The organism is Affinundibacterium nitidum, from assembly GCF_014284155.1.
Classification (GTDB): Bacteria; Pseudomonadota; Gammaproteobacteria; order Burkholderiales; family Burkholderiaceae_D; genus Undibacterium; species Undibacterium nitidum.
The window spans coordinates 1,511,646-1,626,988 of sequence record NZ_JACOFZ010000001.1; the positions used below are offsets into that span (position 1 = coordinate 1,511,646).

Genomic DNA, 115,343 nt, shown 5'->3' on the forward strand with positions numbered 1-115,343 from the left:
ACGCTACATGGTCTCGAATAAAGTATGTCGCTTCTGGGTCAATATGGTGCGTACGATGGAGGTCAAAATGCTAGTACCTCAGCACGGACGTTATATGGTTGGTGAAGCGATCCCTGCTTTTCTAGACTGGATAGAAAATCTGCAATGTGGAATCGACCTATTTACACAGGAACACTATCGTTTTCGCCCATAATTTGTTAATCACGTGATCGCTGGCAGTCGCAGCTTAATCAACAATTATGGAGAAAATATGGAGACTCCACCAAAATCGCCAGCCTTGTAGCGAAAACATCCACGAATGCACCCTGCCAAGCTCCAACACTTGGCAAGTACCTCACTAAACTTTACACTCGCCCCACATCACCAACATGGGGCCATTGTGAAATTTCCGATCGGTTTACGTCTCTTTCTTGCCCTACTGACTTCGACATTTGCTGTCGCAGCCATCACCCTCCTGTTACTCAGCGGCAGTGTACTCAATGTATTTTCCGACTATACGGTCAAAATCGATTTGGATCGCCTAGAAGAGGTATCGAACGACATCACTGATTCCTATGCGAAGTACGGCGACTGGTCCTTTCTACCAGACTCTGAGGAAGACCGTCGATATTGGTTCGGCACGACTTTCAATCGTTTACACCAAGAGCGAATCACAAAAAAAGTAAACATCCCTGCCCCAACTATGGAGCTAGTTAAGTCCAATCGAAACCAGCCATCGGCGATTGCCCCAATTCCTCCCGTCGCGCCGGTAGCCAATGCGGCAAGACCTGCGCCACCAGCGCCACCGGCAGCACCAGCAGCACCACCTCCGCCGCCATTACCACCACTGCCAACACCTTTGAGTGAGCCATCTAACCCAGATCCAAGCTACGCAACCGACCCAGCACTGCTCGCCAAAAACGGTGACCTGTATTTGCGTGTGACTCTGTTAGATCGTCAATCAGGCTATCTTGCTGGCTTGAAAGGCAACTCAACAGAAAAGAATTATCGTGCTCTCTTTTCACAAGGGGAACTCATCGGATACCTTTTGGTAAAACGTAGCAATAGCAGACCAGATGAAGTGACCAAGCAATTCCTGAATGCGTATCGCGATAATATCATTCGCTTTGTACTGCTCAGTATCGCCTTAAGCGCCATTACAGCAATTGCCTTGGCGATTCACTTTAAGCGACCGTTGATACGTTTACGCGATGGAACACAACTTCTCGCGCAAGGTAAGTTCGACACACGCCTGTCGATCAAGCGCAGCGACGAGCTAGGAGAACTCACGGATAACTTTAACTTGTTAGCAGAAAAGCTCGAGAGAATCGAAGAAGACAGACGACAGTGGGTTGCCGATACATCACATGAATTGCGCACGCCTATCTCAGTCATTCGAGCCCAAATTGAAGCGTTTCAAGATGGTATAAGAACACCGAGCCCAGAGAATCTAAGTTTACTACTAAGACAAATTTTATCGCTCGATAAGCTCATTAACGATCTTTACGAGCTAACTCAACTCGATACAACGTCAAATCAACTGCAACTGGATGAAGTCGATATCAAAGCGATGCTTGACGATCTCAGTCATAGTTTTGACGAGAAATTCAAGCGTGCCCATCTGCATTTTGAATTCAAGTATGAGACGCCTGAGCTAGTTTTGGCAAAGGTCGATGCACAACGATTGAACCAAGTTTTCATCAATCTTCTTGAGAACTCTGTACGCTATACGGCAGAGGGCGGGCGCATCGAACTCAAGCTTCATCAGGATCACGAATTCGCCTATATTACGCTCGACGATAGCGCCCCCGGACTCGATGTACAGCAAATGACTAAACTTGGACAACGGTTTTATCGACCAGATTCAGCCCGTAGCAGACAGCATGGCGGGAGTGGCCTAGGTCTTTCCTTATGTGCTCGCGTGATCGAAGCCCATGGCGGACACATCCTATTTTCCACGTCCCTTCTTGGGGGACTCGCGATTAAAATCACACTACCGAAAAAAACGAAATCTCAAACCAAGGATGAACTCGTATGAACAAAGCAGCGCCAAAACGAGTTCTCATTGTTGAGGACGAAGCCGATTTAGCGGCATTGATTTTCGACTATCTACATCATCATGGGTTTCATGCCTCTTCGGTTAGTGATGGTATAGAGGCGCTTGAGATCATACGACGCGACCTCCCTGATTTCCTTGTCCTCGATCTCATGTTACCAGGTCTTGATGGACTTAGCCTTTGTCGAGAAGTACGTCGTTTCTCAGAGCTGCCAATTCTCATACTCACGGCTAAAGTTGAGGAAATTGATCGTTTGCTAGGTCTAGAAGCTGGCGCAGATGACTATATGTGCAAACCCTTTAGTCCAAAAGAGTTGATTGCTCGCATTAACACCATACTTCGCCGCTGCCAACCAGCCAACAACAATACCTCGAAGAACTCAAGTCCAGTTTATTCATGGAATCAAGATACGCAATGCATACAAATTGCGGGGCAAGCACTGGATCTTACACGCAGCGAATACCTATTACTCCTCACGTTCCTAAAATCCCCAGGTCAAGTATTCTCTCGATCTCAACTGTTGAATAAACTAGATCAAAACAATATAGATGTCACGGATAGAGCGATCGATAGTCACATTAAGAATTTGAGAAAAAAAATAGATGCTGTTCTTCCTAACACGCCTGCTATCCACTCTATTTATGGTCTCGGCTATCGCTTCGATCTCGTCTTAAAAGAACGTGAGTGCTAATACGCATAAAGCGTATCGACTCCATACTTTCTCCACAATCAGGTAGCACCATATCAAGGTCGTCACATAGATTTAGGTGCGATATGCTCATTAAGGAGAAATAAAATGATAATGCTACCCCCTCGCGCCACTGCCACTTGCGACAGTCAAGCGCCCATCACCATGGCACTGAAATATCGATGCTAATCCAGATGAAAAATTAGCGAGAAAAATATTCAATCATAAGAAAGGAACATCATGCGCACCTCAACACTTCTCTTGTTGATCGCCACAGGGCTCTGCTGTCAAATCGCAACGGCAGTCCCGGCAAAGCAGTCTGAAAAAGGGACTTCCCAACCATTGGCACCACTTGCGCCTACAGCATCAATGCAAGCGAAATCAAATCTTCCTCCGCCACCGAAGCCACCGCTTCCGCCTCCACCACCTAAACCGCTGGCACCGGCGGAAGTCAATCTTCCTGATCTACCTGCACCACCGATCGCGCCTCCTCCACCGGCGCCTCCATCAAGTCCTGCAGAGCCTAACTTTGACTTGCCACCACCGCCTGCACCGCCGGCCCCGCCTAAAATCAAAGTACCTGTGGAAGCACACGCTGCATGTCAAGACAAACCAGATGGAATGGAAATAGAGTACCGCCCCAACAGCAACACACTTTACAAAGGGCACTGCCAGAGCAAGAAAGGAAGGATTTTTTTTAAAGTCGAAGAAGTGATGGTAGAACGCTAGGTATAAGTGTTGACTGGCTTTTCGTTCATCTAGTCAGTCAACACCTCAAGTATCTGTTTGACTTGGTGTGTATCGAATATTGACATCTGAAGTCAGCACTATGGCCTCATATTGGCGCCGTTCTAACTTATCCATGAAAACGCCTTCTTGAAAATACTTTCACGTATGGGTACATCGGAAGTGAGCGGATTGATCTGCGTTTTGGTCTCATTGACTGAATACTCATGTGCATAATCGCGATATGCTCGATTCTCGATATCACTTCCGAAATTTCGGCGAAAACGCTGGTCAGCTTCATCAATACATCGTTGAACCAGGTGCGCAGCGCTCGTCTCATCAATCTCAAAAAAATCGAGCAGTCCATTACCTTGACGTGTGTGCTGCAAAATAGGCCACAAGGCTTCAAGTGCGGCGCCACTATCTTGTGCCCTAGCTTCGAACACACACTCATAGCTACCAGGAATCAAATTACTCTTATCACGGTTCAACTCCAGAGCCTTAGCCCAACCACCGCGGCGAGACATGCCAATATGCAGTAATCCTTGCTTCAAAGCGGAGTTACGTAAAATATATATGTGCCCTGGAATACCTCGCAATGTTCGAGGGTCCAATACCTGCGCTCCCACATTTCGGCTCGATACTCGATTCGATTCTCTCATCTCTTTCACTCCAAATCACTGATCCACTCTATTTTCAAGGCCAAAGCCCTTCTTGAAAGCGTGGAGCAATCAGGGAAATCAAGTCTATTTTGGTGATTGCCTATCTGTAGAAGCGAAGATGACCAGCCAAATCACAATATTCGTGCATTTTCGTCATCTTCGTTGACTATTTGAGCACAGCATTTGTGCAATGCATCATCTATAATAAGGCAACCCTTTTCCTTCTTACCCTGATCATGAATAGCCAAGACTTAGAAAATATTAATATCACCTCATTCGCTGCGATGCCTACGCCTGAGGAATTGCATGCACGATTGCCGATTTCAGAACATGCAGCTGACGTAGTCGATGCCGGACGTCAGGCATTGAAAAACATTCTGGATCGAAAGGATGAGCGAATTTTTGTCGTGGTCGGTCCATGCTCAATTCATGATCCGGTGGCGGGTCTTGACTATGCCCGTCGCCTAAAAGCTCTGCAGGAAGAAGTTAAGGACACGATGCTTTTAGTGATGCGTGTCTATTTCGAAAAACCTCGTACCACGACCGGGTGGAAAGGCTATATCAATGATCCTTTCATGGACGATTCTTTCCAGGTTGATGTGGGCATGGAAAAAGCACGTCAATTCTTGCTCGATGTATGCGAACTTGGTTTGCCCACCGCAACTGAAGCTTTAGACCCAATCTCACCACAATATCTCGGCGACCTCATCGCATGGACAGCGATTGGTGCGCGTACGACAGAATCACAAACGCACCGTGAGATGTCATCAGGTCTGTCAACGCCCGTTGGTTTTAAAAACGGCACCGATGGTGATATCAGCATCGCTATCAATGCTATTTTGTCGGCCTCACACCCACACTCTTTCCTCGGTCTCAATGGTCAAGGTCGAGTGTCTATTGTACGTACGAGCGGCAATCAATATGGACATGTCGTTTTACGCGGTGGCGATGGGCGTCCGAACTACGACACCGTCTCAGTTGCCATGGCTGAACAAGCGATGAAGAAAGCAAAGTTACCGGCCAATATCGTGGTCGACTGCTCACATGCCAACAGTTTCAAAAAACCAGAGCTCCAACCTTTGGTGATGGCTGACGTCGTCAATCAAATTCTAAATGGCAACCAGGCCTTAGTTGGTGTCATGATTGAATCGAATATTGTCGCAGGTAATCAGAAGATCCCAGAAGATTTGACGCAATTGGTCTATGGTTGTTCAGTAACCGATGCTTGTGTTGATTGGGATACGACCGAAACGATGGTCCGTGAAGCAGCGCAACGCCTACGCACTCGTAAATAATCTCCATTTCGCATCGTACTAATTTGGAACTGTCTGTGTTCTTTCGCAGACAGTCAACCAAACCCTCGTTTGCAACGTTCGATTCAGAGTCGGCTTCCATTCCGCTGGCCATGATGTTCAGCTAAAGACAAGCATTTATAGTCTTTCACTGATGTTAAAATCAAGCGTACTGCACTAATTACTCTTCTATGAAACCATCTTCATTTCAATTGGCGATTCTTGGCCTGAGCTTAACACTATCAGCCTGCACTTCGACCAAACCTGTGAGTTTGCACAAAGAAGAATTTGGCAATGCTGATATGTTCACGTATAGCGTTCCTGGCACCGGCATTGAAGGATGTGAAGCTGCGCGCCGTGCCTTACTTAGTCAAGGCTACATCATCAGTGATGCCAACTCGAGCACCATTCGAGGTCGTCGCAAATTTCAAGCCAATCACGAAACCCATGTTGAAATCGAATTCACTGTGGTCTGCGCCGCCAACAGCAAAGGTAGTAATACTGCCACCATTTTTGCGAATGCTGTACGTGACCAATATGCATTAAAGAAAAGTAGTACGAGCGCCAGCCTTGGTGTCGGTGGCATAGGTTCAATATCACTACCATTTGGCGAAACCAATGATTCATTAGTAAAAGTTGCGAGCGAAACGATTTCTGACGCGAAGCTTTACGGGCGTTTTTTTGATTTATTGGAACGTTATATGGATGATGTCAGAGTCAGTGAAAACGACCAAGGAGTGCAAAAAAATGAACCCATCAAGCCTAGTGCAGACAACGAAAAACGCACACAAGAAGGATCTGACATAAAGAATTAATCTGCCTCAAATCAAAGCTTCTGCCGTTTTTTCTCTTCACCTAGTTCGTCATATTCGACTCGAGTATCCATCTTGCCATCGAGATCAAAATCTAGTTCGCAATAGTTCATATGGGTGAGCGCAAAATAGCATGTCTTGCGTGACAAACCCGTCGTCGGATAGATCTGCTCAGTCGAATGCACGACACCGTCCTTGAAAATGTACCTAAAGTCATGAAAACCGTCACGATCACTATCAACTTCAGTGATCGTTGCGTTATTCGAACGATAGTGGGTTATCGTTTCGAAGACACCATCAAAGTCATCGTCACTTTCACTCTTTTCAATAAAACCTCTCGCATCATAGGTTTGCTTGAGATCTATTTTCCCATCTTGATTTCGATCGAATGCACTATGAATTGGATTGCCGGACAAACCATAGGTCCATTGTCCTTCATCACCACCACCTTGTGAGTAACGTGGGACGAAGAAATAGGCGTACATCAACACAAGTCCCAGCCCAAATCCCATGAAAAACATTGGCAACCCACCAAATCGTTGGACTGATGTAGATACTGTTTTGACTTCATCGGCCTGTTTTGCGTCCCATTCAGCAATAAAATTTGCGGCCGCGTGGTAGTGTTCCTCTTCGACAACCAAACGTACGAATCCTGTAGCTGGTAAATCGCCGACACCGCCCTGTAAGTGTTCGCCCTCAAAGAATACTGGAATATTGTGTTGTTCCAATAGATCACGCAGCATATGGGCTTCAATTGCATTGCTCGCATCGTAGAGTTTCTTGAAATCAGACATAGAGACCAATCAAAAAAACTGCCAGTCTATTCGAATGTTATAAGTTCGTCACTTACAAACTCAACAATAGAAATAAAGAGCGATTGATTCAAAACCTGAATCCTTTGGTTCGTCATTCTCTCGTCATAAATGCTCGTTATGATGCAGGCTCATCTGACTACTCCTCCAAGGGTGTGGATTTAGCCCGCAATGATTTGCGGGCTTTTTTTTAGACTGTCATTCCGAATTATGTCTGAGGATCGGTTGGAGGTGGTGGTGGTTCTGTCATATCGAGTGTAGTCACTCCACCACCATTCTGATACTCGATGTACATCCATTTGCCGTCTACATTAATCACGTTTTGAGGCACTGCTCGAATAAATTCCGGCTTACCCGCCAAAGCGTGTCGCATTGCGTCGATCCAAATTGGCAAAGCGACGGTGGCGCCAAATTCGCGTCCCCCTAAGGATTTCGGCTCATCATATCCCATCCAAGATACAGCGACGATATTGCCTGCATAACCGGCAAACCAACCATCGACTGCATCGCTGGTGGTTCCCGTTTTGCCTGCCAGGTCACGACGTGCTAACTTTTGCGTGGCAGAGGCGCCAGTGCCGCTGCGCACCACTTCACGCAACATGCTATCGGTCACAAAAGCATTACGTGCATCGATAACGCGTTGGTCTTCTGGAGGAGTAGCAGCAACATTCGCTTGAAAAAGAACAGTGCCTTTTGCGTCAATGACTTTATCGATCAACCATGGTTTGACTTGATAACCTCCATTGGCAAACACCGCATAGGCACCTGCTAATTGCAAAGGCGTGACGGAACCTGTGCCTAGAGCCAAGGTCAGATTAATTGGGTGCTTATTCTGATCAAAGCCAAAACGCGGCAAATAATCACGGCCATAACCAGCGCCAATATTTTTTAAAATACGCACCGATACAACGTTCTTTGACACTGCGAGCGCCCTTTGCATTTCTATAGGTCCATCATACTTACCATCATCGTTACGTGGGTCCCATTTCAAGTCTTCTTCTGTGGTACTCGATAACTGAACATCATTGATGAGTGTTGAAGGGTAAAATCCTTTTTCTAAAGCGGCTGAATAGATAAATGGTTTAATCGACGAGCCCGGTTGACGCCATGCGCTTGTCACGTGATTAAACTTTTTACGATTGAAATCGAATCCGCCGACCATCGCACGATAAGCACCTGTTTGCGCGTTTAATGAGACATAGGCTGCATCCACCTCTGGCGATTGCGTCACGGACCAATTGCCTTTCGCGTCTTGCATCACACGAATCAGTGCACCGGGGCGAATCTTCAAATCGCGATTGGCTTTAGATTGCAAAGCAGCGTTGGCCAAACGCAGACCCTCGCCAGTAATTTGAATCGACTCACCAGTGGCAAGGTCTGCTTTGATCAGCTTGGACGTAACTTCCGTGACGACGCCGGAAATCAAGCCTTCGCTAGCAGGAAACTTTTGTAAAAATTCATCAATCGCATCATCACGCTGGCTAGCATCACTCGGTAAATCAATAAAAGCTTCGGGGCCACGATATCCATGACGTTGATCATAGGTAAGGACATTGCGACGTAAAGATTCGTAAGCCGCTTCCTGCTCATCACGATCAATGGTCGTAATTACTTTGATACCCGCCGTGTAAGTGTCTTCTTTAAATTGAGCGTAAATACTCTGACGCACCATCTCGGCCACATAAGCCGCGTGTGATTCAAAACTTGGCACCTTGGTCACATGTAAACGCTCTTTGCTTGCCACCTCGTACTGTGATTCTGTAATGTATTTATGGCGTTCCATGCTCTTCAGCACGACTAACTGACGTTCTTTCGCACGATCAAAATTAACGGCAGGATTGTGACGCGCAGGATTCTTTGGAATACCCGCCAACATTGCCGCTTCCGCAATACTCAACTCTTTCATCGACTTATTGAAATAAATTCGAGCCGCACTCGAAAAACCATGCGTACGTTGTCCAAGATAAATCTGATTCATATACAACTCAAGAATCTGATCCTTGCTCAAGGCATCTTCAATACGACGTGCCAATAAAATTTCACGCAGCTTGCGCGATACCGTACGTTCTCTGGTCAAGAAAAAATTACGTGCGACCTGCATCGTAATCGTGCCGCCACCTTGTGGCGCACCAGTTGCGGTGGAGACAACAGCACGCGCCATACCAATATAATCGACACCATGGTGTTCGTAGAAACGGGCGTCTTCAACCGCTAAGATCGCCTTCTTCATGGTATCGGGAATGTCTTTGATCGGCACGAAGTCACGATGTTCTTCGCCGAACTCACCAATCAAGGTGTTGTCAGCGGTATAGATGCGCAAAGGTATCTTAGGTTTGTAATCGGTGACTGCGGTAATCGGCGGCAAGTCTGGCACTAAGATCAGATAAACGTAAGCTAACAAACCGAGTATCAATGCCAATATTCCGGCAAGTCCGGCAAATAACCATTTCATCATAAAGTTCGGGCCTTAAGGCGCTATATCAAAAACGCCTAGTGTAAACCCCTGTATGAACTAAGCAAGGCCTTTATTGATCAAGTACCGTATGTTAGTACTTCGCAGTGCGTGTTTTGCTGCGATCGGATTCATTGTTGGTCACTCCCGCGGGCTTACCTATGCTGTTAGGTTTCGTTGATTGCGGCCACCCTTCATGTATTTTAATTACCCTAAACCAAGCTTCAATCGATCGATCTTGCTGACGGTGGTGGGGAGCCTGCATCTAGTATTCATCTGGGTTATGCTGCACGACACAGCATTGCGCCCCTTGCAGCGAAATATTAGAACGAGTCACTTATTATTTCTGTCGCTCAACGACTTAACAAGACCAATACGAATAGCACCATTTGTTAGGGCGACTAACTCATCAACAGCGCCAACGGACAAAAAACACGAAGTCGCCAAGCCAATGTCGGTAACGGCGTCAAAATCAACCACTATGGTTTCAACTAAAGACCAACCACCAACGACCGCACAACCTGAGGTGAGTGCTAAATCAGAGAACCATATGATTAATCGCGATGTCAAAGCCCTTACCCAAAACTTAGAGCGCGAGTGGGCGCAAGAAGAGCGCAAAGAACAAGCAGCGAAACCACCGAATCAATTAGTCAGAGAATACTGGGAAAAGCAAAATCAGCCTTATCGAGATAAATGGGATGCTTTAGCGAATAAAATTGAAAAGGCAGGAGTTGTACGTGGTCCACAAGAAGAAAGTTATACCCTAGACGATGGTTCTCGCATTACCAAAATCAATGGAATTTGTTATAAAGCGCCTGACCCCGGTCGCTCTTATCTCGCACAAGCAGAAGTTCGACGAGTATTTTGTCCTCGCAATTAGGAAAACCGAAAACGGCAGCCAAGAAAACTATATATGAACTCAGGAACCCTGCATCAAACACAGCAATTCGATTTGAGCGATGTGACGCTCAGGAGAATCTTTGCGCTACTTGTCATCTTAAGCCTGCATATCCTGGTTCTTTATACGGTCTTTCTTGCAGACGGCTTTCATGCTGTTAGACAAAATAGCTCCGCACTATTCCTCAGCCTAATACCCGCAAAATCAAAACCGAAAACTGATGTATCAGTTAAAGAAAAGCCCCAGGAACGTACTGCTTCGACCAAACAAACAATGGCACAAAACACTGTAAAGCCGAGTCAGCCTCAGTCATCTGAACCAAACATACCGCAAAACGACAAACCTAAGAGCGAGAACACAATCGACCCAGCCTTGGATCCGTTCGCAATAACGCAGCCGAGAAACGATGCTACACCAAACACCAGCCGCGGCGAACGCTATCGTCAAGAAGTAGGAAAAGCATGGAAACAGGTCGAATCTGAGTTGCCAGTTAAGCGTTGGCTCAGTACAAAAAAGGATTTAAGTAAGATAGAGAAGTTTGCCCAAGACGTGCTTGCAGCAGCGCCCGCTAAAGATGTTCAGACCAAAGAAGAAATGCTCCCAGATGGCTCACGTATGACTCGTGTCAAAACACCGCGTGGCGAATTTTGTGTAGTCGCTCCACAACCTGGACGAACCTATGATGTGCGAGGCCCAGAACGTCGTGTAATGAGTTGCCCGATCTACTTCTAAACTACTCTTCCAGTGTTTGCAAAAGGTAGAGCTTTTGATAGAGGCCATTTTCTATCGTCATCAACTCGGCATGGCTTCCACTTTCCGCTAGACGTCCATGATTCAACACTACAATTTGGTCAGCGTCGCGTATCGTTGACAAGCGGTGTGCAATCGCCACGATCGTCACTTTGCCGCGCAATTCAGTTAAGGCTTGTTGCACGATTTGTTCGGTTTCGCTGTCGATATGCGAGGTCGCTTCATCCAAGAAAAGAATTTTCGGTTGTCCAGCGAGCGCTCTAGCAATCGCGATCAATTGCTTCTGACCTGTAGAAAGCTTGGCACCGCCCTCGCCCAAGGGCGTTAAGTAACCATGTTCCAACTGCAAAATAAAGTCGTGAGCGTGAGCGGCTTTTGCTGCAGCGACGATGGCCTCTTCGCTGAGCTCACGCCCCATCGCAATGTTTTCCCGTGCACTGGCCGCCAATAGGAATGGCTCCTGCGGCACTAAACCAACGCTGGCTCTAAACTGCATATCCCCCAAGCTAGCGAGATCATGTCCATCGATTTGTACGCATCCGCTTTGCGCGCTGTAGAAGCGCAACAAGAGACTCAACAAGGTTGATTTACCACTCCCCGTATGACCAACAATGCCATAAAAAGCACCCGCAGGGACTTGCAAATCGATACCATGCAGAACAGGTTTACCGCTGTCATAGGCGAATACAACTTGTTCCACACTCAGCGCCCCACTACTGATTTCAATGTTGTTTTCTAGGCGTGGCGCGGTCGCTTCTTGCAATAGGTGATTCACACGCGCAGCCGAAACGACCGCTTGCTGAATCTGTCCGAACTGCAGTGTGATTTGAATCAAAGGATCCACTACACGAGCGATGTAACTGACGAAGGCATAAAGTACGCCGACTTCCAAGCCAGAAAAACTACGCTGGCCGTAGACGAAGATAACCAACACCAACAACAAAGAATTGAGCAAATCAAGTGCTGGCCGCAGTAGCCATGCATTGGCGCGTAACTCTTCCAGACGTGCGCCATAATGCTGCTGATTCGTACGTTCAAAACGCTGGCCGAAAGCGACTTCAGCATTACAAGCCTGCAGCGCTGCCATGCCACTGATACTCTCTGCCACTTGCGCATTGATGTCGCTACGCATTTGACGCGCCTTGCTCACTGCAGGCGCACTCCAACGCTGATAGAACCATACGATCACCACGACCGCAGGAATCAAAAGCAAGACAATCAACATCAAACGCCAATCGAGCCACGCCATCGCTAATAATGCCCCCAAGACCACGATAGAACTATCGAGCATGACAAACAGCACTTGCACATACAGATTCTTGACGGCCTCAGTGTCATTCGTGACTCGGCTCACCAATTGTCCTGTGATCGCTTTATCAAAAAACGCCATCGGCAAGCGTAGAACATGCTCATAGACCTGCTCTCGCAAACGCCGAACCGAGCGCATCGCCACGCCGGCTAAACGCGTCAGCTGTAGATAACGCAACCACGTCGCCCACCATCCTGTTAGCACAAACAGAACGAGTAGACCCGACATCATCATGATGTCATTGTTGCGTGGCAGCAGATAATGATCGATGAAGGCTTTACCCAGAAACGGCCCGACCGCCTCGAGCAAAGAAGCGATCAACAGATACACGATACCAAGCATCACATGTTTGCGTTCCGGCTGTGCTGCCCGCATCAAGAGTTGTGTTGCCAATTGCTTTTCCGAGCGGGTTTCTTGCACGCTGTTTTTCTTTTTGAGATCATTAAGATAGTCTTGATTAGGCTGCATTCAAATCCGCCTCCAACTGCTGATATTTCCACTGACTGGCATACCAACCATCGAGCGCCAATAGTTGCTCGTGATTGCCTTGTTCAATCAAAATACCTTCACGTAGTACCAAGATGTGATCAGCTTCTGCAACTGCACTCAAACGATGACTAATGATGATGGCACTGCGTTCATCCTGGGTACTGCGTAAGTGCGAGAGATGTCGCAGGATTTGAGTTTCGGTGTCGGTATCCACCGCAGATAAAGCGTCGTCCAGCAATAACAGTCGGCTGCTGGTCAATAAGGCGCGGGCAATAGCGACCCTTTGTTTTTGCCCACCCGATAAAGTAATACCACGCTCACCCACTGGTGTTTGATAGCCTTGGGGGAATCGCATAATATCTTCATCAATCGAAGCCAATCTGGCCGCTTCGCGGATCTCGGCCTCGCTCGCATCCGGTTTGGACAAGGCGATGTTTTCAGCAATCGTCGCCGAAAACAGGAAAGGTTCTTGCGCCACCCAATTGACTGCTTCTCGCAAAGCGTGCAAACGATAACTTTGTATCAAATGATCGCCCCACACCACTTGTCCGGCGGCGGTCTCGTACTGACGCAGCAACAAGCGAGCAATGGTTGACTTACCTGCTCCAGTGGGTCCGACAATACCGAGCGTTTGTCCTTGCTTTAACTCAAAACTCAAGTGCTTCAAGGCCATGCCCGTTTGCCCGGGATAGGAAAAGCTCACATCCTTCAAAGCGAGATCGCCTGTTGGTGGTTCGAGCAAGCTGCCATGATCTTGAATCACTAAGTCTGCTTCCAAGACGGGGCGCAAGCGAGCCCATGCCGCCTTACCGCGCTCTAACAGTGACAACACCCATCCCGCGGCAAACATAGGCCAAATCAGTTGGCCGAGATACATGCTAAATGCAGTAAGGTTACCGATGCTCAGTTCCTGCTGCCACACTAAATAACCACCGACACCCAAAGTTAAAGCGCCAGCGGCGGTCAAGGTCAGCCCCACAGCGGGTTCGTAAGCGGCTTCCCAACGCTGAGAGCGCAAACTGGCTTCCGCGGCGTCTTCAGCAAGCTGTGCAAACTGCCCAGCACTCTTTTGCTCTAAGCCCAAGACCCGCAAAGTACGCACGCCTGACAGAGTTTCTTGTACGTGGTCATTGAGCTTGCTAAAGCGCTCTAAAGAATCTTTAGAGGCATCATGAATTTTTTGTGTGATCCATTTAAAGGACCATGCCATAAACGGAAACGGCAATAAACTCGCGAGTGCCAAACGCCAATCAACGCCCAAGGTCATCATGCTAATTACCAGCACGAAAGTCATCACGCCATCAAAACCAGCAAGTGCTGCTTCGCCAGCCGCCAACTCAATCGCATCGGCATCATTGGTACCGAGTGCCATTAAATCTCCGGTTCGCTGCATCTGAAAAAATGCGGGACCTTGCGCGCTCAAGCGTTGGTACAAACGCAAGCGTAACTGCGCGCCCAAACGATAGGATGCCGCGAACAATTGTAGGCGCCAGCCCACACGTAGAAAATAAATTGCAACCCCCATCATCGCCACCGTGGCCAACTCCCAGATCAAAGCTTCACCAGCGAGGTGCTGCTTCACCATTTGGTCGATGATGAAGCCTATTTTGCGAGGAATCAGAACCGTCAAACTAGCCACTAAAAACAACATCACACCAGCAGCAAGATAATGCCGCCAGTGCTGTCGAATAAATTGGGCGAGGAGTTGATAGAGGGACATCCGGTCTTTCGTTAATATTCAATAGGGCTCATTCGATGTCGGCTTGGTAGGACCTGAAACACTTCGACGACCAAAGCCTGAGCTTATTTGGCGGCTCTCAAACTATTCCATAAAAAAGTATAGGTAATTGCGCTCATATCAGCCGCTTGCGTGATATTGGCTGCACCGCCGTGGCCACCTTCCGTATTCTCGTAATACCAAACCTGTTGATGCCCTAGTTCCAACATCTTCGCTGCCATCTTGCGTGCATGACCAGGATGGACGCGATCGTCTCGGGTTGAAGTAATAAAGAGCACAGGTGGGTATTTCACTTCCGCTTTGACGTTGTGATAGGGAGAATACTTTTGAATGTAATCCCATTCGGCGGGAACATCAGGGTTGCCGTATTCGCCCATCCACGATGCACCTGCCAACAATTTGTTGAAACGCTGCATGTCGAGCAAAGGTACCTGGCTCACCACAGCGCCAAACAGATCAGGGCGTTGGGTCAAAGCGACGCCTGCTAACAGTCCACCATTGCTCCCTCCCATTGCGCCCAAATGTGGCGTGCTTGTAATTTTCTTTGCGATCAGATCCTCAGCGACGGCAGCAAAGTCGTCGTATGCACGTTGACGATTTTCTTTCAACGCAGCTTGATGCCAGCGGGGGCCGTACTCACCGCCACCGCGAATATTGGCCACCACATAGACGCCGCCTCTTTCCAACCACGCTTTTCCGATGCCACCTGAATACGCAGGGGTTAAAGCATCTTGAAAGCCGCCGTAACCGTATAGCAAAGTGGGGTTGCTGCCGTCGAGCTTCATGTTTTTCTGGTGCACCATAAAGTAAGGCACACGTGTTCCATCTTTCGAAGTCGCGAAATACTGAACGGTCACATAATCCTTCGCCTCAAAAAAGGATGGAGATGATTTAAGCACTTCGCGTTGATCGCTGCCAGCCTTTACTAACTGCAAAACCCCTGGGGTTAAATAGTCGGAGTAACGTAAGAAATAGTCGTCTGAATTATCGCTATCCAAGGCTCGCACACCAAGCGCTCCCATCGTCGGCAGCTTCACGTTGCGCGCTATCCATTGGCCTTTATCAAAACGCAATTCCACTAAGCTACTTTTGACATCATTTAAAAGCTGTAATAAGAGGTAATTCTTAGTCATTTTCAGCTCGGAAAATGAAATATTCTCGGTCGGGTAAAACAAGACAGTGAAAACGCGATTACCCTTCAAGAAAGCATCGAAATCAATCGCCAAGACACAACCAGGGGCAAACGATTTGGCGCCAACATTCCACGCTTGATTCAGCGTCAAGATCATTTGATTGCCGAAAAATTCTAGACTCGCTTGTTCTGGTACATCGAGCTTCTGCAGGCGACTACCTTGAATTAAGAAACTTTCGGTATTGTAAAAGCTGATGCCGCGCACCACGAGTTCACGTTTAATGCCTGCATGCTGCACACTCGCTGCACTGACAGAAACATCATCTTTCTTGCCTTCAAAAACCGTTCTTGCTGCATTCAAAGGCGTACCGCGTTGCCACTCTTTGACGATGCGTGGATAACCAGAATCGGTCATACTGCCTTCACCAAAATCGGTCGCTACGAACAAAGTATTTTTATCGCGCCAGCTGACCTCAGATTTGGCTTCAGGTAGGGTGAAACCATTTTTTACAAAACGACGTTTTTGTAAATCATATTCACGCACTACGACTGCATCTGCGCCGCCCCGTGACAAACTAATGAGACAGCGATCATATTCAGGTTGACGACACTGGATGCCTTTGAATACCCAATTCTCGTTTTCTGCTTTGGCGATGGCATCGACATCGATGACAACATCCCATTTCGGCTGTGCTTGGCGGTAATCGGCCAAGGTCGTGCGACGCCAAATACCGCGTTGATGCTCGCCATCTGTCCAAAAGTTGTAAACGAATTTACCCATCTTCTCTATACCAGGGATACGCTCTTTCGAACTCATGATCAGTTCAAGATCTGAACGTAGTTTAGTAAAGCCAGCATCGGTATCCAGTTTGGCCCGTGTTTCTGCATTGCGAGCCTTTACCCATGTCAAAGATTTCTCGCCAAGCACGTCTTCCAACCATTGATATGGATCTTCTTTGGTCGTGCTTGCGGTATTTTGCGCCGCTGCCCATTGAGCTGAAAACAAGAGCAAGGCTGCCGTAATAAAGCGATGGGATTTCTTGATCATGGGAGATCCTAAATGCGATTTAACGAAGGCAAACACAGTAGCCTACGCGTTTAAATGAATGAGGGAAACAAGCTCACAGTATAAACCGAAGTGAACACTTTGAAATTGCTGCGAAAGTGGCACTTGCCAGCTTTATGACTTATTTTTTGCGGGAGGAAATATTATTCCGTATCCAGACTTGCATGTCCTGCCAAATCCGATTCACTTCGACATCCACCGGCATCTTCAAAGCATGCGGCAATTCAATCGTCAACACAGGAATCTCTTGGTGCATACCGCTGTAATTCCCCAGTGAACCCGGATAGACGCCGACTCGGTTATACACCAAGCGTCCAAAACGGCGTGGTGGCTTTGCGGGGCCATCAAGATCAAGTACGCCAAAAGGCGCATGCACAGAAATAATGACATGCGGTTTATAAGTCTTGATGGTGTCGAATACCCAACGACTCTCAGGTTCAGAAATTGGTGCATTACCAGGAAAGCGGCGCGGATCGCTCTTGGTTTTCTTTTCCCAATAAGCACGCGCTTCTTTGTCCCAATCTGGCGTTGGGAAATTGCGATTGAGATCCACACCGCGCGCATTGACACGTTTGCGCGCCAATAAACCATCGGGGTTCACAATTGGAGCAACTTTCCATTGAAATTCCTGTGGGCGATTCTTTTGTAAGACTTCCATCCACTTAAACACGATCGACGAAGCTGTATGCTCATCGCCATGGATACCGCCGATCAACAAAATGCGCACAGGATGTTTGCGTTTTGATTCTGCGGGAAAGTCGCGAAGCATCAGCGCCAAGCCGTCGACTGAGTTGACGCCAGTAGCATTCAATTTCGCTGCACGGCAATCGGCCAAACTAACCTTGGGCAAGCGCGGCGTTACGCGTTTACACCAATCAGCTAGTGCAGGATTTGCGGGAATGGATGCCGCCTCTAAGGGCTCAGCAGACTCCGCAGCAATAGCAAAAGATGCCGGTACAGCCGCCAATGAAAAGAGCGATGCGCTCACCAGCCACATCGCTCGTTTTCGTAAAGATCTAATTCTCATGTACACCAATATACCGTACCCAATTAGCTCTCAATACTCAATATTTACAGACCAGCCGCTGCACGTAAGATTTGCGCTTTGTCTGTGCGTTCCCACGTGAACTCAGGTTCTTCACGACCAAAGTGACCATATGCTGCAGTCTTGGAATAAATTGGGCGGAGCAAGTCCAACATTTGAATAATACCGCGTGGACGCAAATCAAAGTATTCATTAACCAAGGCAGCGATTTGCTCATCAGGAATCACGCCTGTACCTTCAGTGTAGACTGTCACGTTCATTGGTCGTGCTACGCCAATCGCGTACGCCACTTGGATCTGGCATTGTTTTGCCAAACCAGCTGCAACGATATTCTTCGCCACATAACGCGCCGCATAGGCAGCAGAACGGTCAACCTTAGTAGGATCTTTACCAGAAAAAGCACCACCGCCGTGTGGGCAAGCGCCGCCGTAGGTATCAACAATAATTTTACGACCAGTTAAGCCGCAATCGCCTTGCGGTCCACCGATGACGAAACGACCAGTTGGGTTGATCAAAAACTTCGTTTCTTTCAACCATTCTGCTGGCAATACAGGACGAATAATCTCTTCCACAACAGCTTCCACGAACGAAGCTTTCATCTTATTGCCATCGCTTTGATCTGGACTGTGTTGTGTCGACAGAACTACTGTATCGATACTATGTGGTTTGCCATCGACATAACGCATCGTCACTTGACCTTTAGCGTCGGGACGCAAGAATGGCAAACGACCATCTTTACGCAATTGCGCTTGGCGCTCAACCAAACGATGTGCGTAGTAAATAGGTGCAGGCATTAGTTCTGGCGTTTCATCGCACGCATAGCCAAACATCAAGCCCTGGTCGCCAGCGCCTGTATTCAAGTGATCATCAGAGGCATGATCAACCCCCTGGGCGATATCGTTCGATTGTTTGTCGTAAGCGACCAACACGGCACAACCCTTGTAGTCGATACCAAATTCAGTATTGTCGTAACCGATACGCTTGATGGTGTCACGTGCGACTTGAATGTAATCAACATGCGCGTTAGTCGTGATTTCACCAGCCAAAACCACTAAGCCAGTATTTACGAGGGTTTCAGCAGCAACACGAGAGCGTGGGTCTTGTTCGAAGATTGCATCTAAAATTGCATCAGAGATTTGATCTGCAACTTTATCTGGGTGGCCTTCAGAAACGGATTCTGAGGTAAAAAGGAAGTCATTTGCCATCGCAGGCTCCTATAAAAACGGTAATTCAACAAAGCCGCAGTGGGAGTGGTGCCTGCGACGCTTTAGCGAAATTTATTACCCGCTTCGCAAGTTGTCTATTTAACTCGGCGGGGGCATGCAAAGTAGTTTGCGTTGCCAATATGTGCTATTTTACGCCTCTTATTGCTTTCGTGTCGAATCACCTTCATTTTTTGCGGTTTATCGATATGATTTAGCCCAATACCCGAAGCAAATCCACATAAAATTTATTTTATTTCAAGTTCCACGGCACATGCTGATTCGTCTGTTTCGCTTTCTATCGTACTTTCCCTTGCCTTTACTGCATGCAGTTGGCATCGTCTTGGGTTACCTTGTTTATGGGCTTTCTCCCACCTATCGCCGCCGCATGCGTGCCAATATGGCACTGGCGGGCTATGAGCAACACATCGGTGTCGCACTACGTGAAGCTGGCAAAAACATCATGGAGTTGCCGCTGATTTGGTTGGGACGTGCTAATCGCCTCGCCGCCAAAGTTGAACTCGAAGATTGGGATATCGCTCAGCAGGCGATTGACGCCAAACAAGGTGTTATCTTTTTGACGCCCCATTTAGGTTGTTTTGAATTGTCCGGCAAATCCATCGCCCTACGTACCAAAATGACTGTGCTGTACCGTCCACCGCGTAAAGAGGCACTCAAACCTTTGCTAGAAGATGCCAGAGCTTCAAGCGGCATGTTATTGGCGCCGGCAAACTTGTCTGGCGTGCGTGCACTTGCTAAAGCATTAAAACGTGGCGAAGCGATTGGTCTGTTGCCCGATCAAGTTCCACAACAAGGCGAAGGCGTGTGGGCTAAATTCTTTGGCAAGCACGCTTATACCATGACGCTGTCAGCCAAATTACATGCCATGACCGGGGCGCCGATTATTCTGACTTATGCAGAACGTTTGCCTTTTGGTCGCGGTTTCGTGCAACGTTTTGTCAAGTTCGAAGAAAGCATGGATGGCGATCCTGCGCAACAAGCAGAAGCAATCAATCGCGCTATGGAAAAACTCATCGCACAGGTGCCTGCACAATATTTTTGGAGCTACCATCGCTACAAAACACCCGATGGTGTCGCTGGCCCCAACGAAGCAAGCAACTCAATAGATCAGGAACAAAAATGAGATTAGCCTTACTAGTAATGTGGCTGCTGCATTGGCTGCCACTGCCTGTATTGGCACGCATAGGCGAAGGCTTGGGCAGTCTCTTGTTTAAGTTGCTGAAGCGCCGCCGTCATATCTGCATGACCAATTTGCGACTCTGCTTCCCTAATATGACAGAGGCCGAGTGCACAGCGATCGCTCATCGCCATTTTCAAGTGTATGTGCGTAGCGTGTTAGAACGCGGTATTTTGTGGTGGGGTTCTGAGCGTCGCCTACGTCGTTTAATCCACGTAGAATATGCGATGCCGATGGCAGAAATGATCGCGACGCCTACCGTATTTATGTGCCCACATTTTGTCAGCCTCGACGTTGCTGGGGTTGCTGTGATGCTTGAATCTTCGCTGTGTTCGATCTACACCAAACAAAGGAATAAAGTGTTCGATCAAGCCTTGCGTAAAGGCCGTTCGCGCTTTCGCCCCGTGAAACTTTTTTCACGCGCCGAAGGTGTAAAACCGATTATGCGTGCGATGAAAGAGAACCTACCTTTCTTCATGCTACCGGACATGGACTTCGGATCTAAAGATGCGGAGTTTGTTCCTTTCTTCGGCATCCCTGCCGCCACTCTTACGGCTTTGCCGCGAATCGCTTCTGCCACCCATGCGAAAGTGATTCCTGTCATTGCCAGCATCCGCGAAGGCTATGATGGCTGGAACGTAAAATTCGATCAGCCGTGGTCAGATTACCCCGAAGGCGACTTACTCAAAGATACACGTCGCATGAACGCTTATATTGAGTCGGAGATCCTAAAAATCACACCGGAATACTTCTGGACCCATCGCCGTTTCAAGACACGTCCAGAAGGCGAAAGCAGCGTGTATTCAGGCTTGCCTAAGCACTTCCCTGATACTCAGATTTAACGCACACCAATCGCTCAATTAGCTCAAGTCTGCGTGCCAACTATCGGGCTCGAATCGCGCTGTTTGGTTGCTTTCATGACGAAACAAAGAGATCGCACGATACACAATTTTGCGCGCACGGTTAATACTACCGAGCGGGCGATGTGCAGGCAAAGCGTGCCAAGGCGAAAATGAGAGATTATCGCCATAGGCACGTTGTGCTTCTGAGTCAAACTCCTGACGCAAAATCTTGATGCGAGCCACGGCCTGAAACGGTGAGACTGTCTCATCCCATAGTACACCTGGGTCTTCAATCGGCATCGCTTCTTTATCGACTTGGAACTGCACGCAGAAGTCGAACACCATATCGTTTTGTTTAAGATCCCGTACCAAGCGTTCTCGCAAAAAATCATCACTGGGTTTATCAGGCATAGCCTCTTGCCGAGGCAGATGCGGACGCGCAGAATACTTCACAGCACGGTCGCCAAATAAATACGGTGTTGCGCTGAAAAATTGGGTTTGGAGTAGATTGGAAAACGGCTTCATCGCACTGCGTAAATTTTTCAAGATGCGCCAATGACTCAAGAAAAACCACGCTTTCACCAATACATTACTGCCCATCGCCTTGATCATGGCATCAAACTCCGCCACATCCTTAGTCACGAACACTGGTGTGCTAATTAATACAAAATCATGGGTCGCTGCACTCTTGGCCTCTTCTAAAATTTTCTCGCCATGTACCCCCATCAACTTGATCGCCATGCCACGAATATCGCCGTTAATATCAGGACTGATCGCGCTATCTTGGTTCGAGTAACGAACCCAAGCTTGATAGGTCTTAGGCTCGCGAAAAAGGCCTATACGCAAATGAGGCGGCAGGTCAGCCAAGACCGTGAACTCCGCTTTCACCAGGCCATGCATTTTGGCGTGTGCATCCCGCCGCATATTGCGTTTAGGGTTGTCGTGCGTGATCCTTTGCTTAAGGCGCGTAACTAGATCTTGAACTAATTGCTCTTCGTTGACTTCCGCGCTTTCGAAAGAAGAAACCGACGCTGTTGAAATATGAGACATGCCTAGCCCGTTCAAAAATTCACAAAAATAATTACTTAAAATACATAACAAAATAAAATGTGTATAAATTATAGTGGTGTTAAATTTAAAACAACAAGGCAGCCGACAATTTAAAGGCGCAAATTTGAATTGAAAGTTAACAAACTGCCGATATAACAACAACTTCGTAACAAATCCTCACCAGCTTCTCCACAATTTCTCCATCATCAGAAAATATACTTTCATATAATCAAGCTCGTTTGCATCCATCTTAACTTTCTTACCCATCTAACTGCTCCATACCATGACTGATAGCACGCATTGCACACGCCGTATGTTTTCTCGCGTACACATGTCCAACTCGCGCAAAGCGCCACATGTGCTCTGGACTTTGCTACTGGGTTTATGGGTCGCATTCTTTTTTGCGGCCCCACTGACCTCGCAGTCTAAGCAAGCGACACCTGCAACAGTCATCGAAATCGGCGAAGAATACGAGCTCAACAACAAGCTGTTTTTTCACACGTCCGATGGCACTTATCTCTCAGGCATGATGCTGCGTAAGAAGGGTTTAAACACACCCACACCAACTATCTTGCAATTCACCATTTACGCCAGACCATACGACCGCGATTTACAAACACTGAAAGACATCGTCGACCATGGTTATATCGGCGTTATTGCCTACAGTCGCGGAAAGTATCTCAGTGAAGATGCGATTAAACCCTACGAAACTGACGGTGCTGATGCGCGCACTGTGATCGATTGGATCAGCAAACAGCCTTGGTCTGATGGTCAAGTTGGTATGATGGGTGGGAGCTACAATGGCTTCACACAATGGGCTGCGAGTAAACAACTGCATCCAGCATTAAAAACCATTATTCCAGTCGTCGCCAATCGTCCGGGAATGGGGCTGCCGATGGAGAACAATGTCTTCATCAATCCTAATTACCAATGGGCTTTCTACGTCGGTAATAATCGACTGCTCGACAATAAGACCAATGATGATCGCCAACGTTTCCGTAACATGCAATTTAACTGGTGGTATTCGGGACGGCCTTATCGCGAGATAGACCAAGTCGATGGCACGCCGAATCCTTGGCTACAAACTTGGTTGCAACATCCTAGCTATGATCGCTATTGGCAAGAGATGGCGCCCTACGACAAAGAGTTCGCTCAGATTACCATTCCCGTTTTGACAATCGATGGTTATTACAACGACTCGCAAGTCTCTAGTCTCGACTATTTGCGCCAACATCTGCAACATTATCCACAAGCCGAGCACTATCTCGTGATTGGCCCCTATGGCCACTTTGGCGCGCAACGTGGTGGTGAAGCGAGCTTAAACGAATTGAAGATTGATCCTGCAGGGCTGTTCGACATTAACGCACTGAGCTTCGCTTGGATGGATTATGTACTCAAAGGTAAAGAGAAACCAGCGTTTTTAAAAGATCGCATCAACTACTTCCCCATCGGCGAAAGCCAGTGGCGACATGCGCCTTCGCTCTCTGCAATGAGCGACCAAACAATGCGTCTGTATTTAACACCCGATGCGAAACACGGGCAGCACCGTCTCATGTCAACAGTGAAAAATCAAAGAAATTACGTAAAGCAGATCGTCGATTTTGCGGATCGGAAAATTAGCAATAACGACTACTACCCCTACCCTATCGTGCGCAAAAATATTGACAGTAGCAATGGCTACATTTTTGTGAGCGATGCCTTAGCAGAAGACGTTCTACTCAACGGTGCATTCAGCGGCGAGCTCATCGCCAGCATCAACAAGCGCGATTTCGATTTCGGCGTAACAATGTATGAACTGACGCCAGAAGGAGATTATTTCCACCTTGGGTACGTCATCAATCGCGCTAGCTATCTGCATGACCCGAGTCAACGTCAATTACTGAAGCCTAATGAAGTGACTCGCCTACCAGTGACACAAACCAAATTGATCAGCAAACGCCTACAAAAAGGCAGTCGTATCGTGGTCTACCTGAACGTCAACAAGAACGCCTTTTCACAACTTAATTATGGGACAGGTAAAGATGTGAGCGACGAAAACATACGCGATGCAAAACAGAAGTTAATCGTGAAATGGTTTGCGGGGAGTTATATCGATCTTCCGCTCAAGCGAATTATTCCTTGAAAATCTGCGATTCTCGAGACTTGCAAACGACTCGCAATCCGCTCGAAAGAAAGGCTCAATCTGCGAAGATTGAGCCTTTCTTTCGAGCGAAACTAGGAAGCCTAACCCTAAGAAAAACGCTTAATGAGGCGCGGGCAGTAATTCCACTTCATCAGGCAATAAAGTATTCGCAGGAAGTACATCCATGTGTTTTAACTTCTCATACAGTGGCGTAAAGTCCGGCGCTGTGCCGTCGAATAATTGTTGGAAACTATCGATGACGAAGTAAGTCTCTTGATAGGAATCGATCTTGTACAAGGTACGTAAACAACGTTCGACATCGAGGCGGATATGGCGTGATTTGGTGCCTGGCGTTAAACAGTATTCCACTTCACCACCAGACGACAAAATACCTGCACCATAGATGCGTACGCCTTCCGGGGTATTGATCAAACCGAATTCGACGGTATACCAATACAAGCGTGCCAATTCGTCCAAACCACCCAATTTCATGGCTTTCAAACCACCTTGACCATAACGTTGAATGTAGTCAGCGAACACAGGGTTGAACAACAAAGGTACGTGACCAAAGAAATCGTGGAAGACATCAGGTTCAACTATGTAATTGAATTCTTCAGGCTTACGCAGCCATACGGTCACAGGAAAACGACGGTTCGCGAGGTGATCGAAGAAAGTTAATTCTGGAATCAAACCAGGTACCGCAACGATAGTCCAGCCTGTGGCTTCGAACAATTCTTTTGACGTCTTTTCAAAAACCGGAATACCATCAGCCGCATCCATTTTCTCCAAAGCGTCAATAAACACTTGGCAGGCGCGGCCTGGCAACAAAGCGAGCTGACGTTGATATAGCTTACGCCACAATTCATGCTCTTCTTCCGTGTAGGCATGCCAATCTTGTTGCACTACGTAATGCGCATCCATGTGCTCGTAATTGCCGCGCAGTGCTGCGCCATTTGATTTAGTCGCAACAGTTGCGAGAAAATCTTCATTCGAAACTGAGGTATCCATTTTTGTCTCCCAAAAAAGCCAACACTTGTGATGTCAGCTTTCCTTTTCTGTGCCCTTGTCGCGATGGCGACTAGGCGGTTGTTTTAGTTTCGTCTTTCAACACACCACGACGAATCTGATCCAACTCAATCGATTCAAACAAAGCACGGAAGTTACCTTCACCAAAACCTTGGTCACCTTTGCGTTGAATGATTTCGAAGAAGATAGGACCGATGACTGTCGTTGTGAAAATCTGCAACAACAATTCGCGTGTCGTTTCTGTGCTCTTACCATCAATCAAAACACGCAATTTACGCAATGCTTCGACGTCTTCGCCATGACCTGGCAAACGACGGTCAACCAAATCGTAGTAAGTATCGATCGTATCTTGGAAAGACACGCCAGCAACTTTCATGTCGGCCACTGTTTTGTAGACATCGTCTGTCCCCATGGCGATGTGCTGAACACCTTCGCCATGATACAGATCTAAGTATTCAGAGATTTGAGATTTATCATCTGAAGATTCATTAATTGGAATGCGGATTTTGCCGCAAGGGGAAGTCATCGCTTTGGATTTCAAACCCGTCAATTTGCCAGCGATATCGAAATAACGAATTTCGCGGAAATTGAACAGTGTTTCGTAGAAATCAGACCACTCAGCCATGCGACCACGGTGGACGTTATGTGTGAGGTGGTCAATGTACGTCAAGCCGTGACCCACTGGATTTGGATCAACGCCAGGGATAGCCACAAAGTCGGCGTCATAAATACTAATGTTGCCGATCGCACCTTTTTCGGCGCCATCTTTACCCTGCCAACGATCAACGAAGTAGATCAAGGAATCACCAATGCCTTTAATCGCAGGAATATTCAATTCCATTGGGCCCGTTTGGTTATCAAAACCCCATGCGCCTAATTCCAAAGCGCGTTTGTAGGCAAAATTAGCATCCTTGACGCGAATCGCAAAAGCACACACGGAAGGACCATGTTTGCGCGCAAAACGTTGGGCGAAAGAATTTGGTTCGGCATTGATGATGAAGTTGACGTCACCTTGACGATACAGAGTCACATTCTTGGTGCGATGTTTAGCGATCGCAGTAAAACCCATTTCAATAAACAGTTTTTCGAGTTCTTTTGGTTCTGGTGCAGCGTATTCGATAAATTCGAAACCATCTGTACCCATCGGGTTTTCCCAAGTTTGAAAGCTCATTATCATCTCCGTTAAAAAATATACCTCAGCGCTGTTATCACTCTTTGCCAAGGATCGAATACCTGAGCAAATCATTCAAGCGAGTTTGCGCTAAATCAAACAGCAAGTATAAAGCCTGCATTACGCCATAAAATTCCAAAATTGCGCACACAATCGAATATTTGAGCAATAATATTGCCAAATTAATCGAAAATGGAGCATTTAATGACTCAGATCGAACTCGATAAGATTGATCGCAAAATTTTAGCGATCTTGCAAGCCGATGGTCGACTTACTAATCAAGAGGTGGCGGAACGCGTCAATCTCTCGCCATCCCCATGTCTGCGCCGCATTAAAAGATTAGAAGACGCGGGCGTGATCCGCAAGTATGTGGCTTTAATTGAAGCGGAAAAGATTGGACTCGGTTTGCTAGCCTACATTAATGTGCGACTAGACAAACATACAGACACTCCGGCGAAGGGAAATTCGCGCTCACCACGCATCGACTTCGCAGCCTCCGTTGAGCAATGGCCTGAAGTGGTCGCGTGCTATGCGATGACAGGTGAAATGGATTATCTGCTGCGAGTACGCGTGGAAGACATGAATCACTTCTCGCGCTTTATGATGGAAACTCTACTCAAACATTCCGCCGTTCTTGATGTTAAGTCGAGTTTCGCTTTACAAGAAATTAAAGATACGACGGCTCTACCATTGAGTGGTATTTGATTTTTTGATAGGCAAAAAAAGACTGCCATACAAGGCAGCCTTTTTTTGAAATTACGAATCTTAATTCTTTGGCTCACGCTTCAACAATTCCTCGATCGTTACACCAACTTCTGGCTCTCCACCAAAGGCTGTGCCGGTTTTTTTCACTTTGTAGTTGACCGCTGTGTGACGATAATCTTTCATCGACAAAGGAATGTACTTTACTTGCTTCGATGCCGCTTCAGCCGCATTGAGGTAATAGTCGACAAAAGCGTGAACCTCTGGTCGCTCGTCGGCTTTGCTGTTCACATAGATAAACAGTGGGCGCGCTAGCGGTTGATAGCTCGCGTCGACGACTGTTTTAATCGATGGCAGTACTGCAGGTTTGCCTTCTTTCGCGATAATCGCAGCCGCTTTCAATTTCTTGCTATTCTCTTGAAAATACGCAAAGCCGAAATAACCCATCGCATTTGGGTCACGAGCAACAGCCTGCACAATCACGTTATCGTCTTCTGAAGCTGTGTAATCTGCTCTACTTGCTTTTGCTTTACCGACAATTGCCTCAGTAAAATAGTCGAATGTGCCTGATTCTTTTCCTGGTCCAAATAACTTAATCGGCTCTTTTGGCCACGCGGGATTCACTTGATTCCAAGTCTTTACCACGCCTTCAGCCGCCGGCTCCCAAATTTTCTTCAGTTCCTCAACAGTTACCTTGCTCAAGAACTTATTTTTTGGATGAATCACAACCGTGATTGCGTCGAAAGCAACTGGCAGTTCCATATAGCTAATGCCATTCTTTGCACACTCTGCCATTTCCTTCTTCAGGATAGGGCGAGACGCATCGGAAATATCCGTTTCACCTTTACAAAATTTCTTAAAGCCGCCACCTGTACCTGCAATACCCACAGTCACTTTCACGCTTGGATTTTTTTCATGAAAACCATCAGCGACTGCTTCAGTAATTGGGAACACAGTACTCGATCCATCGATCTTAATAACACTTTGTGCATGCGCCTGATTTGCATACAAATTTGTCACAGCAGCAAATAAAAACATGCTGGTAGACACGAGTAGTTTGATTTGTTTTGGAGATTTCATTATCGTCTTTCAATTCACAAATTGGGTCTTGCTTTTGTTAGCGCCGCTCAGCTAGCACTTTCGGATCCGGCGTCAAACCGTAACTCAAGCGCACCATTTCCACCATCATCTCTGCAATACGATCACTGGTTGATGAAATATTGCGCAAATCTTCTGCTTTGAAATTGGCCGCTTGTAAGGCGCGTTCATAGAAGATCCATTGTTGCTGTACGATTTGCATACGTTCACGTAGATACTTGTCGGAACTCGTTTCTGAGGCCAACAAATTCATACCGTTCAAAAATTCAATACGAGATTGCTCTAAATCGACCTGCAAACCCTGCTTTGCCGCCATCGCTTTATCCATAGAACGTAGCAGAACAATTTTTGCCATCCGCTGTGCCAATGATGCTTGGCGCAGAGCGAGGCCAGAAATACGAGAGGAATTATCAGAGGTATCGGATTCAAGTGCGAAGGCTAAGAAGTTCATCTTAATCAAGAGATCTTCATTTACGTCATACATCGCTGCCGCTGTTTTAGCATTTAACTTTGGCAATGCTTCAACTTGATCGTTGAGAGCAATATTGACACGATTAAACGCTTTACCTGCCTTATCTGAACGAGTGACCGACTTTGCTAAATCTTTTTTGAACCGCTCGATTGCGAGTAAAGAATTTGCACGTTCTACTTCTGTATGACCGTTCAAAATACCCAAGGCCATTTGCAAACTCAGTTTATAGCTGCGCTCCGATTCGAGACGGAACATACCTGCTGTCAGCAGTGGGGGCGTTACACCGCTAACACCTGGTGTCGTTGGCGGTCGGAAATCAGCACTGGCCGCGCCACCGCAGAAAAAAAGAGAAATACAAACTACTTTGAGGGTTTTACTTAACATGGTCATACCAATCATCTGAGTGTGAATATCGAAAACTTGTTGGATGAAGTAATTTCTTCAGCCGTTTTTATTTTTTCGAAATTGTAGATGACGGATATGACGACAATATTACATGTAAAAATTCAATGACTTTTTCTGCTCAACAAGAGTTAAAGGCATACTACTCAACACGAGAGGCAGCGCGAATCGCATCAATTCTAGCAATGCGAACGGCTTCCGCGATTTTTTGCGGCTGCCCCAGAAATTGTTGAGCGACTTCACCAGCGTTTACTGACAAAGCGGCATGCAAAATTTGAGTCAAGTAATTTTGTTGAGGGAATTGGATATCGACTAAGCCCGAACGACCAAAGCAATCGCAACGTGCAGCGCTCAACATTGCGAGGAATCGTTCTGGCTTGCGGAACGCATCGTTGCGCTCAAGCATATCCTGCAATGTTGCTGGACGCATTTCCATCGCACGCCCTACATTGCCGTGATCACGCGCAGTCATAATGGCAAGGTCGCGGCAATCAGTCGGCACGCGAAGGCGCTCACATAACTGCTTTACGAGATCAACACCAGGCTCTTCATGGCCATGATGACGGGGCCAGATCGCCGGATCAGTCGTACCTTTACCAAGGTCATGCATAAGTGCAGCGAAGCGAACAGATAAAGGATAGCCTTGTTCCGCTGCGTAATCGACAACCAACATAACATGCACACCAGTATCAATTTCGGGATGAAATTTTTCTGGTTGAGGTACGCCCCAAAGACGATTCAACTCGGGCATCAAACGTTGCAATGCACCGCATTCACGCAGCATCTCGAACATGCGTGACGGCTTTTTCTCCATCAAACCACGCGAAATTTCTTGCCACACACGTTCGGCCACAAGCGCATCAACCTCACCGGCTTCAACCATACGCTTCATCAACTCCATTGTTTCTGGTGCCACCGTAAAGGCATGCGGCTCTTCTGAGAATCTCGCGGCGAATCGTGCCAAACGAAGTATACGTACAGGGTCCTCTTCAAAGGCGGCAGAAACATGTCGAAATACGCGGTTTTGCAAATCCCTTTGACCACCAAAAGGATCAATCAATTCACCATCATCGCTGCGCGCAATCGCATTAATAGTGAGGTCGCGACGTATCAAATCTTGTTCCAAGGTGACACTTGGATCCGTATGAAAAACAAAACCCTTATAGCCTTTCTCGGTTTTTCTTTCGGTACGTGCTAATGCGTATTCCTCATGTGTTTTCGGATGCAAGAATACCGGAAAATCTTTGCCCACTGGGGTATATCCGAGCTCAAGCATTTGCTCTGGGGTAGCACCAATCACGACGTGGTCACGATCCTGAACCGGCAAGCCAAGTAAGGCATCACGAACTGCACCACCAACAACATAGGTCTTCATTTTATTTTCGATTTTTCTACAACATAAAAAGGCTAAATAAGCAGCGCAAGTTTAAGTTTTACCGATGAAAAAACAGATCAATCAAATTGATCAAATTTAGCAATACTTTCTTTTTCCTCATGTGCAGCTTTTACCCATTCACTGACCGCTGGATGATGTTCAACTCTTTCGCAGTAGGCCTGTAGCGCTGGGGCGAGCGAGACACCATAAGTCTTAAAGCGCATGACAACTGGGGCAAAATAAGCGTCTGCAATCGAAAAGTCGCCAAACAAAAAACGATGTGCGCCGTAGGTTGATAAGCAATCTTCCCAAATTTCACCGACACGACCAATATCAGCCTGTGCACCTGCTGTGCGTCCCTTGCCAGGAAATGACGCACGAATATTCATAGGCATAGCAGAGCGTAGTTGGTTTAGCCCCGAATGCATTTCAGCACATATACTTCGTGCGGTAGCACGCGCCGCTTGACTCTCTGGCCACATATTCTGGCTTGGAAAGCGTTCCGCCAAATATTCGCAAATCGCCAACGAATCCCAGACAATGAGCTCATCAGCAAGCAATACTGGCACACGCCCAGATAAAGAGTACTCAGATATGCGTTGTGTTGAATCTGGATGATACAAGGGAACATAAATTTCTTCGAATGGAACGCCAAAAGCCTTCATTACTAGCCATGGTCGCATTGACCAAGAAGAGTAATTTTTGTTTCCAATAACAAGACGGAAACTGTGCTTTTTATCATCGCCCAAGATCGGCGCCAACACGGTTTGCAGATCAGTATTTTGCATCTTGCTTCCTTATTGTGATTGATACTCTGGCTCTTCGCCGGTAACACCTTTCGGTGCGACAGTACCTAAGCGTGCCTTCAGAGATTGCGGCTTTTTCTCTAACAAAGCTGCATAATAGGTCGCATTGGATAAGACATTTTTCACGTAGTCACGCGTCTCCGTAAAAGGAATCGACTCGGCAAAAATCGCACCCTCTACCGTGCGGCTCAGAGTCGCCCGCCAAGCCCGCGGGCGCCCAGGGCCCGCATTGTAGGCAGCAGAGGCTAAAGCCTGCGAGCCACCTAAATCGGACAGCACCATATTCATATAACTGGTGCCGAGCTTGATATTAGTTTCAACGTCATTGACCTGACTTGGCACGTAATTACCAAGCCCAATTTTCTTTGCCACATATTTGGCGGTTTTCGGCATGACTTGCATCAAACCTGAAGCACCCACATGCGATTTCGCCGCAGTAGCAAAACGCGATTCTTGACGAATCAAACCATAGACCCAAGCCATGTCAACACCAACCGCTTGCGTTGCTTTATACATGCTGTCATTAAAAGGTGTTGGGAAGCGCTGATTGAAATCAACGTCATTTTTGGTTTTATCCGAGGTGTTCACCATACGATCAAGCATGTCGTTTTGACGCGCCAATTCGGCAGCCGCCAAAAGTTCACGCTCATTCATACTACGCAATGCCCAGTTCCATTCACGTGTGCCTTCGAAACGCAAATTCATCGCGTAGAACTTTAGCGCTCTTTGCAAATTGGGGTTCTGCGCAACAGGTACCAGTTCTTCCGGGGTCACCGGTTTGGCCAAGGCTGGTGCACCAATCTTCTGCCCACGCTCCTCTAATGCCAATTGACCATAAAAATGCATCTGATCTGAAAGGCCAGCGAAGATCGCTTGTGCCTCTTCTTTCTTACCCTCTTGTTGCAAAGCACGTCCGTACCAGTATGTCCAACTCGGCATACTTCGTAAGTTACCTGGCATCGCTTGAATACCCGCTTTCACCAATTTCCAATCACCTTCACGCAAGGCAATGCGTACACGCCACTGATAGCCTTCAACGGTCAGATTTGCACCTTCGGCTAACTTCCAATACGACAAAGCTTCAGTTTCTAATTTCTGTGACGATGGCAACGCAATATTAGCCCACGCTTGTGCACGTTCTGCAGCCGACAGTTTCCCACCTAAACGTTGCATGGCGTGCACCGCGTCCTCCGGCTCTGTCTTCGCCGCACGACCTAAAGCTAGCATAAATAGCTCTTTACTTAAGCGATCAGCGCCCGGTTCTTTCTTAAATAGATTCTTAGGCTTATCCATCGCCTCCAACAAGCGTTTTTCAGGCACGTTTAGCATCGCCCCTAACCGCTTTGCAAGTGGCATTGCGGAAGATTCCGCGGCAATACGCATCTGTGCCCAGATGTCTGCATCGGTAAACTGTCCTTGAGCATAGAGATAATTAATCAGCGAATAACAACCATCACCATATTGTTTCGGTGAAGTTAGCAAAGCGCGGGCATCAAATGCGACCTTTTGTTGCTTCACCGCTTTTGATAACAGGGCATAGCATTTAACTTGGCTATCATCATTCACAACATATAAAGGCAACTGCTGATCAAAAGTTCCCCAATCGCCTCGGAAGCCCAACAACAACAGCCAATCATTGCGCAAACGATCCGCAATGGCACTACCTTCATATTTTTTCAAAAACTGTAAGATGTCATTGTTCGATGCTGAGCCCAAACGGGTACGCAAGACATAATAGTCTACATAGGAAGGAATACTATAATTCGCTAGCACCGCGGCATGTAACTGAACCGCTTTACTGTCTCCGTGCATGGCAGCGTCGCGCAACGCCATAAAGCGATCATCATCGTTCACCACCGCTGGGCTCATCTCTACTGAAGCTATGGCTTGTGGGGAGAATACTGCTAACATAGCCAAGCTGCCGATTAACAGCGAATGGGATGCTAAGGACTTCAATTTATTATTTCGCATTTTTCCAAAACATGATTTGAACTTGCCAAGCTTTCGATTTTTACGGCATTTTCCTGCGTAAAATGAGCTTCATTTGGGTAAACCCTCAATCTTATTGACAGTATGACACAGCCACCGAAACAGGTAAAAGAAGAAAAAGATCCTGCGCTCGACGTAAGCTTGCTTGAACGTAGCCAGTTGCGCCGTCACCTACGTCAACAACGCGGTGCAATTGAAGTAGCAACAAAACAAGCTTGGGATGAGGCAATTGCAGCAAGGCTGCGCGCCGTGCTTTTGGAAAAGCGTCCTAATCATCTCGCTGTATATTGGCCGATTCAATCTGAACCTGCGCTATTACCGTGCTTTGCTGATCTTTACCAGCAAGGTATTGCCTTAGCTTTGCCTATCGTTGTCGCCAAAGGGCAAGCACTAAAATTTGTCGCTTGGACGCCAGGACAAAGCATGGAGAATGATGCATATGGGATCCCTATGCCTCTCGAACGCGAGACAGAGATTACACCAGACTGCATATTGGCGCCCTGTGTAGGCTTTAATAAAGCCAACTATCGACTAGGGTACGGAGGTGGCTTTTATGATCGCACCCTTGCACTTCACCCTGAGGTATATAGCATAGGGATCGCCTATGAGCTAAACCAATCAAGCTTTGCGCTTGATCAGTATGACATTGCTTTGGACCTTATTCTCACAGAAGCCTCTGCATATTCACAGCAAGACCACATCGAGTCACAAACTAGACCCGACTGATTCAGGACCGGCGCTCCTCCATCAGCCCGATCAAGTTATGGTCAGGGTCCCGCACAAAACCCATCCATAAATCGTGATCAGCCATTTTGGCGACCAAAGCAGGTGGGCGCTCCCAAGCTATCCCTGCTTTGTGTAGCTGTTGATCAGCATGACTCAAATCAGCCACCTTGTAATAGATACTTGAAGTTCTGTGATCAGCGGGATCGCCTTGCAGCGTAGTCAACATAAGGCGAACGCTTCCACACATCAAAAAACTCATGGCAGGGGGCGCGTCGAATAGAAACGGGAGACCTAATACATCGCGGTAAAAGGCACGCGCCTTATCGATATCGTTGACCGCGATCGCAATTTGACCGATTTCTAAGACTTGTAAGGACATCTGATTTACCCCTCTGTTAGATTGATCGCCCATGCTAACATTAGCACTCGCCTAGTCGCAATGTACTCACGATTAAAGGAAAAGCGATTGGCTCTAACACCGACCGAATGACTGAACTATGTGCGTCAACTACACACCTACTCGTAAAGATCAAATCGCAGCTAAGTTTGATGCCATCGACCAAACCGGCATCGATTGGCGTCCTGAAACTTGGCAAGACTACAGCGCACCATTTATTACGCACGATGAATTGCGACGCCGACGAGCGCAACTGGGTAGTTATAGCATGGTCCCCAAGACAAAAATGGCGGACGGCATGAAGCGCTTTTCGACGATGAACGCGCGCGCCGAAACCATAGGGGAACTGCGCAGCTACTCCAATGCATGGCGCCGTTCACAGCTTTGCCTGGTACCGCTCGAAAATTTCTACGAACCAAATTATGAGAGCGGCAAAGCAGAACGTTGGCAGATCGGCCTTCATGACAGCAGCGACTTTGCTGTAGCTGGCATCTACCGGAGTTGGGATGAAGAGGATGGACAACAGAGTTTTTCTTTTTGCCAAATCACCATCAACGCCGATGAACACCCCTTAATGAAACGTTTTCATAAGCCTGGCGATGAAAAACGTTCTCTCGTAATTCTTGGCGAGGAAGATTACGATGAGTGGCTTAGTTGCACTAACCCGGAAATGGCGCGCGCCTTCCTTCAGCTGTATCCCGCCGAAAGAATGTGGGCAAAACCCGCACCGAGCATGCCAAAGAAGAAAACTAGCAAGGAAATAACAGATCCTCAACTGCCAGAACCGGTGCAAATTAGCTTACTATAAAGCAATTTTTTTGCGGGCAAGATGCAAGGATCTTCAGCTAATTTGCCGGTCCACAAGAAAATTTTGGTTCAAATTCCGCAAAAACTGTTATTTTTTTAAAAATTTCTTTTAACTAATTGCAAATATTTTTCCAATCCACTATGTTTGCGGTTCTTAGTCTTTTTTAGGATTTATTGTGAAACTTATTACTCTACTCATGTTGAGCGCTGGCATCATTTCTCCAGCTCTTGCAATGCCAAACACTGCACCTGCTGTGAATTCTGCTACTGCGAAACAAACTGGCGGTGCCGTTAAAGTTACTTCAGTTGAAGGCATTACCGAATACAAACTGAGCAATGGCATGCGCGTGATTCTATTCCCTGATGCGAGTAAGCCGACAATCACGACCAATATCATCTATATGGTTGGTTCACGTCATGAAAACTATGGCGAAACGGGCATGGCTCACTTACTTGAGCATTTGTTGTTCAAGCCGAGTGCCAATTTCGGTATCAAAAAAGGTACTAAAACGCCCGTTGAAGTGCTCAATGGCACTGGCGCAGAGTTCAATGGTACAACTTGGTATGACCGCACTAATTACTACGCAACCTTCCCTGCAAACGAAGACAACTTGCGTCAAATGTTAGCCTTAGAGGCAGATCGTATGGTCAATGCAGCGATCGACCAGAACGATTTGTGGAATACCAAAACACAGAAGGGCGAAATGACCGTCGTCCGCAATGAATTCGAAATTGGCGAAAGTGACCCTATCGGCGTCACCACAGAGCGTATTCAAGCAGTTGCCTATGATTGGCACAACTACGGTAAATCAACGATCGGTGCGCGCTCCGATATCGAACAAGTCAATATTCCTCGCTTGCGTGCTTTCTACAAAAAATACTACCAACCTGACAATGCCACTTTGATCGTTGCTGGTAAGTTCGATGAAGCCAAGATTTTGAAGCAAGTCAGTGATTTGTTTGGTCGCATTCCAAAACCCAGTCGCGTTATCGAACCAACTTACACCGCTGAACCAACGCAAGATGGAGAACGCTCTGTAACAGTGCGTCGCTCCGGTGGTACGCAGTTCGTGGGCGCTGGCTATCACATGGCACCAACATCACACGTAGATGCTTCTTATCTCGGTTTGTTATCCGACATTTTGACTAATGCACCAAGCGGACGTCTTCACAAAGCCCTCGTTGAAACGAAATTAGCGACACGCGTGAGCTTCAATACTGTAAGCAACCTCGACCCGAGCTACGGCATCTTCGGCGCTTTAGTACCAAAAGACAAAGACCTCAATGCAGCACAAGATGCTATGTTGAAGGTATTGGAAGATTTGAAAAATAATCCAATCACACAAGCCGAATTGGATCGTGCCAAACAAAATGCTAACAAGCAAGTGCAATTGGTCATGAATGACACCGCGAGACTCTCGATCGCTCTGACCGAATCAATGGCTGCAGGTGACTGGCGCTTGTTCTTCATCGACCGCGACTTAACGGAAAAAGCAACGGTCGCGGATGTACAAGCGGCTGCTATCAAATATCTAAAATCAAGTAACCGTACCTTAGGACGCTTTATTCCAACTGAAACAGTGGATCGTACAGAAGTGCCAAGTACACCAGATGTTACAGCGTTGGTAAAGGATTACAAAGGCAAGGCAGTTGTCGCTCAAGGTGAGGCTTTTGATACGAGCCCAGCCAATATCGAAGCACGCACACAACGCTCTACATTGGCTAGCGGCATGAAATTGGCTTTATTGCCTAAGAAAACGAAAGGTGCCACTGTCAGTATCAATCTGCGCTTGAATTTAGGTAGTGAAGCAAGCTTAAATGGTAAGGCGGAAATTGGCCAGTTCACTGCATCTCTATTGAACAAAGGTTCTGAACGCTTCAGCCGCCAAGAAATCAAAGACAGTTTCGACAAGCTCAATGCTCAAGTGAGTATCGGCGGCAGCGCAGAAGGTGTTGCTGCAAATATCACGACGACACGCGAAAATCTGCCTGCAGCCATCAAGTTATTGGCAGAAGTCTTGAAAACACCAAGCTTCCCAGCAAAAGAGTTTGAAGAACACAAGCTCGGTGTTACGGGCCGTTTAGAGCAATCTTTGCCAGAACCTCAGCCTTTAGCAATCAATGCTCTGGCTCGTTTAACAGATGCAACGCCAGTAGGCCATGTGCGCCACACTGGTACATTGCAAGAGCAATTGACTGCAAACAAAAACGTTCAATTGGAAGATGTAAAAGCCTTCTACCATGAGTTCTATGGCGCAAACACGGCAAGCTTTGCCGCCGTTGGTGATTTCGATGCAGCTGCATTAAAAGCACAACTGAATGAATTGTTTGGCAATTGGAAATCTAAGCAAAGCTACACACGTGTACCTCGCGTGATGAAAGCAGCTAATGCGCAGAAAATCGTGATGGACACACCGGATAAAGCAAGTAGCTTCTTACTAGCTGTTCATCCAATCGCGATCAAAGATAGTGCAGACGATTACCCAGCGTTGATCATGGCTGACCACATGTTGGGCGGTGGCGCCTTGCGTAGCCGTTTAGCTGATCGCATTCGCCAAAAAGAAGGTTTGTCTTACGGCGTGGGTTCGCAATTGAGTGTGTCTAGCCAAGAACCAACATCAATCTGGTTTGCCTACGCTTTGAGTGCGCCGCAAAACACTGGCAAAGTCGAAGCTGCTTTGCGTGAGGAACTGCAAAAAGCAATCGCCGAAGGTTTCACCGACGCCGAATTGGCTGACGCGAAAAAAGCATGGCGTCAATCTGACGAAGTTAGCCGTACTCAAGACGCAAACTTGGCAAACCAATTAGCCGGATATCTCAACATCGGTCGCACAATGAACTTCGATAAAGACCTCGAAGCTAAGGTTACTAAGCTCACACTTGCTCAAGTCAATGAAGCCTTGCGCAAATTGATCAAAGCAGACGCGATCAATGTCATCATCGCTGGCGATCAAAGTAAGCAAGGGAAATAAGGCAATGCACATGGCCCGCAGTAAAACCTGCGGTGCCGTTTTGTTTTGCCTAAGCTTGCATTACCTTCACTGGTGCGACTTAGTCGCCATTCATTGAAGTAAAATATTAAAAAACGGGCCCCTCGCGGTCCGTTTTTTATTCCTATTTTGAATACGAAAATCATCCTCAGGAAATCAGCGTAAAATATACCTTTACTTGGGTATTTCGCATGACTATTTCCGCTCCCTCTCGATTCGTCTTTATCCTCATCACACTCGTTCCCCTTCTTTGGCTGAGCGCAAGCAATGCACAACAAAAAACCAAGCCACAACTAATTCTCGCGGCAGGGGATATTGCAGACTGCCGTAGGCTCAAAGCAGAACTCACGAAGTCAGAAAGCACAGCGCAATTGGTCGAAGCAGCGTTAGTATCGGACCCGAAAGGCTTGGTCATCACACTGGGTGACAATACCTACCCTATAGGCAAACCAAGTGAGTTTAATGAGTGCTACGACAAAACCTGGGGGCGTTTTAAACAACGCACGCTACCTTCTCCTGGTAACCATGACTACGGTGTGCCTTCTGCTCACGGTTACTATAATTATTTCGACGAATTAGCTGGCCCAGAGCGACGTGGCTACTACAAAAAAAATCTCGGGAATTGGTTGATCTTATCGCTCAACAGCAACATCCAAGGGACGGCAATGCAAGATCAACTCACATGGTTGCGCAGAGAATTACAAGAGAATAAGTTGCCTTGTACTCTGGCCTTTTGGCACCATCCTGTTTTCTCCTCTGGTGGGCACGGCAATAATGATGTGATGTTGGAAGCATGGAAACTACTGGCGAATGCTAAAGCGGATATTGTCTTGGCGAGCCACGACCATAATTACGAACGTTTCATGCCAATCGACGCACGTGGCTTTCGCGATGATAAATATGGAATTCGTAGTTTTGTAGTTGGCACCGGCGGAGCAAAATTAACTCCCATGTTTTTCCCCAAGTTCACCACCGAAATTCGTGACAACAACACACACGGGGTCTTAAAAATTTTGCTTTACGCCAATAGCTATGAATGGGAATTTACCCCTATTGCTGGCCAAAGTTTCACAGATAGTGGGCAAGCAAATTGCCATTAGAACCCAAGAAAAGTGAATTGATTCACACCAGCACCTATTAATCACCTTAGTTTGAGCAAAAAAATTCCGCTTATGCCTTCTTCAGTATTGTTTATTATTGCTTCCTTAATTTGGGGCTCAACCTTCTGGGCAATCACCCAACAACTTGGTCAAGTTGCGCCTGCGGTATCCATCGCCTACCGCTTTGGACTCGCCGCCCTGAGTCTCTTTGTCTGGTGTGCTCTGCGCAGACGAGATCTACGCTTACCTTGGAAGTTGCAAAAATGGTTGATGCTACAGGGCTTTTTTACTTTTTCCCTGTCTTATCTTTGCACTTATTCATCAGAACAGTACGTGGTCTCGGCATTGGTCGCGGTGTTGTTTGCTTTAATGGTGATCTGGAGTCCATTATTGGAGCACCTCTTTTTCAAGAAACCCCTAACGCTACGTATTTGGATTGCCGCATTTATTTCCATCAGTGGTGTCGTGCTCTTGTTTTATCCCGCTTTAAAGGGCAACTGGGAAGAAACGCACTCAGGCCATGAGACTCACTTCTTATTGGGCCTAGGACTGGCATTAACGGCGACTTTAGCCAGCACTTTTGGTAACCTAGTTGTTGTCAAAATCCGCGAGCAGAATACCAACGTGTTGTTGACGATGGCATGGGCGATGGCTTGGGGAACACTTTGGATCGCATGCTTTGCGACCCTTAGCGGTGAACAATGGACGATTCCTGAAACCAGCAACTACTGGCTGTCATTACTTTATCTTTCGCTGTTTGGATCGGTGATCGCGTTTGCTTGCTACTTCACCTTAATCCATCGCATTGGAGCGCAAAAAACGGTGTTTATCGGCGTGATTACGCCGATCATTTCCGTACTGCTGTCGATTCAATTAGAGAACTACCATCCAGGCTGGATAGAGTGGTTAGGCATGATCCTTTGTTTGATCGGCGTTGTTGTCGCACTCAAAAGCAAAAGCCCTAGCTGAAAATTTCAACTCATGTTAATCGATGGGCGCTTAGCTTTTACTGGTGCCCAGCTAACCGTCTTAATACGTGCGCCCCTGCGGCTAAGCCAAACGAGGCGGTCACGACAACAGAGGAGCCGAAACCAGCACAATTGAGTCCACTAATGCCGCCGTTGGCGTCTACTTCACAGGCTTCCGCTGTTTCCGGCATAGTCAATACTTCCATCGAAAAAACGGCATCAATCCCAAATTTATTTTTACCTCCTCGGGGGAAGCCAAAATTTTGACGTAAGCGTTTGCGTACCAAGGCTAACAAAGGTTCTTGCTCAGTCCGCGACAAATCTCGAATTTCAATTTTACTCGGATCCGTCTGCCCTCCCGCGGCACCAATCGTGATGAGAGGGATTTGATGTTCTCGACAATAAGCAATTAGCGCCGTCTTCGCTTTTACACTATCGATCGCGTCAACAACATAATCATATCCACGATCGCCTATCATTTGATCGAGATTGTCAGGTTCGACGAAGTCTTCTATTTGATGCACCACGCAACGAGGATTAATCTGCGCAATACGTTCAGCCAAGGCTTGCACTTTCGCCTTCCCTATCGTTTCAGAAGTCGCTTGAATTTGGCGATTGATATTTGATTCGGCAACGTTATCGAGATCAATCATCGTAATTTGACCGATCGCGCTGCGTGCCAATGCTTCAACCACCCAAGAACCAACGCCACCGACACCAACTACCGCGACATGTGCACTTTCGAATCGCGCTAGCGCGGTGGCGCCATAGAGCCGCGCAATACCGCCAAAGCGACGCTCATAATCGATTTCCTCGTGCTGCCCTGATTGTTCTTGTTGTTCTTGCATTGCGTTTAATTCCTTTTACCGAAGATGCTATTTTACTAGATCTCGGGTCATTTACTCCTAGGGCTGAGTCAAACACATTTTGATATCAAAGGCGCAGGTCATGATAAAAGACAAAACCTTTTACCTCGATTGATCTCGCGCAAGCAAAAGTCTAGCAAATCAAGGATAATTTTTACTTTATCGATCATCGCTCGTATGATCGAGATTTAATTACTCACTTCGAAAGCTCAAGTGGAAAGCCTCTTCGCCACCGCACCTGGTTTTGATCAGCCTTTGGCTGTTTTAAAACACTGCCATGATCGCATCCGCCGACAATTAACGACTTTAGAAAGGCTGCCTGAACATTTGACCAAAAACGGCGCTGATGAAGCTGCACAACAAGCCGCGCTTGGTGTCTTACGTTATTTCACACAGGCGGCTCCACTCCATCATGACGATGAAGAAGTCGATCTTCTCCCGCTTTTACAAACGACTGCGGCATCTGACGATCAAACATTGTTGGCGCAATTGTTACCAGTTATTCTGCAACAACACCAAGAGATGGCATCGCTCTGGCAGGAATTGCAGGCATCATTGCAAGCCATCGCTGAGCTGAGAGGCGATACCTTGCCTGCGACGGTACTTCATCGCTTCAACGAGCTCTACTACGCTCACATGCAGATCGAAGAACAACAAATCGCACCAATGGCCGCTCGTATTCTCAGCGCCGAACAGTTACACCAACTTGGAGCAGCAATGCAAACGCGTCGCGGCATCAGTTCCAGCAGCACCTAAATCTATTCTTTTGTTTATTCAGGAAATCTCTATGTCTATCGCCCATCTTCGCAAAGATTATCAACTTGCCAGCCTTTCAGAAAATGAGGTTGCCGGTGATCCATTCACACAATTCGCGACTTGGTTTGAACAGGCGATGAAAGCCGAGGTGCCGGAGCTCAATGCCATGAGTTTGTCCACCGTCAATGGTGAAGGAAAGCCGTCATCTCGAATCGTGCTCATCAAAGAGTTTGATCAACGCGGTTTTTCTTGGTTCACAAACTACGACAGCCGCAAGGGCCTGGAGTTAGAACAAAATCCACACGCAGCTTTATTGTTTTTCTGGAGTGCACTTGAGCGCCAGGTCAGAATCGAAGGCAAGATCGAAAAAATATCAGTACAGGAAAACGATACCTACTTTCACAGCCGTCCGCTCGGTAGCCGCCAAAGCGCACTAGCCTCTGCGCAAAGCCAACCCATCGCTAACCGTGAAGCTCTTGAACAAAAATTAGTGGCAGTTGTTGATCAATATGGCGACGCGCCACCACGCCCCGAGCATTGGGGCGGTTATCGCCTTGTGCCAGAACTGATCGAGTTTTGGCAGGGTCGTAGCTCCCGTTTACACGACAGAATCGTCTACCACCGATTAGAAAACGGCAGTTGGCAAGTTCAACGCCTACAGCCGTAAACGAAGTTGAAGCAGAAAACAAAAAACGCTGAAATCTCTCGATTTCAGCGTTTTATTTTGCTCACTAGACGAAGATCTTTTTCAACTTCCAAAAAACTTGTTGATCAAGCGGCCATCTTCTTTCTAGCGAAAAGCTCCCGCGACAATAATATCTTAGGCAAAATAAATTCCACGCAATATGGGTCTTTTTTATTGTTCTTGTAAAAGTTTCGATGCGCTTGTTCAGCCGCATAAAAACGTTGGTACGCAAGAACTTCGGTTGTTAAAGGGGTACTACAAAAACGACTTATTCTTTTAATGCTCTCTTGGGCAAATCGTTTTTGTTCTGTGGTGTGGTAAAGGACTAGAGAACGATGTGGCGAGGCGTGACCGTACTCACCGCAAGTCAAAGCACATGGGTCGTGTATCTTGAAAAAAACCTCCAGTAAGCTCACATAGCTTACGACCGCATTGTCAAACTGGACCTGCACTACTTCTGCATGACCGGTGTCACCGCTGCAAACATCCTCATAACTGAGCTCAGTCGCGTGCCCGCCTGCATAGCCAGGACGAACCGATTTCACACCTCGTATGTGTTGAAATACAGCCTCGACATCCCAGAATCGACCCGCTCCGAATGTTGCTATTTCTATCGCCATTTGCATCCCTCCGACTTACTTATTTTTATGAAAGCATCTGATGTTGAGTCTGCATTTCAAAATTTGGAAAGTATTATCAATAGAGATCAAAAATCCGACAATAGCTAATCCGAAAGTTGCGGATTTCGTACTGTGGTGTATCATTTTCCGATACTTTTACAACTAATCATTACTTTTATGCCAAAAGCTAGCACGCTCATTGATGTCCTCAGACGAGAACTCAAAGCCAAACGGATCACTTACCAGGAGTTGGCGCGACGAATTGGTGTTTCAGAATCCAGTGTAAAACGCATGTTCTCAACGAAAAGTCTAACTTTGCAGCGGCTCGATCAGATCCTTGATGCTTCGGAAATTAGTCTGCACGACCTTACGCTTCGAAGTTACGAAGAATCACTCATTGAAGAATTAACCTATGAGCAAGAGGAAGAACTGATTAAAGACCCGAAAAAATTCATCGTGGCAGTCTCTGCCATGAATTTCTTCAGCCTTGAACAGATAGTTGACATTTACGCTATCAGCGAACCCGAGGTCATCGCCTATTTGGTTCGTCTCGATCATTTAGGGATTCTTGAGTTGATGCCAAATAACAGAATCAAGCTCTTGCTGTCTCGCACTTTCCGCTGGCGTCCTAATGGCCCGATTCAACGCTTTCATCAGCGAGAGTCATTTGCTGACTATCTCAATTCAACCTTCTGCGGCAAACACGAGATCATGCAGTTCCTATCTGTCATGCTATCGAAACAGTCGAGCGCGGCATTTCTCACCCGCTTGAAACAATTGGCGCGAGATATTTCAGACCAACATCAGCTTGACGCCGTGCTTCCAGTCGATGAAAAGCATCGCATGAGTTTTATGCTATCAGCTCGCCCTTGGATACCCAACTACTTCCAAGCTTTGGTCCGACCTGAATACATCGCCAAACACGCAGAAAAGCGTCGAAAAGCGAATCAGTAATCAGTCGTACAGAAGGTGTTCGATATGTGCTTTCGTTCTATAAGGCTTTTACACAGAGCCTAAAATCGCGGTCTTCCTCGTAAGGACGGACTTCGAAGTCAAGACTGCGCATGAGGCGCAACATATTTGTATTATTCGTCAGAACGAGGCCTTCGATCATCGCCAGACCACGACTACGAGCTACATCAATAATCGACAGCATTAAGCGTGTTCCTAAGCCTTGTCCGGCAAAATCGTCCGCAATCAACAAAGAAAACTCGCAGGTCGTTTTATCTGGATTCGTCACGTAACGCGAAACACCGATAATACGCTGCACCTCATCAAAGCTACCATCTGCAGCAGGAATGCGCTCGGTATGAATGGCTACCAAGGCCATCTCGCGGTCGTAGTCGATCAAAGTGAACTTCGCCAACATGCGATCTGATAATTCTTTCATCGACGATACAAAGCGGAAGTAACGGCTTTCTGGCGAAAGACGTCGTACTAATTCTTGTAACATCTCTGCATCGTGTGGATGCAGTGGGCGCACAGTGTACACACGACCATCGCGTAAAGGCCATTCCATTTCCCGATCCGATGGGTATGGAGAGATCGCTAAGTGTTCGTAATTACCTGGCTCAGAGGGTGAATGGTCCACCACCACTCGAGCGTCCACAGCAAGTGCCCCATCGGCATCGACAATGATGGGGTTAATATCCATCTCACGTAACTGCGGTAAAGCGCAAACCATTTCCGACACACGCAACAAAATTTGTTCTAAGGCCTCGCGATCAACCGCCGGCGCTCCACGCCACGCTCCCAACATTTCTGCACAACGTACTCGTTCGATTAAGCGGTGGGCTAAGAACTGATTGAGCGGTGGTAGTTCGATCGCACGGTCTGCGATCAATTCAATCATCACACCACCCGCACCAAACGAAATAACGGGGCCGAATAATTCATCCGTCGAGACACCAATAAAAATCTCACGTCCTTCTGGTTTACCTGACATGTTTTGCACGGTAACACCATTAATTTTGGCGTCGGGTCGCAATTTCGTCACACGTGCCATCATATTCTGCCAACCATCGCGAACACCAGCCGCATTAGCTACATTCAGTACCACGCCCTGCACATCTGATTTATGCGGAATGTCGACTGAATCCACTTTCAATGCAACCGGATAACCGAGCTGATTTGCCACTAGCATCGCTTCCGTTGGTGTTCTCGCAAGTATGGTTTTAGTCACTGGAATATGAAAAGCCGAGAGCAAAGCTTTCGATTCCATTTCCGTCAATACTTTGCGACGTTCCGCCAACACGCTTTCGATCAAGATGCGTGCGCCTTCGATATCTGGCTCAGCCAATTGAGATAAAGGTGGCGGTACCTGACGTAACATCTGTTGCGTACGGTGGAACAAGGAGACATGGTTAAACGCATCGACCGCTGCTTCAGGGGTGCGGAAACTAGGAATCCCCGCTTTGAACAAAATGGTGCGCGCCGCTGTTACCTTCTCATCGCCCATCCAACAAGTAATCAATGGCTTGCCGACTGTAGTTTGTAAATCCGCGAGAACCTGTGCGATGGCACCGGTGTCCACTCCTGCGATTGGCGACAAAATGACCAAAATCCCATCGACATCGCTACAGTGCGCACAAGCCGTGACCACGTCACGATAATGATGCTCGTTCGCGTCTTGCGACAAGTCAATCAATTCATCAATCACTGCAAATGGGGAAAGTTTTTTCGACAAGGCTTTCACGATTTCCGCTGGCAATTGAGCTAACTGCAGGCCCACTTCGTTCACGAAATCGGCTGCCAAGACTGCAGGGCCACCACCATTCGAGATAACGGCGAGGCGACGTCCCACAGGCAAGTATCGCGCAGACAGGCATTTAGCGGCAGCAAACAGCTGTACCATGGAATGTACGCGTACCGCACCAGCACGTTGCAAAGCTGCATCGAAGATGGCATCACTACCAACAATATTGCCGGAATGCGTGAGTGCGACTTTAGAGCCTTCGGGGCGACGACCACCTTTCAAAACGATCACTGGTTTGGAATTCGCCGCTGCGCGCAGGGAACTCATGAAACGACGTGCATCGTTGATCCCCTCCATGTACACCACAATGGTTTGGGTGCTGGAATCATCGGCTAGGTAATCTAAAACCTGTGCCATATCGACAGCGGTGTTTACACCCAATGACACGACGTTAGAAAAACCAACCCCGTTTTTTGCGGCCCAATCAAGAATCGATGAAGTGAGTGCGCCCGATTGCGAGACCACAGCCAACGAACCAGGCTGCGCCATTTTGCCAAGCGCACTTGCGTTGAGTTGAAACTTTGGGCGTTGAAAGCCAAGGCTATTTGGCCCGAGTAAATACACGCCATGTTGGCGCGCAATCTTATGCAGCTTTTTCGCCAATACAGCATCAACACCAATCGACAAAATCAAAGCAGAGCGGCATTGAATACGTCCTACGACTTCCATCGCGGATTCAAGTTGTTCATTTGGTAGTGCAATGATCGCTAGATCGGCACGTGAGGCGGCTAAATCACCTAGGGTTCCTTTCATGTGAATATCAAGATAGGTCACCGTACCCTCGTAAGCACTACTTTGAAAATGCTGCAAGAATACTTTTGCCATCGGTGTTTGTTTTTCGGGGTGATGTTGATTCCCAGAGAAAATCAAAACGGAACGAGGTGAAAACAGCGATGTAAGATAATGCTTATTCATGTTCTACCTGACTCTAAAATGCGGATTTCGAAGACAAAGAAAATAGCGATGGCAATCGGTACTGTGCAACATGACTCAGTCTGCACCAATCAAAACGCGTACATGAGCAGCGGCACTGCGCCCTAACGCGGAAAGTGCATACCCCCCCTCTAAGCAAGATACCACTCGGCCTTGAGCAAAACGATCAGCGATACGCATAATCTGTTTTGTAACCCATTCATAATCAGCTTCCACTAATCCTAGGTTGCCCATATCATCTTCACGATGGCCGTCAAAACCGGCTGAAATAAAGATCATCTGAGGTTGGTATTTCTCGAGAGCTGGAATCCATTGATTGAGCACTGCCTGGCGAAATACGTCACCACCAGAGCGTGATGGCAAACCGACATTAACCATATTCTTACCCATAGGCACATCGCCACAAAAAGGGTAGATATTTTTCTCAAAGATCGAACACATCAGCACATGTTCATCATTGAACAAGATATCTTCGCTGCCGTTCCCATGATGAACATCAAAATCAATTAGAGCGATACGCTCAACGCCGTACACTGCGATTGCATGGCGAATACCAACAGCGACATTATTAAAAAAACAGAATCCACCAGCATTGCTGCGCTCAGCGTGGTGTCCGGGCGGACGTATATTGCAAAATGCGGAAGGCGCTTTGCCGCCAGCGACCAAATCAACCGCCATGACTAAAGCACCCGCTGAACGTAATGCTGCTTGATAAGAAAATTCATTGATACTAGTGTCTGGATCGATCTGCACTAATTTACCATCAGGAACTTGTTGTGCAATTTCGGCGAATTCGTCAAGATAAAAACCACTATGCGCGCGCACTAATTGCTCGCGTGTCGCTAAGGGCGCATCACACTGATCCATGTAATCAAGTAAGCCCTTCATCAATAATTGATCATTAACAGCGCCAATGCGCTCTGGACATTCCGGATGATGAGGCCCCATGTCATGTTTTTGACAATCAGGATGCGTTATATAGGCGGGTAGCACTGGATGCACTCCAAGGACAAAGAGAAATCCATTCTAGCCCTCACTAGCACCAGGGTAAAGTGCGAGTAAGGCTTATTTGCGTTGTATCAATCTACGCGCCTCATTTCAACGACATCAGGGCGAAGATGAAGGGTGCGATCCTTTGTCTTTTGTAACGTTCTTGACCTGGCTATGCATCCTGCGTAAACCAAACCAGACCAATCCCAAAACCACAGGGACACCAAGTCCTATCCAACTTTCGACATGGGCAATCCAGCCAAATTCTTTGGCAGCTTTGGCGACATAGGAAAATAAGCCAATGACGTAATAAGAAATTGCCGCCACAGACAAGCCTTCGACCGCCTGTTGCAGATGTAATTGCTGTGCAGCTCGCGCATTCATGGACTGCAAGATTTGACGATTCTGCATTTCCTGCACGATGCCAACTCGGGTTCGAAGTAAGTCGTTGGAATGCGCTATTCGTTGTGCTAGTCCTTCTTGGCGATTGGCGACTGCTTCGCAGGTATTCATCGCAGGCGTCAACCGCCGCTCCATAAACTCTACCACCATCGGCATACCTTCAATCCTCTGCTCACGTAACTCTTCAATTCGTGCATGCACTAAACGGATATAGGCTTTTGATGCTGCAAACCGGTAGCTATTGTGTAAGGAAAGTTTTTCAATACGAGCCGCCAAATGGGTAATTTGTTCCAGTAATACCCTCTCGGAAACGGTCTCATTCTCAAGCCCCATATCACTCAATTCACGGTCTGCCTCCACCATTCCATTCGCCAACGCCACTAAGCTACTCTCGATCGCATTGAGTTGTGGAGTTGTATCCTGCGCAATGGGTAGTCCAAGCAAGGCCATCATCCGATATGTCTCAATCTCGAGGATACGTTGCGCAAGACGACCGGCCTGCTGCGAACGCATGTCAATGTCACGAATGAGAAAACGGCTATATCCATCGGCATGAATAGCGAAGTCAGAGTAAAACTCGGCACCATGCATCACATAGCTTGCCGCGAGCGTATTGCCTCGATACACAGCTTGCACCTGTTCGGCAAATTGCTCGCTATGAGTATCCTTTGCCAATAACAACAAATGTGACGCCACCAAAACTTGCCCTTGCAAACGATACAACCAAGCCTCTGGAACATATTGAATCGGCATCTGCCCAAATAGTTCTTCAACCTCTGAGTCTTTACTGTGTAACACGTCAAGGTGACGCGCAAACGTATAGGTTGCAAATTCGGTGTGGCATTCCCACTTCAAACGAAACTGCCCGAAATCGAAATAAAAATATTTCGCCTCGCTGCTCGGAGCGCTAACACCGAAATGGGTGCAAAGCTCCTGCAGTAATTGAGATTGATGTTGTTGGGCACTGAGGCTTGTTTCGGCAGCCGGCGCAGCATAAATTGCTAAATGGGTTAGCAATTCGGGCGCTTGTAGATTTAAGAAAGGCCGTGAATGTATCTCTGCGGCCAGCTGCACTCTAGACGGATGATTAAGTTCAAACAATTGGATAGACATAAGCGGCTTCTCAGGTCAAGCATGCAAAGCATGCGGCTCGTTCAATATGTCGAAGATTGGTCGCCAATTTCTGTCTGTTTAACAGTATTGGATGATGCATGAATCACCAAACTGGCTATGATGTGCCCAGGTCGAGTCATGATTCTATCAAAGATAAGTGACATCCGTATTGCAGGCCATCACTCTGGTCGAAGTACCTATTATTCTTCGTTTGAATAAGGTGCAATCAAAGGTAGGCTAATGTCAACACGAGTTCCTTTTCCAAGCGTGCTGGTCACTTCAATCGAACCACCTAGCACTCCAGTCACGATATTGTATGTTATGTGCAGACCGAGACCGCTACCGCCTTGCCCCATTTTTGTCGTGAAAAATGGCTCAAAAATACGCCCGAGATGTTGCTCTGGGATCCCCACGCCGTCATCCATTAACTGCAGATGAACGGTATGTTCATCGAGCTTTCTTCCCCGTACGATAATTCTTCCACCACGTCGCTCTTCAAACCCATGAATCACCGCGTTCATGACCAAGTTTGTCAAGACTTGTCCTAATGGGCCAGGAAAACTATTCATCAATACATTTTCCGAAATATCGATATTGACTTCATGTTCGTCGCGACGCAGCCGATTGGATAAAGTGAACAAAACTTCGCGAACCATCATATTCAAATCAAATTGTCGACGCTGGTCGGAAGTTTGATCGACGGCGATCTGCTTAAAACTGGTAATCAAATCCGCTGCATTCGAAAGATTTCGAATGAGCAGGTCGCATGCGGTTTTAGCCTTTGCAGCATAAGCATCGAGACGAGAACGACGAATTGTTCCGGTGTGAATTTCATCCACAAAAACCTCGGTAATCTCATTGAGAGAACTTGCCGTTAATAAGCTATTCCCTATCGGTGTATTTAACTCATGTGCGACGCCCGCAACTACCGACCCTAAAGCTGCGAGCTTTTCTTGTTCAACCAATTTACTTTGGGTCTGCTGTAACCGTAAATAGGACTCTGCATTATCAAATGCAACGGCAGCAAACGCTCCTAAAGATCGCAAAATAACGAGATCATTTTCGTGGAAAGCATTCGCATAATGACTCTGTACTGATACCACCCCGATCACCTTCCCCTGCAATGACATAGGGACATACATTGCAGAACGTGGCATGGCGAAATCACGCACGTCTTTGTGCATAATTTGATCAGTCTCTTTTCCTAAACGTAGCACGCTATCAAATTCACGCGTATCGATACTCAACGAGTTGATCAACAATTCATTAGCAAACAACACACATTGCGCTGCCGGTTGTTCTTTCGCATCCAAACTACGTGAATAGGGTTCGACGTGTTTGCCATTCTCGATCACAAAATCAAATCGAATCAATCGATGCTCCCAATCAACCATCCCAACGCCAAAGGTATTGCAAGTAATTAGCTCTTGAACGTGGGTATAAAGTGCTTCTTCCACAGCGCGGGCATCGAGTGAGGCTGTAAGCTTTCGTCCCATTTCACTAAGCAAAGCAATGTCATGGCGTGCTCTCTCCGCCATTTCTCTTTGCTCCACAACTTCTTTTGTGCGGGCGCGAATTTCAGTTTCTAGTTTGCGCTCAAGTGCACGTGAGCGCCGAGTGTACCAATAGACGGCTAATGAAAGCATCAATGCTACGAAAACTATCCACAGCACATAAGCCCATGCTGCACGATACCAGGGCGGGGCGATCCGGAAAGAATAGCTCGATTCCTCACCAACAATACCAAAAAGGTTCTTAGCACGCACTTTGAAGCGATAAGTACCTTCTGGGATGTTGGTGTACTCCTTAGAAGTAATCGAATCCCACTCACTCCAATCTTTGTCAAAGCCCTCGAGTTGAAATTGGAAGCGCATGCTTCCAGCGTTTTCGAAATGGGGAGCTGCAAATTCAAACATTAAGGCATTCTGGGTGAAACTTAGTTCTTGAAGGTCTTGTTCAGATTGTCGCAAAACCAACGCCGTCGGCAAATCCGAAAAATGCTGCCCCGGTTTCGCTAACGATCCCTCAAAAATAGGTTCCTTAGTATTGGCTAGAACTTTGCGAATGATTGCCGAAAATCGGACAGGAACGCTCGAAGAAGATAACAGATCGACGCGATTCAAATTTTCTCCTGCGATCCAAACAGATTGGGCACCATCAATGTAAATCGATTCATCTGGCGACAACAATCCAGCAAAGGCCCGCCCGTTTTCAGCGTAGCCACCGCTTGCTTTTGGCTTCAGCCAATGGATGCCGTTCTCGGCTTGAATGAACACGCCATCACTGCCATCGCTGTGAATTTCGTTCAACGCAAGCTTACCATCGGAGAATTGATTGCCGAACTTCGATTCGGCTATAAATTTTGTACGGTCTCGACCAACATCTCGCCACTCAGCGACCTTAGCACGGAATAATCCTTTTCGACTGTTAAGGTACAACTCAGAATCAAGAACGCTCATACGCAATGACACCATTTCTGGCAAGCCATGGCTAAGATCTAGTCGGTGTATTCCAACTTGTGTCGGTTTTTCTCCCATAAAATGAAGCCTCAACACCCCCTGAGCTTCCGTGCTCAACCATAACTCGCCATCAGTATCGGTGGTGATGCGCCGCACGTTCTCTTCGACACCCTCTAGTTTCCCCAAAGATTTCCAGATGCCATTGTCGCGTTTAAAAACTTCAACGCCACCCATCATGCCCACAAACAAATGATGTGGCCATCGCGGGCTTGTCCCAAGACTATAACTATTACCGATAGAGTCTTTAATACGTTGCCCTACCTCGTTTTCAATTTTATAGAGGCCGCGGCCGGTTGCAGCCATCAAATCGCCATCCACCTCCTTAAATGCCCACACTTCGTTCGGGCTATCTTTCAATGGCTGAAACATAGGCACGTCCTGCCGAGGCGAATACATGAATGGCGTTTCTACCGCCACTCCTTGATACGTCCCAACATATAGCTTCTCTCGATAACGAATCAAAGAAATAGCAATCCCTTCAATGCCATTGCGATTACTGAAGGTCGATTGGGGCGTACCGAGCTCAACATACGAAATTCCCGAATTAGTTTGCGCCCACAAATTGCGATTGCGATCTAAAAATAAACCGGCGACCGTGTTATCAAGGAGCCCACCGTTGCGATTAACGACTCGTTGTAATTGCCCAGCACGATTTAAAAATAAGATGCCACCTTTTACTGTGCTAATTGCAAAAGTTTGCTTATCCAACGCAAGAATTTTATACAGGTAAAGCTGATTTTCATTGAGCCATTGATCAATTGCAGTCGGTAATCGACGCATTAGGCTAGTGCCACCACGCTCCAAACGATAACGTTTATTGGTTTCGTCCCACAGGGGCTTAAGATCGACAAGCTGAAAATCGCCACTTAAACGACCGACTAAAATCTCGTGTTGATCGAACTGTGTCATGACGATGCGTTTGCCATCAGCAAGGCCCGCCAAACCTGGGACAATCGTCGATTGATCACCATCAATCAGACATACACCTCTATCGATATCCGCAAAGAACAAATGATCATTTATCACTACGGCTTGCGATGAGGCGAACTTGGCATTGATAACACTTACTTTGCCATCAAAGAAACGAAAAATCTTTGTGCGTGTGAAGAAATAAACGCCTTGCGAAGTACTCTCTACTTGCCAAACATCATTGAACAAACGCTCATCAACTGGAATCAGTTCTTTCAAAGACACGGCGCTCAACTTGCCACCGGGTGCCACCGCTAGGTAACCAAAGTCACCGATCGATCCATAAAATACTGTTTGATCAGCAGCAATCGTCATCGCTCTTACCATCAGATTGCCTGGGCTTGCCACCAATTGCCAACGCTGTCCATCAAACTCTAAAATGCCGTTGGAATTACCGAAGAACATCACCCCACGAGCGTCTTGTACAGCGACCCAATTTTGGCTATGCGCCTTGTAGGCTTTAGCGTCGTAATTGGTGATCGCAGGCGAACCAATCATCGGTGCGGGTACCGCTAAGGGGCCGAGAGCTGATGACGGTTGGACGGGCGCAGCAAAAGTCTCTACACCCACCATGTGTATTGAGACTGCAATCAAGGCCATCCACCAACGCTGCCAAAGCCACATTCAACTCTCCAAGTCTGCGAATCCCTACCAATCTACGATTCACCTTCTTCTGCGAACCACCACTGATAATTTACCACTTACGAGGCTCAAAAAACCTAGAGTTGGTAAGTCAATTGAAGCCCGTTTCTTTTTGTCGACAAAAAACCGCGCACGAAAGCTTTAAGACCAAATAAATTGTTTTCAAAAAAATCACCAATTGCATAATTTGCACATGAATTACACTCCTGTTCTTGCGGTTGGGGTGCCCAAGGCGAGGATGACTGGTAGAATGCGCACCACATCGCCAACGATACCTATTCAGTCAATATCAGGCGAAAACCTCAATTTCATCCCCCACTTCTTTAATGTGAGAAAACCATGAGTGATTTAAAAGTCGTAATGCAAACTAGCAAAGGTACGATCAACATCCAATTGTTCGCTGACCAAACACCGATTACTTGCGCAAGCTTCGTCAATTTGATTCAGCACGGTTACTACGACGGTCTGAATTTTCATCGCGTCATCGCGAACTTCATGATCCAAGGCGGTTGCCCAGATGGTACTGGCATGGGCGGCCCTGGCTATCGTTTCCAAGATGAGTGCAAACGTGAATTGCCACATGATCGCGCAGGTATTTTGTCGATGGCAAATGCAGGTCCTGGCACTAACGGCAGCCAATTCTTCATCACCCATGGTGCCACACCGCATCTGAATGGCAAACACACCGTATTCGGTGTCGTGGTCAGTGCCGCTGATCAAAAAGTCGTCGATAGCATCGCTCGTGGCGACGTGATTGAAAAAGTGACGGTCGAAGGCGACACCACAGAACTGCTGGCCTCTCAAGCAGAATTGGTCGCACGTTGGAATGAAGTATTAGATTCACGCGCTAAATAAAACGTGACAAGCTGCAGGCAAGGAATAAACTGAGTGCCTGCAGCTTCTTTGATATCGACATGATCTCTATTCGCCTCGCTACAGAGCCTGACTTCGAGCACATCTGGCCCATCTTTCATGAGATTGTGTCCGCAGGCGAAACCTACACCTACGCACGCGACACCGCGCGAGAACAAGCATTCCACCTCTGGATGGAATTACCGCGCCAAACTTGGGTCGCTGACGATGCAGGCAAAATACTCGGCACTTACTACATTAAAACCAATCAACAAGGCGGTGGCGCCCACGTTGCAAACTGCGGCTATATGGTGTCCTCGCAGGCGCGCGGTTGCGGCATTGCTAGCTTGATGTGTGAACACTCACAACAGCAAGCACGCGAACTCGGCTATCGCGCCATGCAATTTAATTTTGTGGTATCCACCAATGAAGGCGCAGTGCGTTTGTGGACACAACTGGGTTTCGCCACGGTCGGCCGCTTACCCTTAGCCTTTGAGCATCCACGTTTGGGGTTTGTGGATGCTTTGGTGATGTACAAATCACTGCACAAATAATTGCATTTTCTTGCTCTTTTGGTAGCGCGAATTTGATTCTTGCTTCGCCTCAAATATCAGCGCACCATGCGTTGTATCCCATTGCATTGCTTTGTTGGTGTACGGGTTCGGATATTCGCTCGCCGTCTTTTCAATAAATGCAGGAATTTCAGCGCGATGAATATTTTTTACGCGTATCGCTAAAGACAGGCGATGTAAATTGATGGCTCCTTCTAGATCGTGCGCGCGTTCGATGTAAGAATGATAGGCACCACGTCCGACATTCATCAAAATCTTGACGACAGGATCACGCAAATAAACATTTCCATATCCGAGACCTAGCATAGCTTCACGTTTCTTTTCGATCTCTTGATAAGAATCCAGGTAAGAATGTGCAGGTTGCTTCGCCAGGTCAACATGCAAACTCATCCAATCATAGGCGAAATTCAATGATGCTTTTTTTCGGGTTACGGCTAAAGCGAGTTTCTCAGTAAAGAAATTCTCAGAAACCTTTTGATCAAACGTTGTCTTCACCACTTGCAAATTCGACGCTCGTTCGTGCGCTAGCGCCGAAGCCATACTCGACTCCGCAAGCTTTATACTCGATAAGTAGAGATCGATATCGGGCGCATATTTATAAGCTTCAGGATATTTTGCCAAGATCTCGCCAAGGACACGCATGTCACGTTCCACGATCGCCATGTACACATTCACGCTTATCAAGTTACCAGACTGTGCATACAATCTACGCGCAAAGCTCGCATTACCAAGGTAGTCTTGCAAACCCGCTTGAACTTCACCAGCGTCTATTTTTCGAATAGCTTTCATTCTCTCGAGTTCAAATGCGTGCACCATATACGAGTACGGTGGTAAGGGGGCATCCAAAAGAGGTGGTATCACTTCGATGTAATGCGCACTATTCTTCAGCAGTCTGAAGCGTTCCATTAATTCACTATTTCTTGCGAGGATTTCATCTTCGCCTTTACGATCTCTGCCCAAGTAAAATTCGAGGCAATTCTTCTCACTGTTGTAACGGCAACGATCGCTATCCAACTGCTTAAGTTGCGCATCATCCTCAGCAACTATCAGACTACTTACAGAACCGTTAACTCTCTGATCCCTTTGCTGGTATCGCTTCAGTTCATTCGTGATATGTTCAATCCCAAGCGTATAGCTGTCAGCACCCGATTTGGCGTTTAGTCCATACAGCATTACAAACGCATTCGACTCCTGCCAATGGGCCGCAGGCTGCCACTGAAGACTTTGACTCACCTCAGGCCTTAATTCTTGATCTCCAAGATTTGCCATGGCAAAGATCGCAAAAACGACAAGAACTAGGAACAAAGGCGCGAGCAATGTCCACAAAAGGATTTTCTTCAGCATCGATTTTTCCAATGAAGCAGAGGTAGCGTTGAAAGAAACCGAAGCATAGTTGGATTCATACCAAAAAAACAGCGAATCGGTGATCGTCAAAGCCGATTACCGTCCACCCACAAGAAATTCAAGCGAGCCACTTATCCGCAAACGCCTTGCGCGCCTTTGCCACTTTGGGAGCGACCACAAATGCGCAATAACCCTGTTGTGGATTTTGGCGGAAATAATTTTGATGGTAGGCCTCGGCCACGTAAAACATCGGGGCCGGGCTTAGCTCTGTCACGATCGGGTCATCCCAAATTGCAGCTGCTCGTTGCATGACTTTTTGTGCGATTTGTTTTTGCTGCTCATCGTGAAAATAAATCACAGATCGATACTGGGTGCCAGTATCAGCCCCTTGACGGTTCAAGCTTGTGGGGTCGTGAATTGTGAAGAAAATCTCAAGGATATCTTCATACGAGATCACCGCCGGGTCAAACTGCAGCCTAACCACTTCGGCGTGCCCAGTCCTACCCGTGCAGATCTGTTCATAGCTGGGTTGATGAACTTGTCCGCCGCTGTAGCCAGACTCCACCTTTTGTACGCCTCGGATTTGTTGAAAAACTGCCTCGGTACACCAGAAACAGCCGCCACCTAAAGTAGCAGTTTGAAATGTGGGAGCGTTCACAAATTTTTCCTTTGAAATTTTTAGGTTATCGGATGTCACCATGCTTAGTCGAATGAATGGGTAAAAACCTACACCGATCACAAGCCAAGACTGGCATTCCGAATTTAATATTTGCTAAAGTTATTTTTTTAACTACAATTTCAGCACTCAACAGTCATAAACCAACGCGGGTGATTGTATGTTCAAAACAAAAACTTGGAGTAAAGCTGTCTTTCTGGCCTTATCTCTTGCTGCCATCCTCAGCACTTTGCTCTTTAAGAAATTGGGACTCGAACAGTTTTCGCCAAATATCGATCAGATGATCGCCTTCGTTTTTGCACTCTTTGGTATGGAACGTCTGTTTAAATCAATCATTTTGGTCTTTCTGCCAGACCACAAGCCAACCCAAGATGAGCAATTCTTAAAAAATAAAGAAATCGTTCAAGAAACACTACAGTCACGTTAAAACAACACGAGGTTTTTGATAGTTTTCTATCAATACTCAAGCCGCGGACTAGCAGGTAAAATGCGGCATGCACAATTTTGACGACGAATCCATAGCAAGAATTGAAGACGACCTGTCGGATCAAAATGATCTCAGTCTCAAATCTTACTTCAAATCTAATCTCACGCCTGATGATGTCTCCGCCCTCGCGCCTTTGCGCCGGGCGCAGCCAATGCTACAAGGCTTTACCGCACTATTCCATGGCGGCATCAATAGCGTACTCATGCGACTATTGGTTTTACGTGAGCTGACCTCTGACGTTGAAACTCCTTCGCTCAGTCGCGCCGATATCAATGCCAAACTGGGCTATCTGGAACCAGAAGCCTTAGAGACGGTGCTGACGCGTCTACGCAGCACGGGCATCCTGCTATGGGATGCGAGCCAATTGGTCTATCGCATCACACCGATGGCGCGCAATGTTTTAGCTGCCATCGAATCATTAATTCAGGTCGAGCAGCAAGAAGATACTTCTGAAATGAGTTATATGCTGACGCAAGTCGCAGGTGCTCAGGCCGTTGGTGGCGTCTCGGTGGAACAATTGCACCATTTGCTCGGTCGTTTGATCGAACTGACTGAAGAGTTTGCCGATGCGATTGCCTCGGGTTCCGAGTTCCAATTGCGCGCGGCCCAGCAAAAATGGCATACCGCTTGTGACTGGGTCGAAAAAGGTTCACAGATTATTCACGCCATCACCAATGATAGTCGGGCCGATTCGGCGACCCATCGCGCCGCACAAGCCATCGGTCGTGCACAAAGTGCGCTGCTGAATATGCAAGGTATGTTCTCGCGTGCGCTGAATCAAATCGAACGTCAGCGAGTGCATTTGGGTCAATCAGGCTTATCGACCACCGATATTAAGATGTGGTTGCTGCAACGCGACGATCTAGCATCTCTCGCGGATGGCGCCCTATCACACCCGGTCACGCCGCATTTCATCACACCGTCAGAAATGATCGACGTTGCAGAAAGCGAATTGCTGGCAAATCGTGGCTCGGCCGTACTCGGTGTTCTGCCCAGTGGGCAGGATGCACCGTCGATAGCCAACGATAACAGTGAAGCATTACTTGAGCTCGATCATTGGCTTGATGTACTCGGCAAAATCGATGCGAGCACGATTGATCCTGAAACGAAAAAAGCAAAACCTTTGCACGAAATTTTATTGCCAGCGAGTTTTGCCATCGCTTCTTATCGCGCCTCCTTGTTACCTTTGATCGGTGACGCCAACGAAGCATCACTACAAGGGGCGACGGCAACCTTGGCGCGTTTGCCGCTCGAGTTCAACTCAAAAGATCGCATGCAGAAAGTATCAGATCCGCATATTGCAGCGATGTCCGTCGCCAGCCTTACACCACACAATTTACTCACGACATCAATGGCCCCAGCGGACGATGGCGCCGCCCTAGCTGAAGACAAGAATAATATCGAAGAGAATACCCATGACTGAAGATGCACAAATCCTAATCGCCCGCTTGCTGGCCCATCAAACGCTCAAGCGCGAAGACAAGCTCGTGAAACGCGCCTTGTCTGATGAAAATTTTCGGAGTGATATTGATGCCCGCCTCAAAGCTTGCGGCATGAAATTCGTCGACAACGTCTACGCTGACTACGTTACTTTGGCGTTAACGCGTGATAGTGAATCGAAAGTCTTTGGCACCAAAGACACCTGGCAGAACAATAATTTTGGATTGGCACGTGATGGCGTTGCCTTGTTGGTGGTCCTGTGGTCCCTCATCATTTTACCAAAACGTGAACGCCAAGAAGCACACCAAATGGCACAAGAAGATCAGAACGATATGTTTGGCAAAGAGAAGCCACTTCCACGTGCCGAAGACACCTCGATTGGTATTTCTTATCGAACGCTGTTGGCTGATTTTGGCGAGAAACTCGGTAAAAAAACACGTATGGATATGAATCTCGGTCAACTCGCTCGTTTAGGATTCATCGAACGTAAAAGCGATTTGATCATGGAAGGCCCTCTGCTCGATTTATTGATGGATACCGATGCCTTGAAAGATCGCATCATCAATGGCGCTTTATCAGATATCTTCCATATTCCTATGCCACGCACTCCAGCCGTCATTGAGGCGGAACGTCTGGCAAAAGAAGAAGCGGAGAAAGCTCAACTAGCCGAGCAAGCCACCCATGCAGAAACCAAATTGGATGAAGATCCAGCACCAGCTGAGGTAGAAAACTTTAGTGAAAGTGAAGACGTCGCCGCGCCATCCTCTGCAACTGCAGAAGACAAAGATAGCGTCTAAGACTGGCCCTTCGTCAACCATTTAGCAGAGAAGAACAACAATGTTTCATATCAAATCACTCGAACTCGTACACTGGGATTACTGGCAGCGCATCAAGAATATTCCGCTTGATGCCAAGATTATTACCATCGCTGGACAAAACGGTTCAGGCAAAACGACTTTGCTCGACGCGCTCCGTACTCTGTTTGGCCTCGAGTGTTCAATGGGTCGTTCATACAAGCACTATGCGCGCCATTCAGGTCAACAAACGGCATGGATACGTGCGGTAGTCGATAACAGCGCGGTCGGTGCGCAAATTTCGAATCGTCCTTTCCGCATGTCCGGCCTATACGAAGATGAAGTCACTTTGTTCTGTCAAATCCAAAAAAATGGTGGCGACTGGAAGCGTCAATATTTGATGCGTAGTGGCAAAGTCGAGATCGAAGAAATTCAAGAAGCGAATGATTGGTTGGGCGTTGAAACGTATCGCAAACGTTTATCGCACGCGGGCTTGTCGTCAGCCATGGGTAAAGTACTGGCCTTGGAACAAGGTGAAACCGACAAGCTGTGCGAATATGCGCCGCGCCAATTGCTCGACTTGGTATTCCAAGTATTTGGTGATAAAGAAGTCTTAGATGCTTACGATGATGCAAAGCGTCATCAGCGCGATACTGAATCTGAATTGCAACGTTTCGAGACCGAGCTTGAAGGAGCAAAAACCAATCTAGAAGGTTTGCGTTTGAAGGTCGCCAACTTCCACCAGTGGGAAAGTTTGACTAAAGAAAAGCGTGATCTCCAAGAAGAAATTTTACCGACATTGCAATATCACGAAGACTTACAAAAGGCAGCAACAACAAGCCAGACTTTACGCGCAAGCAAACGTCATCTCAAATCACAAGATGAAGCCTTGTCGGAGCGTCGTCAAGGTTTAGCACAGCAAGCGCAAAACCACAGTGAAGCACAGCAAGCAGAAGCTGCGTTAGAGGCGGAAGAATCAGCCTTACGCGAAAAACTGAGCCATATCAATGCTAAATTGAAGCCACAAGAGAGTTTGCTAGAACAAAAAGCGCGCTTGCAAAAGTTAGCGGCTGAAGCCGATGCTGATATCGCCAATATCGCTGATGAGCTTGAGAAAAAAGAAGCCGAACTCGCACAACAGAAACAAGAGCGTGATGCACTGAGTCAACGCATCGCGGCGGACATGGAAACCATCTCTGCCCTACAAGGCAAAGCGAGCCTACCAGATCCAGAAAATGTGCGCCAAATGCGCCGTGCGTTGAACGAAGCGAATATTCCGCACAGCATGCTGCCAGAGATCGTCGAAGTCACCGACGCCAAATGGCAAGGTGCGGTCGAAGGTGTTTTGCGCGGTTATACCTCGGTGATTTTACTCGACAATGCTAGCGATGCCAGTGCTGCCTACCGTATCGGTGAAAAGCAACGCTATAGTCACTTCATCGTACCTGATCGCATCAATGCGCCAGTGGTCAAAGATTCGAGCTTGCTGTCAGTAGTGAGCTTCAGCGCCAAAGCACCTGCTTGGTTGATCGAGCAACTTGAACGTATCGAAACGGTCGATAGCATCGATGAAGGCATGCGTTTTTCCAAATCACAAGAGTGGATTACACCTGACGCCTATCACTTTGAGCGTCGCGGTGGTCGCTCACTTTTTGTTGAAGTCTCTCGCTACCGTTTTGGTAATGCAGGTCGCACACAGCGTTTAGAAGCCTTACAAAAAGCCTTACCTCGCTTACAGTCACAAGAAGATCAGCTGACGATCAAAATTAGTAAACTAGCGGGCGAGATTTCGTCATATAAAGCTCGACTTGCCGGCGTCGATGCCGCCAAAGAATTGAGCGCTCGTCATGCCGAGTTCGAAGAAGCCTCACGCAATACCGAACCACTCAAACAGCAACGTATTGAAGTTGGTACACGCTTAGGTGAAATCTCTCCATTATTGAAAGCCGCAACTGAACAACGTACTGTAGCGCATCTCAAATGGGAACAAGCCAAAGCAGCGATTGCCGATGCCGAAGCGCAAATTCGCAGTTTGGAAAAGCGTCACGCCGAAGAACGCAAGGCGCAGTTTGAAACCCTACGCGCGATGCGTGAGACTTGGCATACACTACCATTGAATTGGAAACGCGCTTCACACCGTAAAGAATTGGTTGCAGAGCACGAAAACGTCCACCAAATCGAATTGCGCCTGCGCAGCCTCGGAAACAATTTGGCACGCGACGATTGGGAAACCGATTCCACCGTGGTCGATCAATACACACGTCTCAACAACTTGCTGCAAAACCGCCAAGCAGAAACGGATGAGCGCCGCTATCAAAATAATCGCGCGATGGAAGCAACGGTCAACGCACGAGCGGCCTATATGGATCGCTTGCGTTACACGATCAAGACCTATAGTAAGAACATTAAACAACTTGGTGAATTGGCTGGCATCGAAGTGCATACCGATCCGGTCAAACTTGAAAACGACGATATTTTGTTGGCACAAGCGGGTCTCCATGTACGCTTTAAGTTCGACGGCAAAGGCCCGATTGGCATGAATGACGGCGAAGCATCGGGCGGTCAACAGGTGATGAAGTCTTTGATTCTCTTGATTGGTTTGCTCAAATCAGAAGATGGCTCGGGTGGCTTCGTCTTTATTGACGAACCATTCGCTCACTTAGATATTCGTAATATTCAATTGGTCGGTGAATTCCTCAAAAATACTGATGCCCAATATTTGATGACGACACCGTTGACGCATAACACGGACGTCTATGATCCGTCGGAGTTGACGCTCATTACGAGCAAGAAGAAAAAAGACACGGAATGGGCGCAACCTATTTTTGTTTTGCAACGACGAGCTGAGAAGAACAAAGAAGCGAGAGCTTAATCGCTTGTTGAAATTGGTCGGAGCAACATCTGCTTCACATAAAAGGGTTGGCATGACCTCGAAACATGCCGACAAGGAGAGAGAGCCATGGGTATAGAGTTAAGCGGTGCAGGTGAAACCCTCGCAGCGATCGTTGTCAGCGATGAACTGAGTAAAGACGGCGGCGGCAATGGTTCGCAAGAAAAAGTGAAAGAAACCAATTGCGCCAATTGCGGAGCGACACTACAAGGCAAATACTGCCACGCATGTGGTCAGTCCGGACACATCCATCGCTCACTTCTCCATATGTTCGAAGAAGTTCTGCATGGTCTATTCCATTTCGACACCAAAGCATGGCGCACAATCCCAGCGCTTATTTTTCGTCCTGGCAAACTGACCAAAGAATACATTGAGGGCAAACGTACTTCCTACGTTTCACCTTTGGCACTTTTCTTGTTCTTGATCTTCCTGATGTTTTTTGTGTTTTCGTTTACCGCAAAAGATATGGAAGGCGATATTCTCAAAACCACAGACACACGAGAAGAAATCGTACAAGAAATCGCCAGTATCAATGCGGCGATCGAGAAGAATCAGGCGAGCCAGGTCGACCCAGCAGACCAGAGCGAGAGCGGATTTCAACAACTCATAGAAACCTACGAAAAGCAAAGTGAGCTACGGGCTTTGCAAGACAAACTCGACAAAATTGATGGCAAACCCAAGACACGAGCAGAATACCAACAGGAACTGACTGCATCAGAAGAACGGCTCGCGAAACTCAAACATGAGAAAGACGAGATGAAAGGTAAAGCAGAAAACTCACCAGGCGACCATCTCTCAAGCGTCATCAGGCAAGAGCAACTCATCGGCTTTGCGGAGAGCGACGTTAAGTACTTTAAGAAGAAGATTGCAAAAATCGACAAGGAAAATCAACGCGAAAAAGTGGCTGAGAAAAACGTCACGAATGGAAAAGCCAGTTCCACTAGTACTGCCAGCGCTGCAAGTGTGTCAATTGAATCTGAAATAGAAGAAGTTTCAGATTCCCCGTGGCTCAAAAATATGGTGTCGCATATTGAGTCGAACAAAGCGTTAACGCTCTACAAGATGAAGAAAAATGCATCGAGCTATGCTTTCTTGCTGATGCCAATTTCTTTACCATTTTTGTGGCTATTGTTTATGTTTAGACGTCAATTTGTCATGTTTGACCACGCAGTTTTCTCGCTGTACTCGCTATCATTCATGTGTCTTCTACTGATGTTGATTGCGATCTTGAGTCGTTTTGAATTCGTTGCAATCGCCAGTTTGCTGTTTGCCTTCGTGCCTCCAATACATATGTTCACGCAACTGCGTGGCGCATATAGCCTTGGCTTCATTGGAGCCTTCTGGCGCACGATTGCATTGTTAATTATTGCTGCCTTATCACTGAGCCTTTACGTTGCGTTGATTACTGTGCTGAGCGCGAAGTAAGTGAAAAAGCCCAATACCTTGGTTGCGTTTTTACGTGCCGTCAATGTCGGCGGCACAGGAAAACTACCAATGTCGGATCTGAAAGCCATGTGCGAAGAACTGGGTTTTGAAAGCGTCAAAACTTATATCGCCAGTGGCAATGTCTTGTTTCAATCCCCACTCAATGAAGATGTTTGCAAAAGAAAGCTGGAGCAGCGCTTATCTCAATATGCGGGGAAAAACGTAGACGTTTTCATTCGTACACCACAAGAACTAAGATCTCTACTAAACCATAACCCTTTCCAACAAGAAGCAGGCAATCGAACGGTCGCGATTCTTATCGATCAAGATTTAAATCAGACAGATCTCGCAGGTTGCAAACATCAAGCGCAAGAAAAAATTGCACTCGGTGAACGTGCGGTCTACGTGTTCTATGGAGAAGGAATGGCCGCTAGCAAACTGGTGATTCCAGCGGCGAAACATGGTACTGCTAGAAATATCAATACGATGACAAAGTTATGTGAAATGGCGCGCAACTTAGAAGACGCATGACGCCCGCTTTACTGCTAACGCGCAAGTCGGCTGTGGATGGCAGATGCAAATCGTTGAGCCGCTAAGGGATCAACTTCCAAGAATAATTCTGGTTCAACCAATTCCAACTCCATCAGCATAAACTTCCCCGCTCGCATCACTCCATCAACGCGAGCATACAGGGGCATCTTAGACAAACTTTGCAAGATCGTTTGCGCCTGCTGCTGCATATCTTGAGTAGCTTGATGTGGCAATACTGTACCACCGTGATCCGATTGCACACGAAAGTCGCCGTCTTTGGCGCGCTTCAATAATGAGTGGCTATACTGGCCGTCAAAAAACACTAAAGACCATTCCCCCTGACTCACAATCTCTGGCATGAATGCTTGAAGCAGAAAGGATTGCTCGCGCCTCCACTCGTTAAATTCACTCTCGTGCGCTGCAGCATTCTCACGATTGACTCGTAAAGTACGCCATGCCCCAGCTGACTGCGTTGGCTTCACCACAATTTCATCGACTGCCATCAAATCAATCAATGCCTTCAAACTACGGCTGTCTTCTGGCTGCAGACGAATACTTGGAATAACCTGGCACTTTTTCCCTTGCAGTTCAAACAGATAGTTCTTATCCAAGTTCCATTGCATAGTCGAGACATCATTGACGACAAGGGCATCGAGTGTCGACAGCATCTTGAGCCAAGCTTGAAAGGCAGCGATTTTTTGATGGTAGTCCCAAGTACATCGAATCAAAATAAGATCGAATGTTGACCAAGGTACCTGTGGATCATCCCAAACCACAACCTGAGGCGACATCTGCAGCTGCTTCAAGGCGGGAATTAATGATTTTTCACCGCCGAATAACTCCGGCAAATCGGCACACGTAACGATGGCAACGCTCTTCATCATATTTCAATCTCGCTCGCACAGATTTGGTATTTATCAATACCAAAGAGTATCAAACAATAAGCCAACTGGTCAGCGCCGATTCTTACTCTAAAGTTATAAATTACTCGATAGAATCAAAATTATTTAATACTAAAAGTAATAAGAGAGTTCTATCAATGTAAATTTACAAGCTTAAAATTCATTAAATATGTTCCTTTTTTAATTTTAATTTTTCTTTATTTAAATTTTTCCAAACAAAATTAAATATGAAAATATACCTGCAGTACACCACTAAGTAATAAAACAACTATTATCTATTCGCTACTGTTCTTCTCTGTTCTACTGATTCTCTATTGATTCTTTAACGTTTCGCTAATGAATTAATAAACAAAAATATAAGAAGTAAAACTAACCACATCTGTAGGGAGATGAAAATGCAGAAAAAAATTCTATCGAGTTTGCTGTTAGGTTTAGTCCTCAGCGCCACCGGTGTTGCCATCAGTAGCGCCGGCTCGCAAAAAGTCTGGATTACGGTCGGGGATAGCGCTTTTCAAGAGTTGAAAAAAATCGCGCCCAATATGCACGTAAGTCAATCTCGCACTTTGATGACCGGTGCACCAGGATTGGCCGGTGAAGAAAAAGTCCATTTAGCGCAAATCGATCGATCCCAAATTTTCGCGCTATCTGCCGCGATTCACAGCAACTTACATCGCTGCGGTGGCTTCGTTGAACATGCAAGCGAATCTGCTGGACGCACTGTTTTAGAAGGCGGAAACGGACGTTATGCGGCGGCCCCAAGCCTCGCACCGGCGCCATCTTACGCCATCGACAACCAAACAACAGTGAATCCATTGCTGGCACAAATGCAAGCGGCGAACATTGGACAAACGATCGTTGATCTTTCTTCATTCGTTAATCGTTATTACACAACCACTGGTGGTGTCAACGGTTCAAACTGGATCAAAAACAAATGGACGACTTTGGCGTCCGGTAAAAGCTATGTCACCGTAGAGCAATTCACACATGCAGCTTGGGCACAAAAATCAGTCATTATGACGATTCAAGGTACGGATAATGCATCCGAAGTTGTTGTGCTTGGTGGACATTTAGATTCAATCAACACGGCAGGTACATCGGAAACCACAAGTGCACCTGGCGCAGATGATGATGCATCTGGTATCGCAAGTTTGACTGAAGCGATTCGCGTGATGATGGAATCAAACTATCAACCGCGCCGAACGATCAAATTTATCGCTTATGCAGCGGAAGAAGTTGGTCTGAAAGGTTCTGCAGAAATCGCTAAAAAGTTCAAAACTGATGGCGTCAACGTTGTAGGCGTATTGCAGCTCGACATGACGAACTACAAAGGCTCAGCCAACGATATTTACTTGTTCCAAGATTATACAAACGCTGCCCAAAATACTTTTGTATCAAATTTGATCAAAACCTATCAGCCAACACTGACAATCGGCACCGATAGTTGTGGATACGGATGTTCAGATCATGCTTCATGGTATGCACAAGGTTATCCAACTTCGATGCCTTTTGAAACCAATATGTCCCAGGATAATCCGAAAATTCATACCTCTGGAGATACCTACGCAAACATGGGAAGCCAAGCGACACATGCATTGAAATTTGGACGTTTAGCAACCTCATTTGCCGTCGAACTCGGTAGCGATGGGCCTAGTACTAGCACAACAAATTTGACGAAAGACGTTGCTGTCGGAGTCTCTGGTGCAGCGGGTGCAAACAGCTACTACAGTTTTGCCGTTCCAGCTGGCGCAACCAACCTCACATTTAAATCTAGCGGTGGAACCGGCAACCTCGATCTGTACACACAATTGGGAAGCAACCCAAGTACTACTGCATACTTACAGAAATCTGCAGGCACGACCACCACAGAAACTATCACTATCGCTGCACCAAGCGCTGGTACTTACTACGTCTTGGCAAACTCAGTAACAGCAGTCAGTGGTGCAAGTTTAGTGGCGAGTTACCAAATTACCAGCAGCAACGTACTGACAAGCGGTGTACCAGTTAGCTTGGGTAGCATGGCAGCGAACACTACCAAAACATACACGATCGTTGTACCTGCAGGCAAAACCTCGCTGATTTTCAAAACGACTGGCGGCACAGGTGATATCGATATCTACTCTAAGTTCGGCGCTGCACCAACTACGGCTCTGTATGATCTGAAATCTGATGGTTCGACAAATACAGAAACTATCACGGTATCAGCGCCAAAGGCAGGCACGTATTATGTATTGGTGAAAGCATACGCCGCTGCAAGTGGCGCGAGCTTAACTGCAACACTACAATAAGCGTCGCGAAAAAACAGAGTCAAGCTGGAATTCAGCTTTCTTCACAGGGGTGTGCTTCGCACACCCTTTTTTTTCATTCCACATTAGAGCATTAAGCTTGATACACTAATAGCTTTTGCAAAGAAGCTTTCTCTGTGCCACTTACTGCTTTTCTACTCGTCATCGTTGCTGGTTTAATTCATGCACTTTGGAATATCGCTGCAAAAAAGGCCGGTGGTGATGTTCGTTTTGCAGGACTCACTGCTTTAATTATGGCGATAATCTGGGCGCCAGTAGGCTTGTATGTGGGATGGGATATTGTACCAACATGGGGCGCAGTCGAATGGTTCTTCATTTGTGTCAGCGGCGCTCTACACGTACTCTACTTTATTGTTCTCCTTCGCGGCTATCGAAAAGCGGATCTGACTGTGGTCTATCCACTAGCCCGTGGCTCTGGCCCATTGCTATCATCCAGCATTGCAATCTTATTTCTTAACGAGCACTTATCTGTCTTGGGAGGCTTCGGTATTGTCGCAGTGGTAGCAGGTGTATTTCTTATAGCAGGTGGCACCAGATTAATTCAATCCTTATGTCATTCTGCAGCACAGAGTGACCAGCAATTGCGAGTAAAAAAAGGCGTATTTTATGGCCTATTTACAGGGGTTTTTATAGCGGCCTACACGGTACTCGATGGCTACGCAGTCAAGGTGCTTTTACTCTCACCCATTCTAGTCGACTACTTTGGAAACTTTGCGCGCATCGTATTCTTGGCACCAGCCTTGCTTAAAGACAGCAAACAAACAATCCTATCTTGGAAAAGAGAATGGAGATATGCTTTGATCGTCGGCAGCGTTAGTCCAATCTCTTACGTGTTGGTCCTGTATGCAATGCAAACAGCACCGTTAAGCCATGTCGCGCCAGCACGCGAGGTATCCATGCTTTTCGCTGCAATCATTGGTGGTCATTTGCTTGATGAAGGTAATCGTATTCAGCGCATACTAGGGGCGCTGTGCATTGCTGCAGGAGTGATAGCCTTAGGGAACTTTTAATTCAACAAAGCATCGCAATTAAGCAAGGTCTGCAGGACGAACGATTGTAGTCTTCCATAGCCTATTCAAAACAAAGAAAGCATACGATGAGAGACTTAAGCACAGGCCCGATCCACCAGCATTTAGTGGCAATGGCAACGCCAATTGCGATTGGCATGTTGGTGCAAACCCTTTATTTTTTTATCGATCTTTATTTCGTTGCGGGGCTAGGCGACGCTGCGCTAGCAGGCGTCAGCTCCGCGGGTATTTTAAATTTTATCGTGATGGCTTTAACCCAGATGCTCAGTGTTGGTGCTGTCACTTTGATCTCTCATGCGGTGGGACGTAAAGATCAAGCGGAAGCAAATCTCGTATTTAACCAAACCATTTTTCTTTCAATAATTTGTGGTGTCGCAACTCTCATCGCAGGCTATGCGTTTGGCCCGAGTTATATGCGCTCGCTCGGTGCCGATCAAGCGACAATCGATGCTGGAACCATATTCATTCGATGGTTTATACCTGGTCTAGCGCTACAGTTCGCGTTAGCAGCGGCTGGCGCTGCATTGCGCGGAACTGGGATCGTCAAACCAGCCATGCTGGTGCAAATGCTCACTATTTTGCTCAACATCATACTTGCACCTATATTGATCGCAGGCTGGGGCACAGGTCATCCGATGGGCATCGCCGGAGCCGGCTTAGCAACTTCAATTGCTTCGCTGATTGGCGTGCTTTTGATGCTGATGTATTTTGCCAAACTTGAACACTACGTCGGCTATCAACGGAAACAACTGAGACCTGATTTAATGATCTGGAAACGTATGTTTAACGTAGGCCTGCCAGCAAGTGCTGAATTCTTATTCATGTTTATTTTTATGGCAGTCATTTATTCCATCATTCGAGATTTCGGCCCAGCAGCGCAAGCCGGATTTGGTTTAGGTTCACGTGTTATGCAATCCATCTTTCTACCTGTGATGGCTATTTCATTTGCGATCGCACCGATTGCCGGCCAGAACTATGGCGCTCGCTTACCCGCTCGAGTGCGAGAAACAGTATGGAAAGCCATCTATATAGAAAGCGTGTTGATGGCATTGCTCACTTTGCTGTGTCAAATCGAACCTCGATGGTTTGTACACTTCTTTACAGAAGATGAAAAAGTTATCGTCGTTGCAGCTGAATTTCTGAGAGTCATTTCTTGGAATTTTGTGGCTTCAGGCATCATCTTTGCCTGTTCAGGAATGTTTCAAGCGCTTGGAAACACTTGGCCCTCATTGATCAGTATGGCGACTCGCGTCCTTACGTTTGCAGTGCCTGCAATATGGCTCTCGCATCAACCTGGATTCGAGCTCACTCAAATTTGGTACCTATCAGTGGCAACGGTGACACTTCAGACAGTTGTCAGTGTGTTGCTTTTACGCAGTCAACTCGACAAACGTTTATTTGAGATGGAAAATTCGAAGCCTACAAGCTAGAGAAAATATTTATTGGAAATCTATAAAATTTCACTAGAAATGTAGGAAAAATCAGCACTTTCACCAGAACTTATTCAGCCCCAGCCGCCAACTATTAGCTAGGGTTTTACTCATCTCAGTATAGCCTGTTGTTATTTACTACTTAATAACAATCTCTTTGTATTGACAAGCAGCTCTCCTTTAAACTACATTTGTCGTACTACAAATGTAGTATTAATAAAAATAGGTGTAAGGGAGAAGTTGTGGAAGACGATCTTAACAATGTTTCGCTCAGCGATTTACAGTTGGCGATAATGCGCGCGCTATGGAATAAGCCCGATTCATCCACAACCGAAGTCGTCGAAGCCGTTCGCGCGAGTCGGCCACTTGCACACACCACCATCGCAACGCTATTAACACGCCTTGAAAAACGAGGTTTGGTTGCGGTTAGCCGCGATGGCCGCCAACTTACTTATCGCGCCCTACTGTCTGAAAACCAAGTGCAAAAATCGATGGTCTCAGACTTGGTTTCCTCCCTCTTTATGGGGAATACAAGTGCACTGTTAAGCCATCTCGTCAAAGAAGACGAGATTGGCGATGATGATCTTGAGAAAATCCGTCGTCTTTTAGAGAATAAAGGAAAGAATCGTGCTTGATCAATTTTCACCTCTAATTCTAGTCTGGGCGTTCACCTACTTCATTCACAGTAGCACGCTGATCGCATTCGCCTATTTTCTAGATCGTGGCGGTTTGCTCAAGAAGACACGTAATGCCGAGCTCGTTTGGCGTTTTGCCTTAATGGGTGGTCTACTCACATCTGCAGCACAGCTGGCACTCACTTCACTCAATGACACCAGCAAAGCAAACGCGCCTCAAGCCGTAATCCAGAAGAACGCTGCGAATACTTCGACGAAAGCGTTGCCATTAATCTCTCCACTGGAATATCCTTTAAGAGACAACTTGCAATCTGAGCACGACTCTAATTCCAATCATGCTGAAGCCACATCGTTTGCGCCAAAGTTGAGCTCTATTTTGGGGACGAATCCGCGATTTGTCCAAGCACCGCTACATATCGAACTTCCATCCGGGACTCAACAGACGACCAAGTACTTAGTCATCATTTGGGCCATCATAGCTGCTTTAGGGTGTTTCGCTACCTATCGCTCAGCACGATATTTAAATCGACTGGCAGCTTTCTTTCCAGATGCCGACAAAAACGCATTGAAACAGTTGCTAAACCGCGTAGCAGAACGTGATCAAACACGCATACAGCTCAAAGTAAGTGAGCAATGGAATAGTCCATTCGTCACCCCCGACAATACTATCTGCATTCCGCGCTGGGCATACACTAGTCTCACCCAAGATCAGCGAGATGCGATGCTTGCGCACGAAGTAGCCCACGTACTTCGCCGAGACCCAGCATGGCGGGTCGCGATGCAATTGTTAGCGCGCATCTGTTTTTTCCAACCGCTACACCATTTCGCGATTCATAAACTTGAGTTAATCGCAGAACTCGCGTGCGATGAAAGAGCTGCTCAATCTTCCGGAAAGCCGCATCAACTTGCAGAGGCTCTGTATGCCTGTGCAAAGGTCACAAAAACCAACGAAGCACCATCTTTAGCCTTAGCCATGTCTCGTCGCGGCTCTCCATTACTGAAGCGCATCACCAGCTTGCTCGACCAAGATCTCTTACGACAAGCTGCGATTCCACAAAGTCGAGTTGCGCTATCGGTCAAATATAGTTTTCTGAGCATAGGCTTACTAGCGATGGTCTATAGCACGCCGAGTATTATGATTAGTTTTGAAAAAGCGAACCCTCAATTGCTCGCCGTCATGCAAAAAGTAAAGCAAGCTACTCAAGAAGTTTTGCCCATTGCAAATCGCTCTGAGGAAATCGCGCAAGCTCTAGTAAGTGCTAAACCTGCTTCTAACTTTACACACCTCGTATCTCCCGATATTCCAGAGCAATTGACCGTGCAGGAAGTCAATATGACACCTTTGCCGCAAGTCCAAGAAATCTCACCGTACAAGCTCAACCAAGAAGGTTTGCAAGAAGCGACAGGTTTAAGAGATAAAAAAGACTTCAGCAAAGCCGTGAAAATTTACCAGGTTTTGGCGGACAAAGGCAGTGTCGAAGCGCAACAAGCACTTGGCGAAATGTATTGGTACGGTAACGGTGTGGCATCGAACCCTCGCATCGCAATCGAATGGTTTAAGAAAGCGGCCAGCAATGGTTCTTTAAATGCCGAAAAATATTTAGCACTGTTGACTGAACGTGAAAGACGTATTGCTGAGATCAATTACTTTCTCGAAGAATTCGATGGCAATGAACTGAAATTCAGTGAGATGCATTGCACTCGTCCTGATTTCAGCGACCCTGCTAAAAACAGCGTTGATATCGAAAATATGATTGGTCAGATGAACGAATTTGCAAGCTGTTTCAATAAATATGGTGAAAAACTGAACTCCAGTAAGAATTTGAGCAGCATTATCCCTAACGATCTTCTTCGTCTCATGACAGAGGACGAAATCGACAAAGCCATTAACCGAAGCACTCGCACTCTAGCGACCATTCGACTCATGGCCAACATGATCGCAGATGACTTTACGATGGAAAAAAAATCCTGGGAGAGTCGAACACGTGAGTATTTCAAAGGCGCGAGGTCAAGGGACTGGGTTTCCATCAAACGCGTCGCATTGGTGGACGGTGTAGATCCAGAGTTGGCGGCAATGCATGATCCACAGCTCGTGAAAGTTAACACTGAAACGCGCTTACAGTTCACTGGCATGCAATTCTAAGAGCTAACGCTTAGATATGCATTTAGGCAGTCCATTTACATCACTTTAGGCAGGGGAATCACGATGGGTTTCAAGAAATTGACAAACACCTCAACATTTCCCTTCTTACCATCGGCGGTACTTGTCTTGGCTCTCTACGGTGCTGTCGTGCTTTTTCCATTCATTCAATTGAAGGCAAATGCAATTGAGACTGGAAACAACACAAACAGTTCGACTATAGACTTCCAGTCGAGAGTGAATACACAGTTCCCTAATGGCATTTTGACCGATAAGACCCCGTCTTCTGTCGATAGCAGTGAAGCGGAATACGGGCGCGTCAGCAACCGAAGTAACTTATCACAACTGCACATTAACGAGAGCCGAGTGAACTCCAGAGCCTGCCCCATGCCCGACATTCCTCGAGTCTCTACAACACAAACGTCTGAAATCAAAACCATTAATGCCATTAATCAATGGATCGATTGTCATAACCAATGGGTTGTTCAGCTCCAAGATTTGGCAGAAGATAAGGGGCACGTATTAAAAGTTCGTCATGCTCCAGACAATAATCAGGTTCAAAAGAGAAACGCGCAGTCTGTTGCACAAGCTCTAATGTGGGAAGACAAAGAGAAGCTTGAATACCTCAATACTCGCTATGCTGAGTGGAAGAAAAATAGTTTAGCGTATAAACAGCGTTTAGGTTTTCGTCGCAATCTGATGAGTTTGCAGGAGATGGAGTCTCGTTGATCAAAAGCGCATCAATTTTTCAAACGAAATCTTGAAGTAACACGATCATAAAAAACTTGATACACTCAGCTTGTTCAGGTCACTTGGTGCCTGCCTAATTTCAGCCGCCGCAGGCTCCTATATGACCGATTCCGAATTACTTCAACTCGCAGAACACGCTCGCGAAAAAGCCTACGCACCGTACTCACGCTTCAAGGTAGGCGCTGCATTGCTCACGAAGGACCAACAAATTTTTTGTGGCTGCAATGTTGAAAATGCTGCGTATGGCCTCTGTAACTGTGCAGAACGCACTGCTTTTTTTTCAGCCATTGCTGCAGGTTACAAGCCTGGTGACTTTCTTAAACTAGCTGTCATTGCCGACACTGTAGATCCAATTTCACCGTGCGGTGCATGCCGCCAAGTGATTCAGGAGCTAGGCGGAGAATCATTAGCCATTATTTTAGGAAATCTTCATGGGGAAAGCATGAACACCACAAGTTCCGCTTTGTTACCAGGTGCATTTTCGAGAACCACCTTGAATCAAGCTACCTAGAGATTCAATAAGAGGTAGCTACGATCGTATCGCCTCAGACTCTATTGCGTTGGAATTTTTTCAATGTTTTTGTCGAGTTTCGGTTCGAATAGATTCACCTCTGTCGAAGCCTTATTCTTATCCTTGGCGGCATCAGAATTTACCGTTTTTTCAAGTTTCGCAGCAGCTTGAGTTGACCTCGATGAGGTTTGCTTGTTCCACCAATAGTAAGCCAGTAAGCCGCCGACGACCATCACAATAATGAGCACAATTATTGCATTTGAACGCGCCCGTTTGCGATTGGCACTTTCCAAATACAGTTCAAACTCATCTTTCGCATCGTAGGATACGAGCGAAGTTCCTGTGCTGAACTGTTCTTCATGCTTCGCGGAGAGCTCTTGGTCATCGTGTATTACAGCTGCTGGTTCAGCCCCATGAATATCCAATGATAATTGACTTTCATGCTCCCGCATACGCGCTAGTTGTTCTTCTCTTTGCTTACCTTGCTCTTGCAAGCGAAGTTGCTCAGCCGCCGCAAAATCACGTTGCTGTTCCAAATCACGTCTACGCTCTTCCTCTTGAACTAAGACATCTTGTGCCTGTAAATGTAAGCGTTGCTGTTCTATCAAAGCCTGTTCAGCAACAAGACGCTCTTGCGCTAAAGCTTGCGCCTCCTGCTCGCGCACGATTTTTTGGCGCGCCACAACCTCCGCCTCTTTTTCTGCTTTCAAACGCGACTTAACCTGCTGCAATAACTCTTTTTCTATCGCAATTTCACGATGAGCTGCGGCAAGCAATTCTTTTTCCTGCTCGGCCATCGCGCAAGCTTCAGAAAATTCAGCATCATTCACTTGTACTTGGCTCGACAACTCTTGTCGTTGGAGCTGCAATTGCTTCAGTATTTGCTCCTGTTGTTCACGCTCTGACTTCAACTGTAGTAACCGTTCTTGCGCGTTTTGGTTCTGCTCAATTAAGGCAATTTGCTCGCGCTCCAGTTTCTGGATAAGCTCAACGTTAGCTAAAGCACTTTGCTCGGCTCGAAGACGTTCGTTGATACTCGATTCTATCTGGCGCGACGTCTCTAGTTCTAAAGCGCTTGCTTTTGCAAGTTCAGCCTCGGTCAAAATACGCTGCTCGGCTAAGCGCTGAGCGTCAATCTCAGCTTGTAATCGAATCTCGTTCTTTTGTTGCGCTGCTATTGTTGCAGCAACGCGCTCTCGAGCGACTACTTCAGCTTCGAGCTCAGCTTTAGCAAGCGCTTTTGCAGCCTCAATTAATTGCTCCTCTTGCGACAACCTCAACTGCTCGAGTTTCACAACCTCGGCGTCATCAACTTGGCGCTGTTTAATGAGACGTTCGGCATCGAGCTCTTCTTGCAAACGCTGTCCCTGTAGACGCTCTAACTCTTGTTCAGCCGCCAAACGGTGGGCAGCTGCATGCGCAGCGAGTTGCTCAGCTTGAAGTCTCTTTTCAACTTGCGCGAGTAATTCTTTCTCTGCGTGTTGTCGACGCTCGGTTTGTTTTGCCGCTTCCATATCGGCAATAGCTCTTTCTTCTGCTCTTTGCGCGACAAGCTCTTCGAGCATTTGCTGCTCTTTCGCTTTGCGCTCTGCCTCATCCTCAGCCATCGACAAAGCAACCGCAGCTTCCATCAAGTCAGTTTCAAGTTGCATTTTTTCATGCAATAACTGCGCTGCCTCATTTTGAGCGTCAATACGCTCTTGCACACGTTGCTCCGCTAACCGACTTACGACCAATCGCTCAGTGGATTTCACTTTCACATCTTGCTCAAATGCGATAGTGAGTTTTGAAGCTTTTATAAGGGCGTTCTCAGTTTCGACGAGTGTATTCTTGCGATGTATTGCAAGCTCATCTTCCTTTTCTTTTTCGCGAGCAAGTTCAAGTGCCTGCTCTTCTTTAGCAAGTCGTTCTCGCGCTAATTGCTCCGCACGCATATCGGATTCGCTACTTTCGCGCGACAAGCGTAATAACTCAGCATCTCGCTCAATTCGCTCATTGGCGAGCTTAAAGAGCTGCTGCTCTTCTTGCTCCCTTTGTTGTGCCGCGGCAAGCGCCGCTTGCTCAGCCAAGGCACGACTTTTTGCGGCAGCGATCAAGGCCGCCTCAGCCTCTTGTCTTGCCTTAGCCGTGATCGCGGCCTCACGTTCCAATTGCGCGCGTTCTTCCGCAGTTTTCTCTGCTCTTTGCGTCGCCGCTAGATGAGCTTCAGCTTTCGCTTTGGCTTTCGCTTCAAGTTCGATAACTTGTTCTACAGTCAATTGCGCCTGGTCTTCCAAGCTGGCTCTTGACTGTTCTAATTCATTCAAATTCTTTTCAGCATCAGCGCGCTCCTTGGCAAGGCGAAGCGCGTTCTGCTCACTTTCAAGTCTCTCCTTCGCCAACTTCTCGGCTTGTTTTTCAGCGAGTAACCGAGAACGAATTTTATGCAAGAGGTCTTGTTCAAAATCAGCTCGAGTATTGGCATCAATCAGCATATCTCGTTCAATTTTTGCGCGGGCATAGGCAGCCTGTTGCAGCTCCCACTCTTTATCAATCTGATCCAAGACACTTTCGTTCACTTTACTCAGTGTGGTCGCTGACTCAAGCTCGCCATTGTCAAGCGCTGCCATAGGTTTGCCCTCATTAGCGCTTGAATTTACCAAGTCATCTGGGGAGCTGCGAGGAACAGTGCGTCGCAAATCCGGACCGCTGTCGCCACCTAAAGTGCGGTCCTCACCGAATTTATCAGATGAAGAGGCACCGAACAGCGTTTGTTTGAGTTGTTTAAACATGCTTACAAATCCAGATCAGATACATAACACTAAGGTCAAACGACCATCGGCGTTGGTGACAGTTTGAAAACGAATCAAAAGATGCTCTTATTTTACTGAATAATGAGCATTTTTCCCTGATCTGGGGCAGACAAGCTGAGAAGGGAGGCAGAAATGCAGCGATACAACCACATCTATGGCGAGGCTGAAGGTTTCAGCCTCTTATTTTGCCCTTAAAAATTGAAAGACTCAGAAGCGAATAGCAAAACCGATCCCTCCAGCAATGCTTGGAGCGGCTTTTGTCAAACCTTTGGAAATCCAAGCATCGACCTGAATATCGTTTGATATCAAGTGTGATACGCCAGTATCAAAGGTCGTGACGTTTCCGCCATTTGCTTTTGATTGAATTTGCTGACCAGAAAGTTCAATAAAACCACGCCAACCTTCGGCTAAGGGGCGACTCGCGGTGATGGCCAAAATGCCCATGTTATAGCGTTTCCCCTCAGCATTTTTCTCCAGTACGATACCTGGCATAATACCAACCGAAACGTCACCAGGTAATTCCCACTCCGCTACCATACGCAACGATGGTCTTACGCCCTGACCTTTGAACGCACTTGATCCTGTCTCAAGATCTGCATGCAGTAACCACGCAATTGCAGGGCGACCCGTCGCCTCATCGCTATCTTGCATTTGCCATTTCGTGCCGAGCGAAAGATCTCCAAAGCCATTTTGCGTGGTGCTTAGTACACCAGGCGCTTCCGTTCTGGCTCGCATAAAGCCATCAGTCTCTAAACGAAGTTCCCATGTATCTGCAACGCCTAACCTAAATAAAGCAGGCGTATTCATGCCGTTTACCTTGACGCCATCTTGCTTATTCCTGTCAAAGCTCAACCCCGTTTCGAACTGAAACCGTCCTCGTCCTACCACCTGCCCGGACTCAACAAAATCGGGACGATCAGTTGCAATGGGCTCAGACTTGGTCGCCTCTTGGGCATAGGCCAGACCAGACGTAGAAGCTGCCGCCAACATTACGAAGTAAAAAACACGTGGACAAACAAGTTTCGAAAATGACATGTCGTACTCCTTAGGGTATCCAACTTGGAAAGCAATGGTGACGGCTGACGAACTGTAAAGATTCACGCACCGAGGAATGCGAGGGTTTTAATCCAGTACGGCTTTGCCAGAAAGTATTGAATTAGTGCAACAAATATAAACGATGCCCATTTGCAACTCAAGAAAATCAACATTAGGCGTGGTTTTTCAGTGCACTTCACGAATTTCATCTTTTTTTCATGTTCTTCAGGAACTTTTCGCTATGAAACTCTTCCAAGCTGCGTGAAAATTTCATCTACGCAACATCATCAATTTTCCGCCCTTTCCACTTCTTGGAGTAAACACAATGCGTTTGCCTGTTTCCATTGTACTTTTGTGCATGAGCATGTCTGCTTTTGCCGCAGATAAGTATGAAGACAAGTTCGCCCAATTAGGCGAGCTTCTGCCCACCCCAACTTCAGTCCGTACCGCGTCCGGTGCACCAGGCCACGAATATTGGCAACAACGCGCTGACTATGTGATTCGTGCAAGTCTCGACGAATCCAAGCGTGCGATTACGGGTGCGGAAACCATCACGTACCACAATAATTCGCCAGATACTTTGAATTACCTGTGGATACAACTCGATCAGAACATCTTCCGTGCTGATTCTGATGCCAACAAAACACGCACTTTACCCTCTCGCGATGCATGGAAAAACCCGAATGCGGTGAGTTTCCAAGCGATGAGCGTAATGAATGAACGTGATTCTTTCGACGGTGGTTTCAAAATTGCTGCTGTCAAAGGTGGAGATGGTCAAGCCTTAAAACATGTCATTAATCGCACCATGATGCGCATTGATTTGCCAACACCATTGAAACCAGGTGCCAAATTCGTCTTCAGCATTGATTGGAGCTATAACATCGGCAACGGTAAATTGCTCGGTGGTCGCGATGGCTATGAACACTTCAAAGAAGACAAGAACGATATCTTCGAAATTGCGCAATGGTTCCCACGCATGGCCGCTTACTATGATGTCTACGGTTGGCAGCACAAGCAATTCTTAGGCTCTGGAGAATTCACACTAGAGTTCGGTGACTACGATGTGCAATTGACCGTACCAAGCGACCACGTTGTCTCCGCTACTGGTGAATTGGCGAATGCCGATAACGTACTGACCGCGACGCAGCGTGAACGTTTGAAGCAAGCACGTACGGCAAAAACGCCAGTTGTGATCGTGACGCAAAAAGAAGCAGAAGAAGCAGAAAAAACACGTGCTACAACAAGCAAGACTTGGCATTTCAAAGCCAAAAACGTACGTGACTTCGCTTGGGCATCTTCGCGCAAATACATCTGGGACGCACAAGGCTACAAAACTGGCACAAGCTCTGGCTTAGCGATGTCTTTCTACCCGAAAGAAGCCAACCCGTTGTGGGGTCAATATTCAACACAAGCGATTATTCACACAATTGAGCAATACAATAAGTTCTCACTGGATTATCCATACCCAATCGCACAATCTGTGAATGGTCCACAAGGCGGTATGGAGTATCCAATGTTGTCGTTCAACGGTGGCCGTCCAACGAAGGATAAGAAAACTGGCGAACTGACTTACTCCAAACGCACTAAATATGGCTTGATTAGCGTGATCATTCACGAAGTTGGTCATAATTACTTCCCAATGATCGTCAACTCTGACGAGCGTCAATGGACTTGGATGGACGAAGGTTTGAACTCTTTCGTACAAAGCTTGGCCGAACAGGCTTGGGAAGAGAATTATCCTGGCACACGCGGTGAACCGCGCGGCATCGTTGACTACATGAAGAGTCAAAATCAGGTGCCTATCATGACCAACTCTGAGTCTTTATTGCAGTTTGGTCCAAATGCTTATGCCAAACCAGCTGCTGGCTTACATATTTTGCGTGAGACGATTTTGGGTCGCGAATTGTTTGACTTCGCATTTAAAGAATATGCGCAGCGTTGGAAATTCAAACGTCCAACACCAGCTGACTTCTTCCGCACGATGGAAGACGCTTCTGGTACAGACCTCGACTGGTTCTGGCGCGGTTGGTTCTACACAACCGACCCAGTCGATATCAGTATCGATGGTATCGTCGAATACACAGTATCGAGCAAAGATCCAGAAGTCGAAAAAGCATGGCGTCGTGCGCAATTCCAAGCGGAACCTAATTCTACTGCCAATCAAACTGATAAAGGCAAATTGGAACGTCGTCTCGATTCTCATCCAGAACTGAAAGATTTCTACAATCAGTATGACGATTTCACGGTGACTAACAAAGATCGTAACGCATACGCTGACATGATGAAATCTTTGGAAGAAGATGAAAAGGCGATGCTCAAATCAGGAAAGTATTTTTACTTGGTTGACTTATCGAACGTCGGCGGCTTGGTCATGCCTTTGATTTTGGAAATCCAATTGCAAAGTGGTAAAAAGTACATTGAGCGCATCCCTGCCGAAGTATGGCGTTATAACTCCAAGAAGATCACCAAATTGATCGTCACCAACGAACCTTTGGTTGGTATTACTCAAGATCCTTATTTGGAAACTGCCGACATCGACACCAACAACAATTCATGGCCACGTAAAATTACGCAGTCACGTTTAGAGTTGTTCAAGTTTAACTTCCCTCAAGGCGATATGATGCAAGACTTCAAAACGCCATTGAACTCAGAGAAGAAAGAACCTGCGAAGGATGCTGCAAAACCTGCAGAATCTGCGCCAGTTCCAGTTGCAGCTCCAGTTGTAGCACCAGTCGCAGCACCAGCATCTGCAAAAGCGACAAAAGCTGCAAAGCCTGCCAAGGCAGCAGTGAAAGAAGTAAAATAGGTCATTGAATCACCATTCATTAGAAACACATGATCCTATCTCGTATCAAAATCGGCGTTGCCACAGCACTCGTTCTTATGAGTGCTGCGGCATTTGCTCACCGTTTTCATGCTGGTATCACTGATATCAGTATGAATCCGCGGAGCGGCAACACGGAAATTGTGCACACTTTTATGGCGCACGATGTAGAGGCGCTTCTTGAAAATCTGTACCAACGTCAATTCGATTTAAGTGATCCTGATGATGTGCAAGTTTTCAAGAAATACTTCGAAAAGCAATTTTACATTCTCAATCCTAAGCAAGAAAAACTCGATATCAAATGGGTAGGTTTGCGGGTTGATCCAAATAGTGTATTTGTATTCCAAGAGATCGAAAAACAGGCTCTTGCGCCTGAGTCAATCGTTCACCAAGCAGTTTTGACTGACTTCCTTGTTGATCAAGTCAACACCCTCAATATTAACGGTGTGCAAGCCAACGGCAAAACAGTTCAAACCTTGACCTTCCACCGTGCAAAGCGCGAACAAGTTCTTCCTTGATTCAGCATACCAAATCACAGCAACGCGGACACCCACTGTTTGCTGCCTCTGCATTATGAAACTTCAAACTTTGTCTCTCAGCATACTCATCGCATTTCACGCAAGTGCTTACGCTGACGACTCGGTTGTACATCGCGTTAGCATTGACGGTTCGCGCAGTAGTCAACTTGGCTTACTGGATGCCGCCAATGCAGGAACGATTGGTCAGAAGAAATTGGAAAGTATGACCACCTATCGTCCGGGTGAACTCTTAGAAGCCATTCCAGGCGTCATTGTTAGTCAGCATAGTGGAGAGGGGAAAGCGAACCAATTCTATCTTCGCGGCTTTAATCTTGACCATGGCACGGATCTACGTACTACAATCGACGAAATGCCAGTAAACCAACGCAGCCATTCACATGGCCAAGGATGGACTGATCTCAACTTTCTCATTCCTGAGCTCGCTGCGCGCATGGACTATAAAAAGGGACCTTATTCATCTACCACCGGCGACTTTTCATCAGCGGGTAGCGCAGCAATTACGTATGCAAACCGTCTGCGTCAAAGCATATTTAGTAGCACGGTAGGTGAACATAACTACCAGCGCGCCTTACTAGCGGCCTCTCCAGATTTCGCCAACGGCAGTTTATTGTATGCCTTAGAATTAATGCATAACGACGGCCCCTTCGTGCAAGGCGATAATTTCAAAAAAGTGAATGCCGTATTGCGTTATAGCGAAGGCTTTGCAAACAATGGCTTTAACTTGAGTGCTATGGCATATCGTGGCAGTTGGAACGCAACGGATCAAATTCCCTTGCGTGCGGTTGAAAATGGAAGCCTCAATCGCTTCGATGCCATCGACCATAGCGATGGAGGCCAAGCTCATCGATATAGCCTATCAGGCGTATGGCGACGTACGACCAATGATGAAGCAAGTAAGTTGAATGCTTACATCATCCATAACCAGCTTGATCTATTTTCAAACTTTACCTATTACATGGATGATCCGCTGAATGGCGATCAGTTTAGTCAGCCAGATCAAAGAGTGACGAGCGGTATCAATGCAAGTCATACCTGGCACTCGCATCTCAATGGCTATAACACTGACTTCACTGTCGGCACCCAAATTCAACACGACAATATCTTCAACGGATTAAATAAAACGCGTGAACGCCAGGTACTATCGACTGTGCGACACGATCACATCAAGGAACTCAGTGCGGGTCTATACGCTGACGTGAGTACTCGCTGGAGTGAATATTTCCGTAGTAATGTCGGCTTACGTTTTGATCGTTTTCAATTTCATGTTCGCAGTGATTGGCTTGAGAATTCCGGCAGCACTAGCGATCAATTACTCAGCCCTTCTGCCAGTTTAGTTTTTAGTCCGTGGAAACAGAACGAGTTTTATTTGAATCTAGGACGAGGATTTCATAGCAATGATGCGCGTGCTACCCTAACTCGAATCGACCCGCAAAGCCTACAAGCAACAGAAGTTTCGCCAGGTTTGGCACGTTCAAGCGGACAAGAGCTCGGCATACGCAGTGAGTGGCTACCTGGTCTACAAACTAGCATCTCGCTCTACCGATTAGATTTCGATTCTGAACTCAATTTCGTCGGTGATGCCGGCACCACGGAAGCCGGGCGCCCTAGCCGTCGCCATGGCATAGAGCTATCGAGCTCCTACCAAGCAAGTAGTTGGCTCAGTCTCGATCTCGATGCGGCTTACGCTCGTGCACGGTATCGCCATGCCGAGCCTATCTCTCAATATGTGGTTGGTGCTATCGAAGGCGTTGCCCAATTGTCGGCGACTGTCGATAAACTTGGGCCATGGTCAGGCGCACTGCGCTTACGCTATTTCGGACCTCGTGCGTTAACTGAGGACAATCTCGTACGCTCCCGCCCGAGCACCACTTTGAATGGCCGCATTAGCTACAAATGGACATCGAGTCTCAAAGTAGAACTAGAAGGATTTAACCTCAGTAATCGCCGTGATTCAGCGATCGATTACTACTATGCTTCTCAGTTAAAAGGCGAAACTTCGGCTAAAGAAGATAAACATTTTCATCCGATTGAGCCACGGTCTTTCCGTCTCATGTTAATTAAATCCTTCTGAGCTAATTACCCTAAGCGAACAAGAAATCGCCTCCGTTGTTGACAGCGAGATCCCATCAGTTACACTGCAAACTTGCTGTAAGACTTTGTACACTGGAGGTGGTTCATGCCGCGTATTCTCAAATACTTAATGATTGGCTTTGGCGTGATCATCGCCCTACTCGGCTTGATCGTTGTGTATCTCAGCTTTGCTTTTGACCCCAATCAATTTAAAACACAGATCATTCAAACCGTAGAACAAAAGCAGCAAAGGCACTTAAGTATCAATGGCAATATAGGTTTGCGCTTTTTCCCAAAGCTTGGCGTCGAATTAGAAAATGTGGCTTTGTCTGAATTCCAAAGCACCAAGGAATTTGCCAGCCTTTCTAAAGTGCGTGTTTCGTTAGCTTTCTTACCGCTACTTCGTAAGCAAATCGTTATCGATAAAGTTGCCCTGCATGACCTCAAACTCCAATATGAGCGGGACACCGATGGCAAAAGCAATATTGACGATCTAATTGATAGCAAAAGATCAGAGGCGAAAGACACTCAGCAAGCCAATAGCGAAAACGTAAAGAATGCTGTGCAGTTCGAAGTGGAAGGTATAGAGATCAAGAATGCGCAAATTCGCATCAAAGATGAGAAGGCCAAAGTTCAAGGGCAAATCTCATCATTCAATCTAAACACCGGAAAACTCAGTAACCATAGTAATACACCGTTTAAGCTAGACACCCGCTTACAGCTCGAACAACCGAAACTCGATGCGCAATTGCAAATGTCGAGCGAAATCCAACTCTCTCTCGCCGATGCCAATTACGCTTTGAAAGACTTCAAACTTGATTTACAAGCGCAGCTAGAGAAAGAGGTCGCGAAACTGAATATAAGTAGCCCATTACTTGGCAAGGATGCTGGGGCTTGGTTTACCGATGGCATCGACATACAAGCGTCAGTGAATGAGTCAAAAAATTCGAGCGATGTTAAGCTCAAAGCTAACACTGGCAAACTCATTGGGAAATCACCTCAACTGCGTTTCGAACAAGTTCAAGTCAATCTGCAACAACAAAAGGGAAAAGCGACAAGCACGGTGAACCTCGTCTCAGCCATTTCGCTTGATACAGCGCAGTCTCTGTTCGAACTAAGAGGTCTCAAAATCGATGCATTGATTAAAGACCCAAGCTTAGCGCAAAGTGAAATTCGTATTCCGCTTGAAGGCAATATACGTCTTTCGCTTGAACAAAAGAAACTCGATGCCCACCTGCGTAGCCAGTTTGATGAGAGCCGTATCGACACTTCAGTTAGCGTGAGTGACTTTACTCATCCGATGATTCAATTCAAATTGGCCGTCGATCAATTGAACCTTGATCGATATCTGAAGAACGACACCAGCAAAGCGGCAAGCGATAGCGAACCAGAACAAAAACCCATTGATCTGAGTGTCCTCAATAAACTCAATGTGCAAGGTCAAATCGAACTCAGACGGCTACAGGCAAAGAACCTGCATTTCACTGAAATTGTTTTGCCATTGAAAATACAGGCAGGCGAGTTACAAGTGACGGATATGCGTGCACAACTCTACCAAGGCAGCATACAAGGCAAAATCAATGTTAGTAGCAATAACAAAATCAAAGTGTCGCAAAGCCTGAACAACATCAACATCAATCCTCTGCTCAAAGATTTCATGCAAAAGGATATCCTCGAAGGACGAGGCAATCTCAGTCTGAACATCGACACCTATGGTAAATTTTCTAGTGACTTTAAGAAAAATATCAATGGCGTGGTCGCTGCCAAGCTCACTGATGGCGCAGTGAAAGGAATCAATTTAGCAAAATCCTTACGCGACTTCAAAGCGAAAATTTTGAACAAAAGCGATCAGCAGCAAGCGGCCAATAGCGCCGAAAAAACAGACTTCTCAGCACTCTCTGCCAGTATTGTTTTTAACGATGGCATAGGCAAGAGTGATGACCTCGACATGAAATCCCCGTTCTTACGGGTAGGCGGAATTGGCACAGTCAATCTACGAGAAAACAAGCTCGATTACACGGCCAGAGTGATGGTGGTCAACACAGCAACCGGACAAGATGGCACAGACCTATCACAATTGAAAGATATCAGCATTCCAGTTCGCCTCAGCGGGCCCTTTGAACAACTTTCTTATCAAATACTGTTTGCTCAAATTGGCAGTGATGCTTTGAAAACGGCGTTCAAAGCAAAAGCAGCGCCTGTCTTAGAAGAGAAGAAGCAAGAGTTAAAGCAAAAGGTCAACGATCAGTTAAAGGATAAACTGAAAGGGCTACTCAATCGCTAAACCCCTAATGCATAACGCAGGGCGTTCAAGTCTTCGATTAAAGGAATTGTCGCAGGTAACAAAGGTTGTACATCAACTTGTCCCTGCCAGGCAAAGGCTTGTCCTTCTAGACTTTGGGGTTCGCCTTGCCAGTTGCGAGAGATATAGAAATGCAGTCGAACATGGGCATGTGGATAGACATGCTCCACTCCGCACCATGGCTCAGCACTCAGTATAGTGACGCCCAATTCTTCCATGAATTCCCGCTTTAAAGCATCAAGAATGTCTTCACCGCTCTCAACTTTACCGCCGGGAAATTCCCAATATCCAGCATAGGGTTTTCCTTCTGGCCTTTGCCCGAGCAGAACATCACCGTTGGCCTTCATCAAAATACCAACAGCGACATCGATAGGCTTTACTGCTTGGGGGCGAACCGTATTCATGGTTTAACTTGGTTTCTAAACTGAGTGAGGGGAACAAAACTACGCAATGCGACCAGCATAGTCACGCGCAAACTGCCACGCGACGCGGCCCGAGCGTGAACCACGCTGCAATGCCCATTGCAAAGCTTCTGTGCGTGATGCGACGATAGATTGCTCGTCGCAACCAAAGCTACGCAGCCAATGAGCGACAATATCAAGGTAATCGTCTTGCTTGAAAGAGTAAAATGAAACCCACAAACCAAACCGTTCGGACAAGGAAATTTTTTCTTCCACGGTTTCACCTGGATGCAAGTCGCCATCATCACCGTGAACGTAGCCCGCATTGTCTGACATTTTCTCTGGCAGTAAATGCCGACGATTCGAAGTTGCATAGATCAATACATTCGCAGAAGTACCTGCAATACTGCCATCGAGCGCCACCTTCAAGGCCTTATAGCCAGCTTCACCCTCTTCGAATGAAAGATCATCACAAAACAAAACGAACTTTTCTGGGCGATCCGCGACTAACTCGACAATATCTGGTAGGTCGGCCATATCGGCTTTGTCGACTTCGATCAAACGCAATCCTTGTCCAGCAAAATGCTGCAAGCAAGCCTTAATTAGGGATGACTTCCCCGTACCACGGGCTCCGGTCAATAAGACATTATTGGCGGGCTTCCCATTCACAAATTGACGTGTATTTTGTTCGATTAAACGTTTCTGCTGATCGATATGTTGCAAATCGTCAAAGCGCAAACTCGCCGGTACCTTCACCGCTTGCAAATACGCTTGTGCACCACGCTTACGCCAGCGAAATGCTGTGCTTGCGGTCCAGTCTGGTGCTGGCATTGCGGCTGGTAGCAAGGATTCTAAGCGATCGAGTAGAAGCTCAGCGCGTTGCAAAAATTGGTCGAGGGCAGTCATGGCGTTTAGAAAAAGAAAAGCGCCTGGCACTTTACAAAGTACCAGACGCGATCATCATAAGAAAAATTAGGAGCGATAATCAGCGTTGATCGAAACGTAGTCGTGAGATAAGTCACATGTCCAGATAGTGGCCTTGGCAATGCCACGTGAAAGTTTGACCCGTATCGTGATCTCGCTTTGCTTCATCACACGCTGTCCATCTTCCTCACGATATTCTGGGTTGCGACCACCATTTTTTGCGACCAACACATCATCGAGATACAAATTCAGCTTACTGACATCAAGATCGGTCACACCTGCATAACCAATAGCTGCCAAGATGCGACCCAAATTAGGATCAGACGCAAAGAATGCTGTCTTGACTAAAGGTGAATGCGCGATAGAGTACGCAATCTTACGGCATTCCTCTACGTCGCGACCTTCTTCCACTTCAATACTCATAAATTTCGTGGCGCCCTCACCATCCCGTACGATCATGTGCGCCAGCTTCTGAGACAAGCCAATCACTGCGGCCGCTAAAGCCGTGTATTCCGGGGAATCGATCTCATTGACTTCCAGATTCGATGCACCAGTCGCGATCAACATGAATGAATCATTGGTTGAGGTGTCGCCATCAATTGTGATGCTATTAAACGAATGATCTGCGGCTGTTTTCACCAAATGATCTAAGACCGGCTGCGACACTTTCGCGTCCAAGGCCAAAAATCCCAACATAGTCGCCATATTCGGCTTGATCATGCCTGCACCTTTACTAATGCCGGTCATGTTCACCCTTACACCATTGATCACCACAAAAGTCGATGCAGCTTTAGGTTGGGTATCAGTGGTCATGATCGCTTCAGCGGCCTCTAACCAATTATTCTCACCCAAGCTCGCAATTGCTGCAGGCATACCCGCAACTAAACGATCCACTGGTAACTGTTCTAAAATCACGCCGGTAGAAAACGGCAAGATTTGTGAAGGTTCGCATTGCAAATACTCTGCTAAAGCAGCGCAAGTCGCATTCGCTGCTGCTAAGCCTGCATCACCTGTACCCGCATTAGCGTTGCCTGTATTGACGATCAGAGCACGAATTGGCCCTACTGCCATATGTGGGCTTTCTAGGTGAGCTTTACATACCTGCACTGGCGCAGCGCAAAACCGATTGGTGGTAAAAACACCAGCCACGGTTGCAGTGGGAGCTAACTTCATCACCAATACGTCTTTGCGATTTGCTTTACGGATTCCCGCCTGCGCGTAACCGAGCTCAATGCCCTTGACAGGTTTTAGATCTGCAGCGACTGGGATAGGAGAATTAACTGCCATGGTGCATGTCCTAGAATGAAAATTAAGCCGTCATTGTAGGATATTTTTCCTCGGGTTTTGCAGAGGATCTGTTGTTTTCTAATAATTTAGAGGGGATTCTAGGTTTGACCGGGCGACCCTGTACTCGATACATGAATATTTAGACATCACGGATACACACGAAAAGGGAATTGCACGCCCGTTTATTGCGAAAAAATTCTAAACGTTCGCATCAAGCACTGGGATCGACTACCGATTTGGCAGTGCTAAACTAAGCTTCGTTGCTGTCGACGAGCATTCTTTGTTTGAACTGTTCGGCCACGCGTCGTGCAATAACATGGCTGTCGGCAAAAGAGGCGTAGACTTGTTCGGCCCATTCCCATACTAAATCGATATATTCCTCTTCATCGTGGCTAGCATCGACGTCGGTCACGGTGATCTTAGCGCGATGCGCCTCGTCTGGCTCTTGGATTTTCTCTTGGGGATGTTCGAGCTTGTAATCGTCCAGTACTTCGTTAAGCACTGTCGTTAAATCATAATCCCAATCAATTTCATCGACCAAAATTAAGTGCAACCGCGTCAAATGGAAATGATTGTTCCAACGTGCATGAATCTGTGTGTGCTGAAGTGCATGGGCATCAACACACAAAAATATGGTCATGTGTTCAATGCCTTTTTCTTGACTAATTTTGTGCGTGATTTTGCCAGCGGTGGCAACGCATTCTGTGATGCCGTGCAAAGTATCGGAGCCACAAAGTTGGCACTGGCCGTCCTCGATAATCTCGAGATCATTCTTGGCCGCTTGCTCTAACCATTTCGGCATGATGAACCTCCGTTTCACGCAAACAAAATGTAGTGAAGACTGCACGCTATCGCGACCGAGTGGAGTGATCGACACCGCAATCTTCTCTATCTGAACTTCATCATAAAACAGACGTGAAAATTAAACTAGAGGCTGTTGCACAGAATTTTAAAAGCTTTTAACGTTGTCGCTCTTTTTCCCACAAAACATCACTACCACCTGCATGACGGTTCAGTACACGCGACAAGACGAATAATAAATCCGACAACCTGTTCATATATTGACGAGGTGCTTCATTGACATGTTCTGCCTTACCGACACTAACAATCGCACGCTCAGCTCGACGGCACACCGTACGGCACACATGCGCCATCGAAGCGGCGCGCGAGCCACCGGGCAAAATAAAGTCTTTAAGTGGTGGCAAATCGGCATTGTATTTCGCTAGCAAAGCATCAAGGCGTAATACTTGTGCTTCAGTGATCATGGTGTAGCCCGGAATGCACAACTCGCCGCCCATGTCGAAAAGATCATGCTGAATAGAAAACAATTCCTGTTTCATACCATCGGGAATATCTTCACAAATCAAGGCGCCGATATGAGAATTCAACTCGTCGACATCACCCATCGCGTGCACACGCAATGCGTCTTTGTCGATGCGACTACCGTCACCTAAGCCAGTGGTACCAGCGTCACCGGTGCGCGTAGCGATCTTTGAAAGTCTATTACCCATAATATCTCGTGAATATTTGAACAAAACCGAGAGGATACGCGATTTTCACGCGGCTTTCAGCTTCGCATCAATTTTGAGGGAGCAACAAACTCACCAAGAGGCCACCACCTTCGCGGTTACTTAGAGAAATTCGGCCGCCATGGGCCTCAATGATTTCACGCGCTAAAGCTAGGCCTAAGCCAGTTCCATTGCGTTTTGTTGAGTAAAACGGCACTAAAGCATTCGACATCACAGTGTCACTCATGCCAGGGCCACGGTCTCCCACTTCAATGCGCACACCCTCAATGGTGCGCTTCACTTCCAAACTAATGCCTTCAGCTGGCGATCCAGACTCATGCGCATTTTTTAGCAAATTGAGTAATGCTTGCTCCATTTGTGCACGATCGCAACTGAGTGCTTGTTCCGGCAAACTACCCAGTAGTTGAAATGTCTGCTGCGCCCCCAAGCTCTGAACAAAAATTAGCCATGAAACTTGCTCAAGTCGCGGGCTCGGTAATTTTGCAAAGCGCGCATAGCCATGGATAAAACTTTCTAGATGTTGGGCGCGCTCTTCGATCGTACGCAATATTTCTGGCAGACGTTGGTATTGCTGTCGCTCCACTAGCGCTGCGGCAGAATTAGCCAAGGAGGCAACTGGCGCTAATGAATTATTTAACTCATGACTGATTACACGAATCACTTTTTTCCAAGTCTGCACTTCTTGCCTGCGCAACTCAACTGTCAAATGGCGAATCAATAGCAATTCATGTTCGCTACCGTTTAACACAAAGCTACGACGAGAAAGATGATAGATCTCGTCCTCATCGTCGTGCTCAAAATGTTCAGAACTTTTATCGGCATGTACCGTGAACAAGCCATCACCACCATGATCTAAAGCTTCCTTGAGCGAACTGGATAGATGCTGCAACAATTCACTTAAGGTATAACCTTCTAGCTTGCGGCCACTGTTAAGTAATTGCCGCGCCGTAATATTGGCAAACACGATGTGTCCACGAGTACCAATTAAGAGCATCGCAACTGGTGTGTTCTGCAACATACTATCGAGCAAGAGCTCACGCTGAACCAAATCCAAACGCTGTTCACGCAGTACCTCGCCAAGCGCATTATGGGCATCAACCAAATCGGCTAGTTCGTCTTGCCGCTTCCAATTCAGGCCTATAGAAAAATCTTTATCTTGATAGCTCAAGACCGTGCCACTCATTGCTCTAAACATCTCAAACACGGGTGACATTACATGCCGTATCGAGGCGTGGATCAAAGTTACCCCGACAAGGAAAGCTGCAAGCCAAATGTAACCACGCCAATCCGGAAAAAAATCTAGTGCGTAGAAACTAGTGACAAAAACCACTACAAAAATCGCAGTTAGGCCAAGCAACAAACGCGTGATAATGGATATACGAAAACCACGTACAGGTAGAGGCTGAGAACTGAGAGCTGTCTCAGTAGCATCTCGGGTCTGTTGATTCATGCGAGGGATATCTGGCGTATTCATGCAAAGATCTTAGCGGAGTTTGCCGTCGATTGCACAAAATTTCTCCAATATTTAAACGTGCTCCTAACGCGCAATACCTAAACGATCCATGCGTCGATATAGTGCTTGACGACTAAGACCAAGCTCAACCGCCGCCTGTGCGATCACACCCTTTGCGCGAACTAATGCTTGCTCAATAGCATCTCGATCCGGCTCCATTTCATTAACAATAGATGCGCTCGCAGAAACCTGTGGCAAGCCTAAATCACTAGGTTGTATTAGTTCCGAAGCAGATAATAGACATGCTCTTTGCATCACATTCTTGAGCTCGCGTACATTGCCTGGCCATGTATGTGCTAACAAGCTCGCTTCTGCCATTGTGCTAAGACGCTTACCCGATTCCAGCATGGCATGAGCGATGGGCAAAATATCATCGTTACGCTCAGCGAGTGGTGGCAAGCTCAACTGAATCACATTTAAACGATAAAACAAGTCTTCACGAAAACTTCCGGTTTTGATCATTGCTGGTAAATCAGCATTAGTCGCACTAATAACTCGCACTTTCACCTGGCGCTCTTTGTTCGAGCCCAAACGTTCGAATCGCCCCGTCTCCAATACGCGTAACAGCTTTATTTGCCCAGCCAAAGGAAGATTGCCGATCTCATCGAGGAATAGAGTCCCGCCATCAGCAGCTTCAAATTTACCTTCACGGGCTTTGGTTGCGCCTGTATAAGCACCAGCCTCTGCTCCAAACAATTCCGCTTCAATTAATTCTGCAGGAATGGCGCCACAATTCAAAACAACGAAGGGACCATTCTTCACTTTTGAATTGGCTTGAATGATTTCAGCAATACGTTCCTTGCCTGCGCCATTCGGCCCCGTAATTAGGACCGATACATCTGACTTGGCAACCTGACACGCCATGCGCAATACACTCTCAGTTGCAGCATCTGCCCACACATAATTCCGTAAATCATATGTGGTCTCTAGCTCACGTTTATGCTTGCGCTCTTTCTGTAGTTTATGTTGCAAACTCCGATTACTTTGTCCGAGCTCGATTAGATTCTTTACCGTAGCGACGAGCTTTTGATCATTCCATGGCTTGGCTAAATAGTCAGCGGCGCCTGCTTTGATCAAATCGACTGCAGCATCAAGGTGCGTCCAAGCAGTCAACAAAATCACTGGCAAGTCAGGATATGAAGCTCGAATTTGCTTAAATAACGCAATCCCTTCTTCACCCGATGTCGTGTCCTGCGTAAAATTCATGTCCTGAATTACCAGATCCACCACTTGCTGCTGCAAGATGGCCAATCCTTGCTCAGGCGACTGTGCTTGCACGCTTTGAATATCGTGCAAAGAAAGCAGTACGTCGAGTGCAATCGCGATCGAAGGGTTGTCGTCAATAATCAAGACTGTAGGCATGATGAATCAATCAAATGCAAAACGGGAATTGTAAACTTAGCTGCGTGTCGAATACGCCGAAGTGTAACGTATCCGACCTCCGCCTGGAATCAAACTTTAGGTGACGCCACGCGTCGCAGTTGAGGGAGAAATACTCGCTGCCCGCCAAGCTGGCGCATAAACAGCAATGCCTCCCAGCAACCAAAATACCGCTGGTGCAATAAGCAAGTATTTTACTGGCAAGGCAGTGAGTTCAAATTGACTCACCAAAAATTGATTCAATCCCAACGCCAACAGGGTACCAAAGAAAATTCCTATCGTGGTAATAAGCCAATTTTCGACCAAAAAATAAGACAGAATATCACTGCGTTTCGCGCCTAGCGCACGACGCACGCCAATTTGTTTTTGTCGTTGAGCCACCCATAGAGAACTCATACCGACAATTCCTGAAGCGGTCACCAAAACTAACAAAGCACTCACCGTCAGTAACATCCAAGCCAGGCCTTTTTCACTGCGATAACGCTCGTAACGGAACTCTTCCATGGAACGACTGTGAACATTGACTGGCGACGGAGACGCTTTGCGGATCGCTTCCTCTACTTCTTTCATGACACGATCTCGCTGTCCAACTTCTGTACGAACGGCATAACCAAAAAATGGTTCATTGGTAAGCCGAATAGGAATTAACACAGAATATTCGCCCTCAAGGTCGGTCGGCGCACCAGAAGTTTGCAAACGTTCGACTACACCTACAATTCGCATACCGATGGCACCATCCCCTGTACCTTGATAAAATTCTTTACCGACGAAACTACTCGCACCAGGGAAGAGTTTTTCCGCCATCGCTTTCGATACGATCGCCACTTTCGGAAACTCTCTAGAGGCACTTGCATCAAGTTCCAAATAGTCTGTCGACTTAAAATCACTGCCCTCGATCAATCGCAGCCCCCAAGTTTCAACCAAGGAATCCGGAGACAAATAGATTGCCGCTGTCGCCGTCGTATTGGTTTGTTCACGACTCGCCGCCATACCAGAATTACTACCCGAGCGAGACACTGGGAATGAGTTCACGCGAGCCACTGATTTCACACCTGGTACAGCACGAATCGTCGCTGCCTCTTGTTTTTGCAGAGCGATTTGATCTTCATGCCCGCCCATTTTTTGATTACTAATATTGAGTCGAAAGCTGATCGACTCATCGTCTAAACCACTCGGGCGGCTCGCCGAGTCAAGTCGCAACTGAACTACGTACAGTGCATTGACTAACATCGCCAGGCTCAATGCCACCTGGATTGCCACCAAAAGTGGGCCTGTTTTATTTCGAAGCAGAGCCGATAAAATCGGGCGCATTTCTGAGAAAAATTTCATCACTATTCCTTCGCTTACTGCAACTTAAGTTGAATTGCTGGCGTTACTTGGCAGGCACGCCATGTCGGCAAGATGCCAGCCAACACTGCAGCCGATACAGACATCAAGAAAGTCACTGCCAACATCACCCAATCCATATGTGCAACAGCCGCTAGAGCTTTTGATTGCAAAGCAATTAATTGCAAGGCGCCAATGGCCAAGCCCACGCCAACCAAAGCACCAACTAAACCTACTACCGCCGCTTCAATTAGAAATTGAGTAAATATCTGCCGCTTCGATGCGCCAAGTGCACGTCGCACGCCTACTTCCGACGCTCGCACTGAGAACTTCGCCAATAACAAGCCTATCGTATTGACCAAACACAGGAGCAAGAAACCAAATGCTAACCATGCTGAAATTTTGCTGTCGTCACCAATCACACGGCGTTCAACTAACCACTCACGCACGTTAAACAACTTATTGGGCGCATGACGAGCAAAGCGTCCCAGTTTTTGCTGCTCGCTCACATAACTATCAATATAAGTCTGCAATTCAGAGCGTTGGTTTGTTGACTTTAGCTCGAACCAAAAATGAAACCATGTACACTCTGAGTCCAACAAAGATTGCCAGCCTGGTTCGCGCGAGCTCGAGCAACTCATACTGCCTGAGTGTGGTGTTTCCCGTCGTATCGCATTACTGATCGGGATAAAGAACTCATCCTCCATCGCAAACGCAGCCGCTCGACCGTTGTAAATAAAGAAGCGTGGACTAGGTTTCCAATCGTCAACGACTCCAACGACAGTGTAATCGCCATTCATCATGCGAATTTTTTGCCCAACTGGGTTTACTGTCCCGAACAGTTTTTCAGCCTTTTTTCGACTGAACACAACGACGTCAGCAGCGCTGCCATCTTCAGATTCGCGCCAAGCCTGTCCATATAGAAAAGGAACATCGAACATGGCGAAGAAATCGGCGCTGGTAGCAACCCCATCCATACTAGTGACGCCTAGTTCCTTTCTGGCTGGCTCCACGACGCCATCAACGCCGTACATCGCCGCACGACGCACTCCTTGCTTACTATTCAGAAAAGCCATCGCATCTTTATAGGTCATTTGATGATCGGAACGACTTTGACCTGGGACATAATTCTCCTTTGGACCAACATCGATTTGGGCAGCGAATAATCGATCACTTTTCTGTGGAATAGGATCACCCGACATCACGTGTAGGACGGTCAGCGTAGACACACTCGCAGCCACACCAATCGCTAATATCAATACCATCAACGCGGTGAGCGCAGGATTGCGGCGCAAGCTTTTTACGCCTAGCAGAAAATAGTAATGAAGCATTAATTTTCTCCCTAAACTTAGGCCGATTGTGTCATCGTGGGCTCAACTACCAAGCTTGGTGCTTTACGCACCAAGTCCGACACTTGGCCATCGATAATATGCACATTACGTTGTGAACGCAGCGCCAATTCCGGATCATGCGTCACCATCAAAATCGTCGTGCCACGTGCGTTGATTTCTTCCAGTAACTCCATGACGCTGCGTGCCATTTGCGTATCCAAGTTACCTGTAGGTTCATCGGCCAATAGCAATTTGGGAGATCCCGCCAAAGCACGAGCAATTGCTACACGTTGTTGCTGACCACCAGACAACTCAGCTGGATAGTGTTTCATGCGTGACGACAGGCCCACTTGAGCGAGAGCATCTTCGATACGTTCTTTACGTTCTTTCGCAGGCAAGCCGCGATAGCGCAATGGCACATCAACGTTATCGAACAAATTCAGATCAGGGATTAAGTTAAAACCTTGAAAAATGAAGCCCAATTTTTCATTGCGCATTTGCGTGCGGACATTGTCGTTCATGCCGGTAACATTGACGCCATCGAGGTAGTATTCGCCACCCGTAAAATCTTCGAGTAGGCCCGCGATGTTGAGAAAGGTGGTTTTACCAGACCCAGATGGGCCGGTGACCGTCACAAATTCACCTTGCTTGACGTGAATTTCGAAACCGCGCAATGCATGTGTTTCTATCATATGTGTACGATAAACTTTACTGAGATTTTTCATGTGTAACATCGTGACTCCTTTCGCGCTAATCGCGTATTAATTGTTGAGCGAAATTTTTTCCGCATTTTCAAATTGGTCAGTGCCTGCAACAACGATCTTGTCGCCCTCTTTCAAGCCTTCAATAATTTCTACTGACGAAATACTAGTTGCCCCGAGTTTGTATGGTCGACGCACCGCAATATTGTTTTCTACTACGTAGACAAAACGTCCGCCTTCACTCTCGACGAAAGGACCACGTGCGACCATCAATACATTCGGACGCTCTTCGATCAAGAGTCGTGCCGAAACACGTTGACTCTGACGCAAACCCGCTGGCTGCGCGCCGTCAAAGCGCACGCGTGCTAAGACTTGGTTCTTCACCACTTCAGGTGAAATCGCAGATAGTTTGCCTTTCGTGATGTTGCCGTTAATACTAATTTCGGCGGTCATGCCGATGCCGAGATCGGCAGCAAAAGATTCAGGCACTTCCAATTCCACTTCAAGCTGTGAGAGATCGACCAAGGTCATCAAGGCCGTATTCGCGGCCACCACACTACGGTTGGCGACCGACAAAGTACCGACCATGCCATCGACAGGCGCCTTGAGTTTCAATTCATCGACTTTACGTTTCGCGTCATCACGTACTAGACGCTGTTGCTCGAGTTGCGCAACCTTGGTCTTTAGATTGAGGTCGACATCTTCGCCTTCTAATTGGGTTGCCGCAGCCGCGTGCTTGGCACGAATTTCCGCGGTCTTTAAAGCATCTTGTGCTTTGGCGTAGTCGATCTTGGAGATGACGCCTGAAGGGCCAGCTTGTTCGAAACGTTCAAACGTTCTTGCAGCAGTAATGCGTTCGATTTCGGCTTGATCAGCATCGCGTTGCGCAATCAATTTTTGTTTGCGAGCAAGGATGCGTTGGCGAGAGACTTCCGCTTCGAGCTGATCGTAATTGGCTTGCTCACGCTTAAGCAAATTGGTGAGGTCGGGCGACTCAAGCTCAGCCACGATGTCGCCCTTCTTGACCATGTCACCGGCCTTGACTTTCAAAGTGACTGTACTCGGCGCAGTGGAATATAAGGTGGGACTGATCGCCGCCACCATACGGCCATTGACCGCGACATCACGCACCAAATTGCCACGTGCCACTGCGGCGATCTTGATGCGGGCGCTATTGATAGATTTGCTGCTATTGCTAAAACCACGCACTAAAACAAAGCTCGTGGCAACTAAGGCGATACCGACGACGACGCCGATGATGAGCTTCTTACGCTGCCATACTGGCGCTTGAGCAATGACTTGGTCTTGACCTGAAGTGTCTCGAATCATGATGCTTCCTGATGATATTACAACGAATAGCATCTATTTAGCAGGAAGCGTGCCAGTGCAATAGCACGATTTCAACCCATTGATTTTAATGGGTTTTATCAATAAATCGAAGGATAAACGGAAGAACTAGGGATGTCCGCCTATGCGGGCGGACAAGCACCGGACATCGAACTCAAACGAATGCCCTCCCGATGTAGACTATTACAATATGAAACCAGGATCACTCACGCCGATTAATCCAATGGCGACAGTCGTATCGGAAGGCGTAACGGCTGCTGCAATCGCGACGCCACGTTGATAATTTTCTTCTGGCGTGAAATAACTAATCCCCTGCTGAATCGCAAAATAATTCGCCACCGTATATTTATTGTCGAGCAAATTTGCGACCCAACCGTATGTGGCATCATTCTTAAAACCGTGAGCCGCATTTAAAATCGTATTGATCAGTGTACCTCTAGTCTCGGCGCCCGAGCTTCCCTCAGGTTTGCTTAACGCGGTGCTCCAGTAATCAAGCCCTCCCTGATCAACCTCATTTCGTCCCAATACATTCTTATAGATAGTTCGAATAAAGTCGATATTCGACATACTTGAGCTGTAGCCTGTCAATGCGCTGAAAGTTGGACTGATCGCTGCTGCGTAAAAAGATTTACCAATCGTTTCAATGCTAGCCCCACTCTTATATTGTTTGAGCCAGTAATTCATGCCTTCGGAATCAGGAATACGATTGAAGTAAGCCACGTAAAGCTCAGCGATATTCTTGACTGCTGTTGCACCTACAGATCGCGCTGTATCACCTATACTCAGATCAACACGCATATCTCTAAAGTCATAACGTTCAACACTGATAGTGACGTCACGGTCTGTTGTAGATGACTTGTTTCTGATCGACATGTCTAAGCTATTACCTACGCTAAGCCCAGTCATAGAGTAATCATTCCGCTTACCCGAGAAAACTGCGGTATCGATTCCTAGGCCACCATCGATGATATCAGCGCCTAAACCACCTTCAATCCGATTATCGAGTTGGTTACCAATTATGGTGTCATCGAACCGAGAACCAGTGACATTTTCAATCAAGGTGTTGTAGTCGATCGAAACATTCTTGACCGCCGGCCCGGAGGAAGTCGATCCGCTAGAAGCCCAATAGTCTCCGAACCAGCCAATCGACGAATCGGCCCCCGGCACCAGGCTAATAGTCGCTCCTTCTTGACGTAGAACGGCACCGGTCTTAACGTCGATGGAAGTCACCTTGCCCTGAGTCAAACCCGATAGGTCAATTGTGTCGATTCCTGCGGTATCGTTAATCAATAACAGTTTATTTCCATCGGAATCGCTGAAACGATACACATCGTCGGCCGTGTGAAAAGCACGCCCACCGTACAAGAATCGTAACGCCAGCATATCGTACTTACCAAAAAACACCCGCTCCTGACCTTGTGCAACTTCGACATAGGACATGATCGTATTGCGAGCATTATCCTCAGAGCTTGCCAGCAAATTTTCAACCACCGGAGTCGAAGTTTCTCCCGCATTGTAATTACCTGGATGCTTCAGGCCCAAGGTATGGCCAATTTCATGCACGAGCGTTGACCAACTAAAACTACCGGGCACAAGGTTATTCATCGCCATAGAACTATCGGCGTTGATATACAAATCACCCGCGGTGTCTGAGAATCCAGGTTGATATGCATAACCCGCGCTTGTTTTCCCTTGTGAGTTATTGCCGAAGCGAAGCTGACCAAAATTAGTCGCCGTATCACCCACCTCAATAAAATCAATCCCAATTTGCTGCGAAATTAACTCCAGAATTTCGCGTGTAACAGTCTTTTGGGTCTCATTGAATGGCTGGAAACCAGTTTGGTCTTCAGCATCAGCGTAACTCGGTGAAACGCTCATAAAACTGAAAGTGACTTTGGTCGGTGTACCCACCTTATCCCTGACATTCCAACGTGCAGATAAAGAATCTAACAAAACATCGACTCGATAGTCACCGCTGTAAGGAAAGGGAATGACGGTTTCTTTTTGTTCGGGGATGGTAGTAGGCATAAAATCGACCAATGCAATGAAATCAACACAAAATCTAAACGTTTAACATCTTACTCTTGGGGCGATCAGCAGCGCAACCTTGCTGATGAACCATTCCATGACGAACTTCAAAGCGAATTAATTTGCTCTACTAATGTATGTAAGTGTCTAAGTTGTGCTTTTGATTCAGTTGCACAACACTTGACGGATGTATGGTGCGCAAGACAGGCGGTAACTCCAAGGGGCAATACTTCAACTGTTGGCTAAAACAACTCAGTGCAAAGTCATGGAAAAGATAGAGGGTTTGCGTTGGTGCAAATTTCTCAAAGCTTTCTTTCAATTCTTGTTTTTGCCCAGCATTGAGAGCGCCGGCATTGTTACTCGAAACATGCCAGACCTCGTCGAAATATGGAGCGAAGTAAGGAGCGACACCATGTCCAAACGAATCCGTGATCAACAGCAATCGTTGACCTTGAACGCTCGAAGCTTGACGTCGCTGAATGCGCGTCACGTCACCCAAGACTGCTGCGTGCGCAAGCTCGGTGAAACAAGTTGGCCCTTCGCAATAGGTAAATGAACTCGCCTTCCAATCTGGTTGTTGCAAACTTTGCTTGAGATTAACGCCGGGCATGAAACGTTGCATATCGGATTCACTCAACTCCGTCACAAACGGTAAGGCCGCATTCGCTTTCTTACCCCACACTTGTTCAGCAATGATTTCGGCAAAGCTTTGTGCGCCCTTACCTTGCCAATGAAAATCATGGAGGGGATAAAGTTGTTGCTGTGCCTTGGCTGCGGTCATTTCTGTAAGTGGGTATACGACACGAGTCTTAATATCTTGCTGCTGAAGCTTACCCATCACTCGTAATAAAGTCGGTTGATAACGCCCACACTCTTGTTGCCACCATGCAGGTAGATATTCACCATATAGCGCAGGTTTGCTCGGTACAAAAGCGATCGTCGTTGATGGGTTTTGACTCTTCGAAAATTGCTCAAACGAGCTAATTTGATGAGCAAGTTCTTCGATTTGCTGCTCACTGATATTCTTACCGCAAATGAATTCCAACATGCGTAAGGGATGATTGGCTTCGTGTGCATTAAAGAACAGATATCCGTCTTTCCCTACCGTGATTTGCGGCGAGACCGCTTCTTTCAATAGCGCATAACGCCAGCCCTGGTTCCATTGCACCAAGGTTTGTCGTAATCCAAAATGATCATCTAAATAGCGATCGAAACGCGTAGTAAATTGAATCCAGTCTTTCTGACTTTTCGGTTTACCTGGGTATTCCGCCAGCGTACGATTTTCCAGGGCACTATCGTTCTTCTCCAGCCTCAGACTGTGCACCAATAAAGGTAAAGCAATCAGGATGAAGCACAATGAGATAAAGGCGATGCGTAAAATTTTTCTCGAGGCGGGTAGATTGTTGTTCATGCCCTCACCTCAGAAACGGAAATAAATAAAAGGGTTGTAAGCGCCACTGGCAAGACTCACTCCGCAAAATATTAATAAACAGAGCAACCATGCGCGATCAATTACCGATGCTGTCATCGCAAAACGTCGCTGCGCAATTTGATTTAGTTTTTTTGACGCGCCACTAGCAAAGATGGCGGCACAGACCAGAGCGAGAATTACCGTGTTTGAACAATAGGCCATCACTGACAACGCGGTCACTTTAACCAAGGGGTCGACAATTCCAAACATCGCCTGAATCACATTTGCGGCTTGCGTAAAATCATCGGCGCGAAAGATAACCCAGGCTAACGTCACTACCAATAGCGTATAAACATGCTGAATCAGCCGAGTTTGTCTTGCTAACACCTTTCCTAACCACAAACGCTCAAGGACCAAAAAGCTGCCATGCAACATGCCCCACACTACGAAGGTCCAGTTTGCGCCGTGCCACAAACCACATAGGAAGAACACCAAGAAAAGATTCAATAAAGTACGACTCAAGCCGTGACGATTGCCGCCGAGCGGGATGTAAACATAGTCGCGAAACCAGCGAGATAAACTCATATGCCAGCGACGCCAAAATTCAGTGACTGAGCGCGCGACATAAGGCAAATTGAAATTGCGCGGGAAACTAAATCCGCAAATCAAACCCAAACCGATTGCCATGAGCGAATAACCAGCAAAATCAAAGTAAATTTGTAAGCTATAACAAAGTGCACCTAACCAAGCGATTGAGCTCGATAGCGATTCTTTTGGCAAAGAAAAAATCTTATCAGCAACAACTGCCACCGTATTGGCGATCAGTATTTTCTGTGCCAGTCCTAAGCAAAAAAATCGTGTGCCTACTTCGACTCGCCACCAACTCCAGCGTCGATGATGCAGTTGGCGCGCAACCGTGGAGAAGCGTACGATTGGCCCTGCCACCAACTGCGGAAACATAATGATGTAGGTGAACAGTGCAGTAAAACTTCGTTCCGCTTTGGTCTTTTGACGATACACATCAACTAAATACGAAATCGCGTGGAAGGTGAAGAATGAGATCCCTAACGGCAATGCAATCGCTTCACCTGCTTTTGGCGTTTCGACGCCCAATATCCAATGCTGCAGGCTATGCCAATTACTCAAGGCAAAATTAGAGTACTTGTAGTAGAGCAGCGCCCCTAAATTGAAGAGGATGGCAATGGTAAAAGGCAGGCGAGCCGTATGGGGCGAGCTAAGCGCTGATTGTGATCGCGTTTGAGCATGCCCTATCCACAAACCAAATCCGTAATTGACCGTGATGCAGATTAATAACAAGGGGAGGTTTTGCGGCTCGCCCCAGCTGTAAAAAATCAAACTGGCGATCAATAAAACCGCATTGCGCCATGGCAGTACGCCATACAGCACCAAAAAAATGGGCAGAAAATAGAACAAAAAACTAACGCTACTAAAGACCATGAAGGCGTTTCCCGAAGTTTTTTTAGTTTTATTCGTGATGTGGAATCGCAATCGATTTGCCTGAGACATGCGTCGTCAAAACAATCGCGGTCGATGTTGAACCGAAGGCATTGAGCTCATTGATAATGCGTTGCAAATGCTCGACGTCAGTAGCCAACACCCGCATGACCGCTCCGTCTTCACCGGTCACGGTGTAGCAATCAACGATCTCAGGGCAGGTAGCAACGTACTGCGCATATGGCCGCCCTTGTTGAGTAGAAACTCGTATCATCGCGGTGATATCGTAGCCTAAGGCTTTAGGATTGATGTCTGCCTTATAGCCTCGAATAATCTGATTACTCTCTAAGCGCTTTATACGCTCAGACACAGCGGGCTGACTCAAATGCACTTGACGACCAATTTCAGCATGCGACATGCGCGCATCTTCTTGCAATAATTGCAGTATTTTTTGGTCGTATTGGTCTAGTTTTTGATTCATAAGCGAAGCCTTAGTTTTTCCAGAGAATTCAAAGCTAAATTGGACTTTTACCATTTGATTCACATGGCATAAGCGCATTGTACGCGTTACAGTAGCATCTTCCAATATCCCTATATAAAGCCTGTTTGACTATGAAGACCGCTATTTCGCCTGCACAAATTCAACAAATCGCTGAAAAGCACGGCACACCGTGTTGGGCGTATGACGCACAAATGATTCGTCGACAGATCCAGCAACTCAAGCAGTTTGACGTGATTCGGTTTGCACAAAAGTCCTGCAGCAATATTCACATTTTGCGTTTAATGCGTGAACAAGGCGTATTGGTCGACTCAGTTTCGCTCGGTGAGGTAGAACGCGCTCTAGTCGCTGGCTATCAACCACAAGAAGCAGCGGAACATGCCCCCATCGTTTTCACAGCTGATCTGCTAGATCGAGCTGCACTCAAACGCGTGGTTGAACTCAATATCCCGGTCAATTGCGGCTCGCCACAAATGTTAGAGCAATTGGGACAAGCTCACCCAGGCCATCCGGTGTGGATACGCATCAACCCAGGCTTTGGCCATGGTCATAGCCGTAAAACGAATACCGGTGGCGAACAAAGCAAACATGGCATCTGGTTTGAAGAGTTACAACAGGCCTATGCGCTGATTCAGCAATATGGCTTACAGCTGATTGGCTTGCATATGCATATTGGCTCCGGAGTTGATTATGACCATTTGCAAAGCGTATGCGATGCGATGTTAGAACAGGTTAAATTGTGTCCGCTTGATCTACAAGCGATCTCGATTGGTGGCGGCTTATCGATCCCTTATCAATCAGATGAACCGATCGTTGATACTGCGCACTACTTCAGTATCTGGCAACAAGCGCGCGAAAAGATCGAAAAGCATTTGGGTCATCGCATCAGTATGGAAATTGAACCAGGACGCTTCTTGATCGCGGAAGCAGGAATTTTAATTTCGGAACTGCGCGCACAAAAACGCGTAGGTAGTAATTTCTTTGCATTTGTCGACGCAGGTTTTAACGACTTAGTACGACCATCGATGTACGGTAGTTACCATAAGATCACCGCCCATCTGGCCGACGGCTCATTACGTGCGGGCCCAACTCGCCCCACTGTTGTGGCTGGCCCCTTATGCGAGTCAGGCGATGTTTTCACTCAGGAAGAAGGCGGCGTCGTAACCCATCAAGACCTTCCAGCATGCGAGGTTGGTGACTATCTGGTATTCCATGATGCTGGTGCCTATGGTGCAAGCATGTCATCGAACTACAACTCCCGCCCTTTAATTCCTGAAGTCTTAATCGATGGCCAAGCATCGGCATTGATACGTCGACGCCAAACGATACAAGAGTTAATAGCATTAGAACAATGATGTAGCGCCAGTTTTCTCCATTGGACTCGGACACTTTGGGAACGAGGTCTGGGTCTAATGGAGGAGCAAACCACACTTTCCGTTAAATAATGTTGCCTCACTGGAACTCTGGGGCGCGCTATGTTATCGTGCCTAATACCATCGCAGCCTAAATCAGCGCGATCGACACCAGAAGAGCCAGCAAACTGACTGGCTGCCGTTTTTAGGGAGACCCTATGAGCGCTTCAGACGGACCGACTGCCAACATCATTGCACGTATCCGACACATCGGACGGCGTCGCCCTCGTCTGGCTATTCGCTTTTTCCACCACCTAGAGCAAACAGCCTCGTCTGAAAAAAATACTGCCTTACAAATCGATTTATTGCTCGAACGCTATAGTATCCAAGAGCGTCTCGGTGAAACGAATGCACTCATCGATGAGCTTAATAACGCGAGCTTTCTCGCCGATGCCTGTGACCTGATCGAACATGCGGGAAAAATAATGGTCGCCCTTGGGCGTATCAATTTTGGTCTAGGGCAGTATCGTGATGCAGCCAATTTCTGGTTAAGGGCGATTGATCTGTGCGGCTTCACCAGAGACTTAGAGTCTATGGTCGAAGCCAGGATAGGGCTTGGTCAGATCTACGATACCATGGGTGATTACGAGTCAGGTGCTCGTTTTGTACGTGACGCTGGAGTTCTATTAAAGCAGATCGACAATCCCTATTTGAACGCCAAGCAAACAATTAACCTAGCAATCAATTATTTGCATGACGGTAAGCCACAACAAGCTGCACCAATTTTGATTGAGGCACAACGCGAAGCTCTCCGCGCCAAAGCCGACGAATACTATGCTGAAACGCTGTGGTACTTAGGGGTAATTGAATTCGACAAAAACAATTTTTCCGAAGCAAAAAATCTCACTGAACAAGCGCTGATCGCAGCGAAAAAATGTGGTTATAAATGGTTGTTCGGGGCCGTCAACGATACTCTGGCCAAGATCGCTTTAAAGCAAGGGGAAGTCAAGAGCGCAATTGCGATCTATCAAGACGCCTTATTGTCAGCGAAAGAAATGGCTTCTCTACCACAAATCGCCAACTTCTACGATGCACTCTCTCGTCTCTATGAATCACAACATGAATATCAAGCTGCACTCAATTTCTCGCGCCTACATCAAGAAACAGCTAAACAACTCAATCAATTATCCTCAGGCGATGGCTTTCAAGATTTACGCAATTACGATATTTCGCGTAAAGCACCACCAGAACTGCTACTCGAGTTAGAAGCGAATCCTGCGCTCGATCATTGCGGATTTAATGAAGCTTTACGTATCATTGCCAGCAAAGCGCTCGAGATTCTACGCGTCGAATACATTTGTATTTGGTTACGCGATGAACACAGTAACCATTTGATCTGTCATACCATTCATGGACCCAGCCCACTACCATTTGAGCAGGGTTGCGCTATGAATTTCGATCACTATGCCACGTATTTTCAAGAACTCTCCAACACTCGCAACCCCTTCGTCGTGCATGATGTACGCTTGCATCCTGCGGCCAAAGATTTTATCGAAGCAGCCAATCGCATCGGTTTAAAGTCAATACTCGATATGCCTATGAAGAAGGATCAGGGTCAAGTCGGCGTGTTGAGCTTGGGTCAATGTCATCGTCAACGCAATTGGAGTCGTGAAGATATTCTATACGCCAGCCATATTGGCAGCTTAATCGTCCATGCCCTGACGACCGCGCGCTTTATCGATGACCAAAAATTGCTCGAACAAAAAGTCGAAGAGCGCACCCAAGAGGTCATGGAGAAATCAAAGTATCTTGAAAAAGCCTACAGCGATCTACTCTCCAAAGATAAAGCGCTGCAAGATCATGCCTTACATAACCAAACCATCCTCGACAATCTCGCCGACGGTGTGATCACCATAGATACACACGGAACCATTCGCTCATTTAATCTGGCCGCGATTCGAATTTTTGGATACAGCTTAAATGAGGTCATCGGTGAGAACGTCAAGATGTTAATGCCCGAGCCCGATCAAAGTCGACATGATTCATACCTGAGCCATTACCATACAACAGGTGAGGCGCGAGTGATTGGTGTAGGAAGGGAATTGCAAGGTCGCCGCAAAAATGGCAACGTCTTTCCAATGGAATTGGCGATTACCAAGAGCTACGAACGCGACGAAGTCATCTACGTGGGTATTACGCGTGACATTACCGAACGACGTCGACTCGACAAACTTAAATCTGAATTCATTTCTACCGTCAGTCACGAATTGCGCACCCCCCTCACTTCGATACAAGGCTCTTTGAGTTTGCTGGAGAATGGCGTTGCCGCAAAACTTCCAGAACCAGCCCTAAAACTAATTACGCTAGCCTCACGCAATAGCCAACGTCTCATCGTACTAATTAATGATTTACTCGATATCGAAAAACTAGCCGCTGGCAAAATGGCACTCAACTTGAGCAGTATTGATCTAGTGACTTTGGTTAAACAATCGATACGAGACAATGGCGGCTACGGTTTGAAATACGAAGTCCAATACGTACTTGGCGAACATCCAGAAAAGCAACTGATCAACGCTGACAGCGTACGCCTCGCGCAAGTGCTGGCCAATCTTCTATCTAATGCAGCGAAATTTTCTGCTCAATCAAATCAAGTCGATATCCGCATCCTCGATTCCGAAAACCAAGTCTGCGTCGAAATTGAAGACCACGGACACGGTATTCCAGAGGATTTTCAAGGGGAGATCTTTAACTCATTTGCGCAAGCGAATAATGGCGACACGCGCCAACAAGGGGGCACTGGGCTAGGCTTAAAGATCAGTAAATCACTGATTGAAGCAATGCATGGCAGCATCGGTTTTCGAACCACAGTTGGGAGTGGTACCGTTTTCTGGTTCAAACTATCAAAAGCAGTGGCTGACTAAACGAGTTTTACCTCAGGACGACTCGCTGAGCGACTATCAACCACCGGTGGATTATCTTCGCCACGATAAGTGAATACCAATGAAAACTTGGTTTCCTGAGTTTGATTACATCCAGCTGCGTGGAAAAGATTACTTGAAAAGAGCAAGACATCCCCTTGATTCAAAGGCACGGTCTTCGCTTGCGCGAGTAAAGTCTGGTTTTGCGCTAAATCTGCACGTAAAAACTGGGCACTATCGAGCTGCTCTGCTTGCACTTGCCACAGGTGAGAGCCAGGCAAAACTAATAAACATCCATTTTCAACACGCTCATTGCGTAAAGCGAGCCACACACTAATCAACTCCGGCCGTTGAAAATGCCAATAACGACTATCACGATGCCACCCAGTCAGACTTGAAAAACGCGCCTGCTTTGTCATGATGCAGTTATGGTGAGCCTGAGATAGCAAAACATTTTGCTGGAGCAGTTGCTGTAATGTCTGAGCAAAGACCATTTGGGTCGCCCACTCTGCCAGAGTTTCAGAACGCGCATAAGCCTGCAATAATCGACGAGCCGTGCGTCCTCCCTCTGCATCACGAGACTCAGGCGCACCAGGATACCGCGTATCGGCTTCGTACTCGATCGGGCCGCGCTCGGCATCGAGCTCCCCCTGTGCAAAAGCAATCAGGTCTTCACAATACTGCGCCTGCGCAAGAGCAGGCAAAACCACATAACCTTGCGTTTGGAACTGGGAAATCTGGGCTGGACTCAGCATAAAAAAATCCGGAAAACAGTTAAGCTCTTCATTTGGTGTAAATGATTTTGATTCGAGGTTCAAGAACTGGCATTATAGGATGAACTGCGCCCAAAGATTAGATCGGCGTCAGTACATAGACAGTTCATATTCATCTTCCCTATTTCTCAACATAGCCGTTACAATTTACCGTATCTAGTTTGCGAAAGATTTTTACGATGACGAACCGCCGCCAATTCCTCAAAGGCTCTTTGCTATTGACCGCCAGTGGCTTATTCCTCGGTACGCGTAGTCCATCAGTTTTTGCCCAGCAAACCGACGACAAGGCAAGCAAACTCAAACCGCCCCCAGACTTATTCGATGCTCAAGCGTTAGACATGGACTTTTGGCTAAAGCCCCGCACACTCGATTTAGTGCGCCCGGCAAGTGGCGAACATCTCAAGGTTTTGTATTGGAAAGATGGCGAGGTCATTGATTCCGCTTACCAACAATGCTGCGATATCTTGCGCGATGTGAATGGCAAAAAAACCGCTCCTATTGACCCGAAATTATTGGAAACATTGTGGGCAACTCAAGCCTTCATTGCACAATTCGGCATGACCAAACCTTTGGAAATTTTGTCTGGCTATCGCACACCGGAGTCCAATCAACGACTACGTGAGGAAGGTATCCCAGCCGCTCGCAAATCATTACATATGGATGGTAAAGCGGCGGATATCCGTATCGCCCATTTACACGAAGAAGTGCTGGGAGAGTTGGTGCAGAGCTTTAGACAGGGTGGTGTTGGTTTCTACTTCCGGGCCAGCCGACAAGGCGGCTGGATCCATACCGACACTGGTCTAAAGCGAAGCTGGCAGGGTTAATCTGATTGACTGACGTACATGGCTTAGCGCTTTTTGCGACTGCGGTCGGCTGATTCACGCAAAATCGTGAAGTTCCAGTCGTGCTCATTGGTCTTGCCATCATAAACAGTAGTGATGCGGAACATGTCGGGCTCAGCCTTTAGACGCTGCCCTGTTGCTGGAACTTTGATTTCCAAATCATTTCTGTCATACACATCCAACTCAACCACTGCACCATCAATTGCCGCTGGTGACAAAAGCGAAGCGATTGTTTTAGGCGTAAATTCCAACATGTAAACCGGCATCGCGAAGGCACTCATGGTGTCACTCCTTGTGAGGGTTAGAGCCACTGGGAACTCTGATTCTACTCGCGCTTGTTGGAATATGGCAATTATTTTAGCACTATTAAAAAAACGACAAGGGCGACAAAACCACAGTTGGTTTGCCGCCCTTTGATTTTGGCATTTTGAGTGGATTTAGATCAGCTCATCCAGCCCACACATAGAATTTACTGCTGTGCTTTGACCCAAGCTTTGATTCGAATTTCTAAAACATCTAAGGGTAAAGCGCCAGCGCCCAACACTTCATCATGGAAGCCTTTCAGACTGAACTTTGTGCCCAAAGTTTTACTGGCGTATTCGCGCAATTCCAGGATCTTCAACTGACCCATTTTGTAGCCCAAGGCTTGACCTGGCCATACAATATAGCGATCAGTTTCGCTTTGGATTTCAACTTCTTCGATACCCGAATGATTACGGAAGAAATCAACCACTTGCTGACGATTCCATTTTTTATAGTGCAAACCTGTATCGACGACTAAGCGAATCGCCCGCAACATCTCATCCTGCAAGTGACCGTAGTAACTATATGGGTCTTGGAAGAATCCAAGCTCTTCGCCTAGGCGCTCTGAATACAAAGCCCAACCTTCAACATAGGCATTGTTTCCGCCTTGACGACGATATGTAGGCAGACCTTCTAATTCCTGTGCAATTGAAATTTGCATGTGATGTCCAGGTACACCTTCATGTAAAGCGGTGCTTTCGATCGACAAAGTCATTCGATTTTGGAAGTCGCCCGTATTCACCATCACATGTCCAGGGCGCGAACCATCAGGCGCTCCTTCATTGTACGAGGCACCTGCAGCTTCTTTCTCACGGAATTCTTCCACCTGCATAATTTTCACTTTCGCCTTTGGCAGGCGACCGAACAGCTCAGGAATCTTTGTGTACATTTGATCGGTGTACTTGGTATACAGATCAATAATTTCTTGGCGAGATTTTGGATGTACGTCCGGATTTTTCTCTAAAGAGGCATTGAAGGATTTCAAATCAGCGAATCCCAATTTCTTCGCGGTCTCTAACATCTGTCCTTCAATGCGCGCAACTTCACGCAATCCGATTTGATGAATTTCCTCCGCAGACTTGTTCGTGGTCGTTTGGGTTTTCACTTGATATTTATAACGTTCCGCACCGTTTGGCAAAGACCATAAGCCGACATCTGCACGACCATGTGGCGCATAGTCTTTACGTACGAACTCAGCAAAATTTTTATACGCCGGAATAACTTTTCCGTTCACCGCGGCAGTCACTGCAGCCTTTAGACGTTGTTTGTCGGCCTCAGAAAAATCTGCTGGGAACTGGCTCACCGGCTTCATAAACGGTGAGTCATTCAAATTCATCGCCACCAAATCATCACATTGACGGGCAATCTTTGGCAATAAGAATTGCGGCGGCATGATCTTATCTTTGACGCCCTTCCGCATTTGAACGATGGTCTGCGCGAAAAGAGTCGGCAATTTATTTAAGCGCGCGATATAGTCTTCATAGTCTTTGACGCTATTAAAGCTGAGCATAGTCACTAGCTCAGGTGTGTCGAGATGTAAGCCTGCATTCTGCAGCACCGGCATTTGCCAGTTTTTAAATTTCTCAGCTTCGATTTCATCTTTGAGCTGACGCACCATCAAATCTTTGTTCAATTGTTGTTGAACATCGAAACCCTTGGTATCGATGGCCAGCAATCGTTTTAAGAACTCGCGATTTTTCTTATGCGAAGCATCGATAGCCGCTTGTGAGAAATCATGGAGTTGATCGTTATAGCGTTTATCGCCCAACATCGATGCATACTCAGGATTCGTACGCAAGCCATATTCCCACTGATCATTGAGGAGCGTATCGAGCGCTTTCAAGCGTGCTTCAAGCGAACCTGCTGCACTTGCCGTTTTTGCCTCAGCTGCGAAACTCAATGGTGCATTCGCAGCTGATAAAACGCCTAAGCTGATGAGCAGAGCTGCTTGGCCTATATTTTTCTTCATGGTTTCCCCTTGTTATTGTTACTTCTGTTGTTAAGACAAACTGCGCAACTCGCGCATGCAGCGTTTAAAGTTCTTGCTAATACGATCTTGATGCACATGCCGACCTTGTTGCACAACTGCCTCGCCTGATACATAGACATCGCGGATTACATTATCGTTCCCGGAGAAAATGAAACTACTCAAAAGCAAATCGGATGGCAGATCTTGTAAATTTGGATGCTCATCGTCGAGCACTAAAAAATCTGCACGGTAACCGGCTTGCAAACCACCTACTGCGCGAGCCGCTGCCTGCGCGCCACCTTGCAAGCAAGCATTCCATAAAAAATCGGCGACATGGCGTTGTCCTTTCACACTCGCGACATTGCGTTTCTGTGAGCGCAGACGCTGTCCATATTCCAACCATCGAATCTCTTCGACGGCACTTTGCGAGACATGGCTGTCGCTACCGATACCAAAGACACCGCCCGCTTCGATAAATTCAGGTAACTCAAAGAAGCCATCACCGAGGTTGCCTTCGGTGGTGGTACATATTCCGGCAACTGCGCCTTGCTTGGCAATGCCCTGCACTTCTTGTGAAGTTAAATGAGTCGCATGGACTAGACACCAGCGTTGATCGACTTCTTGCGTATTTAGAAGTAATTCAACCGGACGCTGCCCTGTTGCAGAGAGTGAAGCCTCTACTTCACGCATTTGTTCGGCAATGTGAATATGAATCGGTCTTTGCTTTGGCAAGGCCTTCACCAATTCTTGAATTTGTTTGACATTAGCTGCACGCAAGGAATGCGGTGCGACGCCAATTTCGACCTTGGCACTTCGGTATTTCTCCAAGTCAGAAATCAAGCCCAAGATCTCATCGACATTGGTACTAAAACGGCGTTGATCATGACGCAAGGGCTGATCTTTAAAATCAGCAAAACTATACAGCACGGGCAACATCGAAATGCCCATGCCCACCTCCTGCGCAGCAGCGATGACACGTTCCGCCATCTCCGCTCGATTACCATAAAAACTACCATCAGGCGCACGATGCAGATAATGAAATTCACACACTGAGGTGTAACCATAGCGCAAGCACTCAGAATACAATTGCGCTGCGATCGCTTGCATTTGTTCCGGTGTGATTGCTAAGGCAAAGCGATACATCAAATCTCGCCAAGTCCAAAAACTATCGGGACCTTCGCCTGCAAGCTCTGTCATACCAGCCATCGCCCGCTGAAACGCATGCGAATGCAAATTGGTCATACCCGGCAACACATAGCTTTCGACGCGCTCCCCTGTTTGCAATTGGGCTCCCGTTTCGATCTGCGTCAACGCACCGCCATCATCCCAGGACAAACGTACATTGCTAGCCCAACCGTTCGGCAGCAAAGCATGACGAGCAAACATCGTACACTTGGCACTCATGAAGACGCTCCTTGCATGCTGTTCGCATTTTGCTGCGCCCATGTCACACAGGTCTGTAGCATTTCACGAAGCAGTGGTTGCACCTGTGCAGCAAGATCTTCACGATAGGCAAATGGTGCTGTCTCATTCATATACACACATTGACTCATTTCCAATTGAACCGCATGAACTCGACCTTGAGGTTGTCCGTAATGGCGAGTGATATGCCCGCCTTTGAAGCGACCGTTAAAGACATGGGAATAGGCAGTAGCGTTACTAGATTGCTGGAGACAATGTGCAAGTGCGTCTTGCAATCCACGATCACAAGATTTCTGGTCGGCCGTGCCCAAATTCAAATCGGGCAGACGTCCTTCGAAAAAGCGTGGAACTTGCGAAGCGATAGAATGCGCATCCCATAGCACAGCAATGCCATGAACATCGAGCAGACGTTGCAATTCCGACTGCAGTTGTTGGTGATAGGGAAGCCAGTATTGGGCGATTCGGCGTTGCACTTCGTACGCATCGGGATTTTGACCAGCGGGGTACAAAGCCTCTTTGGCGAAAGTATCGATAGGGCATAGTCCCGTAGTATCCTGACCAGGGTAGAGATTAACGTCATCGCACGGGCGATTCAGATCAATGACATAGCGGGAATACTCAGCATGAATTCGAGAAGCGCCCATATCATCCAGCATATTGTAGAGCGACGGTAAATGCCAATCAGTATCGGCTTTGACCTGCGCCACTGGATTGAGTTGAAGAGAAACTTCTTGTGGGATTGCGGTGCCAACATGGGGCATCGACACGAGTAAGGGAATACTCCCCTGTTTGAAATGAAATGCAGACATACGATCTCTTACAAAGTAGCAGCTACGGTCGTCTTTCTCACTGTCACCGTAGGCTACGGCAGCGATGCGACCGCGAGCTTATTCAGTTTTAGGTTTACATTCGTGGGCGTCAACACCGGTGAACTGTTCGCGAATTTGGTCGACTTGCTTTCTCTCTTCGGCACTAATCTCGAGCAATTGGTACATCAACTTGGAAGCACTAACAGGCCGTGGAGCGATCTTCGCTTCCTTGATACCTTTTTTCGCGAGATTGGCAACATGGGTTTTAGCTGCTTCCAAGGTTTTGAACACACCCAAAGAAACACCCCACTTCAGTGCGGATCCATCTTGAATCACATAGGCATCGCTAACACCCATTTTCTTGATTGCAGCCGCTTTTTTATCGGCAGCGTCTTTGTCACCTTGTGATGGTAAGTACACCATGTTCGATGCAGTTTCCGATATCTCCTCGCGCACTTGGCGTTTTCCAAGCGCCAAATGCTTCATACGTTCTTCGAAGTTTTTTCCATCGGCCAATGTAAAGTTACCAATCTCTAAACAAGCAATGGGCGGTTCCACTTTCTTGGCAGAAGCTTCAATCACATCTTGCGCAGCGGAGGCTGTCATCAACTTCAGACGATCAGTGTTTTTCTCCGCTTTCATACGATGTGGCTCATGTTTTTCTAGCGACATATCACCAAAACGATCAAATATACCCAAGATAAAACTGAGCAAGAGTCCATTAATGATCAGCAGGATCCAAAAGAAAAATCGCAACATGGTATTTGTATGTCTTTCCTATAAGTCGGCAGAAAATTGGGGCAACTGGCGGTCCTGCGCTACCACGGCTAATCCAGTCAACACCAAATTGTCGATCACATGCGCTTGCCGCGTTTGCTTAACATGTTGCCATTGCGGTAGCATGTACGGAACTGCGCCGCCCGACAACACCAATTCAACTGGCAATGAGGATTGCTGCTCGAGAACCTCAATCGCACATTGTATCGCTCCCAGCTGCGCATGGATACAGCCACTCATGATTGCTTGCTGTGTATTGTCAGCAAACAATGAATCGAGGCTCATTTCACTCGCGATCTGTGGCAGTTGTGCAGTATTTTGGGCGAGTGAGACAGCCATCGTTTGCAAGCCCGGCAAAATCATACCGCCCACAAACCCTTTGCCGGGAATAATCGCATCCACCGTGGTCGCGGTGCCGCAGGTCGCGACCACTAGGGCTGTATCAGGAAAAAAGTGATGTGCTGCAATCGCCGATGCAAATCGATCACTGCCGAGCTGCTGCGGATTGCGATAGTGATTTTTTAAACCTGCGATTTGCGTGTCGGCGCGAAAACGAGTCAACACAATCCCAGGAAAAACTGTCTCAACCGCTTGTTGCAATGCTTGTTGTAGAGAGTCTCCCGCCACATTCGAGATCAAAACCTCATCAGCAGGAAGATCGCGCCATTGCAGAACCAATTCCGCAAGTTGCGTATGATCGACAGAGCCGTGCGCAAGCCAAGACATTGGTATGCCGAGTGCGCCAGATTGAAATACGGCCCACTTGACCCTTGTGTTTCCAGCGTCAATCAAAAGGCTATGTTGGACCGAAGAACTCATTCGCAATTATCGGAGAAGCAAAACCCTCATTCTACGCCAAGGGGCGTAAGGAAACATCCCCCGCATGAATCGCAATCAGCTTTCCATCGACAAGCAGTTGCAAACGTCCCATCGCATCGACACCAGAAGCTTGCCCTTGATGCAAGATTTCAGACTGTTCCATGATGCGTACGAATTGGCCAGCGTAAGCATGTAGTTGATTCCAACGTTCGACAAACACCTCAAAACCATACTCATCAAACACTTGCATAGCCCGCCCAATGGCATGCGCTAACTGCGCCAATAATTGATTTCTATCCATCTGCGCCAGCCAAGTAGAATCTGCTACAGCTTGCCCAATTTCTTGCTCAAGTTC

Annotated in this window: 93 protein-coding genes (2 of these 93 cut by a window edge); 41 read left to right on the plus strand and 52 right to left on the minus strand. The window is 47.1% G+C overall.

Annotated features, from left to right (window positions below):
- The 3 genes from H8K36_RS06520 to H8K36_RS06530 form a co-directional block, all read left to right on the plus strand.
- Positions 1 to 193, plus strand: partial view of an oxygen-binding di-iron domain-containing protein gene (locus H8K36_RS06520; protein WP_329604203.1) — the end only. It extends 587 nt beyond the left edge of the window; 193 of the gene's 780 nt are visible here — the last part of the coding sequence; its start codon lies beyond the left edge, outside the window; its stop codon occupies positions 191 to 193.
- Positions 194 to 379: 186 nt separating this feature from the next.
- Positions 380 to 2,017 carry an ATP-binding protein gene (locus tag H8K36_RS06525; protein WP_186914527.1) on the plus strand — a complete coding sequence of 546 codons (1,638 nt, stop codon included), beginning with the start codon at positions 380 to 382 and terminating at the stop codon, positions 2,015 to 2,017.
- Entirely contained in the window at positions 2,014 to 2,727 is a 714-nt protein-coding gene (locus H8K36_RS06530; protein ID WP_186914526.1) for a response regulator, read from the plus strand. Before H8K36_RS06525 ends, H8K36_RS06530 begins: the two co-directional genes overlap by 4 nt.
- A gap of 284 nt (positions 2,728 to 3,011) precedes the next feature.
- Here the strand turns inward: H8K36_RS06530 and H8K36_RS06535 are convergent, their stop codons facing one another.
- Positions 3,012 to 3,299: a hypothetical protein gene (locus tag H8K36_RS06535; RefSeq protein ID WP_186914525.1), complete on the minus strand. Its 288-nt coding sequence runs from the start codon at positions 3,297 to 3,299 to the stop codon at positions 3,012 to 3,014.
- A 276-nt stretch (positions 3,300 to 3,575) separates the two neighbouring features.
- The gene (locus H8K36_RS06540) at positions 3,576 to 4,112 is read right to left on the minus strand and encodes a hypothetical protein (protein WP_186914524.1); all 537 of its coding nucleotides are present in this window, start codon (positions 4,110 to 4,112) and stop codon (positions 3,576 to 3,578) included.
- A 236-nt stretch (positions 4,113 to 4,348) separates the two neighbouring features.
- On the opposite strand from H8K36_RS06540, the gene H8K36_RS06545 reads away from it, so the two are divergent.
- Both H8K36_RS06545 and H8K36_RS06550 read left to right on the plus strand, forming a co-directional pair.
- Positions 4,349 to 5,407, plus strand: coding sequence for a 3-deoxy-7-phosphoheptulonate synthase (locus H8K36_RS06545; RefSeq protein ID WP_186914523.1), 1,059 nt, complete (start codon positions 4,349 to 4,351; stop codon positions 5,405 to 5,407).
- Positions 5,408 to 5,595: 188 nt separating this feature from the next.
- Entirely contained in the window at positions 5,596 to 6,219 is a 624-nt protein-coding gene (locus H8K36_RS06550; protein ID WP_186914522.1) for a DUF2242 domain-containing protein, read from the plus strand.
- A gap of 11 nt (positions 6,220 to 6,230) precedes the next feature.
- On the opposite strand, the gene H8K36_RS06555 is transcribed toward H8K36_RS06550, so the two are convergent.
- A complete protein-coding gene (locus H8K36_RS06555; protein WP_186914521.1) occupies positions 6,231 to 7,010 on the minus strand; it encodes a putative signal transducing protein in 780 nt (259 codons plus the stop codon).
- Between the two features lie 226 nt (positions 7,011 to 7,236).
- Positions 7,237 to 9,483 carry a penicillin-binding protein 1A gene (locus H8K36_RS06560; protein WP_186914520.1) on the minus strand — a complete coding sequence of 749 codons (2,247 nt, stop codon included), beginning with the start codon at positions 9,481 to 9,483 and terminating at the stop codon, positions 7,237 to 7,239.
- Positions 9,484 to 9,961: 478 nt separating this feature from the next.
- On the opposite strand from H8K36_RS06560, the gene H8K36_RS06565 reads away from it, so the two are divergent.
- Both H8K36_RS06565 and H8K36_RS06570 read left to right on the plus strand, forming a co-directional pair.
- Complete coding sequence (locus H8K36_RS06565) at positions 9,962 to 10,360, plus strand: hypothetical protein (RefSeq protein WP_186914519.1); 399 nt, start codon at positions 9,962 to 9,964, stop codon at positions 10,358 to 10,360.
- Positions 10,361 to 10,393: 33 nt separating this feature from the next.
- Positions 10,394 to 11,110 carry a hypothetical protein gene (locus H8K36_RS06570; RefSeq protein WP_186914518.1) on the plus strand — a complete coding sequence of 239 codons (717 nt, stop codon included), beginning with the start codon at positions 10,394 to 10,396 and terminating at the stop codon, positions 11,108 to 11,110.
- A 1-nt stretch (position 11,111) separates the two neighbouring features.
- On the opposite strand, the gene H8K36_RS06575 is transcribed toward H8K36_RS06570, so the two are convergent.
- The 5 genes from H8K36_RS06575 to metK form a co-directional block, all read right to left on the minus strand.
- Positions 11,112 to 12,905: an ABC transporter ATP-binding protein gene (locus H8K36_RS06575; RefSeq protein WP_186914517.1), complete on the minus strand. Its 1,794-nt coding sequence runs from the start codon at positions 12,903 to 12,905 to the stop codon at positions 11,112 to 11,114.
- A complete protein-coding gene (locus H8K36_RS06580; protein ID WP_186914516.1) occupies positions 12,895 to 14,646 on the minus strand; it encodes an ABC transporter ATP-binding protein in 1,752 nt (583 codons plus the stop codon). Before H8K36_RS06580 ends, H8K36_RS06575 begins: the two co-directional genes overlap by 11 nt.
- 83 nt (positions 14,647 to 14,729) lie before the next feature.
- Positions 14,730 to 16,844 (minus strand): prolyl oligopeptidase family serine peptidase, encoded by a 2,115-nt coding sequence (locus tag H8K36_RS06585; protein WP_186914515.1) that lies wholly within the window; start codon positions 16,842 to 16,844, stop codon positions 14,730 to 14,732.
- Between the two features lie 139 nt (positions 16,845 to 16,983).
- Positions 16,984 to 17,889: a DUF2817 domain-containing protein gene (locus tag H8K36_RS06590; protein ID WP_230404304.1), complete on the minus strand. Its 906-nt coding sequence runs from the start codon at positions 17,887 to 17,889 to the stop codon at positions 16,984 to 16,986.
- 44 nt (positions 17,890 to 17,933) lie between these two features.
- Positions 17,934 to 19,112 (minus strand): methionine adenosyltransferase, encoded by a 1,179-nt coding sequence (metK, locus tag H8K36_RS06595; protein ID WP_186914514.1) that lies wholly within the window; start codon positions 19,110 to 19,112, stop codon positions 17,934 to 17,936.
- Positions 19,113 to 19,383: 271 nt separating this feature from the next.
- Here metK and H8K36_RS06600 point away from each other — a divergent pair, with 271 nt between their 5' ends.
- Together H8K36_RS06600 and H8K36_RS06605 are read left to right on the plus strand one after the other, a co-directional pair.
- Positions 19,384 to 20,253: a lysophospholipid acyltransferase family protein gene (locus tag H8K36_RS06600; protein ID WP_186914513.1), complete on the plus strand. Its 870-nt coding sequence runs from the start codon at positions 19,384 to 19,386 to the stop codon at positions 20,251 to 20,253.
- Entirely contained in the window at positions 20,250 to 21,149 is a 900-nt protein-coding gene (locus H8K36_RS06605; protein WP_186914512.1) for an LpxL/LpxP family acyltransferase, read from the plus strand. The genes H8K36_RS06600 and H8K36_RS06605 overlap by 4 nt, the downstream gene beginning before the upstream one ends.
- A gap of 18 nt (positions 21,150 to 21,167) precedes the next feature.
- On the opposite strand, the gene H8K36_RS06610 is transcribed toward H8K36_RS06605, so the two are convergent.
- A complete protein-coding gene (locus H8K36_RS06610; RefSeq protein WP_186914511.1) occupies positions 21,168 to 22,199 on the minus strand; it encodes a catalase family protein in 1,032 nt (343 codons plus the stop codon).
- A gap of 331 nt (positions 22,200 to 22,530) precedes the next feature.
- On the opposite strand from H8K36_RS06610, the gene H8K36_RS06615 reads away from it, so the two are divergent.
- Positions 22,531 to 24,321 (plus strand): CocE/NonD family hydrolase, encoded by a 1,791-nt coding sequence (locus H8K36_RS06615; protein ID WP_186914510.1) that lies wholly within the window; start codon positions 22,531 to 22,533, stop codon positions 24,319 to 24,321.
- A 120-nt stretch (positions 24,322 to 24,441) separates the two neighbouring features.
- On the opposite strand, the gene phhA is transcribed toward H8K36_RS06615, so the two are convergent.
- Both phhA and hppD read right to left on the minus strand, forming a co-directional pair.
- Positions 24,442 to 25,329 (minus strand): phenylalanine 4-monooxygenase, encoded by an 888-nt coding sequence (gene phhA, locus H8K36_RS06620; protein ID WP_186914509.1) that lies wholly within the window; start codon positions 25,327 to 25,329, stop codon positions 24,442 to 24,444.
- A 70-nt stretch (positions 25,330 to 25,399) separates the two neighbouring features.
- A complete protein-coding gene (gene hppD / locus H8K36_RS06625; RefSeq protein ID WP_186914508.1) occupies positions 25,400 to 26,518 on the minus strand; it encodes a 4-hydroxyphenylpyruvate dioxygenase in 1,119 nt (372 codons plus the stop codon).
- 204 nt (positions 26,519 to 26,722) lie between these two features.
- On the opposite strand from hppD, the gene H8K36_RS06630 reads away from it, so the two are divergent.
- Positions 26,723 to 27,223: an Lrp/AsnC family transcriptional regulator gene (locus H8K36_RS06630; RefSeq protein WP_186914507.1), complete on the plus strand. Its 501-nt coding sequence runs from the start codon at positions 26,723 to 26,725 to the stop codon at positions 27,221 to 27,223.
- 60 nt (positions 27,224 to 27,283) lie between these two features.
- Here the strand turns inward: H8K36_RS06630 and H8K36_RS06635 are convergent, their stop codons facing one another.
- From H8K36_RS06635 to H8K36_RS06655, 5 genes are all read right to left on the minus strand, one after another.
- Complete coding sequence (locus H8K36_RS06635; protein WP_230404305.1) at positions 27,284 to 28,300, minus strand: PstS family phosphate ABC transporter substrate-binding protein; 1,017 nt, start codon at positions 28,298 to 28,300, stop codon at positions 27,284 to 27,286.
- A 37-nt stretch (positions 28,301 to 28,337) separates the two neighbouring features.
- A complete protein-coding gene (locus H8K36_RS06640; protein WP_186914506.1) occupies positions 28,338 to 29,174 on the minus strand; it encodes a hypothetical protein in 837 nt (278 codons plus the stop codon).
- A gap of 160 nt (positions 29,175 to 29,334) precedes the next feature.
- A complete protein-coding gene (locus H8K36_RS06645) occupies positions 29,335 to 30,567 on the minus strand; it encodes a multifunctional CCA addition/repair protein (RefSeq protein WP_186914505.1) in 1,233 nt (410 codons plus the stop codon).
- 77 nt (positions 30,568 to 30,644) lie between these two features.
- On the minus strand, positions 30,645 to 31,355 hold the full coding sequence (locus H8K36_RS06650) for a glutathione S-transferase family protein (RefSeq protein WP_186914504.1): 711 nt from the start codon (positions 31,353 to 31,355) through the stop codon (positions 30,645 to 30,647).
- A gap of 9 nt (positions 31,356 to 31,364) precedes the next feature.
- Complete coding sequence (locus H8K36_RS06655; RefSeq protein WP_186914503.1) at positions 31,365 to 33,344, minus strand: lytic transglycosylase domain-containing protein; 1,980 nt, start codon at positions 33,342 to 33,344, stop codon at positions 31,365 to 31,367.
- Between the two features lie 102 nt (positions 33,345 to 33,446).
- On the opposite strand from H8K36_RS06655, the gene H8K36_RS06660 reads away from it, so the two are divergent.
- Positions 33,447 to 34,088 (plus strand): 5-formyltetrahydrofolate cyclo-ligase, encoded by a 642-nt coding sequence (locus H8K36_RS06660; RefSeq protein ID WP_186914502.1) that lies wholly within the window; start codon positions 33,447 to 33,449, stop codon positions 34,086 to 34,088.
- Position 34,089: 1 nt separating this feature from the next.
- On the opposite strand, the gene H8K36_RS06665 is transcribed toward H8K36_RS06660, so the two are convergent.
- Complete coding sequence (locus H8K36_RS06665) at positions 34,090 to 34,467, minus strand: VOC family protein (protein ID WP_186914501.1); 378 nt, start codon at positions 34,465 to 34,467, stop codon at positions 34,090 to 34,092.
- A gap of 118 nt (positions 34,468 to 34,585) precedes the next feature.
- On the opposite strand from H8K36_RS06665, the gene H8K36_RS06670 reads away from it, so the two are divergent.
- From H8K36_RS06670 to H8K36_RS06685, 4 genes are all read left to right on the plus strand, one after another.
- Positions 34,586 to 35,293 (plus strand): SOS response-associated peptidase, encoded by a 708-nt coding sequence (locus H8K36_RS06670; RefSeq protein ID WP_186914500.1) that lies wholly within the window; start codon positions 34,586 to 34,588, stop codon positions 35,291 to 35,293.
- 175 nt (positions 35,294 to 35,468) lie between these two features.
- Positions 35,469 to 38,264: a M16 family metallopeptidase gene (locus H8K36_RS06675; RefSeq protein ID WP_186914499.1), complete on the plus strand. Its 2,796-nt coding sequence runs from the start codon at positions 35,469 to 35,471 to the stop codon at positions 38,262 to 38,264.
- Between the two features lie 209 nt (positions 38,265 to 38,473).
- Complete coding sequence (locus H8K36_RS06680; protein WP_186914498.1) at positions 38,474 to 39,382, plus strand: metallophosphoesterase family protein; 909 nt, start codon at positions 38,474 to 38,476, stop codon at positions 39,380 to 39,382.
- Positions 39,383 to 39,454: 72 nt separating this feature from the next.
- Positions 39,455 to 40,351: a DMT family transporter gene (locus H8K36_RS06685; protein WP_186914497.1), complete on the plus strand. Its 897-nt coding sequence runs from the start codon at positions 39,455 to 39,457 to the stop codon at positions 40,349 to 40,351.
- 37 nt (positions 40,352 to 40,388) lie between these two features.
- Here H8K36_RS06685 and tcdA read toward each other — a convergent pair whose 3' ends face one another.
- Complete coding sequence (tcdA, locus tag H8K36_RS06690; RefSeq protein WP_186914496.1) at positions 40,389 to 41,198, minus strand: tRNA cyclic N6-threonylcarbamoyladenosine(37) synthase TcdA; 810 nt, start codon at positions 41,196 to 41,198, stop codon at positions 40,389 to 40,391.
- Between the two features lie 231 nt (positions 41,199 to 41,429).
- On the opposite strand from tcdA, the gene H8K36_RS06695 reads away from it, so the two are divergent.
- Together H8K36_RS06695 and pdxH are read left to right on the plus strand one after the other, a co-directional pair.
- Positions 41,430 to 41,972, plus strand: coding sequence for a hemerythrin domain-containing protein (locus tag H8K36_RS06695; RefSeq protein ID WP_186914495.1), 543 nt, complete (start codon positions 41,430 to 41,432; stop codon positions 41,970 to 41,972).
- Between the two features lie 31 nt (positions 41,973 to 42,003).
- Positions 42,004 to 42,639 (plus strand): pyridoxamine 5'-phosphate oxidase, encoded by a 636-nt coding sequence (pdxH, locus tag H8K36_RS06700; RefSeq protein WP_186914494.1) that lies wholly within the window; start codon positions 42,004 to 42,006, stop codon positions 42,637 to 42,639.
- A 104-nt stretch (positions 42,640 to 42,743) separates the two neighbouring features.
- Here the strand turns inward: pdxH and msrA (H8K36_RS06705) are convergent, their stop codons facing one another.
- On the minus strand, positions 42,744 to 43,277 hold the full coding sequence (gene msrA / locus H8K36_RS06705) for a peptide-methionine (S)-S-oxide reductase MsrA (RefSeq protein WP_186920442.1): 534 nt from the start codon (positions 43,275 to 43,277) through the stop codon (positions 42,744 to 42,746).
- A gap of 177 nt (positions 43,278 to 43,454) precedes the next feature.
- On the opposite strand from msrA (H8K36_RS06705), the gene H8K36_RS06710 reads away from it, so the two are divergent.
- The gene (locus tag H8K36_RS06710; protein ID WP_186914492.1) at positions 43,455 to 44,231 is read left to right on the plus strand and encodes a helix-turn-helix domain-containing protein; all 777 of its coding nucleotides are present in this window, start codon (positions 43,455 to 43,457) and stop codon (positions 44,229 to 44,231) included.
- A 37-nt stretch (positions 44,232 to 44,268) separates the two neighbouring features.
- On the opposite strand, the gene H8K36_RS06715 is transcribed toward H8K36_RS06710, so the two are convergent.
- The 4 genes from H8K36_RS06715 to H8K36_RS06730 all read right to left on the minus strand — a co-directional run bounded on the left by H8K36_RS06715 (position 44,269) and on the right by H8K36_RS06730 (position 53,582).
- Positions 44,269 to 46,947, minus strand: a complete 2,679-nt coding sequence (locus H8K36_RS06715) for a bifunctional acetate--CoA ligase family protein/GNAT family N-acetyltransferase (RefSeq protein WP_186914491.1) — start codon at positions 46,945 to 46,947, stop codon at positions 44,269 to 44,271.
- 75 nt (positions 46,948 to 47,022) lie between these two features.
- On the minus strand, positions 47,023 to 47,958 hold the full coding sequence (locus tag H8K36_RS06720) for a histone deacetylase family protein (protein WP_186914490.1): 936 nt from the start codon (positions 47,956 to 47,958) through the stop codon (positions 47,023 to 47,025).
- 114 nt (positions 47,959 to 48,072) lie between these two features.
- Positions 48,073 to 49,470 (minus strand): DUF3422 family protein, encoded by a 1,398-nt coding sequence (locus tag H8K36_RS06725; protein WP_186914489.1) that lies wholly within the window; start codon positions 49,468 to 49,470, stop codon positions 48,073 to 48,075.
- A gap of 200 nt (positions 49,471 to 49,670) precedes the next feature.
- Complete coding sequence (locus H8K36_RS06730) at positions 49,671 to 53,582, minus strand: ATP-binding protein (RefSeq protein ID WP_186914488.1); 3,912 nt, start codon at positions 53,580 to 53,582, stop codon at positions 49,671 to 49,673.
- 357 nt (positions 53,583 to 53,939) lie between these two features.
- Between H8K36_RS06730 and H8K36_RS06735 the strand changes: the two genes are divergently transcribed.
- A complete protein-coding gene (locus tag H8K36_RS06735) occupies positions 53,940 to 54,455 on the plus strand; it encodes a peptidylprolyl isomerase (protein WP_186914487.1) in 516 nt (171 codons plus the stop codon).
- A gap of 59 nt (positions 54,456 to 54,514) precedes the next feature.
- Positions 54,515 to 55,006 (plus strand): GNAT family N-acetyltransferase, encoded by a 492-nt coding sequence (locus H8K36_RS06740; RefSeq protein ID WP_222611123.1) that lies wholly within the window; start codon positions 54,515 to 54,517, stop codon positions 55,004 to 55,006.
- Here H8K36_RS06740 and H8K36_RS06745 read toward each other — a convergent pair.
- On the minus strand, positions 54,992 to 56,368 hold the full coding sequence (locus tag H8K36_RS06745) for a hypothetical protein (protein WP_186914486.1): 1,377 nt from the start codon (positions 56,366 to 56,368) through the stop codon (positions 54,992 to 54,994). The genes H8K36_RS06740 and H8K36_RS06745 overlap by 15 nt on opposite strands.
- A gap of 118 nt (positions 56,369 to 56,486) precedes the next feature.
- On the minus strand, positions 56,487 to 57,068 hold the full coding sequence (gene msrA / locus H8K36_RS06750; RefSeq protein ID WP_186914485.1) for a peptide-methionine (S)-S-oxide reductase MsrA: 582 nt from the start codon (positions 57,066 to 57,068) through the stop codon (positions 56,487 to 56,489).
- 136 nt (positions 57,069 to 57,204) lie between these two features.
- Here msrA (H8K36_RS06750) and H8K36_RS06755 point away from each other — a divergent pair, with 136 nt between their 5' ends.
- The 6 genes from H8K36_RS06755 (at position 57,205) to H8K36_RS06780 (ending at position 64,611) form a co-directional block, all read left to right on the plus strand.
- Positions 57,205 to 57,471 carry a hypothetical protein gene (locus H8K36_RS06755; RefSeq protein WP_186914484.1) on the plus strand — a complete coding sequence of 89 codons (267 nt, stop codon included), beginning with the start codon at positions 57,205 to 57,207 and terminating at the stop codon, positions 57,469 to 57,471.
- A 67-nt stretch (positions 57,472 to 57,538) separates the two neighbouring features.
- A complete protein-coding gene (locus H8K36_RS06760) occupies positions 57,539 to 58,954 on the plus strand; it encodes a hypothetical protein (RefSeq protein ID WP_230404306.1) in 1,416 nt (471 codons plus the stop codon).
- Positions 58,947 to 59,768: a hypothetical protein gene (locus H8K36_RS06765; protein ID WP_230404307.1), complete on the plus strand. Its 822-nt coding sequence runs from the start codon at positions 58,947 to 58,949 to the stop codon at positions 59,766 to 59,768. Before H8K36_RS06760 ends, H8K36_RS06765 begins: the two co-directional genes overlap by 8 nt.
- Positions 59,769 to 59,808: 40 nt before the next feature.
- Positions 59,809 to 62,637, plus strand: a complete 2,829-nt coding sequence (locus H8K36_RS06770; protein ID WP_186914483.1) for an ATP-binding protein — start codon at positions 59,809 to 59,811, stop codon at positions 62,635 to 62,637.
- An 87-nt stretch (positions 62,638 to 62,724) separates the two neighbouring features.
- Complete coding sequence (locus tag H8K36_RS06775; RefSeq protein ID WP_186914482.1) at positions 62,725 to 64,080, plus strand: DUF3667 domain-containing protein; 1,356 nt, start codon at positions 62,725 to 62,727, stop codon at positions 64,078 to 64,080.
- Complete coding sequence (locus H8K36_RS06780; protein WP_186914481.1) at positions 64,081 to 64,611, plus strand: DUF1697 domain-containing protein; 531 nt, start codon at positions 64,081 to 64,083, stop codon at positions 64,609 to 64,611.
- 14 nt (positions 64,612 to 64,625) lie between these two features.
- Here H8K36_RS06780 and H8K36_RS06785 read toward each other — a convergent pair whose 3' ends face one another.
- Positions 64,626 to 65,495 carry an ATP-grasp domain-containing protein gene (locus H8K36_RS06785; protein WP_186914480.1) on the minus strand — a complete coding sequence of 290 codons (870 nt, stop codon included), beginning with the start codon at positions 65,493 to 65,495 and terminating at the stop codon, positions 64,626 to 64,628.
- Between the two features lie 413 nt (positions 65,496 to 65,908).
- Between H8K36_RS06785 and H8K36_RS06790 the strand changes: the two genes are divergently transcribed.
- The 7 genes from H8K36_RS06790 (at position 65,909) to H8K36_RS06820 (ending at position 74,310) form a co-directional block, all read left to right on the plus strand.
- Positions 65,909 to 67,798: a M20/M25/M40 family metallo-hydrolase gene (locus H8K36_RS06790; RefSeq protein ID WP_186914479.1), complete on the plus strand. Its 1,890-nt coding sequence runs from the start codon at positions 65,909 to 65,911 to the stop codon at positions 67,796 to 67,798.
- Between the two features lie 134 nt (positions 67,799 to 67,932).
- Positions 67,933 to 68,826 carry an EamA family transporter gene (locus tag H8K36_RS06795; RefSeq protein WP_186914478.1) on the plus strand — a complete coding sequence of 298 codons (894 nt, stop codon included), beginning with the start codon at positions 67,933 to 67,935 and terminating at the stop codon, positions 68,824 to 68,826.
- An 86-nt stretch (positions 68,827 to 68,912) separates the two neighbouring features.
- On the plus strand, positions 68,913 to 70,274 hold the full coding sequence (locus H8K36_RS06800; RefSeq protein WP_186914477.1) for an MATE family efflux transporter: 1,362 nt from the start codon (positions 68,913 to 68,915) through the stop codon (positions 70,272 to 70,274).
- Positions 70,275 to 70,516: 242 nt separating this feature from the next.
- On the plus strand, positions 70,517 to 70,909 hold the full coding sequence (locus H8K36_RS06805; RefSeq protein WP_186914476.1) for a BlaI/MecI/CopY family transcriptional regulator: 393 nt from the start codon (positions 70,517 to 70,519) through the stop codon (positions 70,907 to 70,909).
- Positions 70,902 to 73,052 carry a M56 family metallopeptidase gene (locus tag H8K36_RS06810; protein ID WP_186914475.1) on the plus strand — a complete coding sequence of 717 codons (2,151 nt, stop codon included), beginning with the start codon at positions 70,902 to 70,904 and terminating at the stop codon, positions 73,050 to 73,052. The genes H8K36_RS06805 and H8K36_RS06810 overlap by 8 nt, the downstream gene beginning before the upstream one ends.
- A 63-nt stretch (positions 73,053 to 73,115) precedes the next feature.
- Positions 73,116 to 73,778: a hypothetical protein gene (locus tag H8K36_RS06815; RefSeq protein ID WP_186914474.1), complete on the plus strand. Its 663-nt coding sequence runs from the start codon at positions 73,116 to 73,118 to the stop codon at positions 73,776 to 73,778.
- 121 nt (positions 73,779 to 73,899) lie between these two features.
- Entirely contained in the window at positions 73,900 to 74,310 is a 411-nt protein-coding gene (locus H8K36_RS06820; RefSeq protein ID WP_186914473.1) for a cytidine deaminase, read from the plus strand.
- A gap of 41 nt (positions 74,311 to 74,351) precedes the next feature.
- Here the strand turns inward: H8K36_RS06820 and H8K36_RS06825 are convergent, their stop codons facing one another.
- A complete protein-coding gene (locus H8K36_RS06825; RefSeq protein ID WP_186914472.1) occupies positions 74,352 to 77,081 on the minus strand; it encodes a coiled-coil domain-containing protein in 2,730 nt (909 codons plus the stop codon).
- Between the two features lie 228 nt (positions 77,082 to 77,309).
- Complete coding sequence (locus tag H8K36_RS06830) at positions 77,310 to 78,137, minus strand: transporter (protein ID WP_186914471.1); 828 nt, start codon at positions 78,135 to 78,137, stop codon at positions 77,310 to 77,312.
- Positions 78,138 to 78,462: 325 nt separating this feature from the next.
- Here H8K36_RS06830 and H8K36_RS06835 point away from each other — a divergent pair, with 325 nt between their 5' ends.
- From H8K36_RS06835 to H8K36_RS06850, 4 genes are all read left to right on the plus strand, one after another.
- The gene (locus H8K36_RS06835; protein WP_186914470.1) at positions 78,463 to 80,943 is read left to right on the plus strand and encodes a M1 family metallopeptidase; all 2,481 of its coding nucleotides are present in this window, start codon (positions 78,463 to 78,465) and stop codon (positions 80,941 to 80,943) included.
- Positions 80,944 to 80,972: 29 nt separating this feature from the next.
- Complete coding sequence (locus H8K36_RS06840; RefSeq protein WP_186914469.1) at positions 80,973 to 81,479, plus strand: DUF6702 family protein; 507 nt, start codon at positions 80,973 to 80,975, stop codon at positions 81,477 to 81,479.
- 55 nt (positions 81,480 to 81,534) lie between these two features.
- Positions 81,535 to 83,571 (plus strand): TonB-dependent receptor, encoded by a 2,037-nt coding sequence (locus H8K36_RS06845; protein WP_186914468.1) that lies wholly within the window; start codon positions 81,535 to 81,537, stop codon positions 83,569 to 83,571.
- Positions 83,572 to 83,676: 105 nt separating this feature from the next.
- Entirely contained in the window at positions 83,677 to 85,854 is a 2,178-nt protein-coding gene (locus H8K36_RS06850; RefSeq protein WP_186914467.1) for an AsmA family protein, read from the plus strand.
- On the opposite strand, the gene mutT is transcribed toward H8K36_RS06850, so the two are convergent.
- The 15 genes from mutT to H8K36_RS06925 form a co-directional block, all read right to left on the minus strand.
- Positions 85,851 to 86,276: an 8-oxo-dGTP diphosphatase MutT gene (mutT, locus tag H8K36_RS06855; protein ID WP_186914466.1), complete on the minus strand. Its 426-nt coding sequence runs from the start codon at positions 86,274 to 86,276 to the stop codon at positions 85,851 to 85,853. The genes H8K36_RS06850 and mutT overlap by 4 nt on opposite strands.
- A gap of 39 nt (positions 86,277 to 86,315) precedes the next feature.
- The gene (locus tag H8K36_RS06860) at positions 86,316 to 87,179 is read right to left on the minus strand and encodes an ATP-binding protein (RefSeq protein WP_186914465.1); all 864 of its coding nucleotides are present in this window, start codon (positions 87,177 to 87,179) and stop codon (positions 86,316 to 86,318) included.
- A gap of 66 nt (positions 87,180 to 87,245) precedes the next feature.
- On the minus strand, positions 87,246 to 88,484 hold the full coding sequence (gene argJ, locus H8K36_RS06865) for a bifunctional glutamate N-acetyltransferase/amino-acid acetyltransferase ArgJ (RefSeq protein ID WP_186914464.1): 1,239 nt from the start codon (positions 88,482 to 88,484) through the stop codon (positions 87,246 to 87,248).
- A gap of 250 nt (positions 88,485 to 88,734) precedes the next feature.
- Entirely contained in the window at positions 88,735 to 89,286 is a 552-nt protein-coding gene (locus H8K36_RS06870) for a DUF5946 family protein (RefSeq protein ID WP_186914463.1), read from the minus strand.
- 157 nt (positions 89,287 to 89,443) lie between these two features.
- Complete coding sequence (locus H8K36_RS06875) at positions 89,444 to 89,995, minus strand: cob(I)yrinic acid a,c-diamide adenosyltransferase (RefSeq protein WP_186914462.1); 552 nt, start codon at positions 89,993 to 89,995, stop codon at positions 89,444 to 89,446.
- A gap of 67 nt (positions 89,996 to 90,062) precedes the next feature.
- Entirely contained in the window at positions 90,063 to 91,487 is a 1,425-nt protein-coding gene (locus H8K36_RS06880) for a sensor histidine kinase (RefSeq protein ID WP_230404308.1), read from the minus strand.
- 63 nt (positions 91,488 to 91,550) lie between these two features.
- Positions 91,551 to 92,888 (minus strand): sigma-54-dependent transcriptional regulator, encoded by a 1,338-nt coding sequence (locus H8K36_RS06885; RefSeq protein ID WP_186914461.1) that lies wholly within the window; start codon positions 92,886 to 92,888, stop codon positions 91,551 to 91,553.
- A gap of 96 nt (positions 92,889 to 92,984) precedes the next feature.
- Positions 92,985 to 94,235 (minus strand): ABC transporter permease, encoded by a 1,251-nt coding sequence (locus tag H8K36_RS06890; protein WP_186914460.1) that lies wholly within the window; start codon positions 94,233 to 94,235, stop codon positions 92,985 to 92,987.
- Positions 94,236 to 94,249: 14 nt separating this feature from the next.
- Positions 94,250 to 95,563 (minus strand): ABC transporter permease, encoded by a 1,314-nt coding sequence (locus H8K36_RS06895; RefSeq protein WP_186914459.1) that lies wholly within the window; start codon positions 95,561 to 95,563, stop codon positions 94,250 to 94,252.
- Between the two features lie 17 nt (positions 95,564 to 95,580).
- Positions 95,581 to 96,297, minus strand: a complete 717-nt coding sequence (locus H8K36_RS06900) for an ABC transporter ATP-binding protein (RefSeq protein ID WP_186914458.1) — start codon at positions 96,295 to 96,297, stop codon at positions 95,581 to 95,583.
- Positions 96,298 to 96,324: 27 nt separating this feature from the next.
- A complete protein-coding gene (locus tag H8K36_RS06905) occupies positions 96,325 to 97,593 on the minus strand; it encodes an efflux RND transporter periplasmic adaptor subunit (protein WP_186914457.1) in 1,269 nt (422 codons plus the stop codon).
- A 201-nt stretch (positions 97,594 to 97,794) separates the two neighbouring features.
- Positions 97,795 to 99,639: a DUF4214 domain-containing protein gene (locus tag H8K36_RS06910; RefSeq protein WP_186914456.1), complete on the minus strand. Its 1,845-nt coding sequence runs from the start codon at positions 99,637 to 99,639 to the stop codon at positions 97,795 to 97,797.
- A gap of 130 nt (positions 99,640 to 99,769) precedes the next feature.
- Positions 99,770 to 101,050 carry an alginate O-acetyltransferase AlgX-related protein gene (locus H8K36_RS06915; protein ID WP_186914455.1) on the minus strand — a complete coding sequence of 427 codons (1,281 nt, stop codon included), beginning with the start codon at positions 101,048 to 101,050 and terminating at the stop codon, positions 99,770 to 99,772.
- Positions 101,051 to 101,059: 9 nt separating this feature from the next.
- On the minus strand, positions 101,060 to 102,508 hold the full coding sequence (locus H8K36_RS06920) for an MBOAT family O-acyltransferase (RefSeq protein ID WP_186914454.1): 1,449 nt from the start codon (positions 102,506 to 102,508) through the stop codon (positions 101,060 to 101,062).
- A 28-nt stretch (positions 102,509 to 102,536) separates the two neighbouring features.
- Positions 102,537 to 102,986 (minus strand): Lrp/AsnC family transcriptional regulator, encoded by a 450-nt coding sequence (locus H8K36_RS06925; protein ID WP_186914453.1) that lies wholly within the window; start codon positions 102,984 to 102,986, stop codon positions 102,537 to 102,539.
- 131 nt (positions 102,987 to 103,117) lie between these two features.
- On the opposite strand from H8K36_RS06925, the gene lysA reads away from it, so the two are divergent.
- Positions 103,118 to 104,359, plus strand: coding sequence for a diaminopimelate decarboxylase (gene lysA, locus H8K36_RS06930; RefSeq protein WP_186914452.1), 1,242 nt, complete (start codon positions 103,118 to 103,120; stop codon positions 104,357 to 104,359).
- A gap of 215 nt (positions 104,360 to 104,574) precedes the next feature.
- Positions 104,575 to 107,277, plus strand: a complete 2,703-nt coding sequence (locus H8K36_RS06935; protein WP_186914451.1) for an ATP-binding protein — start codon at positions 104,575 to 104,577, stop codon at positions 107,275 to 107,277.
- Here H8K36_RS06935 and H8K36_RS06940 read toward each other — a convergent pair.
- Complete coding sequence (locus tag H8K36_RS06940) at positions 107,274 to 108,029, minus strand: phytanoyl-CoA dioxygenase family protein (RefSeq protein WP_186914450.1); 756 nt, start codon at positions 108,027 to 108,029, stop codon at positions 107,274 to 107,276. The two genes, H8K36_RS06935 and H8K36_RS06940, sit on opposite strands and share 4 nt — an antisense overlap.
- A 197-nt stretch (positions 108,030 to 108,226) precedes the next feature.
- Here H8K36_RS06940 and H8K36_RS06945 point away from each other — a divergent pair, with 197 nt between their 5' ends.
- Entirely contained in the window at positions 108,227 to 108,871 is a 645-nt protein-coding gene (locus H8K36_RS06945) for a YcbK family protein (protein WP_186914449.1), read from the plus strand.
- Positions 108,872 to 108,894: 23 nt separating this feature from the next.
- Here the strand turns inward: H8K36_RS06945 and H8K36_RS06950 are convergent, their stop codons facing one another.
- From H8K36_RS06950 to H8K36_RS06980, 7 genes are all read right to left on the minus strand, one after another.
- Positions 108,895 to 109,170 carry a hypothetical protein gene (locus tag H8K36_RS06950; RefSeq protein ID WP_186914448.1) on the minus strand — a complete coding sequence of 92 codons (276 nt, stop codon included), beginning with the start codon at positions 109,168 to 109,170 and terminating at the stop codon, positions 108,895 to 108,897.
- Positions 109,171 to 109,358: 188 nt separating this feature from the next.
- A complete protein-coding gene (locus tag H8K36_RS06955; RefSeq protein WP_186914447.1) occupies positions 109,359 to 111,161 on the minus strand; it encodes a DUF885 domain-containing protein in 1,803 nt (600 codons plus the stop codon).
- A 30-nt stretch (positions 111,162 to 111,191) separates the two neighbouring features.
- Positions 111,192 to 112,565: a formimidoylglutamate deiminase gene (locus H8K36_RS06960; protein WP_186914446.1), complete on the minus strand. Its 1,374-nt coding sequence runs from the start codon at positions 112,563 to 112,565 to the stop codon at positions 111,192 to 111,194.
- Positions 112,562 to 113,392 (minus strand): N-formylglutamate deformylase, encoded by an 831-nt coding sequence (gene hutG, locus H8K36_RS06965; protein ID WP_186914445.1) that lies wholly within the window; start codon positions 113,390 to 113,392, stop codon positions 112,562 to 112,564. The genes H8K36_RS06960 and hutG overlap by 4 nt, the downstream gene beginning before the upstream one ends.
- A 78-nt stretch (positions 113,393 to 113,470) precedes the next feature.
- Positions 113,471 to 114,151 carry a hypothetical protein gene (locus tag H8K36_RS06970; protein ID WP_186914444.1) on the minus strand — a complete coding sequence of 227 codons (681 nt, stop codon included), beginning with the start codon at positions 114,149 to 114,151 and terminating at the stop codon, positions 113,471 to 113,473.
- A gap of 18 nt (positions 114,152 to 114,169) precedes the next feature.
- Positions 114,170 to 114,988, minus strand: coding sequence for a type III pantothenate kinase (locus H8K36_RS06975; protein ID WP_186914443.1), 819 nt, complete (start codon positions 114,986 to 114,988; stop codon positions 114,170 to 114,172).
- 31 nt (positions 114,989 to 115,019) lie between these two features.
- On the minus strand, positions 115,020 to 115,343 hold the end of the coding sequence (locus tag H8K36_RS06980) for a biotin--[acetyl-CoA-carboxylase] ligase (protein ID WP_186914442.1). The gene runs 474 nt beyond the window's last position; the window shows 324 of its 798 coding nt (coding positions 475–798); its start codon lies beyond the right edge, outside the window; it ends in the stop codon at positions 115,020 to 115,022.

Coding starts and splice junctions, on each gene's coding strand:
- H8K36_RS06530 (WP_186914526.1), top strand. CDS start 2,014: ATGAACAAAGCAGCGCCAAAACGAGTTCTCATTGTTGAGGACGAAGCC.
- H8K36_RS06540 (WP_186914524.1), bottom strand. CDS start 4,112: ATGAGAGAATCGAATCGAGTATCGAGCCGAAATGTGGGAGCGCAGGTA.
- H8K36_RS06545 (WP_186914523.1), top strand. CDS start 4,349: ATGAATAGCCAAGACTTAGAAAATATTAATATCACCTCATTCGCTGCG.
- H8K36_RS06550 (WP_186914522.1), top strand. CDS start 5,596: ATGAAACCATCTTCATTTCAATTGGCGATTCTTGGCCTGAGCTTAACA.
- H8K36_RS06555 (WP_186914521.1), bottom strand. CDS start 7,010: ATGTCTGATTTCAAGAAACTCTACGATGCGAGCAATGCAATTGAAGCC.
- H8K36_RS06560 (WP_186914520.1), bottom strand. CDS start 9,483: ATGATGAAATGGTTATTTGCCGGACTTGCCGGAATATTGGCATTGATA.
- H8K36_RS06565 (WP_186914519.1), top strand. CDS start 9,962: ATGGTTTCAACTAAAGACCAACCACCAACGACCGCACAACCTGAGGTG.
- H8K36_RS06570 (WP_186914518.1), top strand. CDS start 10,394: ATGAACTCAGGAACCCTGCATCAAACACAGCAATTCGATTTGAGCGAT.
- H8K36_RS06575 (WP_186914517.1), bottom strand. CDS start 12,905: ATGCAGCCTAATCAAGACTATCTTAATGATCTCAAAAAGAAAAACAGC.
- H8K36_RS06580 (WP_186914516.1), bottom strand. CDS start 14,646: ATGTCCCTCTATCAACTCCTCGCCCAATTTATTCGACAGCACTGGCGG.
- H8K36_RS06585 (WP_186914515.1), bottom strand. CDS start 16,844: ATGATCAAGAAATCCCATCGCTTTATTACGGCAGCCTTGCTCTTGTTT.
- H8K36_RS06590 (WP_230404304.1), bottom strand. CDS start 17,889: ATGAGAATTAGATCTTTACGAAAACGAGCGATGTGGCTGGTGAGCGCA.
- metK (WP_186914514.1), bottom strand. CDS start 19,112: ATGGCAAATGACTTCCTTTTTACCTCAGAATCCGTTTCTGAAGGCCAC.
- H8K36_RS06600 (WP_186914513.1), top strand. CDS start 19,384: ATGCTGATTCGTCTGTTTCGCTTTCTATCGTACTTTCCCTTGCCTTTA.
- H8K36_RS06605 (WP_186914512.1), top strand. CDS start 20,250: ATGAGATTAGCCTTACTAGTAATGTGGCTGCTGCATTGGCTGCCACTG.
- H8K36_RS06610 (WP_186914511.1), bottom strand. CDS start 22,199: ATGTCTCATATTTCAACAGCGTCGGTTTCTTCTTTCGAAAGCGCGGAA.
- H8K36_RS06615 (WP_186914510.1), top strand. CDS start 22,531: ATGTCCAACTCGCGCAAAGCGCCACATGTGCTCTGGACTTTGCTACTG.
- phhA (WP_186914509.1), bottom strand. CDS start 25,329: ATGGATACCTCAGTTTCGAATGAAGATTTTCTCGCAACTGTTGCGACT.
- hppD (WP_186914508.1), bottom strand. CDS start 26,518: ATGAGCTTTCAAACTTGGGAAAACCCGATGGGTACAGATGGTTTCGAA.
- H8K36_RS06630 (WP_186914507.1), top strand. CDS start 26,723: ATGACTCAGATCGAACTCGATAAGATTGATCGCAAAATTTTAGCGATC.
- H8K36_RS06635 (WP_230404305.1), bottom strand. CDS start 28,300: ATGAAATCTCCAAAACAAATCAAACTACTCGTGTCTACCAGCATGTTT.
- H8K36_RS06640 (WP_186914506.1), bottom strand. CDS start 29,174: ATGTTAAGTAAAACCCTCAAAGTAGTTTGTATTTCTCTTTTTTTCTGC.
- H8K36_RS06645 (WP_186914505.1), bottom strand. CDS start 30,567: ATGAAGACCTATGTTGTTGGTGGTGCAGTTCGTGATGCCTTACTTGGC.
- H8K36_RS06650 (WP_186914504.1), bottom strand. CDS start 31,355: ATGCAAAATACTGATCTGCAAACCGTGTTGGCGCCGATCTTGGGCGAT.
- H8K36_RS06655 (WP_186914503.1), bottom strand. CDS start 33,344: ATGCGAAATAATAAATTGAAGTCCTTAGCATCCCATTCGCTGTTAATC.
- H8K36_RS06660 (WP_186914502.1), top strand. CDS start 33,447: ATGACACAGCCACCGAAACAGGTAAAAGAAGAAAAAGATCCTGCGCTC.
- H8K36_RS06665 (WP_186914501.1), bottom strand. CDS start 34,467: ATGTCCTTACAAGTCTTAGAAATCGGTCAAATTGCGATCGCGGTCAAC.
- H8K36_RS06670 (WP_186914500.1), top strand. CDS start 34,586: ATGTGCGTCAACTACACACCTACTCGTAAAGATCAAATCGCAGCTAAG.
- H8K36_RS06680 (WP_186914498.1), top strand. CDS start 38,474: ATGACTATTTCCGCTCCCTCTCGATTCGTCTTTATCCTCATCACACTC.
- H8K36_RS06685 (WP_186914497.1), top strand. CDS start 39,455: ATGCCTTCTTCAGTATTGTTTATTATTGCTTCCTTAATTTGGGGCTCA.
- tcdA (WP_186914496.1), bottom strand. CDS start 41,198: ATGCAAGAACAACAAGAACAATCAGGGCAGCACGAGGAAATCGATTAT.
- pdxH (WP_186914494.1), top strand. CDS start 42,004: ATGTCTATCGCCCATCTTCGCAAAGATTATCAACTTGCCAGCCTTTCA.
- msrA (WP_186920442.1), bottom strand. CDS start 43,277: ATGGCGATAGAAATAGCAACATTCGGAGCGGGTCGATTCTGGGATGTC.
- H8K36_RS06710 (WP_186914492.1), top strand. CDS start 43,455: ATGCCAAAAGCTAGCACGCTCATTGATGTCCTCAGACGAGAACTCAAA.
- H8K36_RS06715 (WP_186914491.1), bottom strand. CDS start 46,947: ATGAATAAGCATTATCTTACATCGCTGTTTTCACCTCGTTCCGTTTTG.
- H8K36_RS06725 (WP_186914489.1), bottom strand. CDS start 49,470: ATGTCTATCCAATTGTTTGAACTTAATCATCCGTCTAGAGTGCAGCTG.
- H8K36_RS06730 (WP_186914488.1), bottom strand. CDS start 53,582: ATGTGGCTTTGGCAGCGTTGGTGGATGGCCTTGATTGCAGTCTCAATA.
- H8K36_RS06735 (WP_186914487.1), top strand. CDS start 53,940: ATGAGTGATTTAAAAGTCGTAATGCAAACTAGCAAAGGTACGATCAAC.
- H8K36_RS06740 (WP_222611123.1), top strand. CDS start 54,515: ATGATCTCTATTCGCCTCGCTACAGAGCCTGACTTCGAGCACATCTGG.
- H8K36_RS06745 (WP_186914486.1), bottom strand. CDS start 56,368: ATGCTGAAGAAAATCCTTTTGTGGACATTGCTCGCGCCTTTGTTCCTA.
- msrA (WP_186914485.1), bottom strand. CDS start 57,068: ATGGTGACATCCGATAACCTAAAAATTTCAAAGGAAAAATTTGTGAAC.
- H8K36_RS06755 (WP_186914484.1), top strand. CDS start 57,205: ATGTTCAAAACAAAAACTTGGAGTAAAGCTGTCTTTCTGGCCTTATCT.
- H8K36_RS06760 (WP_230404306.1), top strand. CDS start 57,539: ATGCACAATTTTGACGACGAATCCATAGCAAGAATTGAAGACGACCTG.
- H8K36_RS06765 (WP_230404307.1), top strand. CDS start 58,947: ATGACTGAAGATGCACAAATCCTAATCGCCCGCTTGCTGGCCCATCAA.
- H8K36_RS06770 (WP_186914483.1), top strand. CDS start 59,809: ATGTTTCATATCAAATCACTCGAACTCGTACACTGGGATTACTGGCAG.
- H8K36_RS06775 (WP_186914482.1), top strand. CDS start 62,725: ATGGGTATAGAGTTAAGCGGTGCAGGTGAAACCCTCGCAGCGATCGTT.
- H8K36_RS06785 (WP_186914480.1), bottom strand. CDS start 65,495: ATGATGAAGAGCGTTGCCATCGTTACGTGTGCCGATTTGCCGGAGTTA.
- H8K36_RS06790 (WP_186914479.1), top strand. CDS start 65,909: ATGCAGAAAAAAATTCTATCGAGTTTGCTGTTAGGTTTAGTCCTCAGC.
- H8K36_RS06800 (WP_186914477.1), top strand. CDS start 68,913: ATGAGAGACTTAAGCACAGGCCCGATCCACCAGCATTTAGTGGCAATG.
- H8K36_RS06815 (WP_186914474.1), top strand. CDS start 73,116: ATGGGTTTCAAGAAATTGACAAACACCTCAACATTTCCCTTCTTACCA.
- H8K36_RS06820 (WP_186914473.1), top strand. CDS start 73,900: ATGACCGATTCCGAATTACTTCAACTCGCAGAACACGCTCGCGAAAAA.
- H8K36_RS06825 (WP_186914472.1), bottom strand. CDS start 77,081: ATGTTTAAACAACTCAAACAAACGCTGTTCGGTGCCTCTTCATCTGAT.
- H8K36_RS06830 (WP_186914471.1), bottom strand. CDS start 78,137: ATGTCATTTTCGAAACTTGTTTGTCCACGTGTTTTTTACTTCGTAATG.
- H8K36_RS06835 (WP_186914470.1), top strand. CDS start 78,463: ATGCGTTTGCCTGTTTCCATTGTACTTTTGTGCATGAGCATGTCTGCT.
- H8K36_RS06840 (WP_186914469.1), top strand. CDS start 80,973: ATGATCCTATCTCGTATCAAAATCGGCGTTGCCACAGCACTCGTTCTT.
- H8K36_RS06845 (WP_186914468.1), top strand. CDS start 81,535: ATGAAACTTCAAACTTTGTCTCTCAGCATACTCATCGCATTTCACGCA.
- H8K36_RS06850 (WP_186914467.1), top strand. CDS start 83,677: ATGCCGCGTATTCTCAAATACTTAATGATTGGCTTTGGCGTGATCATC.
- mutT (WP_186914466.1), bottom strand. CDS start 86,276: ATGAATACGGTTCGCCCCCAAGCAGTAAAGCCTATCGATGTCGCTGTT.
- H8K36_RS06860 (WP_186914465.1), bottom strand. CDS start 87,179: ATGACTGCCCTCGACCAATTTTTGCAACGCGCTGAGCTTCTACTCGAT.
- argJ (WP_186914464.1), bottom strand. CDS start 88,484: ATGGCAGTTAATTCTCCTATCCCAGTCGCTGCAGATCTAAAACCTGTC.
- H8K36_RS06870 (WP_186914463.1), bottom strand. CDS start 89,286: ATGCCGAAATGGTTAGAGCAAGCGGCCAAGAATGATCTCGAGATTATC.
- H8K36_RS06875 (WP_186914462.1), bottom strand. CDS start 89,995: ATGGGTAATAGACTTTCAAAGATCGCTACGCGCACCGGTGACGCTGGT.
- H8K36_RS06880 (WP_230404308.1), bottom strand. CDS start 91,487: ATGAATACGCCAGATATCCCTCGCATGAATCAACAGACCCGAGATGCT.
- H8K36_RS06885 (WP_186914461.1), bottom strand. CDS start 92,888: ATGCCTACAGTCTTGATTATTGACGACAACCCTTCGATCGCGATTGCA.
- H8K36_RS06890 (WP_186914460.1), bottom strand. CDS start 94,235: ATGAAATTTTTCTCAGAAATGCGCCCGATTTTATCGGCTCTGCTTCGA.
- H8K36_RS06895 (WP_186914459.1), bottom strand. CDS start 95,563: ATGCTTCATTACTATTTTCTGCTAGGCGTAAAAAGCTTGCGCCGCAAT.
- H8K36_RS06900 (WP_186914458.1), bottom strand. CDS start 96,297: ATGTTACACATGAAAAATCTCAGTAAAGTTTATCGTACACATATGATA.
- H8K36_RS06905 (WP_186914457.1), bottom strand. CDS start 97,593: ATGATTCGAGACACTTCAGGTCAAGACCAAGTCATTGCTCAAGCGCCA.
- H8K36_RS06910 (WP_186914456.1), bottom strand. CDS start 99,639: ATGCCTACTACCATCCCCGAACAAAAAGAAACCGTCATTCCCTTTCCT.
- H8K36_RS06915 (WP_186914455.1), bottom strand. CDS start 101,050: ATGAACAACAATCTACCCGCCTCGAGAAAAATTTTACGCATCGCCTTT.
- H8K36_RS06920 (WP_186914454.1), bottom strand. CDS start 102,508: ATGGTCTTTAGTAGCGTTAGTTTTTTGTTCTATTTTCTGCCCATTTTT.
- H8K36_RS06925 (WP_186914453.1), bottom strand. CDS start 102,986: ATGAATCAAAAACTAGACCAATACGACCAAAAAATACTGCAATTATTG.
- lysA (WP_186914452.1), top strand. CDS start 103,118: ATGAAGACCGCTATTTCGCCTGCACAAATTCAACAAATCGCTGAAAAG.
- H8K36_RS06935 (WP_186914451.1), top strand. CDS start 104,575: ATGAGCGCTTCAGACGGACCGACTGCCAACATCATTGCACGTATCCGA.
- H8K36_RS06940 (WP_186914450.1), bottom strand. CDS start 108,029: ATGCTGAGTCCAGCCCAGATTTCCCAGTTCCAAACGCAAGGTTATGTG.
- H8K36_RS06945 (WP_186914449.1), top strand. CDS start 108,227: ATGACGAACCGCCGCCAATTCCTCAAAGGCTCTTTGCTATTGACCGCC.
- H8K36_RS06950 (WP_186914448.1), bottom strand. CDS start 109,170: ATGAGTGCCTTCGCGATGCCGGTTTACATGTTGGAATTTACGCCTAAA.
- H8K36_RS06955 (WP_186914447.1), bottom strand. CDS start 111,161: ATGAAGAAAAATATAGGCCAAGCAGCTCTGCTCATCAGCTTAGGCGTT.
- H8K36_RS06960 (WP_186914446.1), bottom strand. CDS start 112,565: ATGAGTGCCAAGTGTACGATGTTTGCTCGTCATGCTTTGCTGCCGAAC.
- hutG (WP_186914445.1), bottom strand. CDS start 113,392: ATGTCTGCATTTCATTTCAAACAGGGGAGTATTCCCTTACTCGTGTCG.
- H8K36_RS06970 (WP_186914444.1), bottom strand. CDS start 114,151: ATGTTGCGATTTTTCTTTTGGATCCTGCTGATCATTAATGGACTCTTG.
- H8K36_RS06975 (WP_186914443.1), bottom strand. CDS start 114,988: ATGAGTTCTTCGGTCCAACATAGCCTTTTGATTGACGCTGGAAACACA.